This window comes from Rhodopirellula baltica SH 1, assembly GCF_000196115.1.
Classification (GTDB): Bacteria; Planctomycetota; Planctomycetia; order Pirellulales; family Pirellulaceae; genus Rhodopirellula; species Rhodopirellula baltica.
The window spans coordinates 3,056,590-3,171,932 of the sequence record NC_005027.1 but is presented as its reverse complement, the minus strand read 5'-3'; the positions used below and the strand labels follow the sequence as shown (position 1 = coordinate 3,171,932).

Annotated in this window: 92 protein-coding genes and 2 tRNA genes (1 of these 94 running past the window's edge); 63 read left to right on the top strand and 31 right to left on the bottom strand. The window is 54.5% G+C overall.

The window, feature by feature from the left end; all coding sequences use genetic code 11:
- The 7 genes from RB_RS12300 to RB_RS12270 form a co-directional block, all read left to right on the top strand.
- On the top strand, positions 1-21 hold the end of the coding sequence (locus RB_RS12300; RefSeq protein WP_164921929.1) for a PSD1 and planctomycete cytochrome C domain-containing protein. 3,066 nt of this gene lie to the left of the window's left edge; 21 of the gene's 3,087 nt are visible here — the last part of the coding sequence; the start codon falls outside the window, past its left edge; its stop codon occupies positions 19-21.
- A 44-nt stretch (positions 22-65) separates the two neighbouring features.
- Complete coding sequence (locus RB_RS12295; protein WP_164922839.1) at positions 66-1,433, top strand: DUF1501 domain-containing protein; 1,368 nt, start codon at positions 66-68, stop codon at positions 1,431-1,433.
- Positions 1,434-1,566: 133 nt separating this feature from the next.
- On the top strand, positions 1,567-3,042 hold the full coding sequence (locus RB_RS12290; protein WP_164921928.1) for an SMI1/KNR4 family protein: 1,476 nt from the start codon (positions 1,567-1,569) through the stop codon (positions 3,040-3,042).
- 39 nt (positions 3,043-3,081) lie between these two features.
- Positions 3,082-3,891 carry an adenylyl-sulfate kinase gene (gene cysC / locus RB_RS12285; RefSeq protein ID WP_007332129.1) on the top strand — a complete coding sequence of 270 codons (810 nt, stop codon included), beginning with the start codon at positions 3,082-3,084 and terminating at the stop codon, positions 3,889-3,891.
- 89 nt (positions 3,892-3,980) lie between these two features.
- On the top strand, positions 3,981-5,864 hold the full coding sequence (locus RB_RS12280) for an ABC transporter permease family protein (RefSeq protein ID WP_007335479.1): 1,884 nt from the start codon (positions 3,981-3,983) through the stop codon (positions 5,862-5,864).
- 23 nt (positions 5,865-5,887) lie between these two features.
- Positions 5,888-7,108: a CNNM domain-containing protein gene (locus RB_RS12275; protein WP_007324278.1), complete on the top strand. Its 1,221-nt coding sequence runs from the start codon at positions 5,888-5,890 to the stop codon at positions 7,106-7,108.
- Positions 7,105-8,046 (top strand): CNNM domain-containing protein, encoded by a 942-nt coding sequence (locus tag RB_RS12270; RefSeq protein WP_007324277.1) that lies wholly within the window; start codon positions 7,105-7,107, stop codon positions 8,044-8,046. Before RB_RS12275 ends, RB_RS12270 begins: the two co-directional genes overlap by 4 nt.
- 76 nt (positions 8,047-8,122) lie before the next feature.
- On the opposite strand, the gene RB_RS12265 is transcribed toward RB_RS12270, so the two are convergent.
- A tRNA-Ser gene (locus RB_RS12265) sits at positions 8,123-8,209 on the bottom strand.
- A gap of 329 nt (positions 8,210-8,538) precedes the next feature.
- Between RB_RS12265 and RB_RS12260 the strand changes: the two genes are divergently transcribed.
- From RB_RS12260 to RB_RS28095, 6 genes are all read left to right on the top strand, one after another.
- On the top strand, positions 8,539-9,168 hold the full coding sequence (locus RB_RS12260) for a sigma-70 family RNA polymerase sigma factor (protein WP_011120732.1): 630 nt from the start codon (positions 8,539-8,541) through the stop codon (positions 9,166-9,168).
- Complete coding sequence (locus RB_RS12255; protein WP_011120731.1) at positions 9,165-11,474, top strand: serine/threonine-protein kinase; 2,310 nt, start codon at positions 9,165-9,167, stop codon at positions 11,472-11,474. The genes RB_RS12260 and RB_RS12255 overlap by 4 nt, the downstream gene beginning before the upstream one ends.
- Positions 11,471-12,949, top strand: coding sequence for a hypothetical protein (locus RB_RS12250; protein WP_011120730.1), 1,479 nt, complete (start codon positions 11,471-11,473; stop codon positions 12,947-12,949). The genes RB_RS12255 and RB_RS12250 overlap by 4 nt, the downstream gene beginning before the upstream one ends.
- Before the next feature lie 231 nt (positions 12,950-13,180).
- Positions 13,181-16,429: a dockerin type I domain-containing protein gene (locus RB_RS12245; RefSeq protein WP_231846441.1), complete on the top strand. Its 3,249-nt coding sequence runs from the start codon at positions 13,181-13,183 to the stop codon at positions 16,427-16,429.
- An 820-nt stretch (positions 16,430-17,249) separates the two neighbouring features.
- Positions 17,250-17,735, top strand: a complete 486-nt coding sequence (locus tag RB_RS12240) for a hypothetical protein (RefSeq protein WP_011120726.1) — start codon at positions 17,250-17,252, stop codon at positions 17,733-17,735.
- 333 nt (positions 17,736-18,068) lie between these two features.
- Entirely contained in the window at positions 18,069-18,371 is a 303-nt protein-coding gene (locus RB_RS28095; RefSeq protein WP_231846440.1) for a hypothetical protein, read from the top strand.
- A 754-nt stretch (positions 18,372-19,125) separates the two neighbouring features.
- Here RB_RS28095 and RB_RS12230 read toward each other — a convergent pair.
- Positions 19,126-19,566, bottom strand: a complete 441-nt coding sequence (locus RB_RS12230; RefSeq protein ID WP_011120723.1) for a hypothetical protein — start codon at positions 19,564-19,566, stop codon at positions 19,126-19,128.
- 62 nt (positions 19,567-19,628) lie between these two features.
- Between RB_RS12230 and RB_RS12225 the strand changes: the two genes are divergently transcribed.
- The 7 genes from RB_RS12225 to xerC all read left to right on the top strand — a co-directional run bounded on the left by RB_RS12225 (position 19,629) and on the right by xerC (position 25,853).
- Complete coding sequence (locus RB_RS12225) at positions 19,629-20,363, top strand: hypothetical protein (RefSeq protein WP_011120722.1); 735 nt, start codon at positions 19,629-19,631, stop codon at positions 20,361-20,363.
- Between the two features lie 43 nt (positions 20,364-20,406).
- Positions 20,407-21,687: an IS701-like element ISRba4 family transposase gene (locus RB_RS12220; RefSeq protein WP_076611259.1), complete on the top strand. Its 1,281-nt coding sequence runs from the start codon at positions 20,407-20,409 to the stop codon at positions 21,685-21,687.
- A 304-nt stretch (positions 21,688-21,991) separates the two neighbouring features.
- Positions 21,992-22,360 (top strand): hypothetical protein, encoded by a 369-nt coding sequence (locus RB_RS12215; protein WP_011120720.1) that lies wholly within the window; start codon positions 21,992-21,994, stop codon positions 22,358-22,360.
- A 56-nt stretch (positions 22,361-22,416) separates the two neighbouring features.
- Positions 22,417-22,902 carry a hypothetical protein gene (locus RB_RS12210; RefSeq protein ID WP_231846439.1) on the top strand — a complete coding sequence of 162 codons (486 nt, stop codon included), beginning with the start codon at positions 22,417-22,419 and terminating at the stop codon, positions 22,900-22,902.
- A gap of 380 nt (positions 22,903-23,282) precedes the next feature.
- Entirely contained in the window at positions 23,283-24,605 is a 1,323-nt protein-coding gene (locus RB_RS12205) for a hypothetical protein (protein ID WP_164921925.1), read from the top strand.
- Positions 24,606-24,676: 71 nt separating this feature from the next.
- On the top strand, positions 24,677-24,922 hold the full coding sequence (locus RB_RS12200; protein WP_231846438.1) for a hypothetical protein: 246 nt from the start codon (positions 24,677-24,679) through the stop codon (positions 24,920-24,922).
- 28 nt (positions 24,923-24,950) lie between these two features.
- Positions 24,951-25,853, top strand: a complete 903-nt coding sequence (xerC, locus tag RB_RS12195; RefSeq protein WP_007324269.1) for a tyrosine recombinase XerC — start codon at positions 24,951-24,953, stop codon at positions 25,851-25,853.
- A gap of 56 nt (positions 25,854-25,909) precedes the next feature.
- Here xerC and rpiB read toward each other — a convergent pair whose 3' ends face one another.
- The 4 genes from rpiB to RB_RS12175 form a co-directional block, all read right to left on the bottom strand.
- The gene (gene rpiB / locus RB_RS12190; RefSeq protein WP_007324268.1) at positions 25,910-26,383 is read right to left on the bottom strand and encodes a ribose 5-phosphate isomerase B; all 474 of its coding nucleotides are present in this window, start codon (positions 26,381-26,383) and stop codon (positions 25,910-25,912) included.
- 303 nt (positions 26,384-26,686) lie between these two features.
- Positions 26,687-27,715: an AAA family ATPase gene (locus RB_RS12185; RefSeq protein WP_007324266.1), complete on the bottom strand. Its 1,029-nt coding sequence runs from the start codon at positions 27,713-27,715 to the stop codon at positions 26,687-26,689.
- Between the two features lie 10 nt (positions 27,716-27,725).
- Complete coding sequence (locus tag RB_RS12180; RefSeq protein WP_007335490.1) at positions 27,726-28,709, bottom strand: lipase family protein; 984 nt, start codon at positions 28,707-28,709, stop codon at positions 27,726-27,728.
- 210 nt (positions 28,710-28,919) lie between these two features.
- A complete protein-coding gene (locus RB_RS12175; RefSeq protein ID WP_011120712.1) occupies positions 28,920-30,044 on the bottom strand; it encodes a glycosyltransferase in 1,125 nt (374 codons plus the stop codon).
- Between the two features lie 352 nt (positions 30,045-30,396).
- Here RB_RS12175 and RB_RS12170 point away from each other — a divergent pair, with 352 nt between their 5' ends.
- Positions 30,397-30,963, top strand: coding sequence for a hypothetical protein (locus tag RB_RS12170; RefSeq protein WP_164921924.1), 567 nt, complete (start codon positions 30,397-30,399; stop codon positions 30,961-30,963).
- 28 nt (positions 30,964-30,991) lie between these two features.
- Here the strand turns inward: RB_RS12170 and argF are convergent, their stop codons facing one another.
- From argF to RB_RS12145, 5 genes are all read right to left on the bottom strand, one after another.
- On the bottom strand, positions 30,992-31,930 hold the full coding sequence (gene argF / locus RB_RS12165; protein ID WP_164921923.1) for an ornithine carbamoyltransferase: 939 nt from the start codon (positions 31,928-31,930) through the stop codon (positions 30,992-30,994).
- A complete protein-coding gene (locus RB_RS12160) occupies positions 31,930-33,450 on the bottom strand; it encodes an aminotransferase class III-fold pyridoxal phosphate-dependent enzyme (protein WP_011120708.1) in 1,521 nt (506 codons plus the stop codon). Before RB_RS12160 ends, argF begins: the two co-directional genes overlap by 1 nt.
- Positions 33,447-34,310: an acetylglutamate kinase gene (gene argB, locus RB_RS12155; RefSeq protein ID WP_007335411.1), complete on the bottom strand. Its 864-nt coding sequence runs from the start codon at positions 34,308-34,310 to the stop codon at positions 33,447-33,449. The genes RB_RS12160 and argB overlap by 4 nt, the downstream gene beginning before the upstream one ends.
- A gap of 171 nt (positions 34,311-34,481) precedes the next feature.
- Positions 34,482-35,762: an NTP/NDP exchange transporter gene (locus RB_RS12150; RefSeq protein WP_231846436.1), complete on the bottom strand. Its 1,281-nt coding sequence runs from the start codon at positions 35,760-35,762 to the stop codon at positions 34,482-34,484.
- A gap of 53 nt (positions 35,763-35,815) precedes the next feature.
- On the bottom strand, positions 35,816-36,343 hold the full coding sequence (locus tag RB_RS12145; RefSeq protein WP_164921922.1) for a hypothetical protein: 528 nt from the start codon (positions 36,341-36,343) through the stop codon (positions 35,816-35,818).
- 547 nt (positions 36,344-36,890) lie between these two features.
- On the opposite strand from RB_RS12145, the gene RB_RS12135 reads away from it, so the two are divergent.
- Genes RB_RS12135 through RB_RS12125 form a run of 3 tightly spaced genes read left to right on the top strand, consistent with a single transcriptional unit; the run spans position 36,891 to position 40,341 of the window.
- Positions 36,891-37,823 carry a sugar ABC transporter substrate-binding protein gene (locus tag RB_RS12135; RefSeq protein ID WP_231846435.1) on the top strand — a complete coding sequence of 311 codons (933 nt, stop codon included), beginning with the start codon at positions 36,891-36,893 and terminating at the stop codon, positions 37,821-37,823.
- Positions 37,820-39,388, top strand: coding sequence for a sugar ABC transporter ATP-binding protein (locus RB_RS12130; protein ID WP_011120703.1), 1,569 nt, complete (start codon positions 37,820-37,822; stop codon positions 39,386-39,388). The genes RB_RS12135 and RB_RS12130 overlap by 4 nt, the downstream gene beginning before the upstream one ends.
- Positions 39,385-40,341 carry an ABC transporter permease gene (locus RB_RS12125; protein WP_164921920.1) on the top strand — a complete coding sequence of 319 codons (957 nt, stop codon included), beginning with the start codon at positions 39,385-39,387 and terminating at the stop codon, positions 40,339-40,341. Before RB_RS12130 ends, RB_RS12125 begins: the two co-directional genes overlap by 4 nt.
- Positions 40,342-40,382: 41 nt before the next feature.
- On the opposite strand, the gene recQ is transcribed toward RB_RS12125, so the two are convergent.
- The gene (gene recQ, locus RB_RS12120; RefSeq protein WP_164921919.1) at positions 40,383-42,620 is read right to left on the bottom strand and encodes a DNA helicase RecQ; all 2,238 of its coding nucleotides are present in this window, start codon (positions 42,618-42,620) and stop codon (positions 40,383-40,385) included.
- A gap of 87 nt (positions 42,621-42,707) precedes the next feature.
- Entirely contained in the window at positions 42,708-43,331 is a 624-nt protein-coding gene (locus tag RB_RS12115) for an RNA polymerase sigma factor (RefSeq protein ID WP_007335404.1), read from the bottom strand.
- Between the two features lie 389 nt (positions 43,332-43,720).
- Here RB_RS12115 and RB_RS12110 point away from each other — a divergent pair, with 389 nt between their 5' ends.
- A complete protein-coding gene (locus RB_RS12110; protein WP_164921918.1) occupies positions 43,721-46,114 on the top strand; it encodes a sensor domain-containing diguanylate cyclase/phosphohydrolase in 2,394 nt (797 codons plus the stop codon).
- Here RB_RS12110 and RB_RS12105 read toward each other — a convergent pair.
- Both RB_RS12105 and yidD read right to left on the bottom strand, forming a co-directional pair.
- On the bottom strand, positions 46,096-46,614 hold the full coding sequence (locus tag RB_RS12105; protein ID WP_164921917.1) for a putative molybdenum carrier protein: 519 nt from the start codon (positions 46,612-46,614) through the stop codon (positions 46,096-46,098). The genes RB_RS12110 and RB_RS12105 overlap by 19 nt on opposite strands.
- An 89-nt stretch (positions 46,615-46,703) precedes the next feature.
- Complete coding sequence (yidD, locus tag RB_RS27910) at positions 46,704-46,853, bottom strand: membrane protein insertion efficiency factor YidD (protein WP_231846492.1); 150 nt, start codon at positions 46,851-46,853, stop codon at positions 46,704-46,706.
- A 184-nt stretch (positions 46,854-47,037) separates the two neighbouring features.
- On the opposite strand from yidD, the gene RB_RS12095 reads away from it, so the two are divergent.
- Together RB_RS12095 and RB_RS12090 are read left to right on the top strand one after the other, a co-directional pair.
- Positions 47,038-47,658: a gamma carbonic anhydrase family protein gene (locus tag RB_RS12095; protein ID WP_011120696.1), complete on the top strand. Its 621-nt coding sequence runs from the start codon at positions 47,038-47,040 to the stop codon at positions 47,656-47,658.
- Positions 47,659-47,778: 120 nt separating this feature from the next.
- On the top strand, positions 47,779-49,254 hold the full coding sequence (locus tag RB_RS12090; RefSeq protein WP_007324244.1) for a GumC domain-containing protein: 1,476 nt from the start codon (positions 47,779-47,781) through the stop codon (positions 49,252-49,254).
- 121 nt (positions 49,255-49,375) lie between these two features.
- Here RB_RS12090 and RB_RS27870 read toward each other — a convergent pair whose 3' ends face one another.
- From RB_RS27870 to RB_RS12075, 3 genes are all read right to left on the bottom strand, one after another.
- The gene (locus tag RB_RS27870) at positions 49,376-49,840 is read right to left on the bottom strand and encodes a hypothetical protein (protein WP_011120695.1); all 465 of its coding nucleotides are present in this window, start codon (positions 49,838-49,840) and stop codon (positions 49,376-49,378) included.
- Positions 49,841-49,911: 71 nt separating this feature from the next.
- Positions 49,912-50,391, bottom strand: coding sequence for a hypothetical protein (locus RB_RS12080; protein WP_037202509.1), 480 nt, complete (start codon positions 50,389-50,391; stop codon positions 49,912-49,914).
- A gap of 160 nt (positions 50,392-50,551) precedes the next feature.
- On the bottom strand, positions 50,552-51,925 hold the full coding sequence (locus RB_RS12075) for a metallopeptidase (RefSeq protein WP_164922838.1): 1,374 nt from the start codon (positions 51,923-51,925) through the stop codon (positions 50,552-50,554).
- Between the two features lie 520 nt (positions 51,926-52,445).
- Between RB_RS12075 and RB_RS12070 the strand changes: the two genes are divergently transcribed.
- From RB_RS12070 to RB_RS12060, 3 genes are read left to right on the top strand one after another with little or no spacing between them, the layout of a single operon-like run.
- Complete coding sequence (locus RB_RS12070) at positions 52,446-53,486, top strand: galactitol-1-phosphate 5-dehydrogenase (RefSeq protein WP_007324237.1); 1,041 nt, start codon at positions 52,446-52,448, stop codon at positions 53,484-53,486.
- Positions 53,487-53,530: 44 nt separating this feature from the next.
- Positions 53,531-54,379 carry an alpha/beta hydrolase gene (locus tag RB_RS12065; RefSeq protein ID WP_011120692.1) on the top strand — a complete coding sequence of 283 codons (849 nt, stop codon included), beginning with the start codon at positions 53,531-53,533 and terminating at the stop codon, positions 54,377-54,379.
- Between the two features lie 10 nt (positions 54,380-54,389).
- Entirely contained in the window at positions 54,390-54,785 is a 396-nt protein-coding gene (locus tag RB_RS12060) for a response regulator transcription factor (protein ID WP_007324235.1), read from the top strand.
- A 47-nt stretch (positions 54,786-54,832) separates the two neighbouring features.
- Here RB_RS12060 and RB_RS12055 read toward each other — a convergent pair whose 3' ends face one another.
- The 3 genes from RB_RS12055 to RB_RS12045 all read right to left on the bottom strand — a co-directional run bounded on the left by RB_RS12055 (position 54,833) and on the right by RB_RS12045 (position 58,285).
- On the bottom strand, positions 54,833-55,819 hold the full coding sequence (locus RB_RS12055) for a type II secretion system F family protein (protein WP_007335393.1): 987 nt from the start codon (positions 55,817-55,819) through the stop codon (positions 54,833-54,835).
- Positions 55,820-55,884: 65 nt separating this feature from the next.
- Positions 55,885-56,850, bottom strand: coding sequence for a type II secretion system F family protein (locus RB_RS12050; protein ID WP_007324233.1), 966 nt, complete (start codon positions 56,848-56,850; stop codon positions 55,885-55,887).
- 115 nt (positions 56,851-56,965) lie between these two features.
- Positions 56,966-58,285: a CpaF family protein gene (locus RB_RS12045; RefSeq protein ID WP_007324232.1), complete on the bottom strand. Its 1,320-nt coding sequence runs from the start codon at positions 58,283-58,285 to the stop codon at positions 56,966-56,968.
- Positions 58,286-58,550: 265 nt separating this feature from the next.
- On the opposite strand from RB_RS12045, the gene RB_RS12040 reads away from it, so the two are divergent.
- From RB_RS12040 to RB_RS11975, 14 genes are all read left to right on the top strand, one after another.
- Positions 58,551-59,561 carry a tetratricopeptide repeat protein gene (locus tag RB_RS12040; RefSeq protein ID WP_231846434.1) on the top strand — a complete coding sequence of 337 codons (1,011 nt, stop codon included), beginning with the start codon at positions 58,551-58,553 and terminating at the stop codon, positions 59,559-59,561.
- A gap of 114 nt (positions 59,562-59,675) precedes the next feature.
- Positions 59,676-61,658, top strand: coding sequence for a prenyltransferase/squalene oxidase repeat-containing protein (locus RB_RS12035; protein ID WP_231846433.1), 1,983 nt, complete (start codon positions 59,676-59,678; stop codon positions 61,656-61,658).
- The gene (locus tag RB_RS12030) at positions 61,655-63,634 is read left to right on the top strand and encodes a polyprenyl synthetase family protein (RefSeq protein WP_011120684.1); all 1,980 of its coding nucleotides are present in this window, start codon (positions 61,655-61,657) and stop codon (positions 63,632-63,634) included. The genes RB_RS12035 and RB_RS12030 overlap by 4 nt, the downstream gene beginning before the upstream one ends.
- 88 nt (positions 63,635-63,722) lie before the next feature.
- The gene (locus tag RB_RS12025; protein ID WP_164921915.1) at positions 63,723-64,367 is read left to right on the top strand and encodes a DUF4388 domain-containing protein; all 645 of its coding nucleotides are present in this window, start codon (positions 63,723-63,725) and stop codon (positions 64,365-64,367) included.
- Between the two features lie 341 nt (positions 64,368-64,708).
- Positions 64,709-66,028, top strand: coding sequence for a DUF1501 domain-containing protein (locus RB_RS12020; RefSeq protein WP_007335517.1), 1,320 nt, complete (start codon positions 64,709-64,711; stop codon positions 66,026-66,028).
- 196 nt (positions 66,029-66,224) lie between these two features.
- Positions 66,225-68,648: a PPC domain-containing protein gene (locus RB_RS12015; RefSeq protein ID WP_164921914.1), complete on the top strand. Its 2,424-nt coding sequence runs from the start codon at positions 66,225-66,227 to the stop codon at positions 68,646-68,648.
- The gene (locus RB_RS12010) at positions 68,645-71,140 is read left to right on the top strand and encodes a DUF1549 domain-containing protein (RefSeq protein ID WP_011120679.1); all 2,496 of its coding nucleotides are present in this window, start codon (positions 68,645-68,647) and stop codon (positions 71,138-71,140) included. Before RB_RS12015 ends, RB_RS12010 begins: the two co-directional genes overlap by 4 nt.
- A gap of 29 nt (positions 71,141-71,169) precedes the next feature.
- Complete coding sequence (locus tag RB_RS12005) at positions 71,170-73,221, top strand: c-type cytochrome domain-containing protein (protein ID WP_011120678.1); 2,052 nt, start codon at positions 71,170-71,172, stop codon at positions 73,219-73,221.
- Positions 73,218-73,976, top strand: a complete 759-nt coding sequence (locus RB_RS12000; protein WP_011120677.1) for a biotin--[acetyl-CoA-carboxylase] ligase — start codon at positions 73,218-73,220, stop codon at positions 73,974-73,976. The genes RB_RS12005 and RB_RS12000 overlap by 4 nt, the downstream gene beginning before the upstream one ends.
- Before the next feature lie 178 nt (positions 73,977-74,154).
- Positions 74,155-74,487: a prepilin-type N-terminal cleavage/methylation domain-containing protein gene (locus tag RB_RS11995; RefSeq protein WP_007327856.1), complete on the top strand. Its 333-nt coding sequence runs from the start codon at positions 74,155-74,157 to the stop codon at positions 74,485-74,487.
- A gap of 145 nt (positions 74,488-74,632) precedes the next feature.
- The gene (locus RB_RS11990; protein ID WP_231846431.1) at positions 74,633-75,187 is read left to right on the top strand and encodes a GspH/FimT family pseudopilin; all 555 of its coding nucleotides are present in this window, start codon (positions 74,633-74,635) and stop codon (positions 75,185-75,187) included.
- Positions 75,187-75,633, top strand: coding sequence for a hypothetical protein (locus tag RB_RS11985; protein WP_164921913.1), 447 nt, complete (start codon positions 75,187-75,189; stop codon positions 75,631-75,633). Before RB_RS11990 ends, RB_RS11985 begins: the two co-directional genes overlap by 1 nt.
- Positions 75,630-76,175, top strand: a complete 546-nt coding sequence (locus RB_RS11980) for a hypothetical protein (RefSeq protein WP_164921912.1) — start codon at positions 75,630-75,632, stop codon at positions 76,173-76,175. The genes RB_RS11985 and RB_RS11980 overlap by 4 nt, the downstream gene beginning before the upstream one ends.
- Positions 76,176-76,327: 152 nt before the next feature.
- On the top strand, positions 76,328-76,738 hold the full coding sequence (locus tag RB_RS11975; protein WP_231846430.1) for a hypothetical protein: 411 nt from the start codon (positions 76,328-76,330) through the stop codon (positions 76,736-76,738).
- A 26-nt stretch (positions 76,739-76,764) separates the two neighbouring features.
- Here RB_RS11975 and RB_RS11970 read toward each other — a convergent pair whose 3' ends face one another.
- Positions 76,765-77,442, bottom strand: coding sequence for a metallophosphoesterase family protein (locus RB_RS11970; protein ID WP_164921911.1), 678 nt, complete (start codon positions 77,440-77,442; stop codon positions 76,765-76,767).
- Positions 77,443-77,660: 218 nt separating this feature from the next.
- On the opposite strand from RB_RS11970, the gene RB_RS11965 reads away from it, so the two are divergent.
- The 13 genes from RB_RS11965 to RB_RS11910 all read left to right on the top strand — a co-directional run bounded on the left by RB_RS11965 (position 77,661) and on the right by RB_RS11910 (position 94,137).
- Entirely contained in the window at positions 77,661-79,763 is a 2,103-nt protein-coding gene (locus RB_RS11965) for a vWA domain-containing protein (protein ID WP_011120669.1), read from the top strand.
- A 355-nt stretch (positions 79,764-80,118) separates the two neighbouring features.
- Positions 80,119-81,252, top strand: a complete 1,134-nt coding sequence (locus RB_RS11960) for a DUF255 domain-containing protein (protein WP_011120667.1) — start codon at positions 80,119-80,121, stop codon at positions 81,250-81,252.
- Positions 81,253-81,512: 260 nt separating this feature from the next.
- A complete protein-coding gene (locus RB_RS11955) occupies positions 81,513-83,639 on the top strand; it encodes a fused MFS/spermidine synthase (RefSeq protein WP_007335531.1) in 2,127 nt (708 codons plus the stop codon).
- 155 nt (positions 83,640-83,794) lie between these two features.
- Positions 83,795-83,867: transfer RNA gene (locus RB_RS11950), tRNA-Ala, on the top strand.
- A 429-nt stretch (positions 83,868-84,296) separates the two neighbouring features.
- A protein-coding gene (locus RB_RS11945; RefSeq protein WP_164921910.1) for an IS3-like element ISRba6 family transposase occupies positions 84,297-85,468 on the top strand; the annotation gives its coding sequence in 2 pieces (ribosomal slippage) (positions 84,297-84,546 and positions 84,546-85,468; 1,173 coding nt in all).
- A gap of 55 nt (positions 85,469-85,523) precedes the next feature.
- The gene (locus tag RB_RS11940) at positions 85,524-87,035 is read left to right on the top strand and encodes a hypothetical protein (protein ID WP_193427772.1); all 1,512 of its coding nucleotides are present in this window, start codon (positions 85,524-85,526) and stop codon (positions 87,033-87,035) included.
- A gap of 74 nt (positions 87,036-87,109) precedes the next feature.
- On the top strand, positions 87,110-87,691 hold the full coding sequence (locus RB_RS11935; protein ID WP_011120662.1) for a ParB N-terminal domain-containing protein: 582 nt from the start codon (positions 87,110-87,112) through the stop codon (positions 87,689-87,691).
- Between the two features lie 605 nt (positions 87,692-88,296).
- Positions 88,297-88,968: a helix-turn-helix domain-containing protein gene (locus RB_RS11930; RefSeq protein WP_011120660.1), complete on the top strand. Its 672-nt coding sequence runs from the start codon at positions 88,297-88,299 to the stop codon at positions 88,966-88,968.
- Positions 88,943-89,314 carry a VOC family protein gene (locus RB_RS28560; protein WP_390175146.1) on the top strand — a complete coding sequence of 124 codons (372 nt, stop codon included), beginning with the start codon at positions 88,943-88,945 and terminating at the stop codon, positions 89,312-89,314. Before RB_RS11930 ends, RB_RS28560 begins: the two co-directional genes overlap by 26 nt.
- Positions 89,315-89,458: 144 nt before the next feature.
- Positions 89,459-90,670: a protein kinase domain-containing protein gene (locus RB_RS11925; RefSeq protein ID WP_315851298.1), complete on the top strand. Its 1,212-nt coding sequence runs from the start codon at positions 89,459-89,461 to the stop codon at positions 90,668-90,670.
- A 496-nt stretch (positions 90,671-91,166) separates the two neighbouring features.
- Complete coding sequence (locus RB_RS11920; RefSeq protein WP_011120653.1) at positions 91,167-91,601, top strand: hypothetical protein; 435 nt, start codon at positions 91,167-91,169, stop codon at positions 91,599-91,601.
- A 271-nt stretch (positions 91,602-91,872) separates the two neighbouring features.
- Complete coding sequence (locus RB_RS11915) at positions 91,873-93,273, top strand: AAA family ATPase (protein ID WP_231846429.1); 1,401 nt, start codon at positions 91,873-91,875, stop codon at positions 93,271-93,273.
- Positions 93,274-93,549: 276 nt separating this feature from the next.
- Positions 93,550-94,137 (top strand): redoxin family protein, encoded by a 588-nt coding sequence (locus RB_RS11910; RefSeq protein WP_165447214.1) that lies wholly within the window; start codon positions 93,550-93,552, stop codon positions 94,135-94,137.
- Positions 94,138-94,365: 228 nt separating this feature from the next.
- Here the strand turns inward: RB_RS11910 and RB_RS11905 are convergent, their stop codons facing one another.
- From RB_RS11905 to RB_RS11890, 4 genes are all read right to left on the bottom strand, one after another.
- Entirely contained in the window at positions 94,366-95,640 is a 1,275-nt protein-coding gene (locus RB_RS11905) for an IS701-like element ISRba4 family transposase (protein ID WP_164921909.1), read from the bottom strand.
- A gap of 490 nt (positions 95,641-96,130) precedes the next feature.
- Positions 96,131-96,823, bottom strand: a complete 693-nt coding sequence (locus RB_RS11900) for a phosphonatase-like hydrolase (protein ID WP_164921908.1) — start codon at positions 96,821-96,823, stop codon at positions 96,131-96,133.
- Positions 96,816-97,997, bottom strand: coding sequence for a TIGR03364 family FAD-dependent oxidoreductase (locus RB_RS11895; protein WP_164921907.1), 1,182 nt, complete (start codon positions 97,995-97,997; stop codon positions 96,816-96,818). Before RB_RS11895 ends, RB_RS11900 begins: the two co-directional genes overlap by 8 nt.
- 33 nt (positions 97,998-98,030) lie before the next feature.
- A complete protein-coding gene (locus RB_RS11890; RefSeq protein ID WP_011120645.1) occupies positions 98,031-99,374 on the bottom strand; it encodes a DUF5690 family protein in 1,344 nt (447 codons plus the stop codon).
- A 162-nt stretch (positions 99,375-99,536) separates the two neighbouring features.
- Here RB_RS11890 and RB_RS11885 point away from each other — a divergent pair, with 162 nt between their 5' ends.
- Both RB_RS11885 and RB_RS11880 read left to right on the top strand, forming a co-directional pair.
- Positions 99,537-100,091, top strand: a complete 555-nt coding sequence (locus tag RB_RS11885) for a helix-turn-helix domain-containing protein (RefSeq protein ID WP_164921906.1) — start codon at positions 99,537-99,539, stop codon at positions 100,089-100,091.
- Positions 100,064-101,224: a zinc-binding dehydrogenase gene (locus RB_RS11880; RefSeq protein ID WP_011120643.1), complete on the top strand. Its 1,161-nt coding sequence runs from the start codon at positions 100,064-100,066 to the stop codon at positions 101,222-101,224. Before RB_RS11885 ends, RB_RS11880 begins: the two co-directional genes overlap by 28 nt.
- Before the next feature lie 35 nt (positions 101,225-101,259).
- Here RB_RS11880 and RB_RS11875 read toward each other — a convergent pair whose 3' ends face one another.
- The gene (locus RB_RS11875) at positions 101,260-105,075 is read right to left on the bottom strand and encodes an FHA domain-containing protein (protein WP_164922832.1); all 3,816 of its coding nucleotides are present in this window, start codon (positions 105,073-105,075) and stop codon (positions 101,260-101,262) included.
- Positions 105,076-105,604: 529 nt separating this feature from the next.
- Here RB_RS11875 and RB_RS11870 point away from each other — a divergent pair.
- Together RB_RS11870 and RB_RS11865 are read left to right on the top strand one after the other, a co-directional pair.
- Positions 105,605-106,027: a TraR/DksA family transcriptional regulator gene (locus RB_RS11870; RefSeq protein WP_007324538.1), complete on the top strand. Its 423-nt coding sequence runs from the start codon at positions 105,605-105,607 to the stop codon at positions 106,025-106,027.
- 206 nt (positions 106,028-106,233) lie between these two features.
- Entirely contained in the window at positions 106,234-106,806 is a 573-nt protein-coding gene (locus RB_RS11865; RefSeq protein WP_173401881.1) for an adenine phosphoribosyltransferase, read from the top strand.
- A gap of 69 nt (positions 106,807-106,875) precedes the next feature.
- Here the strand turns inward: RB_RS11865 and RB_RS11860 are convergent, their stop codons facing one another.
- On the bottom strand, positions 106,876-107,769 hold the full coding sequence (locus RB_RS11860) for a glycosyltransferase family 2 protein (RefSeq protein WP_011120639.1): 894 nt from the start codon (positions 107,767-107,769) through the stop codon (positions 106,876-106,878).
- A gap of 227 nt (positions 107,770-107,996) precedes the next feature.
- Positions 107,997-110,009: a LamG-like jellyroll fold domain-containing protein gene (locus tag RB_RS11855; protein ID WP_011120638.1), complete on the bottom strand. Its 2,013-nt coding sequence runs from the start codon at positions 110,007-110,009 to the stop codon at positions 107,997-107,999.
- Positions 110,010-110,521: 512 nt separating this feature from the next.
- On the opposite strand from RB_RS11855, the gene lepB reads away from it, so the two are divergent.
- Entirely contained in the window at positions 110,522-111,406 is an 885-nt protein-coding gene (gene lepB / locus RB_RS11850) for a signal peptidase I (RefSeq protein ID WP_011120636.1), read from the top strand.
- A gap of 53 nt (positions 111,407-111,459) precedes the next feature.
- Positions 111,460-111,888, top strand: coding sequence for a hypothetical protein (locus RB_RS11845; protein ID WP_011120635.1), 429 nt, complete (start codon positions 111,460-111,462; stop codon positions 111,886-111,888).
- A 7-nt stretch (positions 111,889-111,895) separates the two neighbouring features.
- Here RB_RS11845 and RB_RS11840 read toward each other — a convergent pair whose 3' ends face one another.
- Together RB_RS11840 and RB_RS11835 are read right to left on the bottom strand one after the other, a co-directional pair.
- On the bottom strand, positions 111,896-113,455 hold the full coding sequence (locus RB_RS11840) for a glycoside hydrolase family protein (RefSeq protein WP_011120634.1): 1,560 nt from the start codon (positions 113,453-113,455) through the stop codon (positions 111,896-111,898).
- 213 nt (positions 113,456-113,668) lie between these two features.
- Positions 113,669-115,054, bottom strand: a complete 1,386-nt coding sequence (locus tag RB_RS11835; protein WP_011120632.1) for a phospholipase D-like domain-containing protein — start codon at positions 115,052-115,054, stop codon at positions 113,669-113,671.
- Positions 115,055-115,343: the final 289 nt, after the last annotated feature.

Sequence of the window (115,343 nt, the reverse complement as noted above, 5' to 3'; positions counted from 1 at the left end):
GAATTTATATTTGTGCCATGACCGGTTTATCAACTTTCGGACATCCGTCGATCAGTCGGCGTCAGATGTTGGCTCAAACTTCAATGGGGTTTGGTGGTGTGGCGTTGGCTGCGCTCATGAATGAGGCAGCGGCTGATCATGCAGGTCATGGAGTTCATCATCCCGCGAAGGCGAAGAACGTCATCTTCCTTTACATGGATGGTGGGCCGTCACAGATCGACACGTTTGATCCGAAGCCATTGCTGACCAAGATGGATGGTCGTGAACCGGGTGATTTATTCCGCGTCGAGCCGACTCAGTTCAACAACAACGGCAAGGTTCTTGGCAGTCCGTGGAAGTTCAAACAACACGGTGAGAGCGGCATACCAGTCAGCAGTTTGTTCCCGCACGTTGCCGGATGTGTGGACGAGCTGGCAGTGGTTCGCTCGATGGTTTCTGAATTTTCCGAGCACACATTTGCAAACTATTTTTTGCACACCGGAAGTGGATTGCAGGGACGTCCAAGCATGGGTGCTTGGGTCAATTACGGTTTGGGGTCGGAGTGCAACAACCTTCCCGGGTTTGTGGTCTTGAACGGAGGTTTGATTCCTCCCGGTGGACTGGATTGTTTTGGCAACGGTTTTCTGCCGGCCACCTACCAAGGATCCGTCTTTCAGCCACACGGCACCGCGGTTGCCAACATCAAGTCACCTGAACCGGACATCGGGCGGCAGCGAGCACATCTCGATCTAATCAGCAAATTGGATTCCGAAGCGATGCGTCATGGGCTTCGGCACGACGCGGTCGAATCTGCGATTGCAAACTATGAATTAGCGTTTCAAATGCAAGCGGCGGTTCCGGATTTGATGTCGATCAAGGATGAGCCGGAGCACATTCGCAAACTGTATGGATTGGACGCGAAGTACAAGCCGACGCAAATCTACGCGGCCGAATGCTTGATCGCTCGTCGCTTGATCGAACGCGGCGTACGCTTCATCGAGCTGACGTGTCCGCAGGTGGGCGGGGACCGTTGGGACCAGCACAGCAATCTGAAGGCCGGACATGAAAACAACGCCCGCGCGGTTGACCAACCGATTGCTGGTTTGCTGAAGGATTTACGTCAACGCGGGCTGTTGGACGAGACGTTGGTCGTTTGGGCGGGTGAATTCGGTCGAACGCCGTTTGCGCAAGGAGCCAATGGCCGCGACCACAATCCGTTCGGTTTCTCGATCTGGATGGCTGGCGGTGGGATTCGGCCCGGTATCACCTACGGTGCAACGGACGAATTTGGCTACAAAGCAGTCGAAAACCGAACCGAAATTCACGATTTGCATGCCACGATGCTGCACTTGATGGGGGTGGACCACACGCGGTCGACGTTCCGGTTTGGTGGTCGAGATATGCGGTTGACCGATGTGAAGGGGCACGTGATGGACGCGGTCATTCAGGCTTAAGGCGGCGTGAAGCGGGGCTGACGCTCTTGCGGTGACTTCGTGTCCAGGGTTAGTGTTTGGGCCAACGCCAGATGCTCTACAATCTGGGTTGCCTTGCTTTTCTCCTCTTTTCTGCTGTCGCACACCGCAATCTGTGTCTGATCCTCTGGACGATGCCGAGACACCCACCGGCCCGAACGCTTCGGTTCAATCAGGTCGGGCGTTGGACGCTGCGCCCAAATGGTCAGATCAGCTCGAGCAGCGGTTTGGTTTGAACCTGCAGCCTGATTTGGTTTCGTGGTTTGACGATGAGGTTTGGCGGACACCCGGAAACGGCGAATTTGTCGTCGCCGTGTCGCCGGAAACACTGCTCAAGCCGATTCCGGATCCGGTTTGGCCGCCACTGATGCCGCCTAATTTCTTGCCGCTGGTCGGTAGCCACGCGGGAGATTGGCTGTGCCTTCGATTGGCCGACGGCGAGAATTCTTCGTCAGGAATCACCTACGACCTCTGCCATTGGTATCACGGTGGAGGCGATTGGCTGCCATGGGGAAGTTCTCTCGCCGAAGCATTGTTGTTTGATCAAATCTTGCCGTACCTTCCCGCGAGCGATCAGCGTCACGCGATTCCCTCGCCGATGGACAGCGGTCGCCCGGCCCAGCCTGGTGCAAACGCTTGGCAGGATTGGATGGTACGGTCATTGCCCGATGCCATTCGTCCCATTGCTGAAGAGCAACGCTGGCGATCCGGTGGAACCGATTGGATCGACGCTTTGATTGCGGAAGGAGTTTGCAACGTCGCGATCGCCTGTCAATTGGTAATCGATGCATTGAGCAACGAGCTGACGCATCGTTTGAAGCCGGCCGATACGAATCGGATGGGCATTGCATGGAACGACATCATGCGATGGGGTTTTGATTTGCGATCCTTGCCCAACGATGTCGCTCAACGATTGCGGGACGAAGGCGTCGCACAAGCGGAAGCGATGGATCCGGCTCAACAGGATTGGCAGCGGATCGAGGACCTGTGTCAGCGCGCTCATGCTTTGGTTCCCGAGTTAGCTTGGGCGGCCGAGTTGCTGGGGTATTGCCGTCTGCAACGTGGTGATTCCGTTGGGGCGACGGTCGCGTTTTTAAGTTCCCTGCGTTGCAGTGTTTTCACCGACCAAAGCGTTCGACTACGGACTCACTGGGCCACATCCGGATCGGATGGAATGGCCAAATTTGGTGCCTATTGGTTGTGTCGGGAAAATGAGTCTTCGTCGGCGACATGGGATCAGGCATCGGGAACCAATGGCGAGAACGCTTCCGCGGTGGCCAACGCGGTGCCCACTTCCATTTTGATGTCTGAGTACCTGGACTGTTTGCAAAACCGAGAAGGTGGTTCAGTACGCAGTCGTTTGACGTCGTTCTTCTTGGACCGCGCCGAGCGGAATTCCAACAATGGGGCAAGCGCCGAAGCGGTTCGATGTCTTTACGCCGCTGGATGGGATTTGGGCACCGAACCGATGACACTGTATGCGGACCTGCTCGGGCGATTGGTCGATGCGACGCAGTCCGCCGGGTGGACATCGCATGAAAATCTCGCTCGCATGCACCGAGATTGCTTCCGAAAACGATACGGCATTTGACTCCTTCACCTGCGTCGATTGCCGAAATGAGCAATTAGGATGGAAGCCGTCAACGCTGATGTGGCCAATGAACACTCACCCAGTCATTCCCGATCAATCGAAAACATGAGCCAGTCCAACTCTGACGACTCCGCGTCTAGCAGCACCCAACAGGCCGGCGACGGCCAAGACGATGTGCAGCAAAATATTGTTTGGCACGCCCACACGGTTTCTCGTGAAGACCGCGAAAGCAAGTTGGGGCAACGCGGTGTTGTCGTTTGGTTCACTGGGTTGAGCGGATGCGGCAAGAGCACGATCGCGAATGAGTTGGATCGGTTGCTGATTGATCGTGGAGCGACGTGCACGTTGCTGGATGGCGACAATGTGCGTCACGGTTTGTGTGCTCCTCCCTCGGTGTTGAAAGAAGAACATGGCGAAGATTTCGCCGGGCGGTTTGGATTGGGGTTTGGTCCGACCGATCGCGAAGAAAACATCCGCCGGATCGGCGCGGTCACCGAGTTGTTCGCATCGGCCGGCGTGATCGTTTTGGCCGCTTTCGTCAGTCCCTATCAGCGGGATCGAGATCGGGTGCGAAATACGATTGAGAGCAGCGGCCGGGCAGGTGATTTCCTGGAAGTTTTTGTCGACACACCTTTGGAAATCTGCAAGCAGCGAGATCCCAAGGGGCTGTATCAAAAGGCGATCGCGGGAGAAATCAAAAACTTCACCGGAATCAGCGATCCCTACGACGCGCCGCCCTCGCCTGAGATTCACTTGAAGTGGCGTGAGGGCCAGACGCCTCATGATCAGGCATCGGAAATCATCCGTGAAATGGAGAAACGTGGCGTTCTCGGGCCCGCGAAGGGCTGAAAATACTCGCCAAATCGAACCATTCTTGGAGTCAATGCTTAACGACTTGATTCTCGATTGGGCGGTGATGCATTAGACTGCGACCGCACGTGAATCCTCTCGGCGACCTCCTTCGGCAATTGCCCCACGGTTTGATCCCAGTCATGCTCGGCCCCGTTTTTCAACGCGAAGCATCCGTCGTCCCCAAGCGACCAGCGACCTACGTCACACGCGGTGTCTATTTGATGGCACTGTTTCTGTTGCTTTGCACCGGATATTTGGTGCTGGACGGTTCGCGTTCTTTGGCGGCCAACGCGGACGCGGCCAAATTTGGTGGCTGGATGTTCCGTTTACTCGCGCCGCTTCAGTTGGTGATTTTGTCAGCGTTGGCGGCGGTGGGGGCGGCCAGCAGCGTCGCTCAGGAAAAGGACCGCCGGACCCTAATTTTGATGCTGATGACCCGTCTATCAGGTTTCGAGATCGTTGGAGGCAAAGCGGCAGCGACTTTGTTGTCACCGTTTGCACTTTGCGTCATTTCGTTGCCGCTGTTTCTAACGTTGCCTTTGTTGGGCGGAGTCGCACCGGGACAAGTCTTGGCGGTCTTCGCGGTCACTTTGGTCAGCGTTGTTGTCTCTGCTGCGGTTGGTACCGTGGTCGCGTTGTGGCGAGAAAAAACATTTCAATCGATCGCTCTGACGGTGTTGGTCTTGCTGCTGTTGGTTGCGGCGGGTGAGATCGCAGCCTCCATGTTCGGCGACGACTCGAAGTGGGCAATGGCGATCAGTGCCCCACGAGCTTTGTTGGCAGCCACCAACGCGGATGCGGGTTGGTCCGCATTTCTAACTGACGGTGGCGGATTGTTTGTTTTGGTTGGCAGCATTCTGTCAGCCGTTATCCTTGGAATCGGAATTGCCAAAGTTCGGGTGTGGAACCCATCGCGAGAAGTTCGCATGAAAGCACCCGAAGCCGAAACCAGCGAGGAGTTCGAAAGCGAGGCGTTTCAACGCGATCGAGAAAAGGATCCGGAGTCCTGGAAAGTTCGACAGCCTCGGCCGGTTTGGGACAATCCGATTCTTTGGCGCGAGATTCGAACGTGGGCTTACGGCCGCAAGATCATTCTCATTCGAGCGGTCTTTGTTTTGATCTTTGCGATCATTGCCACAGCGGTTTACTTGCAGGTGGAAAGCGGCGTTGCGATGGAACCGGCAGGCCGCATCGGACGAGCCTTGCCCGCGGTGACGATTCCTGTCGCGGTGCTGGGAGTGATCAGTTTGGTTCTGGTCAACGCTTTGGCCGTCAACGCGGTCACCGGCGAGCGAGATGGGTTGGCGTTGGATTTGTTGTTGGTCACGGATCTTCGTCCCAGCGAGTTTGTGTTTGGCAAACTCTGGGGAGTCATGTACGCCGCGAAAGAGATGATCATTCTGCCAATGTTGCTGACGATCTATTTGGGGCTTTCCGGCGTGATGACCATTGAAAACATGGTTTACACGCTGTTGGGCGGATTCGCTTTGATCGTTTTTGTTTCCATGTTGGGAATTCACTCGGGGCTGAACTATGTTTCAGGCCGGACGGCGACGTTGGCTAGCCTTGGCACGGTGTTTTTCCTTTGCGTCGGAATCGCAATTTGCATGACGATCATGGTCAGCTTCCGAGGTGCATTCCAGCTTCAGTTGGCGCCGTTTTTGGTCATGATTTTGGGAGGCGGGCTGGCTCTGTTCGCTGCTCTTGGTTGGCGGAACCCTTCGTCGGCGATTTTTGCTGCATCGTTCGCGTTGCCGCTGATCACGTTTTACGCGATCACTCAGTTTCTATTGCAGACCGATCACTTGTGGGTCGTCTTCAGTCTGCTTGCAGGATATGGGTTCACGACGGCGGCGATGATGATTCCCGCGCTCAGTGAATTTGATGTGTCGTTGGAACCGGACCGCGGGAATGAGACAACGCGAACAACGGGTGACAGTCCCGAGGCGTTGCCGGGGACCACGAATTGAGCGAGCTGATGTCGAAGTGGCCAATGTTGGTCGCGATGCTCGTACTCATTGTCGCCAGTGGACTGTTCAGCGGCAGTGAAGCCGCTCTGTTCTCGCTGAAAGAACGTGATCGCAAACGAATTGGCCGCAATGGTGCGCCGGGACGTGTGGTGACGTTGTTGCTTGCGGAGCCGGATCGATTGTTGGCTGCGATCCTGTTTTGGAATCTGCTGATCAACATGACGTACTTCACGCTGGTCGCCATCGTTTCCGCGGATCTTTCGCGGCCTGGGATCTTCACGCTGGTTTGTCTGCTCACGATCATCTTCTTCAGCGAGATGTTGCCCAAGAGTTTCGCGGTGATGACGCCAACGAGAATTGCTTTGATGGTTGGCGTTCCAATGACAATTGCGGTCGGAATCGTTTCGCCGATCTTGCCGTTCGTGAAATGGGCCAACGAAGCCGCCGGGCGTTTGCTGTGGCCGACATTCGAGCCCGAACCAGAGATCGAATTGACGGACATTGAACGTGCGATCGAACTTGGGACCGATGACGCAACGTTGCTCCGACGAGAACGGTTGGCACTTCGATCTTTGGTGATGATGGCGGAAATCCAGGCTGACGAAATGATGCGTCCGCGTAGCAAGCTGATGATTGTTTCACCTCCACTGGAAACATCGCTTTTGGCGGAAGGATCTCCTCCGGGCGGCTATCTCATTGTCGCGGATCCCGAGGATCCTTCCGGTCAAACAATCCTCGGTTCGATTGCGGTTCGACTGCTCCGGCCGCAGCAGATTGACGATTTGCCTTCGGCGGTCGAAAAGGTCCTGCATGTACCATGGTCCGCAAAAATTGCTCAGGTCTACGACCAGTTGGACGAACAAGACATCACGATGGCGGTTGTCGTCAACGAGTTTGGTGAAGTCGTTGGTGCACTGACCGTCGATGACATTCTGCGAGGCGTGTTGGCGAGTACGGATCAATTGGACGCTGCCGAAGATCAAATTAAACAATTGGGTGGCAAGCACTATCGAATGCCTGGATCGACCAGTTTGCGTGCGCTCGCGAAAACGTTGGAGATTGATTTGCCCGAAGAACGTACCGCCACCGTTGGCGGGCATATTCAGCGTCACAATGAACGCGTTCCGCGTGCCGGAGATGTCGCTCCGTTGGCGGAATACGAACTGGTGGTGACTGAAGAAGACGAAGACGGGATCTGGATCGAAGCTTGGTTGGGCCCTGACTCGGAGCGTTCATCATCATGATGTTGGCTGTAGGTGTCTTTTTAATCGGGTTGATGCTTTCCGCGTTTTTCAGCGGCAGCGAAACCGGGCTGTACCGGGTCTCACGCACGCGATTGGTGCTGGATGGGCTGAGCGGTTCGTTCGCCGGCCGCGGACTGGTGTGGATGATCAACCATCCCGCGATCTTTGTCGCGACAACTTTGGTCGGAAACAACCTGGCCAACTACCTGACCAGTTTGGCGATCGTGATGTTCGTTGGTGCGTTGATAGGTGGTGGGGAAGCGATCGAATTGGCTGCCACCGTGATGATGACGCCGGTCGTATTTGTGTTTGGTGAACTACTGCCAAAGCACCTTTTCTATCAAGCACCTTATCGACTTTTGCGGGGCACTCGTTGGTTGTTGTTGATCGCGACGATTGTGTTTGCTCCGATCTCGTTGTTGCTCAGCTTGCTAGGCAATGCGTTGCAGAAGCTGACCGGCGAAACCCCGTTTCGCTTGCGTCTGTCGATGGCACGTGGTGATTTGGACCAGGTGCTTCAAGCGGGGCAAGACGCGGGGATTCTGGCGGTGGGACAACGCAACCTGGCCCAGAATGTCTTTGATGTCGGCAATGGGCCAGCCATTCAGTTTGGTGTGCGTCCCGAGCGATTGGCGGTTGTGGACTCTCCCGTCGATTTGGAACTTGCCCGTCGCCAAGCACGCAGGCAAAACCACCCCATCATTTTGGTGCGTCGCAAAGGTCGGATCATCGGTTTCTACCGATACTCTGATTTGGTTTATCAAGAGCAGGTTCCTGCGCCGCTGCCGATTGTTCGCGGTGCGTTGACCGACCGGCATTTGGGCGTACTGCTGCGTTTATACGACGCTCACAGCGATGTGGCGGTTTTGTACGAGGCCAGCGGAAAGATCGGCAGCGTGGTCACTCGCCGGCAATTGTTGCAGCCGCTACTCGGCTGATTCGCGGCCGGGATGGCTCCTGCGATTGCCCTTTGGATCCCAGCCATTCGCAAGGAACGTCCGAGTTCAAAAGAAGCGGATGGGGTGGGATTCGAACCCACGGTAAGGTCTCCCCTACGCTAGTTTTCAAGACTAGAGCCTTCGTCCACTCGGCCACCCATCCGGAACGGGGATTTTAGCAGGCCACCGCGACTTCGCCCAGACGAGAATGCAGTCTCCTGAGCAAACTGTCGCGCACTTTCTGTTGTGCGTTCGCCGCCAGTTGTTCAGTCGCACAGATCTCGCCAAAGTCGGCATGAGAGCGGTCGAGCAACCCAGGCTCGAAATACGCAACGAACTTGTTGCTACTCGATTCGCTAGGCTGCAGGAATCGTGGTTCCTGGCTAGAAACCTCGCACTGTCAAATTTTTTGCGTGACAATTCACTGTGATCCCTGTCTATCACTTGGACGTGTCTGCAATTCCGGTGTTTTAAAGGAGCAGCGAAATCGAATTGAACCCACCGAAAAACTCTGACTACACCCAGGTTGACCGACTGCTCCAAGCAGCGAGAAATGGCGATGCTGCTGCGCTAAGCACGCTGTTTGGTCTGTATCAAAACTACGTGCGATTGTTGGCCGCTTCGCAAATTCGAGCTCGGCTACGCGTGAGAGCGAGCGAGTCGGATGTCGTTCAGGAGACGTTGCTGAACGCGGCACGTGGCTTCAGTGAGTTTCGCGGCAGCACTGGAGGCGAGTTTGTGACTTGGTTGAGAGCCATATTGACGCGAAAGATTCAAACTCATGTGGATGCGCAAGCTCGAGATGTACGGCGGGAAATCTCGTTGGATACCGTTGGCAAATGGGTCGACCAGTCCTCCGTTCGACTCGAAAATGTGTTGGCAGCTAGCGATCCGACACCCGTAACACAGCTTGCTAATCAAGAGCGGAGCGTCTGCGTCGTTAATGCTTTGGCGGAGTTGAGCGAAGATCACCGGGAAGTGCTTCTATTACGGAGCATTGAAGGTCTCAGCTTCCCGGAAGTCGCTGATCAGATGGATCGATCTCACGGAGCGGTGCGGATGCTTTGGCTGCGTGCGATTGAAGCTCTGCGAGACAAACTCCAGACGGAAAGTGAACCATGAATGCTGATCTTGATACCACTGATGAACGTCTGTTGTCGGTTCTGGAGGAATATCTGGAACGTCGCTCGGCGGGCTCCGTAACGCACCATGATTTCATCGCAGAATGCCAGGAACGCTATTCGGATGGTCGATTCGAGGATCGGCTGCCGGGTTTGCTCACGAGTTTGGACGCTTTGCATGGATTTGCACCGGAGAGTGAGTCTGCTTCCCCTGCGCCAGTTTGGGGTGGTCTTGCGTCACGGACCATCGGTGACTTTGAGGTGATACGGGAAATTGGCCGTGGCGGAATGGGGATTGTCTACGAGGCCAAGCAACTTTCGCTCGAACGAATCGTGGCACTGAAGATTTTGCCGAGGTCCATCACATTGGATCAGAAGCAAGTCGCACGGTTCATTTTTGAAGCTCAGGCCGCAGGTGGTTTGCACCATCCAAACATTGTGCCGATCTACGGTGCCGGAATCGAAGACGGTATCCATTGCTACAGCATGCCGTTGATTCGAGGACGTTCTCTCGATGAATTCATCTATACCGACCGGCCTGAGGTGGAAGATGCGATTCGCTGGGCCCTCCAAGTTGCCAACGCGATTGACCATGCCCACCGGTATGGTGTCATCCATCGAGACATCAAACCCTCCAACTTGATCGTGGACCAGGACGGCAAGATTTGGGTGACTGATTTCGGGTTGGCACGATGCCGGCAAGGAAACGGCAGTGATGTGAATGGAATCACGGGTAGCAACGCGGTCGTCGGCACGCTTCGCTACATGAGTCCGGAGCAATCGCTGGGCAAAGCCTCGTTCGTCGATCATCGCGCTGATGTGTATTCGCTTGGAGTCACACTTTACGAGATGTTGTGTGGTGAACGCTTCGATGGGAGTGATCCCGCAAGCGTTCGACGTCGCAATCCAAAGGTCTCACGCGACCTCGAGACGGTATTGATCAAGTCATTGGCAAAGGAACCCGCCGAACGTTATTCAGCGGCAGGGGACCTGGCAGAAGACCTGAGGCGAGTGTCAGATGGTCTTCCAATATTGGCCCGGCGACCGTCGCTCTCTGATCGAGTTACCAAGTGGACGGTTCGCCACCGGCGTGTTGTTGCTTCTACCGCGGCTGCTGTGTTGGTCGCGTTGGTGTTGTCGCTCATGGCGATGCTGAAGTTCGTGCAGCAACGCTCCGCTCTTCGATCGGCGTTGGCGCAATCGGATAGTAGCCTCGTCATGGCCGCTCGCAACTACGAAAAAGCTCAGGCCAATTTTCAGCAAACCCGTGAGGTGCTGGATCATTTCGGTTTGATGGCCGCGGAACGATTGCGTGGTGTTGCCGGTGCCGAATCCGTGCGTGAGGATCTCGTTGGCGCGCTGCTTCAATACTACGAGCGATTTGCGGGCGAAGTGGAGGCAGCCCCAGAACTCCGGAATGAATTGGCTCGAACTCATCTGCGAGCGGCAAAAATCATCGAAGAGATTGGCGCCACTCGAAGAGCGTTGGCGACCTATCAGCGAGCTGCAACCATTTTGCTTGAGTTGCCACCGTTACCAGCCAATGAGCACGAATTGGCACTTTGTCTGAACAGCATTGCGGTCCTGCAAGCGGAACACGGAGAAACGCCCCAAGCTGAGTCAAACTACCAAAAAGCGATCCAACGACTCGAATCACTCGATCGTCATGAAACCATGGCAATGGTACGGGGCAACTATGGATTGTTACTTTCATCCGTCAATCGCCAGGAAGATGCGAAGCGCGAATTGGAGCGTGCGATCGACGAATTGTCTCGGATGGAATCCGAGAGCCAATCGACCCGACTGATCGCGGCCAAGATCTGGAACAACCTCAGCCACCTCGCTCAGCATGGAGATTTGGAAGGAGCACTCGGGATGAACCAAAAGGCGATTGACCTGCTGCGAGTGGGACGCAGGCCGGATCATGACCGAGGTCCGTCTGATGGAGACAGGCGTGACTTCGAGAAGAAACACGCGTTGGCACAGAGCCTAAGCAATCAGGCTGCCCTGTTGATGCGTTTGGGGAGGCACGATGATGCCGTTGTCTGCTATCAGGATTCAGTTGCATATCTTCGGGAAATCGTTGAGGAAATGCCGATGGCGGTTCGCTACGCCGAAGAGCTCGCAATCACCTACAACAACCTCAGTCGACTGTTGTCTCAACAATCTCGTATGCCAGAGGCTCTGCACGCCACAATCCAAGCTCGTAATTTGATGCGATCATTGGTTCAGCGTCTTCCCAATGAGGATCGGTACCAAGAGGCTTTGGCCGGCGTCCAGAAAAACTTAGAAGGTTTTGCACCATGACAGGCTTTCGAACTCTGCGATTTGAATTGATGGAGCCACGTCTTTCGCTTGCGGCCAATGTGCTTGATATCGTCGCTGAATTACAAGCTGAAATCGCAGCACATGGGATGGATCCGCAGCGGCTTCAGGCCATCGTTGACGAATTCACAAGTTCTGATACGAAAGCACCTGCGAATCAATCGGAAACGTCATCACCTGGGCTGACCGGCTCGAGCGATTCGCCGATGGTGCGATTTCGAGTTGACGTTCGAGATTCACTGCATCGCCCAATCGAAAATCTGCAGGTTGGAATTGAGTACTACGCGAAGGTTTACGTTCAAGACTTGAGGGACCTCACGTCCGAAAATCCAAGCAACAGTGGATTCGGGGGAGTTTTCCAAGCTTGGGTGGATCTTCAGTTCAGTGACAATCTCAGACCAACGGGCAACGTTTTACTGAACGAATCTTTTTCAAGTCATGCCGCACCCGAGATGGATGGGAGGATTCTTCGAAACCTTGGTGGGACTTCGAGCGATTTGAATCCTTACGGTAGTGCAGAGCAGCTTTTGATTGACGTTCCTTTTGTCGTACTTGGGACTGATCTTCCGAGTCGCATCCAAGTTGCGCCAGCCGCGGACCAGTTGGAGCCGGTGCTGCTTTTTGGGGCTGGTAATGTGATTGGAAATCAAAACATTGCAGCATCCAGCGTTGAGTTTCCGTCGGTTGCTCGTGTCGATCCAACGGATGCTGGACGCGGTCCAAGCAGTGGCGACACGGGCGATTTGGTTCTCTCATACCCCGAAGTGTTTTCGCCTTTGCTGGAGCGAGTTGATACGAAAGATTCTTCGAACTGGGGTGCATTGGATCCTCATTCGGAGTCGTTTGTCTCGTTCATCCCAACGTATCGAGACAACGGTTTCGAATTGCGTTTTAAACGACGCGGGGAAGTGGAGGGCAAAGAAGATCGATCCGAGGATCCGGACCAGGTCGCCCAGTCGCAAGATTTCAGAACGCCTTTCAAACACCGAAGCGAGGCATCGTCCGGAAGCCGTGAAGACGACACCGAAGAGGAAGACAATCCACAGGAGCGAGAGTCGAAGTATGACGGATTGTTCTATGACGAAGCTCTGTTCTTGGAAGGAGCGTTCTTGGAAACGTTTCAGTCCGAGTTTCGTTTGCATTTTCGGGTTTTCTCGACGCCATGGAGCATGCAAGAAGATTCGCAAAAGTCGAAGCCCGTCCAGGACTCAGGCAATCTGGGAGAGGACTTCGTGGATATTGCCGCAATCTTGAGACCCAGTCCCCCAGCAAAAACATGGCGTGAGACAGTGGACAAGATCATTGCGGGAGTGCAACTCTCACCGATCGTTGAAGAGGATCGATCTGTAGATGATCCGGGATCGATAGAAGAGTCGCCGGACGGTCTCAGTCCCCGCCAAAAGCTCGAAGAGTTGAACCGCAACCCAAGTGATCCGAACCTTCAGGATTCCATCTGATCAACACAGGATCTGGGACATTCGTCGACGTCTACAGCATCCTCCGCGATGCAGACGCGTTGAATACTCGACGATCAAAATCCATTCGACAGTTTGTGATGCGACTCGTTCCAGAACAAATTTCGATTTCTTCGCGTGACAGGGGCCCGAATTTCACGTCTATCAGATTGAAGGCGAACCACGTCGTCTTCAACTATGAAAACCTGTTCGAGTGATCCCGCTGAAGTCACGATGAATCCAAATCGAAAACGCCTGCGTCACGAAGTTCTTGAATCCCGTCAGATGCTTGCTGGTGATGTCGGATTCAGTGCCTGGACGGATCCTCTTGATGCATCGGATGTCAACGGTGACGGTGAAGTAACGGCATTGGATGCGCTGGTTGTCGTCAACGGACTCAATCGACCTGATTCCTCCATCTTAAAAACGCATGTTCCGCCAATCCTTGGTGGAGAGGGAATTCATTACGATGTCAATGGAGATGGCGAAGTCAGCGCAATCGATTCGTTGCGAGTCATCAATCGACTCAATCAAGGGATCCTCGTTCAACCGGAGGAAGCGGTTTGGACGGGAGCAGAATTGTCGGAAGACTCCGTCGCAGCAACCGATTTGGTCTATCGAAATGACTTTGCTCGCTCAAGGAGCGTTCTGTCACCGGCAGGACCAATCGATCGGTTCAGCTTCACCGCTGACCAAAATTTTGCGGCCGTCGATGTCAATTCGTTGGCGGAAGAATCTCACGTTAAGGTGCGTGTCCTTGACGAATTTGGCGTTGAGATTGCGGTGGCATCTGAGATGGGGGATCGCAAAGACTTTGAAGGGTTCAAGTTCCCCACTCATGTCGGGCGTCAGTATCAAATCGAGGTGGAACTGACTTCCGGACGCGCCGAATCGTTCGGGTACTCGATGGATGTTCTGCAGTTTGAGTTGCAAGATTGGCCATCCGTTCAAGTCTCCAACCTACCTGGCTTTGGCTGGATGAATACGATTGGCACGGAGATGCCGATTGGCAACGACGCCCATGCTGATGTTTTTGGTGATGCAAGCTTAGTTCGAACGTTCGACCAGCAGGCCGAGGTGAATGCGAGCATCGACACAACCGGCGATCAGGATTGGTTCCGTGTGCCCAGCATCAGCAACGCTATTACCGTTAGCATCATTGGACGTGACAATTTTCCGGTGCGGTTTGATGTCTACGATGCCGAGATGAATTCTCTGCAGCCGACGACGACACTCAGTAACACTGGAGAGGTCAACTCAGCAACTTATTTGGTAGACCGCCCCAGCGAAGTCTTCATTCGGGTTGCTGGCGTCAGTTCGCAGGTCGGCCGGTATAAGCTTCAGGTTCGTGACTCCGGCGCAACGCCACCACCGATTGGTTCAATGGGCTCGTTGGAATTGGATGACCAAGTCGGGAACCAGCTCGCGGACGCCGCCGAATTGCATTTTCGCGGCGAGGTTTTGTCTTTCGATCAACGCCTCGAAACCAGCGAGGATGTCGATGTTTTTCGTGTTCCAACCACAGCCGTTGCAAACGTCTTCGTCATTGGCGTGGCAGGCATTCAGTTTGAACTGCTTGATGCAGAAGGCAAAGTGATTGACCGAGCGGATCCGATTTTCCAGAGCGACGGAGCACTGGACATCGCCAGCTACACATTGCCCACCGATCAACAATTGAACGCGGAATCATTTGTGCGTGTTTGGTCGGACCGTGGAGCCGTGGGCTGGTATCAACTCACGATCGCGATTGGTCAAGAGTTGCCGCAAACGGATATTGAGACTCCGTTTGATGTCTTCGCGTCAAGTGAATCTCCTGACTCGGAACTCGGCAACGACCGTCATTCTGACGAGTTGCTGTCTGCAACCCGATTCACGACCACTACGGCTGAGACGATTGTTTCCAATTTGGATTCGGCGGATGACTTGGACACGTTTTACGTCGCGGGAATATCGAACGTCGCGACATTCAGTGTTCACACCCACGACCCGATGGGCATCAAAATCACGCTGCTTGATCGAGGCGGAAACGTGCTGGAACCGCTCACAACCATTGTTTCCGGCAATTCGCTTGGTGTCTCGTTCTTCATGCCGACGCTCAAGGAATTTGTCGATGAACTGGGCAATCCCAAGCGTATGCTGTTTGTGCAGGTTTCCTCCATCGATGGATCGACAGGAGAATACAAGTTGATCCGTGGGTACACGCCTATTCCGATGGTGCCAGACGAGATCATGGGCATTGATGGACATGATGGATCCGTTTTCGAAGCAACGCTGATCACAATATCCCCCATCTCGCATGAGGTTTACTCCAATCTGGATGGAAAGAATGATCGTGATGCATTCGAATTCACCGCGTCCACTGCGGAGGCGTGGTTGACCGTTGTCCGCAGCGAACAGTTGGGTATTCAAGGGATCGGAACGGTGGACCTCTTCACGACGGACGGTGTGCTCGTTGAACCAACTCGGGTCGTCGAAGCACCCTTTGAAAGCTTCGTCTCTCGATTCATCAGAAAGAGTTATGAGCTGACCGCCGGTGAAAACTACGTGGCGGTCGTGTCGAATGAAGAGACCAGTGTCCAAGGAAGCTATCGCTTGCAAATTGATGCACTTGGCGACGTTTTGAACGCTTTTGACCTCAGTGCTGCGGATTCCGTTCTCATTCCTGACCTAGAATCTGTCGCCGAGCCAACAAGCATCCTTGGTGCCGGCGTCGATTGGGTCACTGTGCCTTTGAGCATTCAGCTCGACGGTATTGATGACGTGCAATTCGTTCGGTTCACATCCTCGGATTTAAACGTTTTGGTGAATACGCCGACTGGTTCCCCCGCGATCATCACAGACGTCTCACTCCGGTTTCGATTGTTCAATCTGACTGACGGCGTGCAGTTGGGCGATCCGGCAAAGTGGCACGACCAGAACTACTTGGCAGAGCAACTGTCCAGTGCGACTGACAATGCCACTCGAGATTACGTGCTTGCCGTCTGGAGCCCCAAAGGTGAGGGGACGTTTGAAATGGATCTTCAGATTGGCCGAAGAGTGGTATCGCAGACGGATGACGTCGCAGACACGTTCACAGATGCCCAACCGCTTGATCTTCAAAACGGGGACATGGTGCTCCCTTCCACAGGTACACAGGATCCCAGCGATGGTTTGTACACACGCTTCGCAACGGACCTCCACGACACGAAGGACATGGACGTGTATCGCATCGAAGCTGCCAATTTCATCACGCGGGCTGGTGTGATGTGGGCTGGGATGGAGGCTTTTGATCCAGTGACACAGCTGGAAGCAGCCAACCGAATTGTGCTGGAACTGTATGATGAAGATGGAATCGCCGTGGCCAAGCACGCAGCTGACGCGCTTTTGCTGAACCAGTGGACGTTCGAGTCTGTCGATTTCGAGACCGAAGTTGGCGAAACGTATTTTCTGCGGATTAGCCAAACGACTCCAAATCCAATTCGGTGCAGATTGTTCATCGCGTAGTTGCAGTCGCAGAACTGATCGTCGAGTCGAATGGAGAGTTTCGGCACAATCATGCAGATCAGCTGGACTGTTCTCGCTACCCTTTGATTCATATCGAGAAACGGTCAACTGTTTTGAATGGGCACGCGTTTACAATCATCTCGATTTGCTCGAGTGCAACGTAAGCCGATGTGGCGTATTTCAACGAGGTGTTTGGAAACAGTTGCGATGCGACAGTGTCATGCAGGGAGAAAATATGAACGATTCTTTCGAAACAGCCTGGGAGATGGGTTGGCGGGAAAAGATAGAGGATCGCCTTTGCGATCTCGGGTTTGACAATGTCTCGAGTTTCCTAGCGGCGTATCCATCGTTGCCGATGTACCAGGTGGCTAGAAAGCTAGGTCCGCACGTCGCAGCCGCTCAGTTGACCCAGCTAAGTTTCAGAGACGTAAAATCCAGAGAAGAATTTGAGCTTGCCGCGAGAGACTTGCTAAGCCGTGTGTTGCGATCGAACTTGCGAAAGGGCTGGGAATCAGGTGTCCACTCCATGCGAATGATGGCGGGAGCTCGCTCTGAATGGCTGTCGGCCATGGAGTTCCGAACCGGACTCCAGAATATGAGACCCACCGCCTTGGCGATTTGGAGTGAACTTGAAAGCGTCTCACCGCCAACAGGCTGGTTGCCTCGTGGTTCGAGTGACGACATTCTAAAGCAGGCAGTGACAAGCGGTGCGGCAAAATCCAACGTGAATCTGTGAGGTACAAGTTCATCGTTCGTTTGCCAGCCATCGCATTCTAGCTGACGCCGATCCGCATCCACACCAACACACGCAAATCTGCGAATGCTTGATTTTCGAATCGAACCAATTGGGGTGATCCTAACTCTTCGTGGCAGCGTGCTTCGCGTTTGTGATACCAGCATGTACTTTGACTCGGGACTTGATATCGAAATGCCTCCCGGTGAATACAGCATCGCAGCCATTTTTGATGGGTCCGGTGAACCTATCGGTATGGAGGCAAAGCAATCCAACCGGGAAAGCACGCGTGAACTCGTCGGGGAAGTGACGTTCGCATATGGTCAGTTTGGGCTGTTTGACAAACAACAAACCGATCGCTGCTTCGAGATGATGCCTGACATGGAGAAGTATTGCTCTCAACTTCAGAATGACTTGCAACATGGTCACATCAAATTGAACGACGATGTGCAAGTGCCGTACTTCCGGTGCGCCGAAGGTGCCGCAGTCGTATACCGATTGCTCCAACAAGAAAAGACGACGGGAATACTTATTCAGTTCGGGTATCTTGATGAGGACGGCGGCGAGGGGTGATCAGACACTTGTCAGTGGCGAGATTGGGGCACCATTGCGCCACTGCAACTGTCGCACCGGACTGTGTTTGGCTGTCGGTGCGATACCAGTGACCCGGAAGGTTGCGTATTCCGATGTGTGCGCGGAGGACGTAACTCAATGAAGAAAATTGGACCTGAATTTCAGCTTCTAAGACCCAACGCAGAGAAGGCGTTGCATCCGGTCTGGATGCAGGTGTCAGACCTTTTGGTTTCGAGAAGCGTAGATTTCGACAGTGTGCTCTGGACGACCGACTATCTCAGCTCGACTCTTGCGGTCCGCATTACCAACGCAGACAACGAGAGCCATTCACCCATGAACGATTTGTTGTACTCGACGCCTGCGATCGCGAATTTGCTGAAGGTTTTGAAGCGAATCCACGAGGATGATTTCGGCGACGAAGTCCTTCTTCCGTTTCGCTCTGTCTATGAATCCTGGATCGATCATGTCATCTTGCGTTCGTTCAATTCGTCGCGTGTGAAAAAGGCACTCAGACGCGTGATCAGCGATCGCCCAACATTCAGTGTGGTCTCGACGACGGTCGACGAAGGGTTTGCTGGCGACGTGCGGAAACTGTGGCCCTGCATGGAATCAAGAGCTTCGAATCCCCCAAGGTAAATCGAAAAAATCGCTCGAGGTAAAATGGACTTTTGCACCCAGCGTTCCAGAGAGGCTCCCTCGACGCGGGCGAGTTCCGGCAAACGGGGGCGTCAGTTTGTCTTGTGCAGCTGGGGCGAACGCGAGACGGAAAGTTCAGACGCATTGGTATTGAGGGCGACGGCCTTCCTCAGCATCGCCTGAAAAAGCTTTCCTGGAACGATGCTGGTTCTCAGGCTCTGCGTGGGAACCTGGTGCATGGCAGGCTCTGCCTGCTGTGTGGCGAGGCGGGAGCCTTGGGAGCATTGCGTTCCCATGCGGGAGCCTGGGGACGAGCGTATCACCTGGAAGTGTCTGTGTCCGTGGCAAGCTGAGAGAGTCAGGAAGTTGAATTGAAATTACCGAAAAACTCCGACTATTCCCAAGTTGACCGTCTGCTCCCGGCAGCGCGAAACGGCGATGCTGCTGCGTTGAGCACGCTTTTTGGGCTTTACCAAAACTACGTGCGATTGTTGGCCGCTTCACAAATCCGAGCTCGGCTCCGCGTGAGAGCGAGCGAGTCGGATGTCGTTCAGGAAACGCCGTGGCCGAGTATGCGGCTGGTGCAATTTTGCTGAGCCAGTGGACGTTCGAGTCTGTCGATTTCGAGACCGCAGTTGGCGAAACGTATTTTCTGCGGATTAGCCAAACGACTCCAAATCCAATTCGTGGGAGATTCTTCATCGCGTAGTTGCGGTTACCGAATTGAAGGTCGAGCCGAATCAGGCGTGTCGGTTTAGCGAGAGCGAGATGCAGGGTTCAGCGGCAGGTCTCGGAGTTCGCTGCCAGACTGAGATGCGAGTGAGCCCTCTGGGGTAAGCTTGTATTGGAGGTCCATGTAGTAGCGATCGAAATCGGAGTCCTCGCAAGGCCGTAATTCGTATCGAGAAACAGTCAACTGTTTCGGTTGGATGAGCGTCTCCAGTTCAAGCAGCTCAATTTGCCCGAGAGCAGCGTAGGGCACAGTGACGGATTCCACGGAGATGCTTGGAAACAGCCAGGACTCGGAGTCGCCGAGCGTCGCAGATCCGCCAATTTTCTCAATGGTCGCGATCAATTCACGGCGTTGTGCTTCTCGCCGAGCGACGAGAGCGAACACTCCAGCGAATGCCGATAGAGCCAAAAGCATGACGCGGATAGAAACTTGCAGGTGAAGGAATCGTTGCCCGTTTTTCATTCCAGCTCAATCCATGGTTAGGTGACGAAAGTCGAAAACCGTTCGCCTCCGATTGTAACGCGATGGAAGCCGCAAAAATCGACAACGTGCCAAGCACCGAACTTCCTGAGAAGAGAATGTGGTGCCGAGTTGTCGCTATGATGAAACAGTCGCTGTACGCAAGGTCGCCTCGGTTCATTGGCGGCAATTCACGTGGGCAATTGAAACGCGGAGTCGCGGAGTTTACGGAGGAAAGCAACCGTCGGAATCAACTCCGCGATCTCTGCTTCTCCGTTTGCTCCGCGTTTCAACTATCCAGCGTTCCACGACCAGCAGACTTGCGTATCATGCTAGCAGCCTCATTAGCAAACGGAACTAGAAATACGACCATGACACATCAACCCACGCCACGCATCAAAAAAGACTGGGCCAAGCGTGAATGGCGAAGCATCGTGAGCAATTCAGACTTCTTTCAGTCCGACATTCGCAGAGTCACTAAAAAAATTGATTCAGAACTCTCAGAACCCACTGAGAATGAGTTTGGAAAGTATCTTTCAGGTTCAGCATCCCTTGCCGCTCTGACCGCGGCTCATGCGATTGAAATGTTTGATGCATCCCGTGTCGACATGGGATGGGAACTCATTGCTACATCGCTCCAATATTTTTTGACTGAGTTCAAACTCGATTTTGCTATGGGATTCCCGCATGCTCATCCAGGTGTCATGAACAGAGCTTCGCTGATCTATTGCACTGCTTTAGCAACCAAGTCTAGTGCTACAGCGCTAACTGGTGTTGTAGAGGGCCGGGCTTTTCGCTGAGAATAGCAGCTGGAGATTTTGTTTGCTGCACGGAGAGCTTGGCATGGATGTCGCTGAACTGGAACAACTCGAAGATCGGTTAAATGCTTACTTGGCTCGCTTTGGCGATTGTTTTCGACGAAGCGACACGAGGGCTCATTTGACGACCTATGTCCGTGGTCAACTTTCCGACCTGGACGCCAAGAGTGTGGAGCCGATTGCGTTGCAAGCCGGTACACCGGTGCGAACCTTGCAGGAATTTATCGCCCAGCATCGGTGGGACGAAGATGGACTTCGCAGGAGGCTGATCCACATCGTCCGTGATGAGCATGTCAACAAGAACACTGTCGCGATCATTGACGAAACCAGCGACGTCAAGAAGGGCGACAAAACGCCTGGCGTGCAACGACAGTGGTGCGGCAAAGTCGGCAAGCAGGAGAACTGTATCGTCACGGTTCATCTGGCTGCGGCGAACGAAGACTTTCACTGCATGGTCGATGGTGAACTGTTCCTCCCCGAGAGCTGGAGTAACGACCGCGAGCGTTGTGCCGCCGCCGGCATTCCCGATGAGATGGTCTATCGCCCCAAGTGGCAGATCGCGTTGGAATTGCTTGATCGCAGTAAGGAGGAGGGGATTGAATATCCTTGGCTAACCGCTGACGAAGGCTACGGCGGTAAACCTGGATTCCTGGAAGCTCTTGCCGACCGCGATCAGAAGTTTGTGCTTGAAGTGCCGCGAACGTTTTCGGTTTGGGAGAAGCATCCCGAAGTGACCGAGCAGCCCTATCGCAAGGGCGGCCGCGGCCGAGGTCGCAAGACACCCCGCGTCAAGAGCGGGGAAAGTTCGCCGCGAAGTGTTGAAACAGTGTTCTGGCACGGCGAAGCGATGAAAGCGAAACGCTGGAAACGCTACCGCGTCAAAGACGGCGAGAAAGGTCCCATCATCTGGGAAGCCAAGCGGGTTCGCGTCACACTCAAAGGCAGCGACGGACTACCGGGGCTGTCTCTGTGGTTGGTGGTCGCGAGAAACGTGCTTGACGGCGAACTGAAATTCTTCGTCAGCAACGCGAGCGAGTTCGCTTCGATGGCGATGCTACTACAGGTTGCGTTTCAGCGATGGCGAGTGGAACGTTGTTTCGAGGATCAGAAACAAGAGGTCGGCTTAGACTGTTACGAGGGGCGCCGATATTTGGGTCTGAAACGCCACTTGATCATCACGTCGTTGAGCTATCTGTTTCTTTCGCAAACCTGCCAGCAGGAGCGGGAAAAAAAATCCGGAGTGGACAATTCAGCAAATTCGCGACGCGGTCGACGCAATCGTTGTCAGCTGGTCACTCCCTCGTGAGAGTCGTCGCATGTTGCTTGATCAGGTCGCCTCACGGATCAACTACCATCAATCACGCAACGTAGCGGCTCGCATCAGCCATACGCAAACGAAGCTCGACAGATACGCCGAACTCGGTATCGACCCCGAAAGCATCACACGATGCCGATGGCCCAAAACTTAGCGCTGTAGTACTAGGAGTGTCGGAGAATGGACGGCCCGCTTTCTAGTCGAAACTGAAGCAAAACAAGGATCGAAGCTAAGGCCTCAACCACCAAACGAATTCGAGTGCCTGTGTTTCCAGCTGGCGGCTGAAACGATTGGGGTGAAAGCAAAGCCCGAGTGGAGCACTGCAATTGGTATGGGCATGTATTATCCTCTGTGGTCCGCTGATTCGATTCGTGACATCCAGGATGCTATCGATCTCCTGGCTGTAAATAGAGCGGCGTTAAGTCTTGAAGTGCTGGACGACTACCCGCCTTTTGAGACACTACCATTCACCTTGTTCCCAGTTGAGATTTTGGCGGTCCTGCTGATCCGACATGCCGAGCAAATCCATTTCGATTTCGGTTGTATTGAATCCCCGCTCTGTCATCCTCCCGCGGAGATTGGGTGGGAAAAGCCTAGGTTGCTTGCACGCTTGGAAGATCGGATCCGAGAAAGATATGATTTTCCTGAAGTCGACTGGGAGTAGCGTATGGCTTGCAACTATTTCGGGCGATGTTTCAGAAAGGATGGGGCAAGTCGGAAATGAATGAAAGTTTGATTGAACCGACCGGGGTGAATCTGTTGCTCCGAGGCAGCGTGCTTCGCGTTTGCGATACCAGCATGTACTTTGACTCGGGACTTGATATCGAAATGCCTCCCGGTGAATACAGCATCGCAGCCATTTTTGATGAGGCTGGTGAACCGATCGGTTTTGAGGCAAAGCAATCCAACCAGGAAAGCACGGGTGAACCCGTCGGGGAAGTGACGTTCGCGTTTGGTCAGATTGGAATGTTCGACAAACATCAGGCCGATCGCTGCTTCGAGATGATGCCCGACATGGAGATGTTTTTCTCTCAACTTCAGAATGACCTGCAATACGGCTGCATTGAGCTGAACGATGTTGTGCAAGTGCCGTACTTCCGGTGCGCCGAGGGTGCCGCAGTCGTATACCGACTGCTCGACAAAGAAAAAGCAATCGGGATACTCCTTGAGTTCGGGTATCCTGATGAAAACGGTGGCGAGGCGTGATGAAACATTCGCCAGTGGCGTGATTGAGTCACCGCAAGGGGCACTGCAGCCGCCACAGCTGATCGCGTTTAAATCTCGGATTGGTACCAAGAACCCGGAAGGTTGCTATTCCCGGTGGGTGCGAAAAGGATGCAACTCCCCCATTTGTTCAACAGCCAAACTCAGGGCATCGCGTTAAGGGGGGCCTTGGCCGTTTTGCAAAGCGAACTCGAAAGCAGTGTGTTTTCAGGCTTGGGCCTGTCGTCATGTTTTGGTGTCATTTCGCGGGGCGAGGCTCGGGTCGACTAGCGGTGAGGAGAAATGCTGAAATTCTTACGATTGGGGTAAAGGATTCGGGGGCGGTGGGCCGATGAAGGGTGTGGGGGTGGAGACATTGCGCGATGACCGAGGGGTCGATCGTGAAACACATGGCTCGCCTAATGACATTCTTGCTCGCGTCCGCTTGGACTCGCACCACGATGGTGTGGGTGTGTCTGAGTGTATTGCTGTTGAGTGGATGCACGCTGGTTCCGGAAACGCGTCAGCGAGACACGCTGCACAACCCCTTCCCGCAAATGAAGCGGGTCGCGGTGCTGCCGTTTTACAACCAAAGCCATCAGCCCAACGTCGATGGCGAAGCGGTCGCTCGGTCTTACTACGCCGCATTGCAAGCAATTCCAGGCTTTGAAGTGTTGCCGGTGGGCGTCACCTCGACGCAGTATCGAGCCTTTTCGATGCAATACGGCGAACCTCGTGTCGGTGCTGATTTTCAGCGACTGGCACAAATGATGGACGTGGAGGCAATCGTTGTCGGGTCGGTCACTGATTTCGACGCTTACTACCCACCTCGGATGGGAATGACAGTTCACTGGTACGCTGCCAACGAAGGGTTTCACGTGATTCCGCCCGGGTACGGTCTGCCTTGGGGAACGGAAGCCGAAGAAAAGATTCCGGCTCGGATCGTTCGGGAAGCCGAGTTCGAATTGGCACGCAGCCAGCTCAAGACGCAAACTCCGCAACGAATGCCCGAGGCAACAGCGATCGACCAAGCGGCGGAAGACGTCGTGAAACCGGAGCCCGACTTTGCCAATGCAAACCCACTCCGAAAAGAAGCGGATCCATTTGGCGACGACGAATCGTCCAACGCCTCCGACTCCGCTGGCGTCATTCGTTTGGTGGACCATCATTCTTATCAGGCCGAAGTGGCTGAGCATCAAGTCATCAGCCCAACGATGGCCCCTTCGATCGACGATGGCGACGTCGTATGGGAGAACGGCAATGGTTGGGAAGACGAAGGCATGGGCTGGGAAGGCGATGTGATCGTCGACGGCGGCTTGGTTGACGCTATTGGTATGACTTACGAAGAAACTTGCGGATCCGAACCGTTCGCGAGCATGGCGCCATTGCCTCCAGCCTGGCCCGACCCGACGGATTTGATTCCTGATCCGCCCGCGATGGCGCCGCCCGCGATGATCGTTCAGCACGACCCGGTGATTTCGCACACTCGACTGTATCGCGGCGATGATCCTTACTTCACCCAGCGTTTGGCTGACTACGTTGAGACGGGGGATGACGCACGTGGGATGGCTTGGCAGGGTTATATCAAACGTAGCGATGATTTCATTCGTTTCTGTTGTCACTTGCACATCGTCGAAATGTTGGAGTCGCGGGGTGGTCGTGACCAAAGCGACCTCATACTGCGATGGCCCGTGAGCCGATACTGAGCAGCATCGCGGGAAACTCCCAGCGGAAGTTTCTCCGGACCCGCGACATTCGCACTCAGGACGATCAAACGATGGAAAAGGAAGTCAACGTGTTAGCCTTGGTCAAAGGCGAAGAACGTTTCATCTTCTTGTTCGACGACGAGAATCGTGACGAGACCTTGCGTCAGTTGGCTCGCTTTGCCGCCAATCCGGAACTCGATTTTTCGTGGTATGACGCCGCGATGTTGTCTCGCAAAATTCGCGAAACGGTTGTGGTGGACGACGAAGTGTCGGCGAGCTCCGAATTCGATTCGCTTTCCATTGATGACTTTGTTTGAACCCATCCGTCAGCAGTGAGACTCGATTTTGCGAACGGCGATCACCCGATTTCTGCAGTACATGGCGACCGAACGCAATGCGTCTGATTTGACGATCAAAGCGTATCGGGAAGACCTGTTTGCATTTGCGGAATGGATCGGACAGGCCGAGGCAGGGCGAATCCAACTGGACTCATTGACCCCGCAGCAATTGCGTCAATTTCAGGCAGCGCTTCAACAGGCCGGTTATGCTCGCACGACCATCGCGAGAAAGCTTGCCTCGCTGCGAAGCTTCTTCAAGTTTGCGATGCGAGAGGGGATGGCGAGCAGCAACCCAGCCAAGCCGCTGCGGAACCCTCGAAGCAGTCGGAAGCTTCCTCATGTTCTGACCAGTGAAGAAGTCGGCCGTCTTTTGGTGGCACCGCCCGCGATTAGCGAAGCGGGGCTTCGAGATCGAGCGATCTTGGAAACGATGTACTCATCGGGATTGCGGGTCAGCGAGTTGGTGGGACTGCGTGATGGTGACTTGGATTTCTCACAAGGGATCACCCGAGTCCGTGGGAAGGGACGCAAGGAGCGAATCAGTCCGCTGGGTTCCTACGCGATCAAAGCGATCCAGGCTTACGCTGGACGTCGCAGTCGATCACCTGAGTCGGAGAAGCTTGGCCGAGCGGCACCCGTGTTCGTCAATCGGTTTGGCAATATTCTGACAACTCGTAGCGTTGGTCGAATGCTTGAAAAGTACATCGCCAAAGCGGAGCTAGACACGCGGACCAGTCCCCACACGTTGCGACATTCCTTTGCGACTCATTTGCTCGATCGCGGCGCGGATATTCGCAGCGTGCAGGAATTGCTAGGCCACAAATCTTTGACGACCACGCAGATTTACACCCATGTCAGTGCAGCGAATCTGCGGCAGGTTTATGAGAAGGCTCACCCGCGGTCGGCGTAGTCGAGTCGTTGAGTCAATGATTCTGTGAGCACACAAAATCAGACAGCAACGACCATTCAGTCGCATTCGAGAGCCAGGATCTTGTCGAGTCGCCGCTGATGGCGTTCTTCGGGAGTGTATTTGGCGTTCAGAAACGACGAGATGATTTCGAATGCCAATTCGCTGCCGATGATTCGGCCTCCGATGCAGAGCACATTCATGTCGTCGTGCTCCACGCCTTGGCGTGCGGAGTATGTGTCATGACAAATCGCCGCGCGTATGCCGGTGATTTTATTGGCCGCGACGCTGACCCCGACACCGCTGCCGCAAATCAGCAAGCCACGATCGGCTTCGCCGCTGTTGATTCGTTCGGCGACTTCGACAGCGAAATCGGGGTAGTCGCAGGAGGTTTCGTCATCGGTGCCGCAGTCGATCAGGCTGGTGACCTGCGAACCAAAACGCTCGACAACCAGTTGTTTCAGAGCGAAACCGGCATGGTCACCACCAACAGCCAGGCGAATGGGCGAGACGGAATCCGCATTTTGCGACATAGGACCAGGTACCGACGAAAGAACGAGCCAAAAAAGAGATGCCAAGAAGACGCCACAAGATAGTCTTTCGGCGTCGATTCGTAACCTGGGCTTGGGATCCAACTGGTTGGGGCGGGTTGAGGGCACGCGGCGAGGCAGGGCTGGATTGCAAATTGCAAAATGGACATTGCAAATTGGCGATTGGGGACCGGTGAAATCAGGTGACTTGATAGACCGAAGTCACTTTGCAATTTGCATTGAGAAATTTGCACTTTGCAATTGACCCACGATGGCCCCGTCCGCGGCGATGGCGATCAGGCGGGGTCAGATGAGATCGTCGTCGTCATCGTCTTCGCGGTCGGGATGCAACGGATCGTCGGAATCGAAAAAGAGATCCGCCAGTCCTAGCGGGACCGCGTCGCCACCGAGGGTGCGTTTGCGGCGCTCGGCGAGTGATTCTAGATCAACCGCTTCGTCACCCAGGCATTTCTCGAGAGCTTCCTGCCAGGCGGCATCGTGAGCGACCGGGTGCGACGGGTTTTGCTTCATTCGCTTGATCGCGAATCGGAGCAGGTTGATTCCGTCTCGGGGTGAAAAATCGAGTTTCAACTCGTGGGATCGCTGTAGGAAATCAACGGTCAGCGCCAGCATCTCTGGTTCGGCAAACGGCAGGTGGTACTGCAGGATGGCCATCTCGTCTTGCTTGTTGGGAAAACCAACCTGCAGTGTTGGCTGCAGCCGACTGAGGATGTAATCGGGGATTTCAAACGTCGACTCGTCTTGGTTCATCGTCACGGCCGAACGGAATTCGGGTGACGCAGGGATGGTGATTCCGGCGACGATGGATTCCACATAACGGCGAGTGTCGAAAAGCGGTGCCAGCGAGGCCCAGGACTTTTCGTTCATCCGGTTGCCCTCATCCAAGATGCAGACGCCGCCGGTGATCATCGCACTGACCAACGGCGAGGCGTGGTAGGCAATCTCACCACCGCGACTGAGCACGGGGGTGATGAGCAAGTCTTCCGGTCGAGTGTCGGCGGTGCATTGGTAGATATACAACGGCAGACCCTGACGTTTGGTCGCGGCAATCGCGAGTTGCGTTTTGCCAACGCCCGGCGAGCCAATCAACCGAGGCGTCAGGGGGATGTCGGTTTCGTCCACCGTCAGCCAGCAGGCCAGCAATTGCATCAGCAATTCATTTTGGCCAATCCAATCACCCGCGGCCTCGTACGGATGAGCGAGTTTGAGTTCAACGCCACCAATTTGGACCACTTCCGGTTCGCGAGCAAAGCGATCCGACTGAGAGTGTTTCGAGGGGCGATCTTCAGATGGATTCGGCGAGGGCGAATTCATGGAGTGTCCGTCAGGAGGCTTCGGTTTTGGGATCTTGTCCCGTCAAGTCTGAAGCATCGACGGCGCTTTCGCCACGCCCCATTGCATCCTGTTCTTTTCGGACGGCTTCCAAGATGGGGTCGATGTAATTGTGCAGCGGGTGATCGCTGAAGTGATCCACCCGAAAACGCTTGAGCCCTCGCAGAAATCCGTGCCAGCGGTCGCGTCGTTTTCGAATCATTCCAAGGTGGCCGATTCGTCCGTTTCGATTGATGTAGACCTCGGTTCCGCAGTGCCGATATCCCATCCACGCGGGTGGGACTCGTGTCACAATGTCGTTGTTGTTGACGTAGCGGTAATGGGGCAATTCGACGTAGTTGATGTAGCGTTTATCACCCACCCGAGGGCTTCCGTAGGTGAACAACCCGCGTGGCACGGATTTAATGTGAGACAAGTAACACCGCCCGGCACAAATGGTGGCCATCGCGCCACCGAGCGAATGTCCACAGAACCACACGGGTTGTTCGTTGCCAACCAAAGCGGTTTCCAGCATCGGCCATAGATCGTCAACTTCGGTTTTGAAACCGCGGTGGACTTTCCCTGCCGTCTCAGCCAAAACCGATGCTGCATTGGCGTCCGCACGAATGTCATTCCATTCGTTCGGTTCGGTTCCGCGGCACGCAATCACGCAATCGTGGTCGTTGCGAAACCGGTAAGCTTGAGAACCGTCGTGATCAAAGAATGTGACGTCGGAAAAGCCAACCATGGCTGCGGCGACGGTGGCTTCTCGCTCATCGTTGTAGGCGACCATTGCCAACTCGGCGAAGAGCAATGACTTTTGCAAGAACGTCATGTCCTCGATCGCACCTTTGACGTCGCTGTGCACGACGACAGGGACTTCATTGGGATCCTGGACGACGCCAGCGATGGGTTTCAGTTCCAGCGCATCAGACGGTTTGCTCATCTGAATAACTCCATTTCGAATGAGAAGATCAGCGACCTCATTGTGCCACACCCTTTGGCAAAGAGGGATAGGCGTGCGAATTTCAGCCAGGTGCAATGCAACATTTTCTCACGTGCGTCACAGCCGCAATGGATCGCACTGCCTACCAGCGTGAATGGACCACCGGTTTTTGCATTTGTTGGCAGTTTAACCGCGTAGAAAAGGATCCGATCGATGGCGCTGTCGCGGGTGCGATTCACACCCGTTGCATTGTCAGACGAATCAATCGCGACGCTGCTGCTTGCAGGCATCTTGCAGGCACGCTTCGTAAGCATCCACCATGGCAGGCCAACCATAGCGGTCCGTCACTTCGCCCGCTTGGGCCGCGAAACGTTCCCGCAGTTCGGTTGACGTCAGGCAATGAAGCAGTCCGGCTCGCAACGCAGCGTCATCGTTGGTGACAAGCCAACCGTTACGTCCGTGGTCGATGATCTCTCGAACCGCACCGCCAGCGTCCACGGTCAAAACAGCGGTCGAGCAAGCCATGGCTTCGAGCAAGGCGGATGGGAATCCTTCATAGCGACTGGGTAGAACAAAACAATCCGCAGATTGGTAGACAGGCCAAATCGGACGCGTCCAACCTGGAAACTTGACCCGCGAAGCGAGGTTCAATTTGCTAGCGAGCGATTCCAAATGATCTCGCTGGCTGCCTTCGCCATGAATCGTGAGTTCCCAGTCCGGTGCATCGTCTGGTAAATCGCCTAAGCTGCGAATCAGGCGATCAAAACCCTTTTCACGTTCGAGTCTTCCAACCGCGACGAGATGGCATTTTGCCTGACCGGGATCGGATTGTCTTTCAGTGATTGGTTTGAGTCTTGTTCGGAATTCCTTGGGCACCTCAATGGCGGACGGAATGACGAGCGTATGGCAACGTGTTTGTGATTGCAGCGTCACCGCGACATCATCGCTCAAGCACACGACGCGGTACGCCTTGGGGTAAAGTTGACGGCGAAGAAACTCGCGGGCTCGGCCGAGCGATTGATGTTTGGGATCGCTTCGTTCACTGACCACCACCGGTACACCGAGACCTCTCGTTGCCAACAATGTCAGCCAATTGGTGGCGTCGCAGAACGAGAGCACCACATCGAAGTTTCCAGACGCGATGGTGGAACGAAGGCGAAGGGTTCGGGACCAGAGCGAAACGGTGTTTCCAGGCGTCGACAAGACGTCGATGGAAAGACGCGAGACGCGAGGGTCAACTTCGTGTCGATCGTGTTTGCCATCGTCCAGCGTGATCAGCGTGACGGAGTGCTCGCGGTCTGCCAAGCGTGAAGCAAGCCCGGCCATCACGCGTTCGGCGCCACCCCCGTCAAGCGAATGAATCACGCAGGCAATTTTCATTTTCATCGGCGGGGTCGGTGTGGTTGGGAGGCTTTCAAGAACAGCTTAGTAACAAGCAGGGCATCCGTGTCAGGCACCTCCAACCCGCTGACACCCACCGAAGGAAATCCGGCAACAGGCAAGGCTCGCCGATTTCCCGAGCGTTCCTTTGGTGAACGTTTATCACTCCTCGCAACGAAATGGCAACGTGCGGGGAAAATCTGGATCAGATTCGAGGAATTATTCGGCTTCGGGCCGGTGGTTTGGATTGCAACGGTTGGCAGGGTGACTACGGTGGAATGTGCACGGGGGTGCTCACGATCGACATTTGCCAATTGATCCAACCACACCTCTTTCAATGAGAGAAAGCGAGCCAGCTATGTTGTCTCAGAAATTTGCCTTTTCGCGAGGTTCGAGTCGCTTGAAGCGATCGATTCAACGCATTTTCTTGGGCGTCGCCGTTCTGGCTGGATGCGTGGCCTGCTCCGATGAAGCATCCGCTCAATCACCCTATGCATTCGGGTTTCAGCCATACGGTTTCTATCAGCCGTACGGATCGGTGTATCGATCCAACATTCCAAACCCACCGTATTTCGCGACCAATCCACCGGTCTACTACGGCACGCGTCACTACCGTCCCTACGGTATCAGTCCGTTTGCGTCGCCACCGGTTGTCAGTCCCGGAGCTGGTTATCACAGCCAAGTGGCTCCGATCAATCAGCGTCGCGGTTATGTCGGACCCGTTTCGAATCCTTACATCTGCAAAGCGGGTGAATCGTCGCCGCATTTGGTAACGAAGTCGAAATCAGGGGCTGAGCAAACAAGCGAACCATCAGGTGAATCCGAAGCCGCCACCACATTGGTTGCGAGTTCGGCTGGGTTCACTCCCGGTGAAGTTCAAACCAACCCGTTCGTTTCGAGCGAATTGCAATTCGCTCGACGCTAAACATTGGTCGGCTGAACGGTTTTGGCGATCAGACGCGGATATTTTCTGCGATCCACTCGGGTCGCAGCAGCTGAATCATCAGGGCCTTTTGGGCGTGCATTCGATTGCCCGCCTGTTCGATCACGTCGCTTTGTGGGCCATCCATGACCGCGTCGGTGATCTCCTCGCCTCGCACGGCGGGCAAGCAATGCAGCACTCGAGCGGTCTTTGGGGCCGCCTCGAGTAGCTGTTCATTGACTTGGAAATTCTTGAAGGCGGCCCGACGAGCGATGGATTCCGCTTCCTGCCCCATGCTGGTCCAAACGTCAGTGTAGATCGCATCGGCACTTTGAACCGCAGCGATCGGGTCGGCCGTTTGGTTCATTTTCGCGTTCGGATATTTCGCAAGGATCCGATCGAGCCATGGTTGGTCCAGTTCGTATCCGTCCGGGCGCGCGAGCGTGAACTGAATGTTCAGCATGGCACAAGCGAGAGCGAGTGAACGCGAAACGTTGTTGCCGTCGCCAACGAATACCATGTGGCGACCTTTGACTTCGCCAAAATTCTCCAGCAACGTCAGCACATCAGCGATCGCTTGGCAGGGATGACAGAGATCCGTGAGGCTGTTGATGATCGGAACGGCATTGTATTCGGCCAATTGTTCCACACGCTCGTGCGATTTGGCGCGGCACGCGACCGCGTCAACGAATTGCCCCAACACGCGGGTGAAGTCCGACGGTGATTCACGTTTGCCCCAGCCGACGTCGTCGCCCAGAAATAAACTGCTGCCACCGAGGTGATTCATGCCGGTTTCAAAGCTGACCCGGGTTCGCAAGCTTGGTTTTTCAAACAACAACGCGAGCGTGTAGCGTTCCAAAATGGCGGGCCGTTCGCCCTGTTTCAATTTGGCTTTGAGGGTTTGTGCGGTTGCCAAAATCTGACGCAATTCTTGCGGGGTCAGATCAAAGAGTGTGAGCAAGTGTCGCATCAAAGTTTCTCCGTTTCCTCGTTGGATTCGAACTCGTCCAGTTCGTTGCTTTCCAGTTCAGTTTCTTCTTGTTCGGTTTCGTGCTCTTCGTCTTCATCGCCGCCTACGAATTCGTCATCCGTTTCTTCTTCCTCAGCCAATTCTTCATCGGCCATGTCGTCGAGTTCGTCCTCTTCGATTGCCTCATCGTCATCGTCTTCGTAGTCATCCAGCTCTTCGTCCGAATCTTCCGCAGATGCGGCTTCATCGATATCCGCATCAAGCGAGCTGTCTATTGGCAAATCGTTGGTGTGGACTTCGTCCGCGGGTTCTGTCTCCGCATCCAAGTCGGTCGCCTCCGAGTCGGTTGCCGCCGGGGCCGTTGCCGCCGGGGCCGTTGCTTCTGGGGCCGCTGCTTCCGTTAACTCTTGAGTTCCTTCCAACCCCGCCAGCACCGCATCGATTCGGTCGATCAGGGCTTCTTGATGTTCGCTCGTCATCAACAGTGGAGGCTGGAACAGCACCGAATGGTCGCTGCAAACATGGGCGTGCATTTGTTCGGCCGCGGATTGTTCGATCCATGCCTGGGACTCGACGTCCAATTCTAGGATCACCGTATGCCCACAAGCGTGCAGGTCTCTGACGCATCCGCGGGTGGCAATTCGTTCAGCAAGCGCGATTGCAAACGCGTCTGATTCTGTGGCGAGGGCATCCGTTTCGATCAGCGTCGACAATGCGGCGGAAACGAGGTGGCCGACCAAGTCACTGGACTGAGCGGATTCGTCGAGATGAGAGGCAAGTGATTCCGATAGAACCAACAAGCCGCCGGGAAGCTCGCCGACCAATCCGGCCGAAAGGATCACCGCGTCGGCGGAGATGCCGGCGACCATTTCGTGAGCAAAGAGATAACCGTTCCCGGCTGCGGGAGTGTCACCGTGATCGATGATCAACAGAGTGCCTGTTTCATCGCATCTTTGACGGCAGCGAGCCCACCAATCAGCGGTCAATGGTTGGCCGACTCCGCTGAAGTCCACCGGAGAAACCAGCGCAACTGCGGTTGAAGAGTCGATTCGGTCAACGAAGCGATCCGCCGACGCGTGCACAAAGCCCGGCAAGAGAGGCCATTCGTTGCCTCGCAGCGTTGGTTTCCCGCTCGCCATTCTGGCAAGGACGCTGCGTCCGTGATCGCTGCCAACCAAGCAAAGACACTTTGACGACGAAGCGTTGTCGCCGGCCGCATCATCCGAATCATGGAGCGACTGATGATGTCGACGGGCTGCGATCAAAGCATGTTCGAGTGCTTGGTCTCGCGAAGAAGTCGGAATGCAATCCGCGAGCGTCGAAGTGTCCGCATTGGTCAGCGTGCGAAGTTGCTCCGTGATCTTCGATCGCAGGCCGGCATCACCGCACCACTCAGGTTGATCCGCGAATTGACGCAGTGCATCTCGGAACGAGTTCTCGCCGGTGGGAGAGAGCCGTCCCGCAATCGCATCGATCCAGTTGTCGCCGCGAGGTGCATTGCCGTTGCCGGACGCGTTCACTGGTGGATCTCCGTACCCACACCGTCGGTGGTGAAGATTTCGAGCAGCAATGAGTGACGCAATCGTCCATCAATGATGTGAACTTTCTGAACGCCACGACCGAGTGTTTCCAAACAGGCTTCGACCTTCGGGATCATGCCGGATTTGATCACACCATCGGCAATCAATTGGCGAGCTTCCTCGGCTGACAACGCGGGAATGATCGTCGCGGGATCTTCGGGATCTCGGCGAACGCCGTTGACGTCCGACAGGAACACCAGTTTATCCGCTCCTAATGATTGAGCGACCGCCATTGCGGCGGTGTCCGCATTGACGTTGTAAAGTTGTCCTTTGTCGTCGGTGCACAAAGAAGGAATCACGGCGACTTGATCGGTGTATGCCAAGCTTTCAATCACGTCGCGATCAACCTCCGTCACTTCACCAACGAAGCCAAGGTCATCGCCTTCGGGATCGATCAGTTTCTTGCCCTTCAGAACGCAAGTGGTGCGGGGCGACAAGTTGACTGCGCGACCACCAAACCGTTCCATCATTTCGGTCAACTCGACATTCAGTTCTCCCGCGAGAACCTGTTCGACGACCTCCAACGATTTCTCGTCGGTAACGCGTCGCCCTCGAATGAATTGGGCTTCGATACCGGCTTTGGCCATCGCTTCCGTGATCGCTTTGCCACCGCCGTGAACCACGACCGGCCTCAGTCCAACTGTTTCCATGAAGATCACATCCAACAGCAAGTGCTGCAGGGCTTCTCGGTCCTCAAGCAGGCTGCCGCCGAGTTTGATGACGGTCGTTTTGCCTCGAAAACGGCGGATCCAACCCATCGCTTCGATGAGAGTGTCGGCTTTCGCAATCGCTTGGTCCATGAGCGGCGGGTGTCCCTGTTGGACGTAGAAAAAGGTTGGCGGAAGAGATCAATGACGGAAAAGATCGACGAAAAAAAGATGCCGGCGAGCGATTGCTGGCCGGCGTGGGCGAATTTCGTCGAGAATTGCTGGTCGGAAACCCGTCAAGTCTACGAATGGCCAACGAGCGGGTCAATCATGGCCGGCCGGTCGCCCACGTTGCTGCATTTCGGACTGCTGGCGACCGATCCGCATCCCCAGCAATCCGGCCAGGACCGCCAGCGGCAGGAAACCTGCGGCGATCGCAGTCAAACTCAAACCGTTGAATCGTAGTACCCCGAATAGTTGGGCTGACAGCACGTCGCCGCCTCGAACTACGGCCGTGTCCAGAAAACCCTTGGCTTGGTACAGCGTGCGGCGATCCACGACGGTGTACAGAATTTGAATCGCGGGCGCGAACACGGCGTAGCTGGACGCACGATGGACAACCACCAAAGCGACAATCCAGTGGAGGCTGGGCCAAAATGCCAACCCAGCGAAACCGACCACATAGATCAGCGGGAAAACTCCCAAGACGATTGCCATCCCGAGCCGACGAAGTAACGCGGCGGTGCCGAGCAGTTGCACCGCCAACGTGAGGCTCAGTACCCAAAGGTTGATTTTGGATATCAACGCGAAACGATCGGCCTCGTTCAAATTTGCTTCGCGAATGAAGTCTGCCTGTTCGCAATAGACCGTCGTGGCGCAGGCTTGAAGCGCCAACATGAACAGACAGAGCCCGAGCAAATAGGGCGACTTCCAAACGGTCCGAATCCCAATCCACATCGAGTGCTTTTCTTTTGATGTGGCAGTCTGTTCCGTCGAGGCCAGTGCGGCGGTTTCGTCACTCGGTTTTTCAGCGGCCTCGTTTGCCCCATTTTGTGATGACAACGTTTTCGCGAAAACTCGGCCGCATTGTTGGCACAGTTCCAATGCAATGATGCCTGCGATCAGCACATACGAGATGTCGACTTGTTGCGAGAGCCAAGATGCGAACGCAGAACCGGCGATCCCGCCGATGGTTCCGCCCGCTGAGATGAACCCGAACAACCGCTTGGCTTGGTCGCTGCGATAGGCATCCGTAAAAACGCTCCACATCAATGACACGACGAACAGGTTGAAGACGCTCAACCAGACAAAGTAGACACGGCCGACCCAAGCGGCGATGTCTGGGTCGCTGACTTGCATCGCGAAAAAGAAGACCAGCAGGTTCAGTTCGAAGAATCGATAGACACGGCTGACCAATCGCATGCCCCGTCCGCGGTTCGCGACGGACGCATAAATCGGAGAGGCAACCAACATGGTGAGGAAGCTAGCCAGGAACAGCCAGGGAATCTCATCGCTTCCGCGGGTGAAGGCTTCCGTTTCGCGAAGTGGCCGAAGCTGGTAGTAGCCACCCAGCAAACAAAAGAACCATGCCGTCGACCAAGCCAAAAGCCGGATCTCTCCTGGTCGAAAAAAATTGTCGCGCCATTGGCGTAGGCGATTCACTCAGCGATCGCCGGTTGCGGTTCCAATCCTTCGTCCGATTCGGCTTCGTCGGCAACGACAACGACTGCTTCTTCCGAGGATACCGATGGCCCGCGAACTTTTACAAAGCCCGAAATGCCGACGATAATCGCTGCGAGCAGAACGATTACCTTCAACCACTTTGCACGATTTTCGCGGATGCCGTTAAGAGCGGCGCTGCGGCCAACCAAAGCCGACGCGAGAAAGAAGATTGCGAAGGCGAGCAGCATTTTGACACCCAGCAAACCGTGGTACAGCCCATCGCCTTTGTGATTGGGGATCGCACGCATGTAGTTGTAAAATCCGCTGAGCAGAAACAGCAGGATGCCACCGTGAATAAAGCGTTTCCAGCGACCAGTCACCGCTTGGGCCAGTGTTTGATGGGCCTCTTCGGAAATCAATTTGGCGGAGGGCAGTAGCACCAACAGCATGAACGCTGACCCACCGACCAAAGTGATCGCCGTACCGACGTGGATGATTCGTGATAGGACATCCAAAGCAAACATGATCGAGCCGATCGGGTGCGAGGTTGCGAAGAGAAATTGTATTGCAAACAATTTCATGGGCCGTCGCCAGCTGGGCAACCCCACTGCCGAATGCGGTTGTGCAGTTTTCATTGCTGTGTTCGTGATATCTTTCGACACTCATTCTCGCGTACGCCTGAACGGCGTCGCTCGACCTGTCCCCGAACTTCGCTTCGGAAGAGGTACGCCATTTGGAAATCTGCCGAATGACGAATCAGGTCACTGCACAACCTCGAAACACGCCGGTGCTTCACACCACCTCAATCGATAGACTGGTTATGCTGTCGCTGCCGCGTGAAATCTCTGTTTCGCGTGGCGCACCTTCCTGATGCTTCCTTCCCCACCTCACCGCATCAAACGAATGCTCACTGCAATCACGACCGGTCGTCGCCCGAAACAATATCTGCCCCTCTCTGGGCGATCTTTGGAGCCGTCGAAAAACGAACCTTTGCCAAAGGTTCAGTCTCGGTTTCGGACAAAGCCGGCAACGGTTAATCGAATTGTTTGCTTCGCCACCATTTTGGCTTTGATGGTTACCGGCTGCACTTCGTCAAATACGACTTCGCAATCCAAGGACGATGGCAATGCCAAACCTCGAGTGGCGTTGATCATGAAGTCGTTGGCCAATGAGTTCTTTTCGACAATGGCCAAGGGAGCCGAGGCTCATCAAGCTGAATACTCCGAGCAGTACGAGTTGGTCGTCAACGGGATCAAAGACGAGCGTGATGTCAGTCGCCAAGTCGCTTTGGTGGAAGAAATGGTTGCCAGCGGTGTGGATGCGATTGTCATCGCCCCGGCGGATTCCAAGGTGCTGGTGCCCGCTCTTCGGCGAGCCATCGAAGCGGGAGTGATCGTGGTCAACATCGACAACCGTTTGGATGCGGATGTTCTACAGCAAGAAAATGTCGCGGTTCCCTTTGTGGGCCCGGACAACATGGCGGGCGCGAAAGCCGTTGGTGATTACCTGGCAGCCAATCGCAAGGGCGAAAAGGTCGCGATTTTGGAAGGCATACGCACCTCGTTCAACGCTCAACAGCGATTGAAAGGTTTCGAAGCCGCAATGAAAGAGGCCAACATGGAAATCGTGAGCAGCCAATCGGCGGATTGGGAAATGTCGCGAGCCAACACGGTTGCGTCGTCCATGTTGAGCGAGCATCCGGAGATCACAGCAATCTTGGCGGCCAATGATTCAATGGCTCTCGGTGCCATCGCAGCGGTCAAAAGTGCGGGGCGGGCGGGCGAAGTACAAATCGTCGGATTCGATAACATCACCGCGATCCGGCAAGCTATCGAAGAAGGCAAGGTGCTGGCCACGGCGGATCAGCACGGTGATAAGTTGGCTGTCTTCGGCATCGAAGCGGCACTGGAACAGCTCGGTGAATCTTCAGACGAGGAAGCTTCCATCGAAGACGTTGAAACGCCCGTGGATCTGATCACGTCCGAGAATCTGAGCAACGAATGAAGGTCGCTCTTTCGGTTCGAGGCCTGACGAAGTCTTACGGCAACGTCACGGTGCTGAACGACGTCTCCATCGATTTTCATGCCGGGCATCTACACGCTTTGCTTGGTGCCAATGGTGCTGGGAAAAGCACGCTGTGCAAAATCATCAGTGGATTGATCCCAGCGACCGGTGGGCAGATGTCTCTGGACGCCAGTGACTATCAGCCCGGCAGCAAACAGGATGCGGAGGCGAGTGGAGTTCAGATCGTTCAACAAGAATTGAATTTGATTGAAACGTTGTCGGTCGCGGAAAACCTTCGCCTGGCGTCTCTTCCCAACCGGTTCGGCGTTTTACGAATGAGCGAGCTGCATCGTTCCGCACGTCAAATATTGGATCGGTTTGGTCTGCCCGATGTCGATACACGCACGATTGTCGGCAGCTTGGGGGTCGGCAAACAACAGATGATCGAAATCGCGGCGGCGCTAGCCCGTGACGCTCGCGTTTTGATTTTGGATGAACCAACGGCCGCTCTTTCCGGAAGTGAATCCGAAGAGCTGTTTGCACATCTCACCCAGATGCGCAAGCAAGGTGTCGCGATCATTTACATCTCGCACCGACTCGAAGAAGTTCAGCAACTGTCCGACGAAGTCAGCGTGCTGCGTGATGGGCGACTGGTTACAACCGAACCCATCGCAAAGATCAATCGCGAAAAGATGGTTGCTTGGATGAGTTCCGAGGAAGAAGCCCGAGGCGGTTCAAATCACACAGCGGCCACCTTTGAAAGTCATCGTCGAGGCGAGGTGGGATTGTCGGTGCAGGGTATCTCGTGCGGGATGGTCGACAACGTTTCGTTTGATGTTCATCGAGGAGAACGATTGGGAATCGCAGGATTGGTGGGGTCCGGAAGAACGGAATTGTTGCGAGCGATCTTTGGTGCCGACGTGGCCGATTCTGGACATGTGCGGTTGGCGGATGGCGAGGCGGTTCGCTTCACCCACCCCAGTCAGGCCGTTGAAGCTGGTTTCGCAATGGTGACCGAAGATCGCAAGCAAAATGGGTTGTTGTTGACTCAGCCGATTCGAACCAACACATCGTTGGCCGCACTCGCCAGCAAATTTTCAGCCAAAGGATGGATACGACAAACGGCGGAGGTTGAATCGGCCAGTGCGATCCACGCCTCGCTCGAAACTCGGTGCCAATCCTTGGAGCAACCTGTCGGCACGCTCAGCGGTGGCAATCAACAAAAGGTCGCGGTGGCCAAGTGGTTGACGCGTGGTGCCGAGGTCTACCTGTTCGATGAACCGTCTCGCGGGATTGATGTGGCCGCTCGCGCAAGACTTTATGAACTGTTTGAGGAATTGGCCAAACAAGGCAAGACGATCGTGATTGTGAGCAGTGATTTGGAAGAGTTGTTTGAAACGTGCGATGCAATCGCAGTCATGTCCGCCGGCAGAATGGTGACAAAGTTCGAACGAGACGACTTCAGCGAAGATTCGATTTTGGAAGCTTCCTTCGCGGGGCAAGAATCGAAGCGGACCACCGCGGAGTCGGATGACAGATGGCAGAACGAAGAGGCGACACCATGAATCGGTTGCAAGGGTTTTTGAAACCGCTCGCCCCGCATTTCGGGTTGGTGGCGGTCTTGTTGGTGCTGGTGGCAATATTCTCAATGCTCAGCAACAACTTCTTCCAAATATCCACGGTGATCTCGATCGCCAATCAGGTCCCCGATCTAACGTTCTTGGTCGTCGGGATGACATTGGTGTTGATCATCGGTGGAATCGATTTGTCGGTCGGATCTTTGCTGGCGGTATCGTCAGCGGTGTTAGGTGTTTTGATGGCCAACTACGATTGGTCAATATGGATGGCGCTTCCGGTTGCGCTTCTGGTGGCATCGATCGGCGGTGGATTGAATGGAGCCATTTCAATTGGGTTTGGAATTCCATCCTTCATTGTCACGTTGGGCATGCTCGAGATCGCTCGCGGGGCAACCAAAGTGGTCACGGATTCACAGGCGATCTACATCGGCAGCCGAATTGAATGGTTTGGTCAGCCTCTGCCCGGCGTGTTCGTTTCACCCGCCTTCATGTTCGCGATTGCAACAGTGGTTCTGGGGCAGTTGTTTTTGACTCGGACGGTTTGGGGACGCTACTGCATCGCGATTGGCACCAATGCGGAAGCAGTTCGAATGTCTGGGATCCGGTCGGCTCCATTGTGCATCGCGATTTTCGCGATCAGCGGGATGATGTGCGGTCTAGCAGGCCTCGCACAAACGTCGCGATTGTCGACCGCCGATCCCAATGCTGCCATCGGAATCGAGTTGGCTGCGATTGCCGCTTGCGTCATTGGCGGGACCAGTTTGATGGGAGGCCGGGGGAATGTGGTCCGGTCGTTTATCGGTGTGCTGATCATCCAAGTCTTGCAGACCGGACTGGCTCAAGTCGGCGTGTCCGACGCGAGCAAACAGATCATCACTGGGGTGGTGATCGTTGTGGCGGTCTTGATTGACGCTCTAAGAACTCGTTGGAGTCGAAATTGATCGGGGCGATCGAGGCTCACCAAAATTCAATGCGGTGATTGTCAGTCGTCCGATCCATCTGCCATCTCGTTCTTCATGCAAGAGGCGACGATGCGGATCTTTTCATACGACACTTCTTCGCCGAGTGCTTCGAAGACTGGGCGAAGTCGTTCGTCTTCGACTGCCATCAATGCGGCACGGATAGCCTCGGCCTCTTCGTTGGAAACCCATTGCGATGGATCGGTGATTTTTTCCGCTTGGATGTAGTCGCTGAGGTACTTGTTCACCGTCGACTCGGCGCGGCCCATTTTCGAAGCGACCTCTTCCACCGAACATCCCTCGCGAAAAAGTTGGGATGCTTGGACTGTGGCGGCGTTGGGAGTTGCGTTCGCGCGAGGTTTGCTGATGGTCGCCGAAGTGGTGTTGGCAGTTTGGTCTCTGTCCAGAGGGTTTTCCTCGCAGTACTGATCAATCGAATCCAAAAACAGTTGTCCAAACTCTTCGCGTTTTCGATCACCGATTCCACGGATGTTGGTCAATTTTTCAATGGAAGTTGGACGAACGCGAGCCAATTCGCGAAGGACGGCATCGCCGAAAATGACGTAGGCTGGCACGCCTCGTTCCGATGCCATTTCGCTGCGCAGGGAACGGAGATGATCAAACAGTTTGCGATCGACACCTTCCCAAGATTCATTCGCGGCGGGACGCCGTGACGAGCTTTTCGCTGACACTTTTGTAAGCGTCACTTCACCTTCGCGTTTCAGAAGGGCTCGTCCGGATTCAGTCAGGCGAAGTGATTGAAACTCGCCGGTCCGGATCAAATGGTTTTGAGAAATGAGTTGTTCGATCCATGTGCGAACGGCGGTGGCACCTTCGCTGGAGAGCAGGTTGTAGGTGCTTAGTTGATCGTGTCCTGCCTGAATGACTTTTTGGTCACGCGATCCGGTGAGAACTTTGACTGTGTGGCCGGCGCCGTATCGCTCTTTCAAACGAACCACGCACGACAAAATTTTCTGTGCGAGGGTGATCGGATCGTCCACGACGTCGAGTTCGCCCAGGCAAACATCACACGCATTGCAGTTGTCCGAGTCGTATTCCTGCCCGAAGTATTCCACGAGCGATGCGTGTCGGCATTGCACACCGTTGCACAGTGCCGCCATCGATTCGACCGATGCCATGGCGGATTGGAAGTTGCTACGGTCGCCGTTCTCCAAAATGCGCTTCCATGACATCAGATCACCGCCACTGTGCAGGAGGATGCATTCGGCGGCGAGACCATCGCGTCCTGCTCGACCACTTTCCTGTTGATAGTGCTCGATTGACTTAGGCATCCCTGCGTGAATGACAAATCGAACATTGGATTTGTCGATGCCCATGCCGAAGGCGACCGTGGCGACGATCACGTCGACTTTCTCTTGAATGAACGCTTCCTGATTGGCCTGTCGAACGTCGTCAGGCAGCCCCGCGTGATAAGGAAGCGTTCGGACGCCCATGGATTCAAGTGCAGCGGCAGTTTGTTCGACTTCTTTGCGAGTGATGCAATACACCACACCTGACTCACCGGGATGTTGAGCGATGCATTGCTGGATCTGATTCAATTTGCCATCGGCGCGTAGCATTCGGTAGGTCAAGTTCGGTCGATCGAAGTCACCGACCAGAATGTTTGGTTGATTCAGTTGCAGTTGTTCGGCGATGTCATCGCGAACTTGTTCGGATGCGGTGGCGGTGAAAGCGTGCACGGACGCGGAGGGGAATTGTTCTTTGAGGATTCGTAGTCCGCGGTACTCGGGACGGAAATCATGTCCCCAGTTGCTAACGCAGTGGGCTTCGTCGATTGCGAAGAAAGAAATCGGCAGGCTGCGTAGGAAGTCGAGCGTCTTCGGCGTGAGCAACCGTTCTGGGGCGAGGTAGAGAATTTTGATCTCGCCTCGGCGAAGTCGTTCTGCCGTTTCGCGTTTCTGTTCCACCGACTGGGTGCTGTTGACCAACGCCGCCGAAACACCGTTGCTGGTCAACGCGTCGACTTGATCTTTCATCAAAGAGATCAATGGTGAGACGACCACGGACATTCCGTCGCGAACGAGCGCAGGAACTTGGTAGCACAATGACTTCCCGCCGCCGGTTGGCAAAACAACCAAACTGTCTCGGCCCTGAATCACATCCTGGACGGCATCTGCTTGCAACGGACGGAAAGAGTCATAGCCCCAAACCGATCGGAGGACCGAATGGGCACGATCCATTTCGTCACCGGACGAATTGGACGGTGCGAGGGTTGAGGTCGAATCAGAAGGCGACGACATCCGAGAACTCACTGCAATCGTTCGAAAAAGAAGATCGAACAGATTAGCAGTTTCAGGGAACAGTGTCGTTCACTCGATCGAGGGTATTCAGCCGCGGCCCATTTTTGCGCGGGCCCGATGAAGCAATGGGCCAATCGTGTTTTCGCTCAATCCGACCGCTTGGCTGATCTCTTGATAGGACTTGCCTTCCAAGTGATACATCCGCACGACGCTCGCTTCACGCGGGTCCAAACGTAACATCAGATGTTCGACTTCTTCGGCATTTTCGATCCGTTGAAGTTCACCGTTGACCTGCGTCGGTGTGGCGTGGCCGTTGGCCGCACCGTTGACAGTGTTTCCGTTGGCTAAGTTTCCGTTATCCAGCGAGGTTCCAACGGAAGATGCTGAAATGTGGGTTCCCGAAACCGCTGAATTGGCAGTCAGGCGGCGGACCACAACGCGTCGAGCCACGATCGTCAGGTACGTCGCGAGCGAGCATTGGCGACGAAAACGGCGAAGCACGGCGAAATCATGCCGGACGTAAACCAGGAACACTTCCGCCACCATGTCGTCGCGGGTGGATTCGTCCATGGACAAGCCACGGCCCATCGCGGTCCGATTGACGACATGGACGACCAGACCAACAAATCGATCGACAAAGTCTTGCCACGCCCGGGGTTCCCGGTCGAGGCAACGTTGCAGTAGCTGACGATCGACGTCGGAAAGGCTCACAGTGATGGTCCGGAAGATGAGATGAATTGAGCCTGTGGGCTCAGGACTGAAGGCTAAAGGTCCGTCACAAGCCGCATAACCATGTTAGATGGACGGGGGTTCGGTGGCAAGTTTTTCGCGGAAGATTGCGATTGTGCCGCACGGAGCGTTCGTCCAACGTTTTCGAGCCATTGGAGTCGAAATCTGGATGCCGAAGTTCCTGATCCCCGACGAATTCGGGGTCAGAACTTGGCTGGGTGGACCGGTGGTATTGATTGCGCGGACTTTGCGGGGATGAGAGGGTGCGAAATCGGAGCGATTGATGCCCCTTGGGGACCCTCAGGCAGCCGGGTTCAAAATGGGACGTAGGGTTCCACATCTCGACAACGATGTCTCGCAGAATACCGGCTATGAACGACCAAATGGTTCCCAGCGATTTCGCCAACCACAGTATGCCACCCGTGGTGCCTGTTCCCGCAGGCTCTCCTGCCAAGGATGCGGCCAACACCGATTTAGATCAATCCAATCGTCCGCAGCTACAGAACCCCAGTTCCGATGCTCCGCCGTCAGATGCCGGGTCAACTGATGCCGCGCATTCGGCCTCTCGATTGAGCGAATTGCTGATGGGATTGGGGGAAGCGGCCACGGGGCAGCTTCCAGGGGTGATTGAACCCGCTTCGATCACAAACGCTCAGACCGATTCCGCGGCCACTTCTGCGGAAGATACACGGCCGTTCGAAAATCATTTGGCCATGGCTCGATTGGGCATGGCGACATCGTTGTTTTATGCCTTGCGGACCAAACACGCTCCCACAGCTGCTCACAGCTTACGCGTTGCTCTGGCCTGTTCAGCATGGTGTGAACGGTTGGGATTGGCCGATGACGTGCGAGATCGCATCGAAGTCGCGGCATTACTTCACGACATTGGCAAGATCGGAATTCCAGATCGCATTCTTCGAAAGCCCGGTAAGCTCAGCATCGAAGAGCAGCTCACGATGGATTGCTGCTCGGAACTCGGTTGCGAGATTCTGCGTGGCTGCACCGCCGATCAATCGTTATTGGACATCGTGAAGTACTGCGGCGTTTGGTACGACTCACGCCGACAAGAAGACCATGTTCGTGGCGATGCATTGCCGATGGGCGCACGGATGATGTCGATCGCAGGTGCCTTTGATGCGATGACGACGGATCAAGTCTATCGTTCAGCACTCAGCCGAGAGCGTGCTTTGCAAGAACTGTTCCGCGGAAGCGGGACTCAATTCGACCCTGAGCTGACTCGAGATTTTGCAACCATGTTGGAGCGACGGCCTGAGCTGTTGCACAGCAGCGTCGTGAATCGTTGGTTACAACAACTGGATGCGAATTCACCCAACTTCCTTGGCATGATGCGAACGGGAGAACAGGTCGGCACGACGAACGTGGCTGCCGTGAAGCCGGCAGTGAATTGGCAGGGGGAAACTCCGGCCGTGCTACCATTCTATCAAGCGTTGGGCGATCAACTTCGCGATGGCGTTGCGTTTACTGATTGTGAAGGACAAGTCACGTTTTGGAATGAGACTTTGGCTCGGATGACCAGCGTGGCTTCGGAAGCAATGGTTGGGCGTCATTGGGATGCCGACACACTCGGAATGGTCGACGAATCCGGCAACGAATCTGCAGTGTGCCCGGTTGCCGATAGCCTGCGATTGCAGACCACGGTGACTCGCACGATGAAGATCGTTCATGGCAGTGCATCGCGAGACGTGTTGTTGCAGGTCAGTCCCGTGAGCGATCCCTATGGCGGCGGCGCATTGGTGCTGGTTCGCGATATGTCGGACCGGAACAAACTTCAAAGCCAAATTCAAACGTTGCACAAAAAGGCGACGAGTGATCCGCTGACGGGCATTGCCAACCGGGCTGAATTCGATAGCCGGTTGGTTCGCGCCACTGCGGATTCGAAAAAGAATAATTCGACATTTAGCCTGATCATCTGCGACATCGATCACTTCAAGCAAGTCAACGATGTTCACGGTCACCCGGCTGGCGATGAGGCGTTGGTCCAATTCGCTCGCGTTTTGGAAAGCCACGCACGAGATGAAGATTTGGTGGCTCGTTACGGCGGAGAAGAGTTCGTCTTCTTGGCCATCAACAGCGACAATGCCACCGCGGCTCGACGTGCCGAGCAGATCCGAAAGGCGATCGAAGTCACTCCACTGGATGGGCTCAACGGTGAATCGGTCACCGTCAGCTTTGGTGTCACGGAATATCAAACCGGCGACGCGGCAGAGACCATTCTGGCGCGATCGGACCGTGCTCTTTTGCAGGCGAAAGAGAACGGACGCAACCGAGTCGTGCAACTCGGATCGGGGATTCACCAAGACGAAGAAGTCGACTCGCGGCCAGGTTGGTTCCGTTGGTTGACGTCAAAGAGCGAAGACGAGAACAGCGAGTTCCATTTGGTCACGCCAGTGCCGACCGATTTGGCGGTCGAGAAGCTTCGCGGATTCATCTCGGATCACCGAGCGGAAATCATTCAGGTCACCGGCAACGTGGTATCGCTCCGCATTGTCGCTCAGGGCGGTGGAAAAGGCCGACGAGCGAGTGATCATCAAATGATGCTGCACGTGTTGATTCACCTGAATGAAGGTCAAGGCAAGCGGAATCGGAACGACAACAGCGTCACGCAAACCTCGTTGCGAGTCACTATCCAACCCGTTCGAAACCGCGACCGACGCAGTCGTGACCTGACACCTTGCGTTCGCGAAGTGTTGGGGAGCCTCAAAAGCTACTTGATGGCTGAGATGGTTCAGAACAGCGACGACTGAATGTCGCCGCCGCCTTGAAGAATGTGAACCAGCAAAGTCTTTGTTTGTTCGCCGATTCCTGGCGAGTTGCTTTCACGCGGTCCGGCCACGTTGAGGTTCTCTGGACGATGCTCTTCCAACCAAGTCCGGATGCGTTTTGCAGCGGTCTTGGGGGAATCCAAATTCACCGCCAAAAATGGACGAGATTCACGGCGGCAGATTCTTTTTGTCAGGGCCGTGCCGCCTGAGATGCGTTCGCGGTAAAGGATCAGCGTCGCGTCAGTGTCGATCACGTTTTGCTCCGTCCGATCCGGATAATGTCGCGACGCGTGTTCCTGCAAAAGATATCGATCGGGGATGCGGCCATCTTCCGCGATTCGTCCGGCTGGGCACCATCCGCCATGTGGCAGGTGCAGCTCAATGGCGGCATCCAAAGCACCACGATCCACGCCGGTTTGTCCGCCCGAAATGATCCATTTCGGGATGAAGGCGTCCGTCGATTGAGAATCAGAATTCGGCATGCGGCGATGATAGCACGCAGGTTGGATCTGGGAATTGCGTAGCTTTCGCCGAACCAGCATGCAGACATTGTTCGGCTTTTTGATGGCCGTCAGGGTGGATCGTAGCCGCCGGGATTCCACGGATGGCAACGGCCAATGCGTTTGATAGCTCGCCATGACCCGCGAACCGTACCGTGTTTCTGAATCGATTCGATTGCGTAGGCACTGCATGTCGGTGTGAAGCGGCAGCTTGGCCCCATCATCGGACTGATCACGACTTGGTACCATCGAATACACAGCACCATTGCCGAGATTGCCAGTCGTGACAAGAAACCACGAGAAGCTGGCGGAGGTGACTCTGATGCAGCGTCACGCGGCGCAGCATTCTCCGATGAGACGCTTTCTCGCTCGACGTTTTTCTGTTCTTCCCGCAACCGATCTACCATGACAACGAATGATACGGAATCAAAACCCACCGCCAAACCGTCGGCCTCGAACGCATCGGATCGAATTCGACGCGAAGCGGTCGTCACCGTGGAACCCGATCAGCAATTGATCGATCCGTCAGCATTCATCGCACCCAATGCGACAGTTTTGGGGGAAGTGTACATCGCCGCCGATGTCAGCATTTGGTTCGGAGCGGTCATGCGAGGCGATACCGAAAAAATCGTGATTGGCCGGGAAAGCAATGTCCAAGACCAGTGCGTGTTGCATTGCGATCCCGGAATGCCCTGTTTGATTGGTGAACGTGTGACGGTGGGGCATTCAGCAATCGTGCATGGAGCAACCGTCGAGGATGATGCATTGATCGGGATTGGAGCGATCGTTCTTAACGGAGCGACCATCGGAAAAGGAGCCATCGTCGCTGCTGGAGCACTTGTGACCGAAGGAACCGTGATACCGCCCGGCATGTTGGCGGTGGGAGCACCGGCAAAGCCCATCAAGGAAGTCAGCGATTCCCTGCGTGAGCGTTCGCGAGAAGGTGCCCAGCACTACGTCAAATTGGGCGGCCGCTACCGTGACGAATTTGCCGGTACAAACGTCACTTCCGGCAAGGTCGATTGAGCAGCACAGTTTGGCGGCATGCTTTTTTGAACACGCACAATTTGTTGGAGCCGTGCATGGGGGGCGTCCTAGTGTTGGGGGAATATTCTTTGAATCTCCTTTTAGAGCCCGTGTTCCAACATGTCAGCTGCTCCTATTCCGTGGAAACACATTCGCAACGTTTTGGTCCTTTTCGCACCGGTTTGGTGCGGTGCGGCTGTTCTGTTTGGAGTTCTCGGGCTGGCGACGGCGTTGTTTTCAAGCGACCGCTGGGCCGCCCGGCAACCGCTCGTCCTTCGTGATGAAGCAACGGGTGCCGTTGACCGTTTGGGACGATTTTCAAGTCAAACGGATTTAAAAGCCGCTCAAGAGACGCTGCTCGAAATGGCTCGCAATCCAGAAGTGGTTGCGGCCGCTCTGCGTGACATCGGGCCCGTCGGTGGCGGACAAGATGATTCGTATCCATCGACCACTTTGGTTGACACGGTTGCAAATCGACGGGTCAATGTTGTCGCCCCACAAGGCAGCGAGTTTGGCAACAGCGAATTGGTCTATTTGAAGGTTGAAGCTGAAACGGCTGAGCGTGCCTCCGATTTTTGTCGCGCACTTTTGGACAACCTAAGCAGCCATCTTCGGACCGTTCGTCGTATTCGTGCCGACAGCGTGATTGTCGAGCTGACCAACGCTCGCGATTTGACACGTCAGAAATTGGATGCGGTTCTCACGAAGATGAATGAAGTCGAAGTTCGGTTTGGATCGGACTTGAGTGAACTGCGAAACCTCAACGATGCAATATCGGGTGATGGTGCCAATCGCCGAACGATGGAAGAGAACGCCAAAGAACTGCAATTGGCGGAGTTGGAGCTCGAGCGGTTGAATGCGTTGCAGCAGCTGTTGATCGCGGGATCACAGGATCCTCGTCAGTTGTTGGTCAGCGGCGATGAATTGCTCTCCAGCCAGCCATCGCTTCAACGATTGAAGGACGGTTTGATCGATGCACAAATCGAATCGAGTCGATTGGCAAGTGTTTACACCGAGCTGCATCCGCGACGTCGTTCCGCAATCACGACTGAGCGAGAGATCACCTCACGCATGTTGGAAGAAGCTCGGGCCGCGGTTCGTGCGATGAAACCAACACTGGCATTGGCTCAGGACCGAGTGCAACGTCTGAGAAACAAACAAGATCAGCTGAATGAAAAACTAAGCCGTTTGGCCGGTGTGCGAACAAGCTATTCAAAGCTCGACAGCGATGCCGAAGCCCTGACGCAACAATTGGCGGAAGCCGAAGCCGCGCTCGGCGAAGCTCAAGCGAGTCGATCGGCAGCACTTTCGACGAATCTGTTGGCCGAGCTGGGACCACCCCAAGTCGGCGATTCACCGGAAGGAATGTCCGGTGTCTCGGTGACCTTTGGTTCGCTCTTCGCCGGTTTGGTTTTCGGACTGGGAACCGTGTTTTTGATTGCTCCCGGACCACAAGGGCCGAGTGCTGGACGCCGTTGGAGCGATCGCTTGACCGGGCGACGGATGACCGACCACATGCCGCCAGAAATGGCCGCTCAAGTCACTTCGGTACCGCCTGACGGACAGGATCGCCGTCGCGGATCCTCCCGCGACTGATTCGGTGCATCGATTGACACAAACGAAAACACCTCGTCGAGCGAACTCGGCGAGGTGTTTCTTTTTTAGACTCGACGTTTGCCAGCGTTAGCTGCTGACGAAGTCATCGCGTGTGACGTAATCATGCACCGGTTGCGGGTGCGTCGACGCAACCTTCGCATTGGCAGACTTCGCAACTGCAGTTGTCGCAGTCGACGGATTCATCCAAGCAGCAGTTGCAATCTGCGTCACATTGACCGCATACACAAGCAGCAGCGACTGCTGATGTGAGGACGTCGCTCGATGCCGCTTTCTCGTTGGCAGCATTTTCGCAGGTCTTGCCCGCACAGCAACTCATCTTTGCAACCGCGAAATCGCTGGCTGCTGTGTCGCAGGCGTCGCACTCGCACGCTTCGCACGAGCAGTTGTCGCAATTGACATCGCCGTTGACGCAGCAATCGCAACCGACATCGCATTGATTGCAAGGACAAGCTTCGCCGTTTTGAGCGGACGCATTGTCACTTGAAATAGCGCTTCGAGTGGCAAACAAAATTGCGACACCAATTAACACGGTGGCGGCAAACATCATGGAAGTACGTAACATCATTGGGCTCCTAATGAACCTGAAACTAAATTGAAACCTGAAACAAAACTGTCGTCTAAATCAGTCTTGTTGAATCAATTCAGCCAGCGGCACAGAAGCACGCAGCGGTCACGAGACGTCAAAGCCGTTTGCCATGACGTGTCCAATTGCCGATCCAGCAGACGAGATGGCAATGGATATTGAAGATCTTCGAGCAAGCCAATTGGCATGCCGAAGGTGACAGGTTGGTCGTCGACCGTGAGCACGCGTGAGCTCACCCAGGAGTCGGTCAGAGTTGATCGGACTTCGCAGTCACACTGAGAAGTCCATTCGCAGTGACAACTGGTTTTTGAACTCGATGTCTGAGTTTCCGGACCGGCGGTCGTGGTGGATTTGCAACAGGAAGCGGCAGGTGTTTCAACCGACGCACAGCATCCCGATGCGACCGTCGCATTGTCCGAAACCGATGCGGCGCAGCAGCAGGGAGGCTGCAGCATTGGCCAAACGCACAACGCAAGCACTGCCAGCAAAGCTGGCACTCGAAGCACGGTTTGGTTGAATGCAGTTGGTCTCATGAGCTCTGTTATACGCAGCAAACCAAGGTCGGGTCGAGGGAAATCCTCGAACACCGGCTCGGAAATGTTTTCGCAGCCGTGAGCTCAGGCTTTGCCCACGACTCTCACCTGCAAAATGGCGAAAACTTGAGCGAATCCGCCATTTCGCAATCGCGGTTCGTCAAGGCGACGGCTGCGGAAGCGAAGCGTTTCGGGACTCACCGTTGCTGTCGACAACCACGATCCGGCGTATTTCGGTGCCCGGTTTGAGCTGTTGTATGTCATCGAAAGTGAGCTCGATCGATTCAGGATGATCGTCGGCTCCGGTATCGTGCGATCCATATTCCTGAAAGGTTTCGATTCGATCTTTTGAATGAAAACCGATCCACGGGATGCCCGCAGAACTGCTGATGCGAACGAGTTTTGCTGCTTCGTCGACTTCGACATTCGGTCGTGACCTCGGCGATTTGGCTGAGACACCAGTTGAATCGTCCAGCTGAAACCAAGGGCTCCATCGAAGAAACGACGCACTGACGGGCGAGAAGTAAGCTTCTTGTTCGGATGAGAACTTGCGGGGTTGTTTGTTTTGTTTGCTGGGGGGATCGGCGAACGTGAACACGCGGTGGAAGTGGTCAAACCCTCGCGTCATGATGCCCATGTTGTCGGTGCAGTGAGGCAACCCCATCGCGTGACCGGTTTCGTGCAGGGTTGCTCCGATGGTGGTCGATGCCAGCGCCCAAATCGTTCCTCGGAACGCACTGTCATCGTGAACGTGCGTTGGATCAACCTCGGTCCCGTCTTGAAACACATCCATCGCGGATTGAATGTCACGCGGCCAGCAAAACATCGATGCACTACCGAACAGTCCCAGGTTCGCTCCACCAAGTGCGGTGTGACCAAGCATCTTGCCAGTGCGAGGATCCTTGCGTGTGTAAGCTGCCAGGACAACGTTCTTTGCCATCGGATCAGGATGCTCATCGTTGATCCATCGTCGGACTTGTTGCCACCAACGATTGTTCTCGGCTTGAGCGTAGTAGTCTTGTTTGTCCTGGTCGCCTTTCCAGGTGTGGACGACGACCTCGCCTTTGTCATCTCGTTCCAACGCGAAGGTTCGCGGGCCGTAACCGAGGTCCTTCATTCGTTCAGCGGTGAAGGTTTGCATCAGCAACGCCGCGGTCCGAAGACGATTTGCATAGTCTTGCGTGACCGTATCGTCAGGCACCGCGAAATCCGTTTCGCCCGATTGATCGGTCATCCAAATCAGTCGTACATAATGCGGATTGGTTTGCGGTTTAAAATCCAGGATCAGTTCGCTTGTCGAAGCCGAGCCATGTTCCAAACGAATCGCGTTTCGACCCTCGGAAAGCTCGACCAGAGCTTTGAATCGTTTTCCATCGGTCAACACTTTGACGGGACTCGATCCAGCCGGCGTGTTTGTGTTGACGATTGTCAACTCCGATGCATCATCAGCGGCCACGGTCCCGCGTAGCAGCACGACGCTATATCGCACTTCGGAATCCGATTCGTGGTTCTCAACTCGGATCGACGATTCCAAGTTGCTAGCAATTGCCAAAGTTGAATCGCCGAACGCGATGCTCAGGGTAGATAGCAAGGTTGGCAAAAGCGCCGTGACCAAAGTCGAGCGGATGCGGGAGAGTCTCATTGAAGGCGAACCATTTAAGAAGTTGTCGGTGAACTCGGCGAATCATTCTTCGCAAATCAATTGGCAGTGATCTTCGAGTTCCGCCAAACTCGCGCGGCCAATCTCGCTTGCGTTCCGGCAGTCATTGCAGCGTCCGAAACAAAGAACGAGGTTCGGAGTTTACTTTGCATGCCCGCGTCTGTTGATCGGGCTTGGCTTCGACGCGCCGCTTTCTAATGGGCGGTCGTTTCCTTGCTTTCTGATTTGGCATAGAATCCCGTGCGTTCACGTCTTAGGAACGGTTGGGAGACAAGCGTCAGACGCCTTTCGCAGGAACGGCCCACTGGGTGGTTCGAACGAAAGTTACCTGACACTTTTTTCCCGTTTGAATACTCACTCCGATCGCTCACTCCACTCACCAAAGCGTTGCATTATGAAGGCATTGTTGCTGACCGAATACAAAAACATGCAGGTGACGGATGTGGATGAGCCCGAGGTGGGCCCAGATGACGTTTTGGTCCAAGTCGAAGCGTGTGGGATCTGCGGCAGTGACATTCATGGATACGATGGCAGCACCGGGCGTCGTATCCCGCCTTTGGTGATGGGGCACGAGGCTGCCGGGGTGGTGGTTCAGGTCGGCGAAAACGTCCGCGATTTGGAACTCGGAGCCCGCGTCACGTTTGATTCGATGGTGTCCTGCGGAAACTGTGAGTTTTGTCGCGAAGGGCACGGGAACCTTTGTGACAACCGAATGGTTCTCGGCGTTTCCTGTGGTGATTACCGACGTCATGGTGCGTTCGCGGAACGCATCTCGGTTCCGCGTCGGATAGTCTATCGATTACCCGACACTTTGCCCTTCGAACACGCAGCTTTGGTCGAAGCGGTCAGCGTCGCGGTCCATGCAGCGGAAGTCACTCCGATCAAGCTAGGTGATACCGCCGTTGTGGTTGGTGCTGGCATGATCGGATTGTTGGCTGTGCAAGCCGTGCGAGCAGCGGGTGCGACGCAGGTCATCGCGGTGGATCTAAACGACAAACGCCTGGAAACAGCCGGAACGTTGGGAGCCGACGTGTTGTTGCGAGCCGATCAAGTGGACGTGCCGGAAAAGGTTCGCGAACTGACCGGTGGCCGCGGGGCAGACGTGGCATTGGAAGTCGTCGGTGCGACGCCGACGGTCAAAACAGCGATTGAATCCGTTCGCAAGGGTGGAGCGGTCACGTTGGTCGGCAACGTCTCGCCGACGATCGAATTGCCTTTGCAGTCAGTCGTTACGCGAGAAATTCGATTGCAGGGCACATGTGGTTGCAACGGTGAATACCCACAGTGCATCGATTTGATGAATCGCGGCGTCATCAACGTTGAACCTTTGATCACGGCCAAAATTTCTTTGGCGGACGGTCCCAAATGGTTTGACCGCCTGCACGCCGGTGATGCGGAGCAAATGAAGGTGTTGGTTTGTCCTCGTTCGGAGTGAGATCCGAGACCGAATGACTTTTCGACGTTGACATTGAAGGCGGCGTGAAACTAATTTCCCCTCGTCGCCTTTCGCTGACTACTCCATTGACCGATTCAGGACAAAAGATGAGCGACCCGTTTGCAAGCCGAATGCGCTCGTATCCGACTCAGGAGCCTTCTTCGGCAAGTCCCGATTGGCGTCGCCGGCCTTTGTCGATCGTCACTCCGCTGCATTACACGCCGTCCTACGATTATCCTTTGGTGGTTTGGCTTCATCACCGCGGTCACAATGAATTGCAGGTGGAGCAAGTTCTGCCGCATGTCAGCGTTCGCAATTATGTTGGCGTTGGTGTTCGAGGTACCCAGGCCACCGATGTTCGCGGATGGGGATTTGATTGGTCCGAAGGGGCTTCTTCGATCGCCGCGGCTCGCGAAGCCGTGATCGAAGCGATCGAGCATGCTCAGGCCGAGTTGTCGATTCACTCTGATCGAATCTTGATCGCTGGATACGGCAGCGGCGCCACGATGGCCTGCCGAATTGCATTGATGGAGCCGGAGCGATTCGGTGGAGTTGCGATGATGGGTGGGCAATTCCCGTCCAGCCAAAGCGTTATGCGAGAGTATCATCGACTGCGTGAACGTCGACTTCCGATCCTTTGGCAACAAGCGATCAACGGCGTTGATGATTGCCCCGATCAACTGAAGCGTGGCATCTTGGCGGCGGAATCCATTCGGGCTCGTGTTGAAATTCGGCAGTACCGAGGCGATGATGTGATGAACGCGGTGGCGTTGCGTGACATTGACCAATGGTGTTTTGATACCATCGTGCAACCACGCACCAAGTCCACCGCGGAAAATTCGACGGTTCGTCCCACCGAGGGATTGTCACCGATCGATTTCTCCGCCAATTGATCGCCACTTGATGAACACCCCTGCCCAGTCAGACAGCTCCACCTCGACCGCGAAAATCCTTGTTGTCGATGATGACGCGGAAATCATCGAGTCCGTTTCCTACGCGTTGGAATCCAACGGCTACAAAGTGGTGGTCGCCCGAGATGGCAACCAAGCACTCGCCCTAGCCGAGTGCGAAAAACCACAGTTGATGATCTTGGACATGATGATGCCCAAGCGAAGTGGATTCTTGGTGCTCGAAAAGATGCGGCGAGAAAATGAATTGCCGGTTCCGGTCATCATGATCACGGGCAACGAGGGCAGTCGCCATCAAGCGTACGCGGAGTTGCTGGGCGTGAGCGAATACATCCGCAAGCCATTCGCAATTGAAAAACTGCTGGAAGCGGTCGATCGATTGCTGAAGTAGTTCTCAGGTCGCTTTAAGCGACCAGCTATTTCGATGTTTGCGACAGCTCACTGAAGCATTTGGCGATACATATTGATCGCGGCTGGTCCAACGAGCACCACAAAAATGCCGGGGAAGATGAACAGCACTAGCGGGAAGATCATCTTCACGGCCGTCTTCGCGGCTTTTTCTTCGGCGATTTGACGACGTTTGGTTCGCATCGAATCGCTTTGAACCCGAAGGGCTTGAGCCACACTGGATCCAAACTTGTCAGCCTGGATCAGGATCGATGCAAGTTGCTTCAAGTCGTCGACGCCGCTGCGGTAACCCAATCCTGAAAGCACTTCGCTTCGGGGGCTGCCGAGTTGCAACTGGTGGTTGGAGATCGAAAATTCTTCGCCGATCGCTTTGTGGCTCTTCTGCATTTCTTCGGCCACCTTGCGGAGTGCTTGGTCGAGACCCAAGCCGGCTTCCACGCAGACGACCATCAAGTCCAACGCATCGGGAAGACCCAAGAAAATCTTTTCGCGACGTTTGCTGGCCATGAAACCCAAGATCAACGAAGGGATCATGAAGCCGCCGATCATGCCGAGCAACAGTTTGATGATCATGCCCTGAGTCAGACCGTCCAAGACGGCGCCCGTGACACCACCGAGCATGAGCCCGACGCCGGTGCAAACCAGCTGAATGAGTTTGAAGATGACGGGAGCACTTTCGCGGCGAAAGCCAGCGTTGATCAGCTTTTCACGAAGCTTACCCATTTCTTCTTCGTTGCCTGAGACCGAACTGGCGATTGGCGTTGCCGCTTTCTCAAGTGCTTCGGTCAGAGCTTCGTTCTTTGTGCGTTGCTTTTCATCAGCGGCGATGTCGCGGATGCCACGTTTGGCATCTTTCATTCGTTCCAAGCGTGATTCCGCGGGAGCCTGGTCGTCGCCGCCCACTTTACTGAGGACAAACCAAGCGAACGATGTCACCGAAGCAAAAATCGCGATGGTGGTCAACGTCACCGGACTGAGGAAGCCGATGAGTTCAGGAGCGATTGAGTATGTGAACATTGGACTGAGTTGTGCGAAGAGCGATGAGCGAAAAGGAGTAGAACGCGAAGGGGCAGGAGGCGGATCTAGACTTTGATCGTGATGATCTTCTTGATCGCCAATGCTCCCAGCACTTGAGTGACCAAAGCCATACCCAATGCCATTCGTCCGAGTTCGTCCGTGAAGAGCATCAACACGTATTCAGCGTTGATTTTCAACATGACCAGGAACAAAACCGGCGGCAGGGCGAGCAGCACAGCACCACTCATTCGGCCTTCCCCGGTGAGGGCTTGGATCGTTCCAAGAATCTGCAATCGTTCACGGACGAGGTGTCCGATCTTGTCGAGGATTTCACTCAAGTCACCCCCGGTTTGACGCTGCAAAATCACAGCGGTGGCGAAAAATCGAAGGTCCATGTTGGGGACACGTTCCGCCATGTCTTCGATGGATTCGTCCAAGGGAATGCCGAACTTTTGTTCTTCAAAGCAACGACGGAATTCGGTTGCCAAAGGAGCTTCCATTTCGTCGCCGACCAAACCAAAGCCAGCGTTGAGCGAGTGACCAGCACGAAGCGAACGACCGAGCAATTCGAGTGCTTCGGGAATTTGTTCGCCGAAACGTTTTAGGCGACGTTTGCGTTTGAACATCACGTAGAAGACGGGAGCACCCACAAACGTGGCACCCACGATTGGCCCGAGCAGAATCGGAATGGGAGTGACGACGCACAGCACCATGCCCGCGGCAAAGCAGCCACCGCAAATCATCGCGAATTTTGTAACGGTGAGGTCGATGTCTGCCTGTTCAAGGATCTTGTGGACCGCAGGGATGCGGTCCGTGATTGTCTTCAGCAACCCCGTCGCATCATCCAGGTCATTCAGCAAGAACGACGGCGTGCTGCTATCAGACTCTGCGCCACGTTTTCCGTGGGCGAGCTGAGTCAAGCGATCTTCTGTCGCGGTCGTTTCTTCCGAGGGCATCAAAACAGATGCACCGAACGCGATGAGCGAGGCAACAAAGACCCCGGCGGCGACGATGATGATGATGGATGACATGGGAGCGTTGATTGAAGAGGGGGAGTCGAACTTTGGTTGATTAAAGGAGCATCCGAGGCGTTCCAGACACCGTGCCACAACTGATTGCTGGGCACGGCGTGCTGTTGTTCGCCGATTAGGCGTCCATCATGACTCGTTCACGGAAAGCACTGGCGGGCAATCGCACGCCGGCGGCTTCGAGTTTGTCCATGAAGCTTGGGCGAACACCGCTGCAGACAAATTGCCCGTGGGCTTTGCCTTCGGCGTTGATGCCTTTTTGGTTGAATCGATAGATGTCTTGCAGGATGATCGTGTCTTGTTCCATCCCGACAACTTCGGTGATGGCGGTAACGCGACGAGGTCCACCCTGCAGTCGGTTGGCTTGAATCAAAACATCCACCGCACCGCTGACTTGTTGGCGGATGGCTTTGACCGGCAATTCGAAACCGGACATCATCACCAACGTTTCCAAACGAGCGATGGCGTCACGAGGCGTGTTGGCGTGAATCGTTGTGAGCGACCCGTCGTGACCCGTGTTCATGGCCTGCAACATGTCCAGCGTTTCGCCGCCACGGCATTCGCCGATGATGATTCGCTCGGGACGCATCCGCAGGGCGTTCTTGACCAGGTCAGTCGCGGTGACCGCTCCGTTGCCTTCAATGTTGGGTGGTCGTGTTTCCAAACGGACAACATGGTCTTGTTGCAGCTGAAGTTCAGCCGCGTCTTCGATCGTCACGATTCGGTCTTCGTGGCCGATGAACGACGACAGTGTGTTCAGTAGCGTTGTCTTACCAGAACCGGTACCACCGGCGATGATCATGTTCAGGCGAGCTTTGATACAGCCTTCGAGCAACATCACCATTTCAGGCGTGAACGCTCGGTAATTCAACAGGTCTTCCAGACGCAGTGGATTGCTGCCGAAACGACGAATCGAAACCGCTGCACCATCGAGTGCCAGCGGAGGAATGATCGCGTTGACCCGCGAACCGTCGTCCAATCGAGCGTCAACCATTGGGCAAGTTTCGTCGACGCGGCGGCCGACTTTACTCACGATTCGGTCAATGATTTGCAGAAGGTGTTTGCCGTCGCGGAATTCCACGTCGGTCTTCTGCATTTGGCCGCCCTTCTCGACATAAATGTTCTTGGGGCCGTTGATCAGAATGTCGCTGACTTTCGGGTCTTTCAGGATCAATTCCAATGGACCGAGGCCAAAGGTTTCGTCCAAAACTTCGTCAACGATTCGCTCACGCTCTTGACGGTTCAGTAGTGTGTCTTCGGCATCGCATAGATGTTCAACCACCATGCGGATTTCACGTTTGAGCGTGTCGCCTTGGAGGTCACCGACACGCGATAGATCCAGCTTGTCGACCAACTTACCGTGGATACGGCGTTTGATTTGCTCGAATTGTTCTTGGCGATTCGCTTCGGGACGTTGGGGAGGCGCTGCTTGTCGCATGGTTCTATAAATCCTTGACGGTGTGCCGGGCACCCTCACAGAGTGCCTGAAATGACTCACCCAACCCTACGACCTAAACGGTGCGCATGTCGTCAAAACGCAACATGATCCTGCAAATTTGAACGCTCTGCAGAGGCTTTGCGGGTTATGACGAGGCTGCGCGTTGGAAAAGATGAACCGTTGCAATTTGAAGTGGCCCGCTTTGCTAGGATGGAGCTTTGAAGTCGCTTTCGCCGGTCAGTGCAACAGGAACGAAGAGAACATCATGAACCAACGTTGGAGAGTGCCACGAAATGGATTGGTTGTCGTTTCCGCCCTTGCGATCGCACTGATCGGATTGGGCCGAGCCGTCCCCGCCCAGGAAGATGCCGCAGTTGTCGAAACCACGTCGGAAGTTGACACTTCCGACGAGACCGCGAGTGAGGCAGCGCCCGTTTACAGCAATTTTCGCGAAGCGTATTCGGCGGCATTTCGATTTCGGGAAGCGGGCGATTTCCAGGCCGCAAAGGTAGCCTTGCAGTCCGCCATCGAACTGGCCACACGAGATCGCGAGATAGCGGATGCCCATCGCACCTTGATCTCAGTGCATTCGGAGCTTGGTGATCAAGACAAGATGTTCGAGTCGCTTGAGTATGTGGTTGAGAACGCTCCCTACCCCGCGTTTGCTTCTTTGTCGATTGGATCGGTCAACGCGATTGCGAGACGGAAGGGCTGGGTCAACGAAATGAAAGCTCGCTATGAAAAGCAGCTGGAAAATGATCCGAAGGATCGTACCGCTCTCGTGATCATGGAAGCGTATACCTACAACGTGGCACGTGATCACGCCAAACGCGGCGAGTACATCGATCGATTGCTGAAGCTCAATGAGGAGGAAGGCAAGCCACTCGATGTTGAGCTGATGATCAATCGTGCTTTCTGCGATCGATTGACCCGTGATTTCGAATCGGCGGCGAAACGTTATGAGGCGGTGTCGAAAGAGTCCGAAGATGTGAGAGCGTATTGTTTGATGGAAGCCGCCTATTGTTGGGAGAACGCGGGGAACAAGAAGAAAGCTTTGAAGGCCGCCCTGGCTGCCGATGCAAACGGGCCGGACAAACGAGCAAAACGCAGTCTGTATCAGTGGCACCGGACGCTCGCCGATTTGTTCTTGACTCATCTGAAGAAGGACGAAGCAATCAAGCACTTCGAAGCTGCTTTGGAGGAAGCCAATATTGATGCGTATCGAGATCAGTGCCGCGAAAAGTTGCGAATCGCGAATGCACTGAAGGACTCGTGAACCAACCTGACCGCTCGAGCTTTTTGAAAAGAGCGTTGTTGGGTGGTTTGGACGATTGGCAGGCGTGTGCTCGAATAGGGGCGGATTGTTCGAGCGTTTGCTAATTGAGTCGTGATGGCTGTTGTTGAGAATTCCGTGAGCGAAGTGTTGGACCGACGCGAATTGCGTGGGACGTTGGATCTTTTGCGTGGCGAGTTGCTGGCGCAGCGAACGAAGGATGGACACTGGACCGGCGAATTGTCCGCTTCGGCGTTGTCAACCGCGACTGCGATCAGCGCGATGAGTGCTGCGGTCCGATCGGGCAAGTTGGCTGGCGCGGACAAAGCCGCTTTGTTGGAGCAAATTCAAAGCGGGCGGCGATGGCTCGCGGATCAGCAGAACGACGATGGTGGGTTTGGCGATACGGATCGTAGTCATAGCAACATCGCCACCAGTTATCTGGTACTCGCAGCGTGGACTTTGTCTGATCAAGTCACGGGGGAGACGACCGATGCAAACGCGATTTCGCGATTGCGGAACTGGATTCAGCTTGCCGGTGAGTTGGATGGGCTGCGACGCAGGTATGGCAAGGACAAGACATTTGTCGTTCCAATTTTGACCAACATGGCGATCGCGGGGTTGGTGCCTTGGAAGAAGGTTTCGGCGTTGCCGTTCGAGGCGGCGGTGGTCCCTCAATCGATGTATCGGTTTGTGGGGATGCCCGTCGTCAGTTACGCGGTGCCGGCTCTTGTCGCGATTGGACAAGTGAAGTTTCTCGAAGGGGGCGGCTGTTTGCCGCCGTGGTCGTTGGTTCGGCGAGCGGCGATCGAGCCGTCCATGAAGGTGTTGCGTTCGATGCAGCCTTCCAGTGGTGGGTACCTCGAAGCCACGCCGCTAACCGCATTTGTGGTGATGTCATTGTCGGCGAGCGGACGTGCGGATCACGAAGTCACGCAAAACGGGCTGCGTTTCTTGCGGGATTCAATGTTGCCTGATGGCAGTTGGCCGATCGACACGAATCTTGCGAATTGGGCGACCTCCTTGGCAACCACCGCTTTGACGATGGATCCTGATGACGATCGGTCTTGGTCGACCAATGAACTGATCCAGTGGCAACGAGGTTGTCAGTATCAAGAACGTCATCCGTTCACGGGAGCTGACCCGGGGGGCTGGGGGTGGACGGATTTAACGGGATCAGTACCGGACGCTGATGACACTCCCGGTGCAATCATTTCACTTCGAATGCAGGCGACCACCCGGCCAGATCCGTTGTGCGATGACTACTCCAGGGATTGGCCGGCATCGGATTCGTCTGGTTCGGTATCTGCAAATGCGTTGGATACTTGGAAAGCGTGCGATCGGGGTGTCGATTGGTTGTTGGGACTGCAGAATCGAGACGGGGGTTGGCCGACGTTTTGTCGGGGATGGGGCAAGTTGCCTTTTGACCGCAGCAGCAACGACTTAACAGCCCATGCTTTGAGAGCGATCGCTTGTTTGCCAAAACGTGAATCGGCGAAACGATCACGAGCGGTGCAGCGTGGGCTTCGGTTCCTGCGGAAGAATCAGCAAGCCGATGGTTCGTGGTTGCCACTGTGGTTTGGCAATCAGGATCGGCCGGAGGAAGACAATCCGATTTATGGCACATCGCGGGTGTTGGTCGACGTCAGTCCAGCATTGGGGCACGACGCAATCTCGCGAGGGTTGTATTATTTAATCAACAGCCAAAACAGTGACGGGGGGTGGGGTGGCGGCGAATCCGTTCGCGAAACTTTTGGATTGCCCGAGGGTTTCATCAGTTCCGTGGAAGAAACGGCGCTTGCGGTGGAGGCGTTGGTCAGTTGGTGGGGCCGAATTCCCGGGAATGAGGGCGGGCAGGCCGCTGAAAACGACATTCCCGATGGAAGCCCATGGGATGCGTCGATGCGTTCCGCACTGCGAGCGGCTATACTTTCGGGCACCCGCTGGCTGATCGATGCCGTGCAACGCGAGCGTCACCAGGTGGCTTGGCCGATCGGGTTTTATTTTGCCAAACTTTGGTATTACGAACGGCTTTACCCGTTGGTCTACACGACCGCGGCGTTGGGCCGGGTTATGCAACGCGACGAACTACTTAGGTGATTGGCTTGTCGACCGGATCCCCCTCCCTTCCCGCTTCTATCCCGCCGAATGAGAACGCATCGAGCGATGTGTCTGTTCCGGGAACCTCCTCGGGGCGTCGTCGAAAGACGAGCCATTTAAAGGAGGTGCCAGAAACATTGGCGATGCGGGAAAGCTTGCGAGATCGATGCGCGCAAGTGGCTGCCAAACTGGACCGTTCTCATCCGATGACCAAGGATGAAATGGAACAGATCTCTCGCCGAATGCTCGAAGAGGCTGATTTGCCCGAGAGCTATCTGGGCTGGGTGATGGTGATGATCAGCAGCGAGTTTTGGGCCGACGCGCTCGCCTCGGTACCGCCGGAACGACGACTGTTTTTGCTTCCTCACTGTTTGAAGCACGCCGAAGGTTGTCCTGCCGAATACGACCAATTCGGCATGAATTGCAAAGAATGCGGTGCCTGCAGCATCGCGGATTTCCGCTCGATCGCCGAAGACATGGGCTACCGAGTGTTGGTGGCCGAAGGTTCACCGGTCGTCATGAAGATCATCGTTGGCGGGTACGTTGACGCGGTTGTCGGTGTGGCTTGTTTGAACGTTTTGGAAAAAGCGATCGACAAAGTTTTGCTGGCGGGAATTCCCTGCATGGCCGTGCCGTTGCTGTCCAGTGATTGTCGCAACACCAAGGTCGACGAGCCTTGGGTGGAGCAGATGATTCGCACGCCGTACAAACCTGCCGCTGCGAAAACAAAGAGTTACGTTCACTTGATGCGTGCGGCTGGATTGCTGTTCGAGGACACTTTGTTCGAACGATTGGCGCCGCGGCAGCGGGAAAGTCATCTGGGTGGCGAAGGTGGCAACGCCTATTCACCCGGTACACGGATGTTGGGTGCGACACCGTCGGAGAACGGAGCACGTCCTGCTGTGACTCCCGAGCAACTTGAAGGCATCGATCCGATCGCGGCGACGGAGACGATCGCTCTCGACTTCCTGGCTCGCGGCGGCAAACATTCGCGTCCGTTCATCACTTTGGCAGCCTACGATGCCATGATGGGTGGCGATGGCACCGGAGCCGACGGAGAGGATGTGCTCAATCGCGTGCCGGATGCGGTTCGTCGTGCCGCGCTCAGCATTGAAACATTCCACAAGGCCAGCCTTGTCCACGACGACATCGAAGACGGCGACGCGTTCCGATACGGGCAGCCGGCTGTGCATCAGCGATTTGGGACCGCGACGGCGATCAACGTTGGCGATTACCTCATCGGACTTGGGTATCGTTTGCTCAGTCGAAACATGATGGGCGACGATGTTGATGCGGGAACAAGAGTTGATTTGCTGGACTCCTTGGCCGCCGCCCACGTTCGATTGTCTGAGGGACAGGGGGCGGAGTTGCTTTGGCGAGACGCGAAGGATCGGCGTCTAACACCATTGGACGCTCTCAAAATTTACGCGTTGAAAACTTCGCCCGCGTTTGAGGCTGCTCTTTACAGCGGCGTGCGGATGGCCGGCGATGCATCGGCATTGATTGATCCGATTCGCAAATTCAGTCGCAACCTGGGTGTGGCGTTCCAGATCATCAACGACTTGAATGACTGGGCCGGTGACGATTCCAACAAGCTGACTGCGGGTGCCGATGTAATCGGTGGGCGTCCAACGCTGCTTTGGGCGTTGGCACTGCAACATTTGGATGACGAAGACAAACAGACTTTGCTCGCTTTGGCGGAACCTGATTGCGAATTGTCTGATCGCGAACGTTTGACCACGGTACGCCGGTTGTACGAGAAGGCAAACGTGTTCGAGATGAGTTTGCAATTGATCGACAAACACCAAGCTCGAGCGGAACAAGTCGCGGACGAAATCGAGAATGAAAGTCTGCGGCGTCTGCTGTACTTCTTGGTCGACACCGTCCTGGAACGACCTGAGTCAGCCGGGTCCAGCGAGGAAGCCGAACAGTCGAGCTCGCCCGCCGTCGTCAAGATTGGTGTGGTCGCTCGATAGACCTGAGTTGCGGATTGGCCCGCCATTCGCGCATTTTGTGGAACCAACTGAACATCGCCCAACGCGGTCTCCCGTTTGAAAGTTGCTCATGCCTCCTGGTTCACCTTCCACCCCTATCGAAACGTTGAGCGAATCAGGCGAACAAGTTGATTTGAAGTCGCTGCTGAAAGAATTCTACAGCGACTTTGGTGAGCTAGCCGAGTTTGAGTTGGTCACCGATATCCCCGAGCCGTTCGATACGTTGCTCAATCACCAATCTCACATGACGGTGACGGTCGAGCACTACCACGGTGAACCGGTTGATGTGGTGGTGCATCGCCGCCGCAATCGTTTTCGCGATGGCCGGGTGGCTCAGGCGGTGGACGTTGCAAAGCCTGAGGAGTTGGACGCGACGGAAGCGTATACGCGAGAGATCACGTTGGTCACGCAGGACACTCAGCGAGTCGTCCAGCATGGCATCGTTCGCTTGGATCCTTCGGCGCTCACGCGATCCGTTTGGCATCAGATCGCCAGTGGAGAGATTCCGTTGGGGCGGGTTTTGATTGAGAACAACGTCCTTCGGCAGGTTCAACTTTGTCGACTTTGGAAGGTCACCGCCGGGGAGCGGTTGGCAGAACTTCTGAACTTAAGTGTCGGGGACGTCGTCTACGGGCGAACCGCTTTGATCCGCTGTGATCATCGTCCCGCGATCGAACTGCTCGAAATTGTCCGTGGAAACGGCCCGATTGGCTGATTGGGATGTCCGTGGTGAGGGAGCAAGTCCATCGAGGTCTTCCCCCCTGTGGGCGGTGGGTTAATTGACACACCGAGTGTTTTTGTTACGATGCGAATGTTTTGAGGGTACGAATCGTTCTTGGCAACGTTTCAGTTGCGAGGTGATTCAGACTCGATGAAACAAGAGTGTTGACGAAGACCTCCACCACTGTCCACGAATGTTGGATCCCACCTTTCACCAGTCTTGATCGCCCTGGTCGAGCTTGGTCCCACCCCTTTTTTGGTTTTGCTCGTGATTCGCCGTGCAGGCGAATGCTGTGAAGAGCCAATTTCCCGCTTCATTTGAGGAGCATCAGAGACATGCGTTGTCACGGAAACCCACTGACGCAGCCCGGCATGTTTGGTCGCCGAGGATTCTTGGTTGCGGGAGCAGCCAGCGGTCTTGGATTGAGTTTGCCTCAGTTGCTGATGCGAGAGGCATCCGCTGAAATCAAACAGTATGACTTTGTCAAACCGAAGGCGAAGAGTGTCATCCACATCTATTTGCCCGGTGGGATGGCTCAGCAAGAATCATGGGATCCCAAGCCCTACAGCCCGATGGAATATCGTGGCGACTTGGGAACAATCAAAACCAACACTGGCGAAGTCATCGGCAGTGCGATGCCTCAATTGGCCAAGCGGGCCGATAAGTACTGCGTCATTCGATCGATGTCGCACGGCGAAGCGGCACACGAACGTGGCACGCACAACATGTTCACGGGTTACAAACCCAGCCCCGCGTTGAGTTACCCCAGTTTCGGTGCGGTGGTGAGTCACGAATATGGCCCGCGAAACAATTTGCCAGCCTACATCTGTGTTCCCAACGTTCCCAATGAGTTTGCAGGAACGGGGTATCTACCCAGTTCGTACGGCGGATTCGCTCTGGGCGCCGATCCAGCTCGAAGCGACTTTCAGGTTCGTGATTTGAACTTGGCTGGTGGCGTCGATGAAGCTCGCTTCATGCGTCGCAAACGTGCGCTGGAAATGGTGAATCAACGATTCGTCACCGGCACGTCAGCAGACAATGTCGGTGCGATGAACACGTTCTACGAGCGTGCTTACGATTTGCTGGATACGCCAGAAGCCAAAGCGGCGTTCGACCTGTCCAAAGAAGACGACAAGACTCGTGATCGTTACGGTCGCAACACAGCTGGTTCGCGAATGTTGATGTGTCGTCGTTTGATCGAAGCCGGTTCGCGGTTGGTCACCATGACCTACGGTTCTTGGGACATGCACACGTCGATCACATCCGGAATTCGTGGCCAAATGCCTTCCTTTGATCAAGGTTTGGCTGTGCTTCTGGATGACCTCAGCGAACGTGGTTTGCTGGACGAAACTTTGGTCATGGTCACCAGCGAATTTGGCCGGACACCCAAGATCAATGCGGACGCGGGCCGAGATCACTGGCCAAAAGTCTTCAGCGTGATGCTGGCCGGCGGCGGTGTTCAAGGCGGCATGATCCACGGTGCGTCGGATTCGACCGCGTCGGAACCTGAGCTCGATCCTGTTTCGCCTGCCGACTTGGCGACGACCATGTATCGATTGCTAGGCATCGTGGCTGACAAAGAGCTGATGGCACCTGGCGATCGGCCCATCGAAATTGTTGATGGCGGAAACGTCATCGAGAAAATCTTGACCTAGTCGCTGACTTCACGTCATCGACGGTCCAATCCCACCTATTCCCGCCCCGCCTCTATCCCACCAAAGGTTTGTTGTGATGTCACACGACAATCTCACTGCTTGCGCAGACCGATTTTCGCATCGGTCAACGCGTTGGGCGAAGAAGCCCTGGGCTTCTGTTTCATCCGCTTCTCATGCGCCCGCTGTCAAACGGTGTTTGCTCAGCATCGCGGCGGTCGTGAGTGCGACGCTCGTGGTCGGATCCGCTTCGGCGGCATTCCCAAAGATCACTTATATGCGTCCGCTAGGCGTGGTTCGCGGCGAAGAGTCGACGATCACGCTTTATGGCAGTTCGTTGGGGGACGCCACGCAAGTTTTGACGGACTTGCCGGGGCTGGAGATTTTGGAAGTCAAACCGGTTGATGAAAAATCGGTGACGGTGAAGTTGAAAGCGAACGAAACGCTGGCTCCCGGGTTGTATCCGATTCGGTTGGTGACGAAATCGGGCGTCACCGATCTGCGTTTGCTCGGTGTCGGAGCGATGCCGATTGTCAATGAAGTCGAACCAAACAATTCGTTCGAAGAACCGCAAACGATCGAAATGGATCGTACGATTGAAGGCAACGTCGATCGTGAGGATGTCGATTGCTTCAAAGTTCATTTGGAAGCCGGTCAGAAGTTGACGGTTGAAATCGAAGGCATTCGGTTGGTCCAAGAGCTGCGCAATCGCAACATCTTTGACCCGGCCATCGCGATTTTGAACTCTGATCGTTTCGAGGTGGCTGTCAGTGACGACTCGCCATTGCTGCAACAAGACAGCTTGTGTTCATTCACGCCCGAAGAGGCTGGTGAATACACGATCGTGGTGCGAGAAAGTTCGTTCCTAGGTGCATCCAATGTGTGTGGATATCGTTTGCATGTGGGGTCTTACCCTCGTCCCGTAACCGTGATTCCATCGGGTGGCGTCAACGGCGAAGTGCTTCAAGCCAAATTGATCGATGTGGATGGCACTGTGACAGACAGCAGCGTGCAGCTGCCCAGTGAGCCTGTCGCACAGTGGCCGGTGACTCATCAAGACGACCGCGGGATTTCGCCTTCGCCTAACTGGATTCGCGTTAGCGATGCACCGATTGTGACGGAAGTCGAACCCAATGAGGGTCAATCACAAGCTTCACCCGGGCAGTTTCCCGCCTTGCTGTGCGGCGTGATCGAGGAAGGTGACGGCTACGATTGGTATTCGTTTGAATGCAAAAAGGGTGATCGCGTCCGCGTTCAGTTGCACGCTCGAAAGACGCTTCGCTCGCCTCTCGATGGTGTGATTCATGTCTTCGGTCCCGACGGTAAGACACTCAAGGGCAGTGATGATATCGGACCCAACCCCGACGGCTTGGTTGACTTCGATGCTGCTGTCGACGGTGCGCACTTCGTTCGTGTTTATGATCACCTGCGACGTGGTAGTCCCAACCACAACTACGTCATCGAGCTCAGCCGTCGTGAACCATCTTTGGGGCTGACATTGAAAGAACTTCGTCCCGATGAAGCGATGGTTGTTCCTGTTCCCGTGGGTGGTCATGGTGCGATGGTGCTGACTGCTCAACGCAATCAATTCAATGAGCAGTTTGATGCGTTCGTTGAAGGACTTCCAGAAGGCGTGACCGCTCAAACCTTCCCCATGCCTGCTGGCCGGGTCGAAATTCCAATCGTTCTGCACGCCACCAAAGAAGCCAAGCTGGGCGGTGCTTTCTTTGAAGTTGGTGCTGTCGGAAAAATCGGCGACCGCGAAATTCGGGGTGACTTCAACCAGCACCACAAAGTTGTCCTGGGTCAGAACCGTCGCGAAATGTTCGGCTATGAAACGGAAAAAGCCGCGTTGGCGGTTTGCGAAGCGATGCCGTTCAGCGTGGAAGTGGTTCAACCGAAGACCCCTATTCTCCGCCGTGGCAGCAAGGACCTCGTCGTTCGGATCAAGCGGGACGAAGGATTCGAGGGCAACGTTTCGTTCCGAACGCTTTACAACCCGCCGGGTATCGGAGTGAACAACAGCAAACGAATCGACAAAGGCCAAAACGAAGTGGTCATTCCAATCACCGCGAACGGCAGTGCTGCGATTGGAACTTGGCCGATGATCATGCAGGTTAGTTACGGCACCAATCGAGGAACGGCAACGATGTCAACGTCGCCAATTATGCTGGAGGTCGAGGAGCCGGTCTTTGATTTTGCTTTCCCAAAAGCTGCCGCTGAACAAGGCGCCGAAACGATTCTTGCGGTTGGCATGACCAAGCGACGAGACATTGAAGGCGACATCGAAGTCCGCTTGGTTGGGATTCCTAACGGGGTGACTTGCGAAGAACCACAAAAGAAAGTGGAGCTAGGTTCCGAAGCTGTTCAGTTCGAACTGAAAGTTGCCGCGGACGCCAAACCAGGCACACACAAAACAATGGTTGTCCAAACCTTGATCACTCGTGATGGCGAGACAATGATCCAAACAGATGGCACCGGTGAGATTCGGATCGACAAACCATTGCCGGTTAAGACGGATCCACCCGCAGAGAAGAAAGCCGAAGCGAAACCCAAACCGAAGCCCGCCGCCAAGCCGCTCAGTCGCTTGGAACAACTACGTCAGCAAAAGGAGTCGAAATGAACCGGTCCTTCAATCGATTGACTGTTCACGCACTGGGGCTGACTGCGATTGCGTTCGCGGTGGTCTCGGCCGGATCGGTCTCCGCTGCTTCACCCGAAGCGATCAAGTCAAAGCCCGGCGAAATGCCGAAGATTGATCTCGCGGTTTATCCACCCGAGATTTCGCTGACGACTGCCGCTGACTTCCAGTCCTTTGTTGCCGTGATGCGGCGTGAAGACGGTGTGACGGAAGACATCACCGACAAAGTTCGTTGGTCGTTAGGCGATGACAAGCTTGCCAAGATTGACGGTCACTTGCTCCGACCGCTGACCGATGGCGAAACAACACTGAGCGGACGCTTCAGCGGCACGACAGTTGATGTGAAAGTCAAAGTTGCTCAAGCGGGCACACATCCTGCTGTCAGTTTCATCAAGGACGTGATGCCGACATTGACTCGTTCCGGTTGCAACACCGGTTCGTGTCATGGTGCTGCTCGCGGGAAAGACGGATTCAATCTCAGCCTTTTTGGATTTGATCCAAACGGTGACTACCAACGCATCACGCGTGAAATCGGCGTTCGACGTATCAACTTGGCTGTTCCATCGGAAAGTCTGTTGCTGAAAAAGTCGGTCGGGTCGGTTCCGCACACCGGTGGTAAATTGTTCGATGTCGACTCCGATTATTACGCCACAATGCACAGTTGGTTGAAGGCCGGAGCCCCCATGGACCCCGCCGATGCACAACCTCCCGCGGTGACCTCCGTTTCGATTTATCCTCAGCAGGCAGTTCTGGAAGGCACGGGGACTACGCAGCGTTTTGTGACGGTTGCGACTTATGCGGACGGAACGACTCGCGATCTGAGTCGATTGGCGACGTTCTCGACAAATGATGCATCTGTCGCGGCGATGGACCAAAACGGTTTGGCTACCGCTGGGGCACGAGGCGAAGCGTTTGTCATGGCTCGGTTTGACACTCACACGGTTGGCTCGCAAATTCTGACGCTGCCAACTGACTTGCAATACTCCGCACCGGAACCGCAGCCAAGCAGCTATGTCGACGAATTGGTTGACAAAAAATTGCAACAGCTTCGTCTGGTACCAAGCGGTCAGTGCTCCGACGCGGAATTCATCCGACGGGCGACCATTGATATCACTGGTTTGTTGCCAACCGAAGAAGAGTTGAATCTGTTCGTGAATGATGTGGCTCCAGACAAACGCGAAGCGTTGATCGATCGCCTGCTCGAACGAAAAGAGTTCAGCGAAATCTGGGCGATGAAGTTTGCTCAGTTGTTGATGATCAAAAGCACGAACCAGGTTAGCAAAAAGTCTGCGATGCTTTATGCGAACTGGTTGACGGATCAGTTCGCTCGCAACGTTCCAGTCAACGAGATGGTGCACGATCTGCTCACCAGCACCGGGGGCACGTTTGGTGAACCCGCAACCAACTTCTATGAAATCGAGCGAGACACGCTGAAGACCGCTGAAAATGTCGCTCAGGTCTTCATGGGGATTCGTACTCAATGTGCTCAGTGCCACAATCATCCGTTCGATCGATGGACGATGGACGATTATTACGGCTTCACCGCTTTCTTTAGCCAAGTGGCCAGAAAGCAGGCGGAGGACTATCGCGAAAAGATTGTTTACAACCGGTTCAGTGGCGAAACCAAGCATCCGGTGACAAACCAAAACGTCGCTCCCAAATTCTTGGGTGGTGAAGCTCCTGAAACGAAAGGAAAAGATCGCCGCGAAGTATTGGCCGATTGGTTGGTGGCGGGTGATAACCCGTTCTTCTCGACTAGCATTGCGAACCGAGTGTGGGCTCACTTCATGGGATCCGGTCTCGTCGATCCCGTCGATGACATCCGTGTCAGCAATCCGTCGAGCAACCCAGAGTTGTTCGATGAGATGGGGCGAAAGTTGGTGGAGTACAACTACGACTTCCGCAAACTCGTTCGTGACATTTGCACCAGCCGCGCCTACGGACGCAGCACCGCGACCAACGAGTCAAATGCCCACGATTCACGAAACTATGCTCATGCGACGATTCGCCGAGTCCCAGCGGAGAGTTTGTTGGATTGCATTTGCCAGGTCACCGAAAGTCCTGAAAAATTCAGTGGGTTGCCGTTGGGCAGTCGCGCGGTGCAAATCGCCGACGGTGCAACGTCGAACTACTTCTTGACGACGTTTGGTCGTTCGCCTCGCGCAACTGTTTGTGATTGCGAAGCAACAACGGATCCGTCCTTGTCACAGGCATTGCACTTGCTCAACGGAAGTTCCGTGCACAGCAAGATTGTGCGTGGTGGATTGATCAAAAAGTGGTTGAACGATGAGAAGCTCGATCCCGAAGCGGTTCTCGTTCGCATTTATCGCCGAGCACTCAGTCGAGAGCCATCGGCCGAGGAACGTGAATCGGTGAAGACATTGCTCGCCGAAGAAGGTGCCGAACCTCAAGCGGTCATGGAAGACGTTTTCTGGGCGGTCCTGAACGGCCGCGAATTCGTTTTCAACCACTGATCCTGTTTCATTCACTGATAGATAATCTCATGATGCTGCCTCTTTCAAAGATGCCGGTGCGATCGACGCGACTTGAAAACGTTGCATTGGCGTTTGCAAGCGTTTTGATGGTGCATTCGCCTGTGGGCGTGTTTGCCGCAGATGCGAAATCAACCGATGAACCGGCGAAGGTGACCTTTGAGGATGACGTCAAACCCATCCTTCGCCAACATTGTCTGAACTGCCACAGTCAAAGTGACAAACGTGGCGGTTTGGCATTGGATTCTTACGGCGCGATGATGGAAGGCGGCGGCAGCGGCGAAATTGTCTACGACGATGGGGACGCTGAAACCAGTCGGCTTTGGCAATTGGTCAACCATGACGACACACCCGTCATGCCACCCAGCCAACCCAAGCTTCCCGACGAGCAGCTTCAAGTCATTCGATCGTGGATCGAGGGCGGGATTTTAGAAAATTCGGGATCCAAAGCAAAAGCGAAAAAGAAGAACGCATTGGCCTTTGTCGCTTCGACAAGTGGGCGACCCGAGGGTCCACCGCCGATGCCTGAAGCGTTGCCTCAGCGAGTTCCTGTGGTGACAGAGCGTGCAGCGGCAACCACGGCGATCGGTGCCAGTCCTTGGGCACCTTTGGTTGCACTCGCCGGCCAAAAGCAAATTTCGTTGTATCACACTGAAACTGCTGAACTACTTGGAGTGTTGCCTTTTGAAGAAGGTATCCCTCAATCGCTTCGGTTCAGCCGTGACGGTCAATACTTGATTGCCGGTGGTGGCGAACACAGCGTCAAAGGCATTGCAGCCGTCTACAGCATCAAGACCGGTGAACGAGTCGCTCAAGTGGGCGATGAGTTGGATACCGTCTTTGATGCGGATGTCAACGACAACATGTCGCGAATCGCTCTTGGCGGTCCTCAACGAATGCTGCGGATTTTCGATGCGACCGATGGCACCCAGTTGTTCGATATCAAGAAACACACCGATTGGATTTATTCTGTTTCCTACAGTCCCGACGGCGTTTTGATCGCATCAGGTGATCGAAGCGGCGGGTTGTTTGTTTGGGAAGCCGACACGGGCCGGTTGTACCTCGATCTTGCTGGTCACAAAGGTGCGATTCGATCGATCACATGGCGAGATGATTCCAATGTCTTGGCCAGTGCTAGCGAAGACGGGACGGTGAAGCTTTGGGATGTGAATTCCGGCAAAGCCATCCGCTCGATCAATGCGGGAAGCGGTGGTGTCACGGCGGTCCAATTCGATCACAAAGGACAACTGGTCACTGCTGGCAAGGACCGGAAGGTTCGTCTCTGGGATGCAAACGGAAAGCAACTCACTGAAACTCCGGCTGCCTCGGAGGCTGTTTTGGAAGTCGCAATCACGCACGACAGTTCGCAGATGATCTATGGCGACTGGACCGGTTCGGTGCGAATGGCCGCGGTGGCGGATCCGAAGAAAATTCAAGAACTGGCGGCGAATCCTCCTCCTGCGAAAGAGCGAATCGGTGCGGTGGAGCAAACTTTGGCATCGATCAAGGTCAAACTCACCCCGCTGCAAGAGAAACGCGACACAACGCTCGCTAGTTTGAAAGCCGCGGAAAAAGCTGTCGCCGATATGGACGCTAAAATCAAGCAACACAACGAAGCGATCGCGAAGAGTCAAACCGACATCGCTGCGAAGAAGGCACTGCGTGAACAAACAGTCGCTGCTCTGCCGGCAATTGTGTCGAAGTCGCGTGATGCTCACGATTCGGTCATCGCATCTCGTGTCGGGTTGGGTGATTCGCCGGATGATGCAGCATTGATGCAAGCTGCTGACTTGGAAGCTTCGCTCGCGGAGCAGCTTTCCAAAATCGCTCAGCAACGTCGATTGATTGTGCAAACAAAGAAGGACGAGGCGGCTTTGGCCGGCTCCCTCAAAACTCAGCAGGAAGCCCTCGTCGCGATGCAAGCACAACGAACCGAAATGGAAAAAGCAGTTCAAGTTGCACGCGTTGCCGCTGACCAGGCGGAGCAATCTTATGCGGCGGTTGCCGGTGAACTTAGCGAAGTGGAGAAGAAGAGACAGTTGTTGGCCGAAGCAATCCAGTGATCGTTTCGACTGTTCGCTTGCCATCGGTGGATTCCACGAACACGTGGGCACTGAATTGGCTGCGATCCGCGACGGACGAACAGCTTGAACGCGAACTACCCAAGGTTGTCATCGCGGATCAGCAGACCGCGGGCCGAGGCCGGCACGGCAAGTCTTGGTTCGCTTCGGACGACGGTTTGGCATGCACGTTAATCACGAATGCTTCGCCCGAGCTGTTGTCGATCGCCGTCGGCGTGGCTCTGGCGGAAGCCATTGAAATGGTGGCGGGCCCCACAACCGTTCATCTGAAATGGCCCAACGACGTTTGGATGAACGGCTGCAAGGTCGCCGGCATTTTGATCGAACGTCATGGCGATGCGTCACATGAGAGCGACGCCGTTTTCGCGATTGGTATTGGCTGCAATCTGGGAAAACATCCAGAGCTCGATCAGATTTCCGGTGGTGTTCCACCGACTTCGATTTTGAATGCCACCGGTCGTTTGATTTCCAAAGACCAATTGCTTGATACGCTCGGGCTTCATTTGTTGGAAGTTATCGGCGAAGTTGCCGAGCAACCAAATGATGTGGTCCAACGGTTTGAGAATCGGAATGTGTTGCGAGGACAAAACGTCCGTTGCATGATCGGTGGGCAAACTGTTGAGGGAGTTTGCGATGGTTTGCATCGGGACGGGAGCTTGGTGCTACGAACCGCTAGCGGGCTGCAAACCTGCAGCAGCGGCGAGGTTCAGCAGGTTCGCAGTCGCCCGTTGGGGTAAAAGCGGCCGCGTAGGGTGAGAATTCGGACCGGGAATATTTTTTGGTAGATTTCCGTCCACCACCCAATTTCTGACCTACGTTTCAGTAGAGGTGATCGCGATTCTCGGATCATTTCTCGGGTTCTGTCCGAGAGGACGTCCGTCCCACTATTCCTCATTCAGACCAAGTATCTCGAAAATGAAACGTACAAAGAAATCAGGTTTTTCGCTGTTGGAAGTGATCGCTGCTGTCGTGATCCTCGCTGTTGTGGCTGCTGCAACGGTCGCTACCGTCGCTCCAATGCGTGCGAAGAGCGAAGATAAGTTGGCTGAACAAGACATCGCTTCGTTGAACGCGATGGCACAGACCTACTACCTCGAAATGGGTGCTTATCCTCGTAACATCGCTTACTTGGTTCGCGAAAATTACATCAAAGCTGACGATACCGCATCGCGGACTCGCTACAACAAATTGCGTCAATATCCTTACGACGCAGCAACCGGAACGTTCAGCAAACCAGTGACCAACTAGTCATCGGTTTTCTACCGGACAACTTTCAAATAGTCGTCGACGGACCGTTCCAATCCTTTTGGGTGAGGAACGGTTCGGCGTATGTACTCGCGGAATTTGTCCGTCAACCGACTCTCCGACGTTCTTGTTCTTATGAGTCCGTGATATGACCCCGCTCGCACCATGTCTGCACACTTCGGCAACGAAGCCTGACGCTCGTCGTCGCGCTGGCGTGACGTTGGTCGAAGCGTTGTTGGTCATCATGATCTTGACCGCTTCAATGGTCGCGGCACCAAGCGTTGGGCATTTGTTTTCAAGTCGCACGTCCGTCCGACAAGATTCAGATCTGATTGTCCGATCATTGCGACTCGCCCGCGAGACTGCTGTGTCACGAAATTGTGCTGTGACGGTCCGCTGGAAGAATGTGAAAGATGACGAAGGCGAGTATCGCATGGTCATTGATATGCTCGCGGCACCCGGTATCTACAGCGACGGAACCGACGCGTTTGGTGCGCAGGCAAATCCTGGATCGTCCACCTGGATGGTGGATCCGATTGCTTTGCATCCGGACGTCAATGTGAAGGCGAATGCATCCAGCATTCAGTTCACGCCGACCGGAACCGCTTCAAGAGATCTTCAAATGAAAGTTTCTCGCGACAGTGAAAGCGTTGAGGTAATCGTCCAGGCTTCGTCCGGAAACATTTACAAGGATGCCTCGTGATGAAATTCGATCATCAGACGAATAGCTTTGCAAATACCTGTCGTCGCTCGATTCGGCACGGGGCGACGTTGATCGATGTCGCCGTAGGAGCCGCGTTGTTGTCGTTGGTTCTGATTCCGGCATTGGGATTGATGGGCCAGACAAGTCAACTTTTGCAGAGACTCGATTTGCAGGACCAACTGCTCTTCGAAGCGGAACGTGTCATCGAGCAGGCAAAGATTGATCTTTGCGACCCGGCTCAATTCGCGACCCGCCGCGGAACTTTCGATGCGGTCGTCGTCGGCAATGAAACGACCTCAATGCGTTCGCGTTTGACGATCGAAGATTCGTTGACTCCAAGTTTGCTGACCATGGATGCATTGGTGTGGGAAGATCGCAACAACAATGCTGAGCCGGATGAAGGCGAGCTGAGTCAACAGTTGCGTACTCAGTGGAGTCAGCTATGAACCGTCAACCTACTTTGTCGTCGAAACGTAATGGCGTGAGCTTGATTGAAGCAATTGCCTGTGTCGCGATTGTGGGAACTTTGGCAACCAGCATGGTCGGCATGATGCGTGGTTCGGCTCGTGTCACTGCAATTTCGCAGGGCAACGAGGGGGCCGCAGCCGAAGGCCGCCAGGCATTGAGATTTCTTTCGGAGCAGATCCGCGAGATGACCAGTTCCGGACTTTCAATCGTGTCGATTGGGAACCGTGATATTCGGGTCGACGATGGATTGAATCTGCGACGGATCCGTTTTGAAATCCGTCGTGCATCCGATGGCGTCGATCGGTCTTTGGTGATGGTGGATCCACTTTTGGGTGAGACGGTTTGCTTAGGGAATTCCGTCCGTGATTTCGACATGAATGAAATCATTGTCACAGGACGCCGAGTGGGTATCGCGATGACGCTGCAGTTGCAAACAACGAGTGACCGTGCCGGTGAGCTTCGTCCCGATCAAGATTCCGCTGAGATGACCACCGTCGTCTGTCTATCGCCTCAATTGTGAACGCCGCTATGAACGCCGCAACCAATGCCTGCCGATCCCATCGCACCAGCTTGCCTGCTAGTCGACGCATGGTGTGTACACGATCGAAACACACCGGACACAAAAGCAAATTGCGACGGGCGGGATCCGCCGTGGTTCTGAGTTTTTTGGCCATGGCAGTGATGTCGTTGGCCGCGATCAGTATTGTTCGATCACATCGCCGGGCAAACATTCGAGCATCAAACGTTCGACAAAAAGTGGAAGGCCGTTTGGTCGCCGAAGGACTGATTCATCGCAACGTGGCTCTCGCGAGAACTAATGGTGTGTTGCCGGTCGCGAGCTTGGATGCCGAGCTCAGCGATTCATCGTTCCCCAACGCGTGGATGGCAAATCCTGTGATCGATCCGGTCAATCAAACGGTGTCATTGCAAGTTTACATGTACCCGGGTGCAACACGGCCAGCTGCGAGCGTTACGACGGCGATGCCCGCCACGCCGCCTACGCCGACTCCTCCATCGCCAACCGCACCAGTCACTGGGTCAGCCGTTTCCGTTCCGGCTGTGGTGGCACCTTCGGAGTTTTAAACTGCCGGTTGAAAAGTGCTAGCCGATTACGAGAGTAGGACGCCGTCTGGGTTAGCCTGCCAAACCTGTCGCGTTCGAACATCCATCGCGGTCAAGCAACCACCGCCGTAGCAGTGGGTATCAAGACAAACCAAATGTCCGACATCTAAGATTTGACCTTCGTGGTTTGCCGTGTGCCCGACGAAAGCAATTTTGCCGCTGTGATGCGGTTCGGGAACGCCTTGTCGAAGTGAGTGCCAACGGAGCATTTCGACCGTTTGTTCCTCCAACGGAACCGCGGGGTCGTAGGCGGCATGGGTGAAGAAGTAATCTTCGTAGACAAAGTAATCGCCGAGAGATTCAAAGAAAACGCGATGCGATTCCGGAAGAAAATCCAAACCACCGTCGAAGCCGTAGCTGTCGAGTGTCTCGACTCCGCCATAACGCAACCAACTGTGATGAGATTCGCTGCCGCGTAGCACGTTCAGCATCATCTCTTCGTGATTGCCTTGCAGAGCCACCAACTGGGTTTTCTGGCCGCACTGCAGAAGGGTTTCAACTGCCCCTCTGGAATCCGGGCCACGGTCAACGACGTCGCCGAGAGTCACCACGATATCGTTGGGTTGGGGATCAATTGCCGCAAGAATCGCTTGCAAAGCGACGTTGCAGCCATGGATGTCCCCAATAGCAATCAGGCGTCCAGTGGATTCGTTTGTTTGTTCCATCAAATCGGCCTGATCCTCAAGTCAACGAGGTTTCGAATCGAGCGGTTAAGACTGTGAATCGGACTTTCGATTACAATCAAAGGGTTCAAATCGTCGCAAAAAACGTTTGAGAGAGTATCCCGGATCAATCTCGGATCGCAAATCTTCGCCCATGATCGCTGGTTTGCAATCCCCACGGCCCGGCTTTGTGAACGTAAATTAGCTGAAAATCGGATTTCATGAGCGACTCATCGTTTCTTTCATCGATCAAGAAAGCATTGACCTCCGGCTCGCGGTCTGAAGACAGCGTAATGTCGGAAGACGATGTCGTTCATCCGTACGAAAACGGGGAGTCGAGCGAACTATGGGAAGACGAATCGTTTTGGGATGCTGATGAAACGGTAGCGATGGTCGGCAGCATGCTGGTGCATCTGGTTGTCATCCTGTCGCTCGCTTTGGTGCAACTGCAGAACCCCATCGACGACGAAGCGGTGGTGATGATCGCACCACCACCTGAATACGAAGAGACGGTGGATTTGATCGAGGAGATCGTTGTCAGCGATCAACCTCAGGTTGAAATCGGTTCCGACGCTTTGGCGGAGTTTGACATGGCGGAAGCTTCCGCCGCGACATTCGCCGAGATCGCGAACATGGTCAGCCCGGTGGACCTTGAGCCAACCGATTTGGGCGACATCATGGTCAACAAGATGTTTAGCCAACCGGTCGCACCTCAAGATCGCTTGACCGATCAAAAAGGTCGCGTAGGACAAGGCACCGCTGGCGCATCAGGGGCAGTCGATCAGATCACGTTCGAGGTCATGCAGGCTGCTGAAGAACGTCCCACATTGATCGTGTGGTTGTTCGACCAAAGCGGTTCGCTCACGCGACAACGCCAAGACATTCGTGACCGGTTCGATCGCATCTACGAAGAGCTCGGGATGCTTCGCGAACAATTGGACGCGAAGACTGCTGGCGAAGATCCCAGCGATCCTTCCGAAGCGCGTGTGCTGACGTCGATCATCGGGTTCGGCGAGAAGGTCCAACTGTTCACCGAAGAACCCACAGCGGACTTGGATTTGATCAAGCAGACCGTTGCTGACATCCCGGTCGACAACTCCGGTACTGAGCGGGTTTTCACGGCGATCGAATCCGCCGCCAAGCAATACAATTCTCTGCGTCGCAGCAACGGACCTCGAGGTCCGAAACGCAACGTGATGTTTGTAGTCGTGACGGATGAACGCGGCGATGACGCTCACTTGCTGGAGTCATCGATTGGATCTTGCCGCAAATGGGGCATTCCGGTTTATGTCGTTGGCGTTCCCGCACCGTTCGGTCGCGAACACACGCTGGTCAAGTATGTCGACCCGGACCCTGAATACGATCAAACGCCACAATGGGCTCAAGTTGACCAGGGGCCTGAAACGTTCTTGCCCGAACGCGTTCAGCTGAGCTTCACTGGAAACTTTGAAGAAGAGCCGGTGATCGATAGTGGTTTCGGGCCGTATGGTTTGACCCGTTTGTGTTACGAAACGGGAGGGATCTATTTCACGGTCCATCCAAACCGCAACGTCTCACGCGAGGTTCGGCGAGGCGAGATTGATGCGTTCACCGCGGATTTGCGGGCGTTCTTTGATCCGACCGCGATGGCTCGCTATCGTCCGGATTATTTGTCGCCTCAAGACTACGTCAAAGCAGTCAAGCGCAGCCCACTCCGCCAGGCATTGATCGCGGCGGCACAAATTAAAAATGTAAACGGGATCCAGCGTCCTCAGACTCGTTTCGTGAAACGCAACGAAGCTGGGTTGGCCCAAGCGTTGACGACTGCTCAACAAGATGCCGCGAAATTGGAACCGGTTCTGATCCAATTGGCTGCTACTTTGGAACAGGGTTTGAAAGACCGCGACAAAGAAGAGAGTCTCCGTTGGTTGGCCGGTTTTGATCTGGCCTACGGTCGCGTGCTGGCCCAGAAGGTTCGGACAGAGACCTACAACGCGATCCTTGCCAAAGCAAAGCGAGGGATGCCGTTTGAAGAAGAAAAGAACAACACTTGGGTGCTGAAGCCAGCCGACGAGATAACGGTCGGTAGCAAGTGGCAGCGAGAAGCGGACACTGCCCGCGAGTTTCTGCAGCGAGTGGTCGCAGAACACGAAGGCACTCCCTGGGCGATGTTGGCTGAGAAAGAGCTCGAAGTTCCAATCGGTTGGGTTTGGACCGAGACCTTCACGGATCTGACCCCGCCGCGAAACAATGGTGGTAACAACGGCAACAACAATCGTCCTCCGCGTGACGATCAAAAACGCATGATTAAACGAGCTCCCAAGCGTCCTGTACCAAAACTGTAAGCTCACCAAGGCAATGCTCACGCTCGATTGCTGAGCTTGCGCATGTTGATTGACGCTGGCAGTTGGCGGATCCTTTGTTGTCTTCGTCATTCATCCACGCGGGCGAACGCGCGTGTTTCGCCAGGCTGGCGATGTCTTCTGATATGACCGAGGGCTTGCTGGTCATGTCCGTGAAACTCCCGGCAAATCGATTGGTGGGCTCAAACCGAAACACCCTCCATTGGTGTGGCGGCCACAGCCGAAAACTTCGTAGGTTCCGCTCAAGCGTCAAGGTCGACGCTTCCGATACCACCGATACCGGCACACCTGAGCCGATTTTGGCTCCCTTTGAGAAAGACAAAAAGGATTTTGTCCGATGCGTTTGTCCTCCAAACCACCGCGAATTGATTCTTCCACTGCGTCCTCGCAATGGTCGCGAGTGATGCCGGCAACGGTCTTGCTCGGTTTGACAACAATCTTCACCAGTGTCGCCCAAGCTGATATTCAGTGGCGTAAAGATCTCACCGCCGCGCAAGCGGAAGCACAGCAAAGCGGAAAAGGTCTGTTGCTGCACTTCACCAGTGACAATTGCGTCTGGTGTGATCGCTTGGAAGCGGGTGCTTTCAAGAGTCCCGAAGTGGGATCCGCTGTCGAGCAAAAGTTCGTTCCGGTCAAAGTCCACGCTGGCAAATCGCCCGAGTTGGCCAAGATGTTCGGTGTCACAAAGTTTCCAACCGATGTGATGATCACGCCGACCGGAAAGCCCTTGGGCACGTCGGTCAGCCCGCAAGATCCAAAGCGATATGTTGCGATGTTGGCAATCGCGGCGAAGAAAATGCCGACGATGATGACTACGCCTGCACCTGGTGCACCGCAAACGATGATGGCATCCAATGGACAATCGCCGGCTGGTGCTCCTGCGACCACCGCTGCCGCGACCACGCCACCTCGCACCCAGCAAAACCCGCACGTTGCCGCCAGCAACTTGCCTTCGCCTGACAGTCAATTCGCGGGAGGAGCAACCGGTCGTTTGGCCGGAGCTCGCACCGATGGAATGACTTTAGGCATGCCAGCTCAATCGTCGCCGAAACCAGAGGCCAAGACACCGGCCTTTGGCACCGATCAACCAAAACTTGCGATGGAAGGTTTCTGTTCCGTCACCGTTATCAACGAAGACCAATGGGTCGAAGGCAATCCAAAGTTTGGAGTGGTTCACCTCGGAAAGCTGTATCTATTCCAAAACGAAGCCAAGATGAAGACATTCTTGGCTGACCCGACTCCATACACTCCTGTGTTGAACGAAATCGATGTGGTTCGTTTCTTTGAAGAACGTGTGATCGTTCCTGGGAAACGTCAGTTTGGAATGAAAGATCCGGTTCATCAACGCATGTTCTTCTTCGCTGACGAAGCCGCGATGGATCACTTTTGGAATGAGTACGAACGCTACACTGACGCCGCGATCGAAGTCATGGACCACGCCGTGCGGGATGCAAATCCTGGGGTGAACTGATCCGCCGATCGACGCAAACGCATTACTGATACTCGCACACGCCTCGTTGGATTGACCAGCGAGGCGTATTGCGTTTGATAGAGTGAACCGTGGTTGTTCCGGATGTAGAGGACGTGAGGAGTGAACCGCTCAGGGAATCCAGGAAGGGGGCACCGATTGCCGTCTTGCTAAGGCGCGGTCACGCAAAATGGTGTAACCTTTCGGGCGGAACCACGTCGCGGGGGCGAGGCCGCATTGCGCGTAATTGTTGAGATGAACGCATGCCGTCGTGCACCTCGGATGTTTCCGGTTCCACTGCCAATTCAACCATTGCTACCAAGCAAACCACCTCGTGGTTTGTTTTCGCGGGAGCGACGTTGCTGGGCGCCTTCTTGGTGTTTCAGGTTCAGCCAGTAATCAGCAAGTGTGTGCTGCCGTGGTTTGGTGGTACGCCGGCGGTTTGGACGACTTGTTTGCTGTTCTTCCAAGTTCTCTTGTTCGCTGGGTATCTCTACGCTCACTGCATCAGACGATTTCTGCCACCGGCTCTTCAGGGCGTCGTGCATTTGGTGTTGCTGTGCGCTGCGGCTTGGTCATTGCCAATCGCACCCTCAGATGCGTGGAAGCCTGTCGGAACCGAAGATCCAACATGGGCACTGTTGTGGTTGTTGACTGCACACGTCGCATTGCCGTACTTCGTGCTCTCCAGCACCGGTCCTTTGGTGCAAGCTTGGTTGAGCTACGAAAATCAATCCGAATCGGTCTATCGATTGTACGCTCTTTCCAACGTTGGTTCGTTGGTCGCATTGCTGAGCTACCCATTCGTCGTCGAGCCATTGTTGTCGATTGAACAGCAGTCGGTGTTTTGGTCGCTGGCGTTTTATGCGTTCGTTGTCGTGGATGGTTGGCTAGCGATCTGTTTGCTACGTCGGCGAAAAGGAAACGCGACGACTACTAACGAAGACGCCGCCGAAAGCCATTCCGTTCTTGCCAAACTAGGTGTTGCGGACTGGGGTGTTTGGATCGGCCTGCCCGCCTTGGCGTCTGTCATGCTGTTGGTGGTGACTAGTCATGTTTGCCAAGACATTGCCGTGATGCCATTCCTTTGGGTGTTGCCGCTCAGTTTGTATCTGCTCAGCTTCATCATCAGCTTTGATTCACCAAACTGGTATCGCCCGAAACTCATCGCCGCGTTTACCGGATTGGCGTTCGTCGTCATCCAATTGAAAGGTTGGTTCCCCGGCAATTGGCAGATGCCGATGGAAGCGTTGTCATATTTGGTCGTGTTGTTCGGCGTGTGTTTGCTGTGCCACGGTGAAACCGCGGCTCGAAAACCAGCGACCCAGCGACTGACTTTGTACTACGCACTGATTTCATTCGGTGGTGCGATGGGCGGCATATTGGTCGCATTGATCTGCCCGCTGGTTTTTCAAGACTACCGCGAACTTCCCATTGCGATGTCGTTGTCGATTGGCATCGTTGCGATCACGTTCTTGGCTTCTCGCTCTTGGATGACCACCACGTGCGATTGGAAACTGTCCAAAGGCGTCAACGGATTGATCGTAGTGATTATCGGATTCACCGCCGTCGTGACCACGATGACGAACCGCACCGACACGATCGATCAACGTCGGAATTTCTTTGGTGTGCTTCGCGTCGAGAATGATGCGGAACGCGTGCAACTGGTACATGGCAATACGATCCACGGAATTCAATTGCATGGTCCGGAACGCATGACACCCACTTCATACTTTGGACACAGCAGTGGTATCGGGCGATTGATCCACACGATGCAGGCTGAGTCACCCGAGATGCGTATTGGCGTCATCGGTTTGGGTTGCGGAGTGCTGGCTGCCTATGGACGAGATGGAGACTCCATGGACATGTACGAAATCAATCCAGACGTGTTGGCGATTGCGGAGGAGCACTTCACCTTCCTCAGCGACTGCCCCGCCGCGATCGAACATCACTTGGGCGACGGTCGTTTGTTGCTGGAACGCCATACGGATAAGAAGTTTGATTTGCTGATCCTGGATGCTTTCAGTAGCGATGCCATTCCAGCTCACCTCCTGACGCTCGAAGCGATGCAACTGTATCGGGAGCGATTGGCGGAAGATGGGGTGTTGGCAGTGCATGTTTCGAACAACCACCTCGATTTGGTGCCGCTGACGCACCGGTTGACCCAGGCGATCGGGATGCCCAGCCGGCTGATTCAGAACAACCACCGCGATCAGGTTTACACCCGCCCATCGCGTTGGGTGATCGCCACAGATCGCGACGACGCGTTTTGGGACTCGGACTATTTGAGCGTGGCACAGAAACCGGATGCGTCCGTCGTCGAGTCTGCACCTCTGTGGACGGACCAGCATCACAATTTGGCGAGCGTGTTGATTTGGCCGTCGTTGTGACGCGAATGGCTCGCTCATTTGAGCTTGTCGGCCGCGATCGCGATCGTGCAAAGTTAAATTTGTCGCACCTGAGAAGAAGTGCAAAGAATCGTCGAAACCAGGTTCCGACGGGCTTGACGCACAGCGAATCAAGTCGATAATCTGCCTCTTCACCCGGGGGATTAGCTCAGTTGGGAGAGCGACGCGCTGGCAGCGCGTAGGTCATCGGTTCAAGTCCGTTATCCTCCACTCAAAGGCACTTTGCGATTCGTCGCAAAGTGCCTTTTTCTTTGGAAACACTGCAATTTCCAGCGTTTTTGAGCAACTCAAGATTTGGCGTGTTCGGATAAGTGTTCGGATAAGCCGCTGATTTGTTCGGATAAGGCAAACTGAAATCGGAGTTTCCGTCGTCATCCGACGACCGCTTGGGGCGGCTTTCCGGACCCTGCGGGGCTTCTCGTCATCGCTGACTTGGACTGGTTCAAACGGACCAGCCCTCAATCAAAGTCAGCCAACTTCAGACGAGAGGAATGCCAATGCCCACCCGAACACGCAACACGAAGCTCAAGAAGAACAGCCGAGGCTGGTTTCCAAAGGAAGTCGGCTTTCTGGAATTGCCCACGAAAAGTTGACAGTGGGCCGGCGCACGTCAGACTTCTCTGACAGGAGAACCGATCCATGGACAAACGTCGAACATTTAGCCGCGAATACAAGCTGGCCGCAGTCAAGAAAGTCATCGAACAAGGCTTGTCGTACACCGCTGTCGCTAAAGACTTGGGGATCGGGGACAGCTTGATTCGCAAGTGGAAGAAGTCTTTTGACGAAGACGGAACATTCCAGGCCGAAGTAGTTGGTAGCCAATCCATTGAAGCCGAGCTGAGACGACTTCGCGAAGAGAATCGTCAACTCAAGATGGAACGCGACATTTTAAAAAAAGCGACGGCATTCTTCGCCAAAGAAAGTCACTGAGGTTGAAGTTCATTGGAGAGTGCCGCGATCGCTGGCCGATCGCAGTGCTCTGCCGAACCCTCGAAGTCACTCACGCCGCTTATTACCGATTCGCCGGTCGCGGTCCCACAGCCACCGAGATCAAGCAAACCCAAATCATTCAAGCCGTCAAGGAAATCCGACTGGAAAAACATCACGATGCGTATGGAAGCCCGCGAATGCAACGAGCAATAGTCAAACGCGGTGTGGTGTGCTGCCGAAATACCGTCGCCAAATGCATGCGTCATGCGGGAATACAAGCCAATCGCCGCACCAAATTCAGAATATCGACCACTGACTCCAATCATGATCAGCCCATCGCCTCAAATTTGCTTGGCCAAAACTTCACGACCGAGGCAATCAATCGCGTCTGGCTAACGGACATCACCTACATCCCAACCCAAGAAGGCTCCACTTACCTCTGTGCATTCGTTGACCTGCATTCCCGCAAGATTGTCAGCTGGAAAACGAGCCGGAACATGGATTCGGAATTGGTGGTCGGGGCATTCGATCAAGCACTTACTTTTCGCAAGCCAAACGCGGGCCTGATCGTTCACAGCGATCGTGGCTCCCAATTCGCGAGCGATCATTTCCGCAGACGCCTGGCAGCCAGTGGGCTAGTTCAAAGCATGAGCCGTCGCGGGAACTGCTACGACAACGCACCGATGGAATCGTTCTTCAAGAGTTACAAAACCGAGGAAGCACAGCAGATTTACGACACGCACGAACACGCCACACGCGGCGTATCTGACTACATCGAACGATTTTACAACCCTCATCGCTTGCACTCGTCGCTGGGCTACCTCAGTCCAATCGATTTCGAGCAAGCGATCAAAGAACCGTCACTCGTAAGTGAGTCCTGACTCACAGGACTCACCGTTTACCTTTCCCTTAAGACCGGTCCACTGTCAACTTTTCGTGGGCAATTCCATTCTCGACAGAGCGAAACGAAAGCAACCAAAGTTCAATCTTGGAAAAGACGAAAAGGAAGCGGCAAAACGCCTCGCACGGATTCAAGAACTTTTCGATGACTGCCAGCGTTACACGGGCTTACCGGTTTGGACAACCTTCGGACTCTATGCAGCGAAGTTGTTGGCACGTGGCGTCTACCAAATCCCGATTCCATTTGATCGGGAGGAACAGGAAAGCGTCCACGGTCATGAGAGCCTGGAAGACATTTGTGCAAACTACGTCCAAATGATTCGAGCAGAGCAGGCTTGTTACCCCTCTATCCAGATCGTACCTACGGATGACGATGCCTACGCCTATGGCGTTCGCCTCAACGCCTCTTACGAACAAGCAGTCCTCGAACGCAAGGAACGAGAATTCAAAGAAGAGGGGGTAATCTCCAGCGGCAAAAAGTATCCCGACAGATTTGTCTCAGGCTCGTTACATGATACCTTTGATCGGTACGTCAGCCACATCAAGAAATCGGAGAACAAGCTCGATGCCGAAACGCTAAAACCGGCCCAACGAAAGCGGATCGAATATGTAGACGTTCTCAAGTTGCATCATCGAGACTGTTCCTTGATGGAGCTATCGAGCTACGACGCAATTGCAGAGATGATCGGCTACTGGGCAAATCGACCAGAGTACAAGAAGGGCAAACGCTACAAGCCCACGACCGCCCGCCATCGTCGCAAGGAGCTAGAGCGTTTTCTTCGCTGGCTCGATCTGACATCAGAGTTTGAATGGGAAATGCCCCGTGGAGCAAATCAGATCAAGGTTCGCACAGTTGAACTTGAAGAAGATCATGCATCTGCCGACCTCCTTACCAAAATTGTATATACCCCCGAACAACTCGGCAGCATCGCTGGGAAAGCAAATGAGTTTGAGCGACTGCTACTTCTTGTGGGAGTGAATTGTGCATTCGGAGCGGCTGAAATAGGCCGTCTTATCACGAGTGAGGTTCTCCTGAATCAGTGCCACAAGTATGCCGAACGCCTTCAGTTTGGATCGACAGAGTCAGATTCATTCGTGCGACTTATGCGACCGAAATCAAAGATGTTTGGCGAATGGATTCTCTGGAAAGAGACGGCAGAGATTCTTGAGTGGGCAATTTCAAGAGCGAATCAAATCGGTACACCATTCTTGATCGTGAAGAAAACTGGTGAACGAATCTACAACGAGAAATCAAAAAACCCGCAAGCTGCGACCGCAAGTTGCTGGAGAAAACTTGTAAGACGAGCACAAAAGACGCATCCTGAGCTTCCGTTTTTGCCATACGGATCGCTCCGTGATACGTTACCCGACACGCTTCGGCACCGTGGTGAAGATACGTTGGCATCAATCTGTTTGGCACACAAAACAGCATTTAAGGCTGACAACCTTCTTGAAGCCTATGGGAACAAACCATTCGGTCGCCTTCATGATGCGATTCGTGATCTTCGGGGGCAATTCAAGCCAATGCTTGACGCCGTTCGCCAATGATGACGTGACGCTGGACCGGCAAGCTCGAAGACACTAAAATTGGCTCCATACTGACACCGCCCGGTGAGCCAAACATGAAGCCAGAGACTCCCTTCCAACTGATGCCCGAACTTCCCTCGTGGGAGTTCAACACACTGAAAGAGTCGATCCGACAGCACGGAGTGATCGTCCCGATCATCAGGGACGAACATGGCTCAATCATCGACGGACATCATCGGGACCGTGCTTGTTGTGAACTGAAGATCAAAGATGCTCCTACGATCACTTTGGCAGGCTTAGCCGACGAACAAAAGCGAGATCACGCTCTCGTTCTAAATCTGGTTCGCCGCAAAATTACTCGCAAGCAAATGCGAGCGATCATTGCCACTGAACTTAGACGAACACCAGACATGTCCAATCGGTGGCTCGCCGAAATCGTCGGAACGACGAACAAGACCGTTGAGTCGGTTCGAAGGGAACTGCTGAGCATTGGGGAAATTCCTCAATGCGACACATACCGAGCCAAGGACGGACGACGATACACGCATGTCGAGAAAGAACTGCGGGATGTAACCGGTAACCAGCATCATGCATCCATGCGAAGAGCAGGGAAGCACTTTCTTGAGACACTGCCGACGCCGACGATTGCTAGCCGTGACTCGCCCTCCCTGGCCTAAAACTAGGCAGTTGGACACGTGCGGAGGAGGAGAGAGATCGGGGCAACTTCAGCAGGTACCCCCCTGTGGATGTAGCCTGCTTCCGGGCAGGTGGCGTTTTTGTTGGTTTTCCCGTCTAAAGCGGGTAATCCCACCAGGCAGCCGGGCAAAATATTCACTTGACGGAATATTCCTTCAAGGCTATACTTCGACAGGTCGATTGGATTACCAGGTGCAAGGACAAAGCATGCAGCCTCAGCCTTCAGGAGAAATACCATGTATGTCGGACAGACTTGCGGAGATTTTCCGAAGAATGGGCGAGGCGACACCGTGCTCCTCTTTCGAGACCGCATACGCATTGCTCTGCACGACTATGGATGAAGTTGAGGATGAGCTTACCAATTTTCCAAATGAGCCTGATCGCTACATGGAAATCAAACGGCTCTTCCCGCCACAGACTGACAGAATGTCCAGCTTGGAGGATTGTGACGTGAAGCGATTCGATAACACCCGTCACGTGACATACATAGCTTCAAATGGAGCTATCGAAGTTCGCAGCAGGCGTGTCCAAAATGGAGAAGTCAAGACACATTTTCGGAAGGCAGGTAGTGATGGGAGATTCTTGAATGATGTCTGTCCACGACTTGCGGACAAAAACGCCTAAGCCTAATAGCAATAATTTACTTGTCATCGAGGATTTTCAAATGCCAATTACTCTAAGCGACGATCTAACAGCGAAACTTTTAGTTTCTAGCGTTTGTGCAGAAGTCGGCAAGAACTCACCGTCGCCCCTTGTTTTGCTACAAGAGCTTGTAGCATCAGAATTCGGTGATGCGGAGTTCGACTTCAGAGTGGCGGACGCTCCCAATGGCTTTCACTTCTTGAACATCTACCACGAAGAGCTAGAGGTTGCTATTGAATGGAAGTCTGGCTGTGGATTTGGTTTGTCTTGTTTCCGAAGTGATGCGGATGACCTCGCTGGCTTGTATTCATCACCAGATGAATGGTTCAAGTCTTTAGAGGCTGTGTACCATCGTATTGCCTCTCTTCTTATTGAAAAGACAACAACGAAATCTATTCCAGCGACGATGGCGGATATTCGGCATGAACGAGGTCTATCGCAAGCTTCTATGTCTGCTCAACTAGACATAACGCAGGCAACTTATTCAAAGCTTGAAAGAAGAGAAGATGTGAAATTGTCCTCATTGCGAAAGGTCGTTGAGGCGATGGGAGGAGTTTTGAAAATTGAAGCACGCTTTCCTGAGTCGCAAGATGTCCGAGAAGTCACATTTTCATAGCATTGGGCTTTTAGTTATCCGTTCTGATAACATGGAAGCCGCAGCAAGATTCTATTCCGCTCTCGGAATGCTCTTGGAGAAGCATTCACATCCTCCATGTGGTGAACACTACTCCACAGTAGACGATAACTGCGTGTTCGAAATCTGCCAGCGAAAACCGGAACAGCCTCCAACAACTGCGTGCTTCTTTGGGATCAACGTTGAAAACGTTGAAGTAGCGGTCGGTACGGTGCTAAAGAGTGGCGGCTTGGTCAAACGTCTTCCAGCCAATTCAGAGTGGGGGAGGACCGCAATCATCACGGATTTAGACGGCCACAGCGTAATGCTCATTGAAAACGCAATTTAGATTCCCGGAAGTCGGTTTCGTTGATACGACAATCAAAGGAATAGATGCAATTGCTCTAGTTTTAGAACTCACGAAAACAACTCTGCCTCAGTCGGGGAAACGGGCAGAAAGACTTTAACATGCCAAAGCTGTTGCTAATGCTCGATATGCCAAAGCAAGCTTCCCATTCGTGAAGCAGTTAGTCTCGTTGCAACGTTAGCCGATGGGCTTCAGTACGCCCACAAACAGGGTTGCATCCACCGTGACATCAAGCCAGCAAACATTCTGATCAACGGCGAGGGAACACCGCTAATTGCCGATTTTGGAGTTGCCTGCACGCTCGATGAACTTGCAAAGGGGCGTTCGTCGTCAAGCGGAACTCTGAACTACATGGCACCTGAGCAAATCGCACAGGAGACTCAGCTACTTGACGGAAGATGCGATGTTCACGCTCTTGGAGTTCTGTTGTTCGAGCTATTGAGTGGTCGTTCGCCTTTTCAGTCACGAACCCAGAATGGACTGCGAGAACAAATCCTGTTTCGCCAACCAACCCTGCTTCGATCTGCTGATCCCTCGTTGCCGAAAGAGCTTGAGGCGATCTGCTCGAAAGCCTTGGCGAAACATCCGGCAGATCGGCATGAGTCCGCAGCGGAATTTGCAACTGAGCTTCGAAACTGGCTCGAACGGGCAAGCAATCGACGGCGGATCACCTGGATTGTCATGGTCATTTTGCTGTTGCTGGCTCTTGTCACTGGTGTGTTGATCGCTTTGTCAGGAGGAGGCAGCGAAACGAATGGCACGATCCAAGATGGAGTCATGAACTTCGACGGTCGCACCCGTGTTGTTACAAATTTAGAACGAACCCTACCGGTAACTCTCGAAGCGTGGATCAAGCCGGATCAGTACACGGACGAGAACTGCCAATTCATCATCGGGAGTGATATCCCAGGCGAATACGGTTTGGGCATCGCACTTTGCGGATCGCTGCTTTCCGTCGAACATGTCGAGGGAATGGTCAATTCCAGTGCCGCCGTCGTGCCGGGCGTTTGGTCGCATGTCGCAGCAGTCTTCACCAAAACGGACACGAGGCTCTTCCTCAACGGCGAATTGGTAGCGACCGCTTCTGGCTCGTCGAAAGGCGGTTCCACGAACTTCGTGATCGGAAACGTGGGCCAAGACAAGCTGCTGGATTTCTTTCGTGGTCAGATTCGGTCGGTGCGGGTTTCGTCGGGTGAGCGATACGGCGAAGTGTTCGAGCCGTCGAACTTGAGCAGAGATCAAACCACGCTGTTGCTACTCAACGAGACGGCTTCCGTCAGGGACGAATCCATTCTCGACCAGGATGGCGAGATGCTCGGAACGGTCGAAGGGCATTAGGACCGTTGTGGGTTGAGGGACCAAGCAATGATGACTAGATTGCCGTTACCAAATAGCGATGACGAGAAGCATTTTGGTGCTAGAAAGTGTTCGGATAACTGTTCGGATAAGCCAACCGTCTGTTGACGTAAGTCCTTTGATACCAACAGTTGAGGAAAATAAAGTCGATCCCGTTATCCTCCACTCAAAAGCCGCTTGTGAATTCACAGGCGGCTTTTTTCGTGCGCCGATCTCGCGATTTCGGATCGCTTCCGCCTCCACTGGTAATCTGGCATTTGTGGTGGCTTTGACCGGGAACCGACCGGTAAACGGCGTTGTTTTTTGCTCGACTTTGGCTGGTTGAGTGAGTCTTCCTCAGAAGAGTTTCGCAAGGAGCACGCTTTTACGCGCCCCTTCTTCGAATCAACCACGCCGAGTTTGCTGGAACGAGGACTGACAACTTCAAGTTGTTGTCCGCTTCCGTAGCCACGTTGGATCTGACCAAATGGAAGCCTGAATGATGGACGACTTCAATGAGCGTCTTGCGATTGTAAAATCCGAACTGCGTCAAAAGAACAAGCTTGAGTCGATGCTGCGTTCAGCGCAGGCTTCTTTTGCACTGGCCAGACGCAAGCGAGACAAACTGAAGAAGCTTCTTGCGAAAGAGCAGTCGGATGTGGATGCGATGGAAGGTCTGAGCATAACTGGGTTGTTTCGTGCGATGCTCGGCGACAAAGAGCAAAGGTTGCAGAAGGAGCGTCAGGAGCTTGTCGCCGCAAAGCTGAAGCACGATCAAGCCGCCGACACCGCCAAAGATCTGAGCGATGACGTCAAGCGTTTAAAAGAAGCATTGGTGAAACGAGAGAACGCAAACGCAGAGTACGAACTGCTGCTCGCCGAGAAGGCGGATCAACTTGCCGCGAACGAACCGGGGCTAACGCCCAACGGCTAATGATTGTCATTCGGTATGCGACTAAATCAACAGCCTGCTGAGCGAACCCAATACAATCGTCCGTTGTCTGCTACTGCGTTGGATACGGTGTCGGGGACTGAGTTGACGGCTTTTTATTCTTGATATTTGCTGGGCTGTTCCGGCAAAACGTATTTGACGCCTATGTTCGACTCGTTGCTTAGTTACGGTTGCTCCAGACGACAAGGTTGAGGTCATGGCGTATTTAGGGTGGATGTTCGTTGGGCTGCTGCTCGGACTTGGATTGGCTCGCATGTTTCAATTCTTGTCATTCACCGGGTTGAGCCACTGCGGTAGCGATGCGATCGAGGGAGCAACCTTGCCGGTCGCTTCGCTGTTGAAGTCACACTTCAGCCCGACGACGATGTCGGAAATCACCATTACCGAGCGTCGTTTTCCGTTTCGGATGCGAGCTGATATTCAGCGAACCATCGACGATGTCTTTGGAAAAGACATTGTGATCAAGCATTTCTTCGGAGTTCGTAATGAATACGCGCACTGTCTTCCCTCGTTGACGGACTGCATTTTGGAAAGCCAGAACAATCCGGCTTTGTCCGTGCCACCAGAGTACGAAGAGCTTGATATCGGCGAGGGTGAGCCTCTTCAGGTTCTGAAGAACGGACTTTGGTTGCTGGAATCTGACGGACTGAACTTTGTTGTGATGCTGAGCCCGTGCGGTCCGTTTGGGCAGGTCACGGGGATGCAGTTCCAGGTTGGCGTTCCTCAATCATCAGAAGGCACACAACTTTCGCATCGGTTCTTAAAAATGGTAGAAGACGCGGTTGCCCGAGGTGAGTCGTACCGCGGCAAAATTCTTTCGCTTGAACAGTCCGAGCACAACTACACCGGCGAATCCAATGGGATCACAGTGCATAAGCTGCGAGACGTGAGGCGAGAAGATGTCATTCTTCCTGCCGATACGTTGACTTTGCTTGAACGCAACGTGGTTGAGTTCGCCCGCAATCGCCAGCGTCTTTCGGAGCTCGGCATGTCGAAGAAGAAAGGTGTTCTATTCTACGGGCCGCCTGGTACTGGCAAGACGCATACGATCCATCACCTTGCAGGATCGCTTGAAGGACACACAACGATCTTGATTTCGGCCGAGCAAGTGGGGCTTCTTGGCGAGTACATGACGCTCGCTCGGCTATTGCAACCAAGCATGGTCGTGATGGAAGACGTCGATTTGATTGCCCGGGAACGAACGAGCATGGAGAGTGCTTGTGAAGAGGTTTTGCTCAACAAATTGCTCAACGAGATGGATGGTCTCAAGGAAGACGCCGAGATCTTTTTTGTGCTAACAACCAATCGTCCGGAAGCTTTGGAAGCGGCATTGGCATCGCGTCCAGGTCGGGTGGATCAAGCCATTGAATTTCCACTGCCGGACGCGGAAGGGCGGAGGAAATTGGTTTCGCTTTATGCACCGGATGGCTTTCTCGATGCTGATATGGTCTCCGAGATTGTCCGACGAACCGACGGAGTTAGCGCCGCTTTTATCAAGGAGTTCATTCGCCGAGCGACGCAGTTCACGGTGGAACGAGGTGATTCCTCTTGTTTGACCCATGAGGATCTCGATATGGCTTTGGATGAGATGCTCTTCAAGGGTGGGCAGTTGAATCGAAAGCTCTTGGGAGCCGGAGATTCGTTGCCAGCATGATCAGGCTGGAAATGAAGCTTCGTCCGACAATGGTGATCGACCCAGCCGGAGTGGCCCGCAAACCGTGGGCGTGGTTGCTTTCTAGGTAGGTTGGACCTCTTTTCGGACAAAGTCGATCGAATGCCATTTTCGACGACGTTCGCTTTCGCGGTTTCGAGTTTGTATCGGGTATCCTCGGGGATGCGATCTCCCGTCCATGTGTTGATGGCGGGTTTCATAGAACGACGAACATCCTTTGACAGGACATTCCACTTCATACCGACTCAAGGACATCCGATGCAAAACCGCCGCTCGATGATTGGTCTCTTTGCGATGCTTTCGATCGCTACCCTCACCTCGACTGCCCAAGCTCAGGGACGTCGCCAGGCCGCTCCCGGTAAAGAACCGCCTCATCCTCCGAAGGTTGGCCAAGAGGCTCCTGATTTCGAGTTAATGAATCAAGAAGGCGAGGTCGTTTCGCTGAAGGCGTTGACGGAGAAGTCACCTGTCGTGATGCTCGTTTTGCGAGGCTGGCCAGGAAAACAGTGCCCGATGTGCAGTCGGCAGGTGGGCGAGTTTCTAAGTAAGAAGGCTGCTCTAAAGGATGTTCAGGTGGTAATGATCTACCCTGGACCAGCAGAGTTGTTGGAAATGCACGCGAAGGAATTCCAAGGCAACAAAACATTCCCACCTAACTATCACTTCGTTCTTGATCCAGACTACAAGTTCACCAGCGCTTGGGGACTTCGATGGGATGCCCCACGCGAAACGGCTTATCCCTCCACGTTTGTGGTGGACCAGAATCAGAAAATCGTCTTCGGCAAAACCGTGATCTCGCACGGAGACCGAGCGGACGTCGCGACCGTGGTCGCGAAATTACCCTGATTTCTTCGGCTGGAAATGAAACGGTCGCTCTTTGGGATGTCAAAGAGCGATCTAGTACTACAGCGCTAAGTTTTGGGCCATCGGCATCGTGTGATGCTTTCGGGATCGATGCCGAGTTCGGCGTATCTGTCGAGCTTCGTTTGCGTGTGGCTGATGCGAGCCGCTTCGTTGCGTGATTGATGGTAGTTGATCCGTGAGGCGACCTGATCGAGCAACATGCGACGACTCTCACGAGGGAGTGACCAGCTGACTACGATTGCGTCGACCGCGTCGCGAATTTGCTGAATCGTCCACTCCGGATTTTTTTTCCCGCTCCTGCTGGCAGGTTTGCGAAAGAAACAGATAGCTCAACGACGTGATGATCAAGTGGCGTTTCAGACCCAAATATCGGCGCCCCTCGTAACAGTCTAAGCCGACCTCTTGTTTCTGATCCTCGAAACAACGTTCCACTCGCCATCGCTGAAACGCAACCTGTAGCAGCATCGCCATCGAAGCGAACTCGCTCGCGTTGCTGACGAAGAATTTCAGTTCGCCGTCAAGCACGTTTCTCGCGACCACCAACCACAGAGACAGCCCCGGTAGTCCGTCGCTGCCTTTGAGTGTGACGCGAACCCGCTTGGCTTCCCAGATGATGGGACCTTTCTCGCCGTCTTTGACGCGGTAGCGTTTCCAGCGTTTCGCTTTCATCGCTTCGCCGTGCCAGAACACTGTTTCAACACTTCGCGGCGAACTTTCCCCGCTCTTGATGCGGGGTGTCTTGCGACCTCGGCCGCCCTTGCGATAGGGCTGCTCGGTCACTTCGGGATGCTTCTCCCAAACCGAAAACGTTCGCGGCACTTCAAGCACAAACTTCTGATCGCGGTCGGCAAGAGCTTCCAGGAATCCAGGTTTACCGCCGTAGCCTTCGTCAGCGGTTAGCCAAGGATATTCAATCCCCTCCTCCTTACTGCGATCAAGCAATTCCAACGCGATCTGCCACTTGGGGCGATAGACCATCTCATCGGGAATGCCGGCGGCGGCACAACGCTCGCGGTCGTTACTCCAGCTCTCGGGGAGGAACAGTTCACCATCGACCATGCAGTGAAAGTCTTCGTTCGCCGCAGCCAGATGAACCGTGACGATACAGTTCTCCTGCTTGCCGACTTTGCCGCACCACTGTCGTTGCACGCCAGGCGTTTTGTCGCCCTTCTTGACGTCGCTGGTTTCGTCAATGATCGCGACAGTGTTCTTGGTGACATGCTCATCACGGACGATGTGGATCAGCCTCCTGCGAAGTCCATCTTCGTCCCACCGATGCTGGGCGATAAATTCCTGCAAGGTTCGCACCGGTGTACCGGCTTGCAACGCAATCGGCTCCACACTCTTGGCGTCCAGGTCGGAAAGTTGACCACGGACATAGGTCGTCAAATGAGCCCTCGTGTCACTTCGTCGAAAACAATCGCCAAAGCGAGCCAAGTAAGCATTTAACCGATCTTCGAGTTGTTCCAGTTCAGCGACATCCATGCCAAGCTCTCCGTGCAGCAAACAAAATCTCCAGCTGCTATTCTCAGCCAAAAGACCGTCCCTCTACAATACCAGTTAGCGCTGCAGTACTAGGAAAGATGTCGAGGGACGTTTTGCCATCGCGGAGCGTAGTTTCGCAGTGCGGCTCGCTATAAGCCGCGATGCACGGGGGTTGAACGCATGGCGGAACGGATATGAATGGTCTAGACAAGGTGTTGCGGGCAAAGGGCGGCAGGTCGACCCTGTTGTGCTCGACAAAATCTATGTTGAGAGCGGTTTGGTCGGCGTGAACGCGAACAAGAACGCTCAGGCAGTGACGCTTTTGGGGATCTCCTGATCAAACGATTTTGTGCAGCAAATGCTTTGATTGAATTGTTCGTCCCCAAACGCCCCGCTTGAACTCGCGAACATTGTTTTCGCTCGTTTAAAATTTGATGGTCGAACGTTTGCCTTGCGAATCAATCGATTTGTAGTTCACCATCGCCATGCACTAAACCGTCGCGTTGCTGGTTTGGTCCACCAGCTGAATTAAATCACTAAGGTGATGAATGACCGCGGTCGGATTGGATTGCAGCAGTTCGGATTCTGTTTGAGCGCCAGTCGTGATTCCAAGAGCCATCCCGCATTTCGCGTTTTGACCCTCTTCGATGTCGATTCGTGAATCGCCGATCTTTGCGACCGACGCTGCGTTGGTGACTTGGGTCAACGCCATGGCTAGATAGATCATGTCAGGTGCGGGACGTCCCGCTTCGACATCACTAGCGGTTACCAATGCATCGACCTCTTCGCCGATGGTCCATCCAATTTTGTGGACTAGTTTTTCGGCGGTTGGACGATCGTAGCCGGTGTTGAGGACAACTTTGATTCCTCGCGAATGAAGCTCGCGGAAAATGTCGGACGCACCTGATTGCTCGACGACTTCGAGCGAGTCGTAGGCTTCGGCGAGTCGAAAGCGAAAATCGGCGAAGATTGCCTGGACTTCATCTTCGGGATGCTCGGTGCCGTCCAATGCAAGAACGTCACGAATGGCCTGAGACTTTTCTTTCCCAGCCCCAGCGGATTGCACCTGCTCTTGGGTGAAGCTGTATCCCGCGGCATTGATCGCTTGTCGAACGGTTTTGTAGACGACGTTGTCTTCGTCGACGGTTGTTCCTGCCATGTCAAAGACGACGAGTTCAATCATTGTAAAGCTCGGTGAGGTGATGCTGGGTGAAGCCGGCACTGCTGGTCATTCCCTTTCCTCCGATTCCCGTGGTGACATGCACATTGGGGAAAATGGTTTCAAGGTGGATACCGGACGGATGAGAGGTTTGGCTGTAAACGCCATGCCAGGAAGCTTCGACATCCCAGGAGGGAAGGTCCATGATACGCTTCGCTTCGATCAAGATAGCGTTGTTGATGTCGGAACGAATGTCAAAGTTGAGTTCCGCGGGCTGGTCGGCGGAGGTGTACTCATGTGAATCACCCAAGATGATTCCGCCATCGGATTCTTGTTTGAACAAGATGTGTAGCCCCCAAGCATGAGCAAACGTGTCTTTCGGTTCGTTGGCCTTGATTGCATTCCAAGAGGGGCATTCCGCGAAGCTTTCGTAACGGCGAATCGAAAGGCCGGTCAACAAATTGCCAGGAAGCACCGATTGCGGTTGCGGTGAAAGCCGAAGCATCTGCAATTTGCAAAGCTTCATCTCGCTTGCGCGGAAATTTTCTGGAAACAGTGCCTGAAACTCTGTGCCGCAGCAGACAACGACCTTGTTCGCAGAAAGAGTCTCGCCATTAGAAGTCTGCAGATGAATCAGATCGGATCGGACCGGATCGATGTGCTGGATCAGGGTTTCAAAGCGTGATTCGAAATTGCTCTGCGTGCGAAGGAAGTCATGCAGATGATGAATCATCCTTCGAGGGTTCACCGAAACCTCCTGCGGAAAAGACAGTCCGCCACGGCAGTAGTCCGAACGGAGATTGGGGAACTTGATACGGCATCGGTCTGGTGTCAATAATTCCGAAGGGTATTCCGCTTCTTGATTGAGCCGATGGAGTTCCTCGATCAACGTGCATTCCTCTTCGTCGGAGGCAAGGTACACGCTTCCGTGTTGCCGAACGGATAGTTCGGTTTGAGCTTGGAGTTCTTGATAGATCCGAAGGCTCTCGCGACCGTGGACTTGCCAGCCGCGATCAAGGCCCGATGGGACAACCTGACCAAAGTTGCGAACGGTTGCGTCCATCGGTTTCGAATTTCTTTCAACCAGCGTGACCTTCAGCCCGCGTCGCAACGCGTGGTAGGCGTAGAAGGTACCGAGGACTCCCGCGCCGACAACGATCAGGTCCGAGTGAGGCACGCCGGCGGTGTGGGAAGTCATGAATGAATTCGGAGTGGGCAAGGAAGTTGATCTTTAAACGTGATCGCCAGCGGGCGAATCGTGACGAGGAATTTTGTTCGTGTAGTGGATGCAAAGAAGGATCGCGATAAGACTGGCCAACGCAGCGACCACCACGGAAGTTCGATTCATCAGCGTCAGAAAGTTGCGATCGGATGTGACCGAATTGCGATAAAGCATCACGCCGACATACCCAAGGTAGCCAAGGGCATCGGCTAGATACATCAGGTAGCCAATCGTTCCGGTTTCTCGAAGAGCCGCGATCATGCGTTCAAACACGGTGGTGTGAAAGGCAACATAGGGGATGTACATCCCGAAGCCCAGCAGCACCATGAAGGTCATCGGTGAAAGCCGGCCATAAGTCTGGCCTGCGACAGCGGCAACAACGATCGCGAAGCCGGTGGTCAACAACGCGATGGACGATAGGAATGCGATGCGGTTGTTTCGGATCAAACTGGTCAAACCTGAGACAATGACCACGCCGATCATGACCCAGAATTCAGAGCGTGCAAACACGGTCGGTTCGTTTTCGACCCCAAGTTCACTCCAAATCTCGATTGCGAAATCGTCTCGAAGGCTTCGGATCAGAGTGAGTAAAACATAGATCGAGAGCAAGCCGGTCAGGCCCAGTGCATGACGACGCCAGAACGCACGACGTTGTTCTCCGTTCATTGGGGAGCGTTTGGATCGCAAGCGTTCATCGTTCGCCGAAGGTGCCGGAATTTGGGAGAGCATCCAGACGAACATCAACAGCGGAATAACGAAAAGGAGGCCCGTGATCACCGGCATCCAAAACGTTCCAACGTCGTGGACTTCGATCAGAGTTCGACCGACCGACTTCACAAAGCCAGACGACAGGATGAAGCTTGCACAGAGACCGGCAGAAAGAGTTTCGGTGACGGCACGACCCTCTAAGAATCCAAGCACCAATCCGAAGACCATCCCGAGTGGCAATCCGTTGACGAACAACCAAACGAAATTCCATGGAACTGGAGTGACCGCAAACAGCAGCAACGAGATTTCAGCGATGGTGATCAAAGCCACAATCGAGATCGCTCGATAGCGAGCAGGCATCTCGGAGACGACCTTGATGCCGACGAATTTTGAGAGTGTGTAACCGGCGACTTGCGAGGTGATGAGAATCGTTTTGTAGCCAACCCCAAAAGCGACCATCCCATCATAGGTGGCTGCGGTGAATGGCTTTCGAAACGCATACATGCAAAAGTACGTGCCGAAGGCAGCGACAATGCAGTAGATCGAAAATGCAGTTGGATTGGTGCCCGTCAACCATCGTGTGACGACACTGCCCCGCGTGATCGTTGCGTTCCCATCCAGGGAAGCATCCGTGGTCATTGCCATGAGGTCACGCGTGGAGTGATGTTTGTGATGGAGGAAAAATTCAACGTTGCCGAGCGAAGCCTGGACGCGAATTGGCGATGGTGCAACAATGTTTCTTTTCAGTCAACACGAACGGAGGATTCTTCATCTGATCCTCATAATGCCGCGGCGCGAGGTCAGGCAATGAATTTGGTCGAGTTAGCACAGCGTCTGCGACAGTTGCGATTGGATCGCGGAATGACGTTGGACGAGGTGGCGCAAAAGAGCGGCCAAACGAAAAGCTGGCTATCACGCGTGGAGAACTTTCGCATCACACCGTCGCTTCCTGCTCTTGCTGATCTGGCGAGTAGCTTAGGTGTCTCGACATCGAGTTTGCTGGAAGGATTGGATGATCGGCCGCAGATTGTTTGTGTTCGGCATGACGAACGGAAGAAGATTCAACGCGACCCAGATTCTTCGATTGAGTACTACTCACTCGCCAGCGAGCGAACTCATCGGACGATGGATCCATTCCTATTGAAAATTCCCAGCGGCGAAGAGCGTGAACCGCGAACGCACGAGGGCGAAGAATTTCTGACCGTGCTAAAAGGGCGAGTGCGGTTCTTTTACGGCGAGCAAGAATTCACGTTGTCAAAAGGCGACAGTCTGTACTTCGATAGTGAAGTGGAACACTGCTTAGCCAATCCATTTGCAAATGATGCGGAAGTGATATGTCTATTTCGGCTGGGACGTCAGTGATTCCAAACGATCGAAAACCAGAATCGTTCGCTGACATCGTGAACGTCGCGATGGAGTTTGATTCCAGTGAACGACGTTTCATTGCATGCCAAAGCAAACTTGATCCGCTAAGCGAAGGCCAAGTGCTCGTTCGAGTTCTGTGCTGCACGTTGTGCGGAAGTGATCTGCACACAGTCGCAGGACGAAGGGAAGGACACGACCGTGGAGTGCTTGGGCACGAGATCGTCGGGGAAGTCTTGGGTTGGCGTGGGGAATTCACGCCGGCCGACTACCACGGTGTACCGCTGCGAGTCGGTCAGCGTATCACGTGGGCGATGTCGGTCGGTTGCGAGCATTGTTTCTATTGCAACAACGATTTGAATCAGAAGTGTGATTCACTGTTCAAATACGGCCACGAAGCCAGCCATGGGCATCCGACCGGCGGACTGAGTGAACACTGCGTGCTCGTCGCGGGGACACCGATCTTTCCTGTGCCAGATGAGTTGACCAACGAAGTGGTTGCACCGGTCAACTGTGCGACGGCGACTGTTTCGGCTGCACTTCGATTGGTGAATCAAACTCACCAGATCAAGAATGCAACGGTTCTCGTCGTCGGGGCTGGCATGCTTGGTTTAACAGCCGCGGCTCAATTGAACGAAGCGGGGGCATCACGAATCGTGGTCGCTGACCCAAACGCGGATCGAGCCGAGCTGGCTGAATCGTTTGGTGCAACTGACTTGATCGTTGATGAAACCCTGGATCAACGACAGGCGATGCTTCAAGAAATAACCAACGGTCGCGGCGTGGACATCGCAATCGATTTTGCGGGAATGACGACTGCTGTGAACGCCTGTTTGGAATCGGTTCGCATGGGTGGATGCGTGGTGTTAGTGGGATCCGTGTTTCCGTCGGACCCAGTCGCGCTTTTTCCGGAGCAAGCCGTTCGCCGGATGCTGACGATTCGCGGGCTGCACAACTACTTGCCACGCGATCTGGATGATGGGTTGCGATTTTTGAAACGCAACCACCAGCGATTTCCTTTCGAAAAGCTGGTTGGCAAAGGATTCCCGCTCCGCGAAGTTGAACAAGCGTTTGAGTTTGCGATGCAGCAACGGCCAGTGCGTGTGGCCGTGTATCCGTCCTCTGACTCATGAGTGAACGACGTGGCCTGGTTCGCCACGCTCTTGAATCACTCCACCACTTCGGCGACCTGAACTTCGTCTTTGAGTTCGGCAGCGGCTTGTTTAGGCGAGCGACTGCGTGTGGAGGACAAAAGTGTCATGCCCTCTTTCACGCAGATCACAGCGATTAGCAAAGCGGCAACCGCGGCGACGATCTTCAGCATGCCATGAGCAACAAAAGCAACCGCTGCGATTCCGCAAATGACCGCCACGACGGCTTGCATGAATTTCACCATCGCCTGAACACGTGAGCTGTGCGATTGCGACTTGGCACTTCGTTCAACGGCACTTCGAGCAGATTCGTTGGCAAGTTCTCGCATCGCGGACAGGTTGCTGTTGCGTTCGGGAGCTTGCGAACGTGGAATCAAAGGCGCGTTGGGATCAACGGGTTCGATGACTTCTGGTTCGATGTCATGTTCAACGCTTTCGGCTTGTACCGGGGTTTCGGCCGGTTTAGGTGGTGCCGGTTTTGGCTTCGGAGCCGCGGGTGCGGTTTCGTCACCGGATTGTTGTTGAACGCGTTGCAACAAACGATTCATGTAGGCTTCGATCGAGTCGTCGTCAGGCTCTTCTGATTCGGCGACAACGACGGTTTCCGCAGCAACCGGTTCGGTGCTTAGCAGTTCAGCTTCCGCGGGTTCATCTTGGATGTCTGCGAGAGTCGATTCGAATTCATCCGCGACTTCGAATGATTGTTCCGATTCCTGTTGATCCCAAGAGTGAGGTTGGGTGTGAGAAATGTCGCTGGTGTCGAGGTAAGTTTCCGACTCACTATCACGTTGTCCAACTTCCGCTTCCATTTGGGCGGAGTAGTCCGTTTCGCCGTCCCACATTTGGGTGCCGGTTTCGGTCGACATCTCATCGTGTACGATCGAGTGGTCGTCAGCCTCTGGGGAATTCTCGTTGCTGAGGTCGCGAATCAGTTGGTCGGCGAGGCTGAGCGGTGACTCAGAGTCCGGTCCGTCGGAGTCCGGTGCATCGAAAGAATGCTGTTCATTGCCCGATGGCTGTTCTTCTGGGAAGGATTGATCCAGATCAGCGGTTGCCCATGGGTTGGCTTCTTCGAGCGAAGCCGCTTCATCGTGAGTGGCAGCTTGGTCGACGAAGTCTTCGACGGAGGATTCGGTCGAGTGTTCTTCGGTGTTCCATTCTTGCGAAAGGCGAGCTTCGCGAATTTGCTCGGCCTCTTCTTGTGCAGCAGCGGTGAACTCGGCAGCAAATTGTTGAGCGTTTAGGTCGTCAAAAGAATCGTCTTCGTCGGCTTCGGCCACAGTGGACCATGCATCATCGTTGCCAGCTTCGTTGGGCATTTCAGCGGCGATATCGTCGTTGACGACTTCATCCAAAGACTGAACGTTTTGATCGATGCCGAGATCGTTTGGCTCGTTAATCGTTTCGTCGGAAGGGGCGTCTCCAAGGCGTTCTTCAGGAAGCAGCAACGACTCGGATTCTTCTGGCCAAGCTGGCGTAAGTGAATCGTTCGTGTCGGTTTCCGAAAGTTCTTGACTGAGCGCGTCTGGGCTCAACGAAACGTCTGCACCCAGCGAATTTGGTTCAGCGGTGTGCTTTTCGGTATCGCTTTCGCTCTTCGCCGCTTCGGCACTTTCGTACGTCGGCCACGCATCTTCGTCGTCGTCTTGTTCGACGGTCTCTTCCGCAATTGGCGTGCTCCAACTGGCCGCTTTTTCTTCCGCTTCTTGAAGCAGGCGATCAGTTTCGGAATCGTGGACCAAGCTCATCGCTTCGCCAATCAATTCTTCCGAAGAATGTTGGTCAGTCGACGTTGCTTCCAAAGACTCAGAGCCGGGTTCGCTTGCGACGTGCAGACCTGGTCCATCGACGATGGATTCAGGCGTGTCCAGTTCGGCGATCGATGCTGGAGCGGAGTTCTGCGTTGCCGATTCTTCTTCAACGAACTCCTCATCTGAGCTTCCAGCTTCGGTAGCGGAGAGAATGCCCAAGCGGATTTCAGAATCCGAGGGTTTTGATTCGGCGTCGCTCTTACCGCTGATCAGCTGCCGAGTTTCTTCCTCGAGTCGTTCGATTTGATCGAGCGTGTCGTCATGGTCACGATTGGACCGGTCGAACAACTGACGGGTTTCGGAAACTTCGCGTTCAGCCCGAATGCGTTGTTTTTCTGACGTTTTGTATTTGGCCTTGAACTCGTCGCGTTGTTCTTCGGTGACGGACAATGTTTCGCGAAGTTTTTCGTTGTCTTCACGGAGTTGAGCCAGTTGTTGTTCGGCCTGTGCGAGGCTGAGGGTCAACTCGTCGACGCCGTTGCGGAGGGCGTCCATTTCGTCGCTCCACGACGTTCGGTCCGTGTCGTGTCGATTTTCCGATTCGCGAACTCGTTCTTCTAATTCACCGATCGTTGTGCGTGCGTGTTGGCAGTCGCGACGCAGTGCTTCTGCTTCTTTGCGAGCATCGGAGATTTCGATCTGCAGGCTCTCGATCTCTTCCCGAAGTGATTCTTCGGTCTTGAGCGATGCGTCGTACTTTTCTTGGGTCTCATAAAGCTTGGCGTCGCTGCTGGCTTTTTGATCCAAGATGTCATCGCGTTCGCGATTAGCCGTTTCTCGCTGCGCAATGGCTTCGTCGCGAGCGGCAGACAGTTCTTTGCATTGACGAGCATGCTCTTCAACTCGTTCCAGCCCCATCGACTGCAGCGATTCTTGTTGTTCACCGAGTGCCAGCAATTGTTCGTTGAGCGAAGCGAACTTGGCACGCATCTGCGTGACCGCTTCAGCAGCTGCGTCGGCTTGACTTTGCGATTGCTTGAGCTGCTGGCGAGTTTCGTTCAGTCGTCGCTCGCTTTCTCGTTCTCGCTCGGAAATGTTTTCTTTTTCGAGGAGCAGCTCTTCGATTTGACTTCGATAGTGGACGTCACGGCCCTGCAAGCGTTCCTGTTGAGTTTTCCAGTCTTCGCGTTGCTTTTCGAGCTCGTTTTGTTGATCCGCCAGTTGGTTTTGGCGTTCGGTGAGGTCACGATGGCGAACTTGGAATTCAGCGTGCAGTTCAACCGCAGCGGTTTCTTGAGAACGAATCTCGTCCTCACGTTCGCGGAGTGCTTTGAACTGAGCCTCGATTTGATCGGCTTGTTGTTTCAGTTCATCTTGCCGTTCGCGGACCCAGCGATCGTGTTTCTCGGCTTCTTCTTTCAGCTTATGCCAACGCGATGCTTCCTTTTGGAATTCGACGTCAGAATCAAAGATCGATTGCGGGTTGCCAGAGGCAAGACGCGGGACGGATTCAGCGAAACGGTGCGCGGTGGGCTTGGGCTGCTTTGCTTCGGCAAACTTGGCTTGGATCAATTCGAATTCGTAATTGCCCAACCGAAGGATGTCGCCTTGTTGCAGCGTTCCTTCCGTGACACGAACGTTGTTGATCAACAACGGGATTGAGTACGCACGAATGAGGATGCGATGTGCGTCACGAATCAGAACCGCGTGAAGTGGACGCAGCGTTGGGTCGTCCAGGCGGATCGAGCATCCGACGCCGTTGCCCAAGGTGTAGCGAGCACCGGCGAGACGCAGCCGACGTGTCGGGTGGTTTTCGCATCGAACACGAAATTCGATGGCGCCTTCTTGGTTCCACATCGTTCCGTGGTCGCCGAGCGACTTGCTGCCCGCAGAAGCAGGCGAATTCGTTGCGGCGGTTTGAGGCTCGGCCGCGGTCGCATAACGTGGCTGGTTCAACCAACTGGTCGCGGACCCTTCTGCACCGGAACGAGTAGGAGACTCCGATCGGGATGGAGCCGCGAACGCGGTTGCGGAGTTGGAGTCGGTGTGTGTTGGTGTATTCGAGGAGTCAGTTGCCACCACGGAGTTCCTTCTCACGGGAATGCTTTCTTGAGAACGGTGAAACATGTCTGAAATGTTCGCGACGGACCTGTATGGGGAGGATCTGTCTCGGTTTCGACTCGTTTTCTGTGCCGTTCAAGCGGTTCGGAGTCACCACTTGGTTCTGTTTATTCGGTTGATCCGATCAGGGGCATGAAGGCATTTGTTCCGTTTTGGCAAACTTTGCGGATTTCGGTCGACTTTGCAGGGGGGAAGTAGCTGGTTGAATACACTCCGCTCCATGGAGGGGTTGGTCGGTTTTAGGGCTGTCATCGAAGTGATTTTCCTTTCAACCGGAAATTTCTTCTCAGTGGCGCCCCGAAAGCGTTGGAAAGGTCCCTTTGTTCGAAGGGGAAGGCTTTTCTTCGATCTACCCTAATGAAACCAGGGTTTTACTCGGTGTGCAGCTAGGAACGCTCCAATTGAGTGAACTTGAATGGCTCGGCGTGCGTCACAGTCAGTGCCGTTGTTGGGTCGGTTTCGGTCACTTTGCCAGCCAGAGAGGTGAATTATGTCTCGCGATGACACACTGAAGACGCTTCGGATAACGCTGCTCCGTCGTCGAGACGCGCTTCGAAAGGCGTTGGAAGGCGATTTGAGCCTTCTGCAAGAACTTCACAATCAGAAAACCGGCGACGCGCTGGACGCCGCAGCGGATACGGTGCAAGACGAGCTGAACAGTCAGTTGGTCGAGGTCGAGAGCCGGGAATTGCTGGCGATTGAAGAAGCGATCGCACGTTTTGAGGAAGGCCGGTTCGGCGATTGCGAAGATTGCGGGAAACCCATACCGCTCAACCGCTTGAAAGCGATTCCATACGCGGTGGACTGCATCAATTGCCGCCGTGCCGCTGAGCGAGAGACGTCATCTGGTGTCGTTGCGCCGACCGAATGGAATCGCATTTTTGATGCTCCCAAAGTCGATCCAGCGGTTTGATATATCGGGAGGAGTCGACCAATTCTGCTGCGTCAATGCGGCGGTGATTTGGAAAGGCCGATTCCGAGAAACTTCTTTTTGACCGGGTGCCGAACAGGGTGCCCGGTGTGAGACGCACGTGTTGATTCGTTAGGATGCGGCAATCAGGTTGATCTGTTTTGTGTGATCAACTCGCCTTCGCATCTCAACGAAAACCGTATCAGCACATGGATTTGCGTCATCACGTTCGTGACATCCCGGATTATCCCAAACCCGGCATTCTGTTTCGAGACATCACTCCCTTGCTCGCCCATCCCGAAGCGTTGACCGCTTCGGTCGAGGAAATGGCAAAGCCGTTTCTGGATCAGAAGATTGATGTGGTCGCCGCCGCGGAAGCTCGCGGGTTCATCTTTGGAACGCCTCTGGCAATGCGTCTCAATGCCGGCTTTGTGCCGATTCGAAAGCCAGGCAAGCTGCCGTTTGATTTGCACTCGTTCGCCTACGAGTTGGAATACGGAAGCGATGAGCTACAAATCCATGTTGATGGCATCAAGCCTGGCCAGCGTGTGCTGATCGTCGATGATTTGTTGGCGACCGGTGGGACGGTAGAAGCCTGCTTGCGTTTGCTGGAAAAGTGCGACGCAGAAATTGTGGGTTGCTCGTTCTTGATCCATTTGGTCGCGTTGGGCGGCGAAGCGAGACTGTCGCCGTACCACGTTCACAGCGTGCTCGAGTACGGTGGGGACGATGCCGAGGACGAGCTCAGCATTCAGAACCGTCCCCCAGGACCGAGCGTCTGAGAGGGAGTGCGAAGAGCCTCAGTGCCACAGGGACTGGGGTTCGTTAAACGCCAGGTAATCCGCAGCGGATCATTTTCCGTTGCGGTGAGCGATCAAGCTGCGAAGAGTCGTCATCGCTGTTCTCGCGTTGCGGGCATACTCAGGAGCACGCAGATCGGCGGAGTAGTGCGTTGGCACTTCCATGACGGTGTTTGCGGCGCGAGCGACTTTGGCCGTGATTTCAGCGTCGATACCGGATCCGGTTTCTGTCAGCGGTAGCGAGCGGATGAGATCGCCGAGGAAGACTTTGTGACCTGTTTCAAGGTCCGACAGGTGCAAGCCCGTTGTCAGGTTGCTGCAAGTGGTCAGGCAGCGGTTGACGATGCGACGCATCCGGTTGCTCAATCCGCCTCGCAAATTATTGCTGTGAGAACCGCCTCGACGCATGGACCGGGAGCCGTAAACGACTTCGGCTTGTTCTTCTAGAATGGGCCAGATCGCACCGAGGAGGTCGGCGGGATCGTAGGCCATGTCGGCGTCTTGAATCGCGACCACGTGCCCTCGTGTGTGACGCAGTGCCATGCGAATGGCGGAACCGCGACCATGATGACGGCGGCGGTGAAGAATGGTGCGATTGGAACGTTCTGGCAGACCGCGCAAGTAGTGCCAGCTTCCGTCGACACTGCCATCATCGACCAGAATGGTTTCGGTTGCCGGTGGCATGACTTCGTCGATTCGGTCGATCACTTCGGGGATAAATTCCCGACAATTGTGGATCGGAACGATGACGGAAACATCAATCTTTTTAACAGGCGATGCACCGCAAGCGATCTGGTTCGCTTCCGCGATGAGGCCGAGCGTGTCGTCGATTCGCTGAAGAATCTCGTCTGGATTGACTGCGTCGTCCGGGGTGGTCAACGCTTGGTCGAGTTCTTCAGGTGCCGCTAGAAACTTCTCGACACTCGGTTGGAAAGTGGTCGTCATAGGGGTCGTCGCTTTGAAGTCGCCGTGTGGATCGCATGTGATAGCGATCGGGGCACATCGCCACGGAAACTATGGGCAACGATTCTCAGTCGAGCGGACTCGACCGAGATTTTCGAATGACTGGACCTTGCCTTTGGCAGGTTGCGTTGAGGGTTGCAACGGTTGCAGCAGTCGAGGTCAGCTGGCTACGTCAAACGACGCAGCCAGGACCATCGCCACGGGCCGGATCAGCGGGCCGTGAACGTGGAATTCGGACCCAACGTCCCCATTCCCGCCGCGGGGCTGTGATCGAGCACATATGGGCCCAGGGTACGGTCCAAGTGCAGCAATAGCCGAGTTTTTTCGGTCGGAACGAAGCGACGGGCGGGTTCGAAATCGCCGGTGTAGACAGCTTCCGCCGTGATTCGAACTTCGTCGATCTTGCCGAGGAACGATCGTGTGGGTTGTCCGGCATTGTCAGGGTCGGCTCCCACGAAGAGCGGGTAAGCGTTCGTCTTTCGAGTTCCCTTTGCCGCGACGGAAGAGACTTGCTTGCCACCGACATAGATCCGAACGCTTTCGCCGTCGAAGACGCCGGCCACGTGAGTCCACTCATCGACGGTGAGTTTGTCTTTCGCCTTGGCAGAGTAGTACTTGCCGTCCAAGTTGACATCAAACTGTGGCACGCCCTCATCGGAAAAGATTGCGAATTCGCTGCTTTGCGTTTTCGCAATTGCACCACGCATGCCTTCGGTTTGGCTGGGGTTCAGCCAGGCTTCCACGGTGAAGGGACCGCTGGGCAGGGCGAGGGAGTCAGAGTCGACGCGAATTGCGGAGCGTTCGCCTTTCACTTCCAAGCATTGGTTGTTTTCACCACTGAAGTAATCGGCCGGCACCGCTGCCAGTTGAAGTTTGACGGGGGTCGAAACACTGGGCAGTTCGATGCGAGTGGTTTCGCCGACGTAAACGCGATCCAGTTCGACGCGAGGGATGGTCCAAGTCGCCGTGTGATCGGCGAGCCGCCGGAGTTTGACCGTGAATTTTTCGGTGGCACCTGCTGCAAGTGTCATGTGATCATGATCCAGCGTGCTGAGCCAATCGCGTGACGCGGAACCGATCGATGCGGTGATGTCCATGTCGCGCGGTGAAGGGTTATTAATCGTCACGACGACCTGACCCGCCGCCGATCCATCGGTGTTCAATAGCAAGTCGCTTTTGGTAATCACCGGTCGAACCTTGCGAGCTTGATTGACCTCTTCCACGAACTCAGGTGTGAACTCGGTCGGATCCATCACCGCGCCGACTGGCAACGAGGCAACGGAAATGTCATCTGGTCGAACAGTGACCACGTTCAAGTGATGCAAGAAACCAGCGCCGGGAATGTCTGCGGACAAATGGCCGCCGGTCGTTGCCAGCGTGTAGTACTCAATGCCATCTTTCGGGCCGTCATATCGCATGTGGTGAATGTGCCCCGCAAAGACTGCCGAAACATTTCCCGCTTTTTTCATCATGTCATGAACGGTGTCCCAGTTGGACCCCGTGTATCCGCCTCCGATCCAACGAGGGTGATGAAGGAAGACGAAGACATGGTCCAGTCCTTCGTGCTGTTTCAATGCCTCAGCAAGAAACTCGAGTTGTTCGTCGCTCATCCGTTGGAGCTTGCCGACGTTGAACGCCTTTTCGTTCGTGACCGGATCACCTTCATCGCTGTAGAGAACGACGAATCCGGCGTTCTTGTGACGAAAGGTGTACCAGAGTGGACCGAAGTGTTCTTCGTAGTTGGAATCGTGTTGGCCTTGTGGTGCCGGACCTTTGCCACGCCAGTAGACGTCATGATTGCCCGCCACGGGGAACCAGCGCACATCAAGTTCATTCATGATCTCTTTGTACTCCGCCATCTGACGCATCCACTCGGGTTTCTCGTTGTACCCTTGGATCAAATCGCCGACCGTCATTACCAAGTCGGGAGACAGCAAATTGGTGTCTTTGACGGCTTGTTCGAGCACCTTCAACCCGGCGGGCACGCCACCGGTCCGGTCACCATAGACGACGAAATGAAAGGCGTCCTCCTCATTGGCGAGCGGCAGAACCTGCGTACTTGCGCGTGTCGTGTAGAAGCTGTCGTTGGATTGATGTTCGTGTGAGTGGCCTTCATCGCCGTCGTGAGCAACTGAAATGCTTGGCAGAACGGGGATAGAAACGAGACAAAAAAGTCCTGTCACGATGGACTTTTTCAGGCGGGATGGGAGGTGGGTGGGCATGTTGCAATTCGCGGAAGGAGGGGGCGTAAGATTTGGGAGTAAACCTAGACAATCACGAGTTTAGCCCAAGTGGCCGACCCGTGAATTTTGAGCGAAGAACTGGCTTGCGAGACTACTCGTCCGCCCCGCCACGGTGGTGCCGGTTTGAGGTGCATCCGCGTGGCAACGGCTACCGGTTCACGACCCAACAACAAGTTCGATGAGACATTCGGTGTCCTCGTTGCGGTGACCAATTTGTATGCCCCGTAGGCGCTCATCGCGTGGCAAGGCGGCGTGCTGGTCACTCTCAACTGAATGCTTTTCCGAAATTCGACAACGGGAGTGTGGCTCGGTACGATTCGTGGCATTCAGCCGAATCTTTAGACGAGTCTCTGGTTGCTGCGCGAGTCTCTGACTGCTGCTTGCGTTTGCCAACAAACAGCCAATCCGGTGCGGCGAAACGGGATCTACAAGTACTGTGACTGAATCTGCAACCATTTGGACGCGACGACCATGGACATCGAACGGCCGACATGAGCGAATTGAATCACGTACCAAGACGGCCACTGATCGCCGCGTTTCTCAGCCTGTGTTGTGGACCGCTTGGGCAGTTGTACGCTGGACGAGGCAAGCGTTCTGTGACGTTGGCCGTTGTGACGTTGGTGCTCATGATCGTCGCTGCACCGATCGCCTTGTGGATTCCGGGCGGCCACGTTTCATTCAAACTGTTGATGTTTGCGTTTGCTTGCTGGCCAGTTTTTTTGATTGTAGATGCGTTTCAATGTGCCAGGAAAGCTCGTCAGCAGCGACTGCATTGGTACCAGAGGTGGTGGCTTTACCCACTCGTCTTTCTCGCCTACCTAGGGCCAGTGTCATTGATTTCTGAGTTGCGAACCGCCTTCATCGCGCAGGCTTTTCTTATTCCGGCGGGGTCGATGCACCCGACGATCACACCAGGAGATCGAATCTTGGTGAACAAGCTCGGTTCTCGAGACGACGCAATCGACTACGGGAACGTGGTGGTGTACTACAGCAAGGGCCCCGGCAGCCCACAGTATGTGACACGAGTGGTAGCGCTCGAAGGCGATACGATCGAAATTCGAGATGAGTCCGTGTTCGTAAATGGGAAGCAGATCAGCGAACCTTACGCAGCATTTGATGGTGATCTTCCAACCTATCCGAACATGGTGAACATGCAGCCGGTCGTCGTGCCTCCACGCCACTTCTTCGCGCTGAGCGACTCTCGACGACGATCGATGGATAGCCGAATGCTCGGCCCTGTTCCGATCGACTATTTTCAAGGCGTCGCTTCTCGTATCTTCTGGTCGCGCCCTCGCGAAATTAACTTCTCGGTGTCGCCGGAGAATTCTCAAATCGGAGCGATCGCTTGGGAGCGAGTTGGGATGCCGATCCGGTAAGTTCTCAGCTCACTTCTAGTCGGCAACACTCAACTCTATCTGGATTCGCCCCGATGCAACTTCCTGCTGCGTGGCAAGGCGTCTATTCCTATGACTCCATGCCAGAACAACTTGGTTTATCAGACACTGCGTTTGATTTGATCATCCGCCCGCGAAGGTTGGGACGTTTCGACGGGGAGATTCGCGAATCAGAACCAGGTATTCCCGAGTCTGCCACTGTTCGCGGTTGGGCGATATCGAAACGCATTCGCTTTACAAAAAGATATCCATCATTCTGGATCTATGATCATCCGGGTTCGCCTAGACAGGTGCCTTGTTTGAACCCGTGCAAGTTGCTCTATCGTGGGGATTTGATTGAAGACGGGGACGGCTTGCGGATCGTTGGAACGTGGCGGATACCCACCTTCAACTTCCAGCTTGATGGCAAACGGTTCCAGATGCCACTTACCACTGGCACATGGTCGGCACGGTCACTCGACTAGCGATGCATCATCCATTGGCGAGGTGTTCATCCGATTGGACAGGTGGAATGAAGCGTTCCACTTGAACGTCGGTGACCCGAAGGTTGCCGCTTTCCAAGTTGAAACCGATTGCGCCGTGATTGAAGGTTTGGTCCGCGAGAGAAAGCAGCACGTGCCCGCCGACTGACACTTCGATGTAGCTGCCATAAGCGATCAGTTGCAGTTCGACTTCGCCGCGAATTTCTCGTTCCCAGTATCCGGCTTGCAGGCTTTGAAACTGCATCGTTTCTTCACCCGACCCATCCGGACCGCTGCCCCAAGCACGGAGTTGGGCGACGCCTTTGAACAAGTCCAGCGACAAATAGTATCCGTCGTGAGATTCGCGATCGAGTCGAAATGCGACGCCGCATTTGCCTTCGTCCATCATCTTCAGGTTGCATCGCAGGCGGAAGCAACTGAGGTCCTCTTCCAACGCAAAGCACTGAAAGCCGGATTCACAATCCAAGTCGAATGAGTTGTCGTTCGAAGTGCGAGCGTACTGGCATTCGACCGGTTTGATCGGAGTGAGTTTTTCGACCGGAACTGAACTTTCGACTAACGAATCGAAACCTTCGAAGGTCCGGACTTCCAATTGACCGTTTGGCAATCGACAAATGCGTTTGGGCGGTGGCATCAGATTGCCGGTTTGTCGGTCGGCACCGCCTGGTGTGAAGAAGCTCCACAGTAGAACCCCTTTGTCATCCGTCGTGATTCTTCCGGCATAATTCCCGCTGGCCAACAGAACGTTGTCCGCGTATGTCCTCCAGGGTTTGCCGATTTTCTCCGTGTGCCAATACCTGATCTTCGCATCTTCACGCATGCTGCCGACGAGGTAGTAGTCGCCGTTGATCTTGAACAGGTTCGGGACTTCGATGTCGTCGTACAGTCCAGGGTGATGGAGTGGCTTGCGTTGCTCGAACTTGTTTGGCTGAACTTCTTCCATCACCGCGACGCAGCCTCGGCGAACGATCGGGCCGTGGTTGACTCGTCCCGCGGCCAACAACCAACCGCGACCATCTTCGTGGTAGTAATAGGGATCACGCCATGACACCCAGTTTCTTGCTTCGTCAATCTCAGACTCGTAGTGTTCTCGATCGGGGCTGAGGGGAAAGCAGCTCTTCATGTCCTGCTTAAACGGCGGTTGGGGTGGCCGGCCAGGCAAATCGTATGGCAACGCCGATCGGCGATCTTCCCATGCGACGGGGGTTTTGGTCCAACAATAAAGGTCATCGCTCTCGGCCATCCCGAGTCTCTGCTTGGCACCGTGATCTCGTCGGGACAACCCGGTGTAGAACATCCGCCATGATCCAGGCCGATGCGGGTTTGGGCTGACGTGCATTGTCCACAGCATTGAGTCGTCCCAGCTGCCCGGGTCGCCGATGAACAGTGCGTTTTCGACTCGTCGCCAAGAAAAGCAGTTGTTGCTGACCGCGTGCGCAATGAAATCGTGGTTCGGAAGAACGAGGTGAAACAGATGGTAAATGCCATCGTGATAGAGAATATCGACGTCACCGAGAGTCTTTCGGGTGCCGGCTGTTTCTGAATACATGCAGATCGAAGATTTGAGAGTAAGCGGTTTCGTCTGACGAAAATCCGTTTAGCCAGAGCATCAACGGTAGGACTGAGTTGTGAGTTGTTGAATCAGATTGTGGCCGGTTTCTTGAGCTCAATCGATCTGATTCTTGCAACTGAATTCGGGTTGGCGGGACGATGCAGTGTAGATCGCGGCAAATTCATTGAACGTCCTCAGGATTGGTGAACGCTACAGCTCTGATGCAAACAGCCTCGCGCAAAGCCCCAGCGTTGAACGCCATGCCGTGTGCTCGGGCAATCCGAGTTCGCAATTTGGCAGGAGTGATTCGTACCAGTCGCTGAACTTTTGGATGGTGGGTTGATCGTGAATGACCACCGACAGTTCGTAGTTGAGAAAGAAGGATCGGACGTCAAAGTTGGCAGAACCAACCACGGCGGTGAAGTCATCCACGATGCCGAGTTTCGCGTGCACCATGCTGTCTTGATAACGGTAGAGCTTGGCACCGAGGTATTGCAGGTCGTCCATGTAATCGATGCGTGCGTAATCAACCGGAGCAAGGTCGCTGTCGTCAGGGACTAGGATGCGGACATCAATGCCACGTCGACATGCGGATTCCAAACACCTCATCGATTGCGCGGTCGGAACGAAGTAAGGCGTGCAGATCCACACGCGTTCTTCGGCACGATTGATGGCGTAATTCCAAAAGTCTTCCAGGATCTCCTCGGGGCCGTCGGGGCCGATCGGCATCACCGTCATGCGGGTGTTTTCGGGATGTTTAGGTGGATTGGGACACTCATAGTCGACGGGTGGCAGTTCCTCTTCGGCGACAAAGTTCCAATCGCTGCAAAAGACCGCTTGCAACTGAGCCGCCGCAGGGCCTTCGATGAGGATGCTCATGTCGACCCAGCTTTCGTCGTCTTCGTTGATGTCAAGTTCTTCCTCGACCAAGTTGGCTCCGCCCAAGATTGCACGCCGTCCATCGGCGACGGCAAGTTTGCGGTGGTTGCGGAAATTCAAATAGGCCAGCCGACTGAGTTGCGACATCGGCTTGAATCGCATCGCACGACCGCCTGCTTCGCGAATTTGTTCGAGTTGTTCGTCGGACATGAGGAACGAGCCAAATCCGTCACAAAGTAGTCTCACCTGGACGCCTTCCCGAGCACGGGCGCAGAGACGCTCCACGATTCGCTGGGTGCTTTTTCGTTCATCCATGATGAAGGTCATCACGTACAAGACTTCTTTCGCTTCGTCGATCAGCTCCAAATAGGCATCGAGGACATCGGTGGTACGGTGAAGCAATCGGACTTGGTTTCCAACCGTCGGAGACCGCAGACCTCGCTTTTCGAGCATGCGTTCCAAGCCGGACCGTGAGCGATCGCTGCCATCCGCCGCTGCTGGCAAATCGACCAATTTGCGCTGTGAATGTTCAGCGGAGATTTTTCGGCCACCCAGCCATAGGAAGAGCACCAAACCAATCGGTGGTGAGAGCAAGACGAGTCCTAGCCAGCCGAGTCGACCGACGTTGTGGCGTTCTTCGTGGCGAATCACTGTCATCGCAACGATTGTCAGGAATGCTCCCAGCACGCTGCTGATGTAGGCGACAATCCAAATCATTCGGAACCTTGGTTGAGAGGGTAAATCATGAGAGTATGAGGTGTCCGATCCGCGGCCAATGAGGCAGGATTCGTGCCAACCAGCATGGGCAAGCTGAAATGCGGCGAATTACCGGTCCTGCATAGCGGAATCAATCGAGTTCGCGAATCGGTGTTCGTTTAGCGATTCGCCCAGTTTCCCAGGGGGAATGACGTTCAGCTCGCCTTCAGAAGTCGCTGAGCTGATCTGTCGCCGATCAGCCGATTTTTGCTAATTCCCAGCTTGAAAGAGTTTGCTTCCGCTGTTTTGA

Coding starts and splice junctions, on each gene's coding strand:
- RB_RS12295 (WP_164922839.1), top strand. CDS start 66: ATGTTGGCTCAAACTTCAATGGGGTTTGGTGGTGTGGCGTTGGCTGCG.
- cysC (WP_007332129.1), top strand. CDS start 3,082: ATGGAAGCCGTCAACGCTGATGTGGCCAATGAACACTCACCCAGTCAT.
- RB_RS12275 (WP_007324278.1), top strand. CDS start 5,888: ATGTTGGTCGCGATGCTCGTACTCATTGTCGCCAGTGGACTGTTCAGC.
- RB_RS12270 (WP_007324277.1), top strand. CDS start 7,105: ATGATGTTGGCTGTAGGTGTCTTTTTAATCGGGTTGATGCTTTCCGCG.
- RB_RS12255 (WP_011120731.1), top strand. CDS start 9,165: ATGAATGCTGATCTTGATACCACTGATGAACGTCTGTTGTCGGTTCTG.
- RB_RS12250 (WP_011120730.1), top strand. CDS start 11,471: ATGACAGGCTTTCGAACTCTGCGATTTGAATTGATGGAGCCACGTCTT.
- RB_RS12245 (WP_231846441.1), top strand. CDS start 13,181: ATGAATCCAAATCGAAAACGCCTGCGTCACGAAGTTCTTGAATCCCGT.
- RB_RS12240 (WP_011120726.1), top strand. CDS start 17,250: ATGCTTGATTTTCGAATCGAACCAATTGGGGTGATCCTAACTCTTCGT.
- RB_RS28095 (WP_231846440.1), top strand. CDS start 18,069: ATGAACGATTTGTTGTACTCGACGCCTGCGATCGCGAATTTGCTGAAG.
- RB_RS12230 (WP_011120723.1), bottom strand. CDS start 19,566: ATGAAAAACGGGCAACGATTCCTTCACCTGCAAGTTTCTATCCGCGTC.
- RB_RS12225 (WP_011120722.1), top strand. CDS start 19,629: ATGGAAGCCGCAAAAATCGACAACGTGCCAAGCACCGAACTTCCTGAG.
- RB_RS12220 (WP_076611259.1), top strand. CDS start 20,407: ATGGATGTCGCTGAACTGGAACAACTCGAAGATCGGTTAAATGCTTAC.
- RB_RS12210 (WP_231846439.1), top strand. CDS start 22,417: ATGAATGAAAGTTTGATTGAACCGACCGGGGTGAATCTGTTGCTCCGA.
- RB_RS12205 (WP_164921925.1), top strand. CDS start 23,283: ATGACCGAGGGGTCGATCGTGAAACACATGGCTCGCCTAATGACATTC.
- RB_RS12200 (WP_231846438.1), top strand. CDS start 24,677: ATGGAAAAGGAAGTCAACGTGTTAGCCTTGGTCAAAGGCGAAGAACGT.
- rpiB (WP_007324268.1), bottom strand. CDS start 26,383: ATGTCGCAAAATGCGGATTCCGTCTCGCCCATTCGCCTGGCTGTTGGT.
- RB_RS12185 (WP_007324266.1), bottom strand. CDS start 27,715: ATGAATTCGCCCTCGCCGAATCCATCTGAAGATCGCCCCTCGAAACAC.
- RB_RS12175 (WP_011120712.1), bottom strand. CDS start 30,044: ATGAAAATGAAAATTGCCTGCGTGATTCATTCGCTTGACGGGGGTGGC.
- RB_RS12170 (WP_164921924.1), top strand. CDS start 30,397: ATGTTGTCTCAGAAATTTGCCTTTTCGCGAGGTTCGAGTCGCTTGAAG.
- argF (WP_164921923.1), bottom strand. CDS start 31,930: ATGCGACACTTGCTCACACTCTTTGATCTGACCCCGCAAGAATTGCGT.
- argB (WP_007335411.1), bottom strand. CDS start 34,310: ATGGACCAAGCGATTGCGAAAGCCGACACTCTCATCGAAGCGATGGGT.
- RB_RS12145 (WP_164921922.1), bottom strand. CDS start 36,343: ATGTTTGCTTTGGATGTCCTATCACGAATCATCCACGTCGGTACGGCG.
- RB_RS12135 (WP_231846435.1), top strand. CDS start 36,891: ATGGTTACCGGCTGCACTTCGTCAAATACGACTTCGCAATCCAAGGAC.
- RB_RS12130 (WP_011120703.1), top strand. CDS start 37,820: ATGAAGGTCGCTCTTTCGGTTCGAGGCCTGACGAAGTCTTACGGCAAC.
- RB_RS12125 (WP_164921920.1), top strand. CDS start 39,385: ATGAATCGGTTGCAAGGGTTTTTGAAACCGCTCGCCCCGCATTTCGGG.
- recQ (WP_164921919.1), bottom strand. CDS start 42,620: ATGTCGTCGCCTTCTGATTCGACCTCAACCCTCGCACCGTCCAATTCG.
- RB_RS12110 (WP_164921918.1), top strand. CDS start 43,721: ATGAACGACCAAATGGTTCCCAGCGATTTCGCCAACCACAGTATGCCA.
- RB_RS12105 (WP_164921917.1), bottom strand. CDS start 46,614: ATGCCGAATTCTGATTCTCAATCGACGGACGCCTTCATCCCGAAATGG.
- yidD (WP_231846492.1), bottom strand. CDS start 46,853: ATGGGGCCAAGCTGCCGCTTCACACCGACATGCAGTGCCTACGCAATC.
- RB_RS12095 (WP_011120696.1), top strand. CDS start 47,038: ATGACAACGAATGATACGGAATCAAAACCCACCGCCAAACCGTCGGCC.
- RB_RS12090 (WP_007324244.1), top strand. CDS start 47,779: ATGTCAGCTGCTCCTATTCCGTGGAAACACATTCGCAACGTTTTGGTC.
- RB_RS27870 (WP_011120695.1), bottom strand. CDS start 49,840: ATGATGTTACGTACTTCCATGATGTTTGCCGCCACCGTGTTAATTGGT.
- RB_RS12080 (WP_037202509.1), bottom strand. CDS start 50,391: ATGAGACCAACTGCATTCAACCAAACCGTGCTTCGAGTGCCAGCTTTG.
- RB_RS12070 (WP_007324237.1), top strand. CDS start 52,446: ATGAAGGCATTGTTGCTGACCGAATACAAAAACATGCAGGTGACGGAT.
- RB_RS12060 (WP_007324235.1), top strand. CDS start 54,390: ATGAACACCCCTGCCCAGTCAGACAGCTCCACCTCGACCGCGAAAATC.
- RB_RS12055 (WP_007335393.1), bottom strand. CDS start 55,819: ATGTTCACATACTCAATCGCTCCTGAACTCATCGGCTTCCTCAGTCCG.
- RB_RS12050 (WP_007324233.1), bottom strand. CDS start 56,850: ATGTCATCCATCATCATCATCGTCGCCGCCGGGGTCTTTGTTGCCTCG.
- RB_RS12045 (WP_007324232.1), bottom strand. CDS start 58,285: ATGCGACAAGCAGCGCCTCCCCAACGTCCCGAAGCGAATCGCCAAGAA.
- RB_RS12040 (WP_231846434.1), top strand. CDS start 58,551: ATGAACCAACGTTGGAGAGTGCCACGAAATGGATTGGTTGTCGTTTCC.
- RB_RS12035 (WP_231846433.1), top strand. CDS start 59,676: ATGGCTGTTGTTGAGAATTCCGTGAGCGAAGTGTTGGACCGACGCGAA.
- RB_RS12025 (WP_164921915.1), top strand. CDS start 63,723: ATGCCTCCTGGTTCACCTTCCACCCCTATCGAAACGTTGAGCGAATCA.
- RB_RS12020 (WP_007335517.1), top strand. CDS start 64,709: ATGCGTTGTCACGGAAACCCACTGACGCAGCCCGGCATGTTTGGTCGC.
- RB_RS12010 (WP_011120679.1), top strand. CDS start 68,645: ATGAACCGGTCCTTCAATCGATTGACTGTTCACGCACTGGGGCTGACT.
- RB_RS12005 (WP_011120678.1), top strand. CDS start 71,170: ATGATGCTGCCTCTTTCAAAGATGCCGGTGCGATCGACGCGACTTGAA.
- RB_RS11995 (WP_007327856.1), top strand. CDS start 74,155: ATGAAACGTACAAAGAAATCAGGTTTTTCGCTGTTGGAAGTGATCGCT.
- RB_RS11990 (WP_231846431.1), top strand. CDS start 74,633: ATGACCCCGCTCGCACCATGTCTGCACACTTCGGCAACGAAGCCTGAC.
- RB_RS11985 (WP_164921913.1), top strand. CDS start 75,187: ATGAAATTCGATCATCAGACGAATAGCTTTGCAAATACCTGTCGTCGC.
- RB_RS11980 (WP_164921912.1), top strand. CDS start 75,630: ATGAACCGTCAACCTACTTTGTCGTCGAAACGTAATGGCGTGAGCTTG.
- RB_RS11975 (WP_231846430.1), top strand. CDS start 76,328: ATGGCAGTGATGTCGTTGGCCGCGATCAGTATTGTTCGATCACATCGC.
- RB_RS11970 (WP_164921911.1), bottom strand. CDS start 77,442: ATGGAACAAACAAACGAATCCACTGGACGCCTGATTGCTATTGGGGAC.
- RB_RS11965 (WP_011120669.1), top strand. CDS start 77,661: ATGAGCGACTCATCGTTTCTTTCATCGATCAAGAAAGCATTGACCTCC.
- RB_RS11960 (WP_011120667.1), top strand. CDS start 80,119: ATGCGTTTGTCCTCCAAACCACCGCGAATTGATTCTTCCACTGCGTCC.
- RB_RS11955 (WP_007335531.1), top strand. CDS start 81,513: ATGCCGTCGTGCACCTCGGATGTTTCCGGTTCCACTGCCAATTCAACC.
- RB_RS11935 (WP_011120662.1), top strand. CDS start 87,110: ATGAAGCCAGAGACTCCCTTCCAACTGATGCCCGAACTTCCCTCGTGG.
- RB_RS11930 (WP_011120660.1), top strand. CDS start 88,297: ATGATGTCTGTCCACGACTTGCGGACAAAAACGCCTAAGCCTAATAGC.
- RB_RS28560 (WP_390175146.1), top strand. CDS start 88,943: ATGTCCGAGAAGTCACATTTTCATAGCATTGGGCTTTTAGTTATCCGT.
- RB_RS11920 (WP_011120653.1), top strand. CDS start 91,167: ATGATGGACGACTTCAATGAGCGTCTTGCGATTGTAAAATCCGAACTG.
- RB_RS11915 (WP_231846429.1), top strand. CDS start 91,873: ATGTTTCAATTCTTGTCATTCACCGGGTTGAGCCACTGCGGTAGCGAT.
- RB_RS11910 (WP_165447214.1), top strand. CDS start 93,550: ATGCAAAACCGCCGCTCGATGATTGGTCTCTTTGCGATGCTTTCGATC.
- RB_RS11905 (WP_164921909.1), bottom strand. CDS start 95,640: ATGGATGTCGCTGAACTGGAACAACTCGAAGATCGGTTAAATGCTTAC.
- RB_RS11900 (WP_164921908.1), bottom strand. CDS start 96,823: ATGATTGAACTCGTCGTCTTTGACATGGCAGGAACAACCGTCGACGAA.
- RB_RS11895 (WP_164921907.1), bottom strand. CDS start 97,997: ATGACTTCCCACACCGCCGGCGTGCCTCACTCGGACCTGATCGTTGTC.
- RB_RS11890 (WP_011120645.1), bottom strand. CDS start 99,374: ATGGCAATGACCACGGATGCTTCCCTGGATGGGAACGCAACGATCACG.
- RB_RS11885 (WP_164921906.1), top strand. CDS start 99,537: ATGAATTTGGTCGAGTTAGCACAGCGTCTGCGACAGTTGCGATTGGAT.
- RB_RS11880 (WP_011120643.1), top strand. CDS start 100,064: ATGTCTATTTCGGCTGGGACGTCAGTGATTCCAAACGATCGAAAACCA.
- RB_RS11870 (WP_007324538.1), top strand. CDS start 105,605: ATGTCTCGCGATGACACACTGAAGACGCTTCGGATAACGCTGCTCCGT.
- RB_RS11865 (WP_173401881.1), top strand. CDS start 106,234: ATGGATTTGCGTCATCACGTTCGTGACATCCCGGATTATCCCAAACCC.
- RB_RS11860 (WP_011120639.1), bottom strand. CDS start 107,769: ATGACGACCACTTTCCAACCGAGTGTCGAGAAGTTTCTAGCGGCACCT.
- RB_RS11855 (WP_011120638.1), bottom strand. CDS start 110,009: ATGCCCACCCACCTCCCATCCCGCCTGAAAAAGTCCATCGTGACAGGA.
- lepB (WP_011120636.1), top strand. CDS start 110,522: ATGAGCGAATTGAATCACGTACCAAGACGGCCACTGATCGCCGCGTTT.
- RB_RS11845 (WP_011120635.1), top strand. CDS start 111,460: ATGCAACTTCCTGCTGCGTGGCAAGGCGTCTATTCCTATGACTCCATG.
- RB_RS11840 (WP_011120634.1), bottom strand. CDS start 113,455: ATGTATTCAGAAACAGCCGGCACCCGAAAGACTCTCGGTGACGTCGAT.
- RB_RS11835 (WP_011120632.1), bottom strand. CDS start 115,054: ATGATTTGGATTGTCGCCTACATCAGCAGCGTGCTGGGAGCATTCCTG.